General features: G+C 72.1%; 97 protein-coding genes and 4 tRNA genes (1 of these 101 cut by a window edge). 43 read left to right on the top strand and 58 right to left on the bottom strand.

Annotated elements, in window-relative coordinates; all coding sequences use genetic code 11:
• Positions 1-69: 69 nt before the first annotated feature.
• Both ACFYY1_RS01245 and ACFYY1_RS01240 read right to left on the bottom strand, forming a co-directional pair.
• On the bottom strand, positions 70-1,539 hold the full coding sequence (locus tag ACFYY1_RS01245; protein WP_388579227.1) for a S28 family serine protease: 1,470 nt from the start codon (positions 1,537-1,539) through the stop codon (positions 70-72).
• A gap of 111 nt (positions 1,540-1,650) precedes the next feature.
• Positions 1,651-2,022 (bottom strand): hypothetical protein, encoded by a 372-nt coding sequence (locus ACFYY1_RS01240; RefSeq protein ID WP_388579224.1) that lies wholly within the window; start codon positions 2,020-2,022, stop codon positions 1,651-1,653.
• A 277-nt stretch (positions 2,023-2,299) separates the two neighbouring features.
• Here ACFYY1_RS01240 and ACFYY1_RS01235 point away from each other — a divergent pair, with 277 nt between their 5' ends.
• Complete coding sequence (locus ACFYY1_RS01235; RefSeq protein ID WP_388579221.1) at positions 2,300-2,794, top strand: hypothetical protein; 495 nt, start codon at positions 2,300-2,302, stop codon at positions 2,792-2,794.
• 70 nt (positions 2,795-2,864) lie between these two features.
• On the opposite strand, the gene ACFYY1_RS01230 is transcribed toward ACFYY1_RS01235, so the two are convergent.
• Positions 2,865-6,620 carry an ABC transporter ATP-binding protein gene (locus tag ACFYY1_RS01230; RefSeq protein ID WP_388579218.1) on the bottom strand — a complete coding sequence of 1,252 codons (3,756 nt, stop codon included), beginning with the start codon at positions 6,618-6,620 and terminating at the stop codon, positions 2,865-2,867.
• A 241-nt stretch (positions 6,621-6,861) separates the two neighbouring features.
• Between ACFYY1_RS01230 and ACFYY1_RS01225 the strand changes: the two genes are divergently transcribed.
• Both ACFYY1_RS01225 and ACFYY1_RS01220 read left to right on the top strand, forming a co-directional pair.
• Complete coding sequence (locus ACFYY1_RS01225) at positions 6,862-7,230, top strand: type II toxin-antitoxin system RelE/ParE family toxin (RefSeq protein ID WP_388579216.1); 369 nt, start codon at positions 6,862-6,864, stop codon at positions 7,228-7,230.
• A 13-nt stretch (positions 7,231-7,243) separates the two neighbouring features.
• Positions 7,244-7,699 carry a helix-turn-helix domain-containing protein gene (locus ACFYY1_RS01220; RefSeq protein WP_388579213.1) on the top strand — a complete coding sequence of 152 codons (456 nt, stop codon included), beginning with the start codon at positions 7,244-7,246 and terminating at the stop codon, positions 7,697-7,699.
• A gap of 78 nt (positions 7,700-7,777) precedes the next feature.
• Here the strand turns inward: ACFYY1_RS01220 and ACFYY1_RS01215 are convergent, their stop codons facing one another.
• A complete protein-coding gene (locus ACFYY1_RS01215; protein WP_388579210.1) occupies positions 7,778-8,749 on the bottom strand; it encodes a serine hydrolase in 972 nt (323 codons plus the stop codon).
• A gap of 172 nt (positions 8,750-8,921) precedes the next feature.
• Between ACFYY1_RS01215 and ACFYY1_RS01210 the strand changes: the two genes are divergently transcribed.
• Positions 8,922-9,296, top strand: coding sequence for a hypothetical protein (locus ACFYY1_RS01210; RefSeq protein ID WP_388579208.1), 375 nt, complete (start codon positions 8,922-8,924; stop codon positions 9,294-9,296).
• Between the two features lie 72 nt (positions 9,297-9,368).
• Here ACFYY1_RS01210 and ACFYY1_RS01205 read toward each other — a convergent pair whose 3' ends face one another.
• From ACFYY1_RS01205 to ACFYY1_RS01195, 3 genes are all read right to left on the bottom strand, one after another.
• Entirely contained in the window at positions 9,369-11,054 is a 1,686-nt protein-coding gene (locus ACFYY1_RS01205) for a thiamine pyrophosphate-binding protein (RefSeq protein ID WP_388579205.1), read from the bottom strand.
• Positions 11,051-12,019 carry an agmatinase gene (speB, locus tag ACFYY1_RS01200; RefSeq protein ID WP_124717598.1) on the bottom strand — a complete coding sequence of 323 codons (969 nt, stop codon included), beginning with the start codon at positions 12,017-12,019 and terminating at the stop codon, positions 11,051-11,053. The genes ACFYY1_RS01205 and speB overlap by 4 nt, the downstream gene beginning before the upstream one ends.
• Before the next feature lie 109 nt (positions 12,020-12,128).
• A complete protein-coding gene (locus ACFYY1_RS01195; RefSeq protein ID WP_388579203.1) occupies positions 12,129-13,604 on the bottom strand; it encodes a sodium:solute symporter in 1,476 nt (491 codons plus the stop codon).
• A 123-nt stretch (positions 13,605-13,727) separates the two neighbouring features.
• Here ACFYY1_RS01195 and ACFYY1_RS01190 point away from each other — a divergent pair, with 123 nt between their 5' ends.
• Positions 13,728-15,224, top strand: a complete 1,497-nt coding sequence (locus tag ACFYY1_RS01190) for a PucR family transcriptional regulator ligand-binding domain-containing protein (protein WP_388579200.1) — start codon at positions 13,728-13,730, stop codon at positions 15,222-15,224.
• Between the two features lie 18 nt (positions 15,225-15,242).
• Here the strand turns inward: ACFYY1_RS01190 and ACFYY1_RS01185 are convergent, their stop codons facing one another.
• The 4 genes from ACFYY1_RS01185 to ACFYY1_RS01170 form a co-directional block, all read right to left on the bottom strand.
• Positions 15,243-16,430, bottom strand: a complete 1,188-nt coding sequence (locus ACFYY1_RS01185; protein WP_388579197.1) for a lanthionine synthetase LanC family protein — start codon at positions 16,428-16,430, stop codon at positions 15,243-15,245.
• A gap of 101 nt (positions 16,431-16,531) precedes the next feature.
• Complete coding sequence (locus ACFYY1_RS01180) at positions 16,532-16,675, bottom strand: hypothetical protein (protein WP_388579195.1); 144 nt, start codon at positions 16,673-16,675, stop codon at positions 16,532-16,534.
• 18 nt (positions 16,676-16,693) lie between these two features.
• Complete coding sequence (locus ACFYY1_RS01175; RefSeq protein ID WP_388579192.1) at positions 16,694-19,399, bottom strand: lantibiotic dehydratase; 2,706 nt, start codon at positions 19,397-19,399, stop codon at positions 16,694-16,696.
• Between the two features lies 1 nt (position 19,400).
• The gene (locus tag ACFYY1_RS01170; RefSeq protein ID WP_388579189.1) at positions 19,401-20,264 is read right to left on the bottom strand and encodes a thiopeptide-type bacteriocin biosynthesis protein; all 864 of its coding nucleotides are present in this window, start codon (positions 20,262-20,264) and stop codon (positions 19,401-19,403) included.
• Between the two features lie 598 nt (positions 20,265-20,862).
• Here ACFYY1_RS01170 and ACFYY1_RS01165 point away from each other — a divergent pair.
• From ACFYY1_RS01165 to ACFYY1_RS01150, 4 genes are all read left to right on the top strand, one after another.
• Positions 20,863-21,267 (top strand): peptidase inhibitor family I36 protein, encoded by a 405-nt coding sequence (locus tag ACFYY1_RS01165; RefSeq protein WP_388579188.1) that lies wholly within the window; start codon positions 20,863-20,865, stop codon positions 21,265-21,267.
• Positions 21,268-21,539: 272 nt separating this feature from the next.
• Positions 21,540-22,697, top strand: a complete 1,158-nt coding sequence (locus ACFYY1_RS01160) for an acyl-CoA dehydrogenase family protein (protein WP_388579185.1) — start codon at positions 21,540-21,542, stop codon at positions 22,695-22,697.
• Positions 22,698-22,716: 19 nt separating this feature from the next.
• On the top strand, positions 22,717-23,592 hold the full coding sequence (locus tag ACFYY1_RS01155) for an acyl-CoA thioesterase (protein ID WP_388579182.1): 876 nt from the start codon (positions 22,717-22,719) through the stop codon (positions 23,590-23,592).
• Positions 23,593-23,629: 37 nt separating this feature from the next.
• Positions 23,630-24,619 (top strand): cation diffusion facilitator family transporter, encoded by a 990-nt coding sequence (locus ACFYY1_RS01150; protein ID WP_388579180.1) that lies wholly within the window; start codon positions 23,630-23,632, stop codon positions 24,617-24,619.
• A 52-nt stretch (positions 24,620-24,671) separates the two neighbouring features.
• On the opposite strand, the gene ACFYY1_RS01145 is transcribed toward ACFYY1_RS01150, so the two are convergent.
• The 4 genes from ACFYY1_RS01145 to ACFYY1_RS01130 all read right to left on the bottom strand — a co-directional run bounded on the left by ACFYY1_RS01145 (position 24,672) and on the right by ACFYY1_RS01130 (position 28,914).
• Positions 24,672-25,457, bottom strand: a complete 786-nt coding sequence (locus tag ACFYY1_RS01145) for a phosphatase (protein ID WP_388579177.1) — start codon at positions 25,455-25,457, stop codon at positions 24,672-24,674.
• Between the two features lie 75 nt (positions 25,458-25,532).
• The gene (locus tag ACFYY1_RS01140; protein ID WP_388579174.1) at positions 25,533-27,050 is read right to left on the bottom strand and encodes a DUF6056 family protein; all 1,518 of its coding nucleotides are present in this window, start codon (positions 27,048-27,050) and stop codon (positions 25,533-25,535) included.
• Complete coding sequence (locus ACFYY1_RS01135; RefSeq protein WP_388579171.1) at positions 27,047-28,057, bottom strand: glycosyltransferase family 2 protein; 1,011 nt, start codon at positions 28,055-28,057, stop codon at positions 27,047-27,049. The genes ACFYY1_RS01140 and ACFYY1_RS01135 overlap by 4 nt, the downstream gene beginning before the upstream one ends.
• Before the next feature lie 251 nt (positions 28,058-28,308).
• A complete protein-coding gene (locus tag ACFYY1_RS01130; protein ID WP_388579170.1) occupies positions 28,309-28,914 on the bottom strand; it encodes a TetR/AcrR family transcriptional regulator in 606 nt (201 codons plus the stop codon).
• Between the two features lie 97 nt (positions 28,915-29,011).
• Here ACFYY1_RS01130 and ACFYY1_RS01125 point away from each other — a divergent pair, with 97 nt between their 5' ends.
• The 4 genes from ACFYY1_RS01125 to ACFYY1_RS01110 are packed head-to-tail and all read left to right on the top strand — an operon-like array spanning position 29,012 to position 34,874.
• Positions 29,012-30,619, top strand: coding sequence for a carboxyl transferase domain-containing protein (locus ACFYY1_RS01125; RefSeq protein WP_388579167.1), 1,608 nt, complete (start codon positions 29,012-29,014; stop codon positions 30,617-30,619).
• A 13-nt stretch (positions 30,620-30,632) separates the two neighbouring features.
• Entirely contained in the window at positions 30,633-32,723 is a 2,091-nt protein-coding gene (locus ACFYY1_RS01120; RefSeq protein ID WP_388579164.1) for a biotin carboxylase N-terminal domain-containing protein, read from the top strand.
• The gene (locus ACFYY1_RS01115; protein WP_388579163.1) at positions 32,720-33,661 is read left to right on the top strand and encodes a hydroxymethylglutaryl-CoA lyase; all 942 of its coding nucleotides are present in this window, start codon (positions 32,720-32,722) and stop codon (positions 33,659-33,661) included. The genes ACFYY1_RS01120 and ACFYY1_RS01115 overlap by 4 nt, the downstream gene beginning before the upstream one ends.
• A 46-nt stretch (positions 33,662-33,707) precedes the next feature.
• Positions 33,708-34,874, top strand: coding sequence for an acyl-CoA dehydrogenase family protein (locus ACFYY1_RS01110; RefSeq protein WP_388579161.1), 1,167 nt, complete (start codon positions 33,708-33,710; stop codon positions 34,872-34,874).
• A gap of 61 nt (positions 34,875-34,935) precedes the next feature.
• On the opposite strand, the gene ACFYY1_RS01105 is transcribed toward ACFYY1_RS01110, so the two are convergent.
• Entirely contained in the window at positions 34,936-36,222 is a 1,287-nt protein-coding gene (locus ACFYY1_RS01105; protein WP_388579158.1) for a beta-ketoacyl-[acyl-carrier-protein] synthase family protein, read from the bottom strand.
• 65 nt (positions 36,223-36,287) lie between these two features.
• On the opposite strand from ACFYY1_RS01105, the gene ACFYY1_RS01100 reads away from it, so the two are divergent.
• The gene (locus ACFYY1_RS01100; RefSeq protein ID WP_388579156.1) at positions 36,288-36,905 is read left to right on the top strand and encodes a TetR/AcrR family transcriptional regulator C-terminal domain-containing protein; all 618 of its coding nucleotides are present in this window, start codon (positions 36,288-36,290) and stop codon (positions 36,903-36,905) included.
• Between the two features lie 216 nt (positions 36,906-37,121).
• On the opposite strand, the gene ACFYY1_RS01095 is transcribed toward ACFYY1_RS01100, so the two are convergent.
• Both ACFYY1_RS01095 and ACFYY1_RS01090 read right to left on the bottom strand, forming a co-directional pair.
• A complete protein-coding gene (locus tag ACFYY1_RS01095; RefSeq protein ID WP_388579153.1) occupies positions 37,122-37,883 on the bottom strand; it encodes a hypothetical protein in 762 nt (253 codons plus the stop codon).
• Positions 37,884-38,000: 117 nt separating this feature from the next.
• Positions 38,001-39,449: an MFS transporter gene (locus tag ACFYY1_RS01090; RefSeq protein WP_388579151.1), complete on the bottom strand. Its 1,449-nt coding sequence runs from the start codon at positions 39,447-39,449 to the stop codon at positions 38,001-38,003.
• A gap of 159 nt (positions 39,450-39,608) precedes the next feature.
• On the opposite strand from ACFYY1_RS01090, the gene ACFYY1_RS01085 reads away from it, so the two are divergent.
• From ACFYY1_RS01085 to ACFYY1_RS01075, 3 genes are all read left to right on the top strand, one after another.
• Positions 39,609-40,064 (top strand): MarR family winged helix-turn-helix transcriptional regulator, encoded by a 456-nt coding sequence (locus ACFYY1_RS01085; RefSeq protein ID WP_388579148.1) that lies wholly within the window; start codon positions 39,609-39,611, stop codon positions 40,062-40,064.
• A 124-nt stretch (positions 40,065-40,188) separates the two neighbouring features.
• Positions 40,189-40,830, top strand: a complete 642-nt coding sequence (locus ACFYY1_RS01080) for a GNAT family N-acetyltransferase (protein ID WP_388579146.1) — start codon at positions 40,189-40,191, stop codon at positions 40,828-40,830.
• Positions 40,827-41,186, top strand: coding sequence for a hypothetical protein (locus ACFYY1_RS01075; RefSeq protein WP_388579143.1), 360 nt, complete (start codon positions 40,827-40,829; stop codon positions 41,184-41,186). Before ACFYY1_RS01080 ends, ACFYY1_RS01075 begins: the two co-directional genes overlap by 4 nt.
• 85 nt (positions 41,187-41,271) lie before the next feature.
• On the opposite strand, the gene ACFYY1_RS01070 is transcribed toward ACFYY1_RS01075, so the two are convergent.
• On the bottom strand, positions 41,272-42,900 hold the full coding sequence (locus ACFYY1_RS01070; RefSeq protein WP_388579140.1) for a beta-N-acetylhexosaminidase: 1,629 nt from the start codon (positions 42,898-42,900) through the stop codon (positions 41,272-41,274).
• 136 nt (positions 42,901-43,036) lie between these two features.
• On the opposite strand from ACFYY1_RS01070, the gene ACFYY1_RS01065 reads away from it, so the two are divergent.
• The 3 genes from ACFYY1_RS01065 to glmS all read left to right on the top strand — a co-directional run bounded on the left by ACFYY1_RS01065 (position 43,037) and on the right by glmS (position 46,262).
• Positions 43,037-43,993: a DUF4429 domain-containing protein gene (locus ACFYY1_RS01065; RefSeq protein ID WP_388579138.1), complete on the top strand. Its 957-nt coding sequence runs from the start codon at positions 43,037-43,039 to the stop codon at positions 43,991-43,993.
• A gap of 120 nt (positions 43,994-44,113) precedes the next feature.
• The gene (locus ACFYY1_RS01060) at positions 44,114-44,389 is read left to right on the top strand and encodes a hypothetical protein (protein WP_072489218.1); all 276 of its coding nucleotides are present in this window, start codon (positions 44,114-44,116) and stop codon (positions 44,387-44,389) included.
• A gap of 43 nt (positions 44,390-44,432) precedes the next feature.
• Complete coding sequence (glmS, locus tag ACFYY1_RS01055; RefSeq protein WP_351260680.1) at positions 44,433-46,262, top strand: glutamine--fructose-6-phosphate transaminase (isomerizing); 1,830 nt, start codon at positions 44,433-44,435, stop codon at positions 46,260-46,262.
• 213 nt (positions 46,263-46,475) lie between these two features.
• Here glmS and ACFYY1_RS01050 read toward each other — a convergent pair whose 3' ends face one another.
• Positions 46,476-46,997, bottom strand: coding sequence for a universal stress protein (locus ACFYY1_RS01050; protein WP_189547056.1), 522 nt, complete (start codon positions 46,995-46,997; stop codon positions 46,476-46,478).
• A 988-nt stretch (positions 46,998-47,985) separates the two neighbouring features.
• Between ACFYY1_RS01050 and ACFYY1_RS01045 the strand changes: the two genes are divergently transcribed.
• From ACFYY1_RS01045 to ACFYY1_RS01035, 3 genes are all read left to right on the top strand, one after another.
• Entirely contained in the window at positions 47,986-49,221 is a 1,236-nt protein-coding gene (locus ACFYY1_RS01045; protein ID WP_388579132.1) for a helix-turn-helix domain-containing protein, read from the top strand.
• A 9-nt stretch (positions 49,222-49,230) separates the two neighbouring features.
• The gene (gene orn / locus ACFYY1_RS01040; protein ID WP_351260684.1) at positions 49,231-49,833 is read left to right on the top strand and encodes an oligoribonuclease; all 603 of its coding nucleotides are present in this window, start codon (positions 49,231-49,233) and stop codon (positions 49,831-49,833) included.
• Positions 49,834-49,959: 126 nt separating this feature from the next.
• Positions 49,960-50,032, top strand: a tRNA-His gene (locus tag ACFYY1_RS01035).
• A 615-nt stretch (positions 50,033-50,647) separates the two neighbouring features.
• On the opposite strand, the gene ACFYY1_RS01030 is transcribed toward ACFYY1_RS01035, so the two are convergent.
• The 7 genes from ACFYY1_RS01030 to ACFYY1_RS01000 form a co-directional block, all read right to left on the bottom strand.
• A complete protein-coding gene (locus tag ACFYY1_RS01030; protein WP_388579129.1) occupies positions 50,648-51,154 on the bottom strand; it encodes an RICIN domain-containing protein in 507 nt (168 codons plus the stop codon).
• Between the two features lie 566 nt (positions 51,155-51,720).
• Complete coding sequence (locus ACFYY1_RS01025; protein WP_388579127.1) at positions 51,721-52,752, bottom strand: LacI family DNA-binding transcriptional regulator; 1,032 nt, start codon at positions 52,750-52,752, stop codon at positions 51,721-51,723.
• A gap of 103 nt (positions 52,753-52,855) precedes the next feature.
• The gene (locus tag ACFYY1_RS01020; protein WP_388579124.1) at positions 52,856-54,319 is read right to left on the bottom strand and encodes a GH1 family beta-glucosidase; all 1,464 of its coding nucleotides are present in this window, start codon (positions 54,317-54,319) and stop codon (positions 52,856-52,858) included.
• A gap of 112 nt (positions 54,320-54,431) precedes the next feature.
• Positions 54,432-55,355, bottom strand: coding sequence for a carbohydrate ABC transporter permease (locus ACFYY1_RS01015; protein WP_388579122.1), 924 nt, complete (start codon positions 55,353-55,355; stop codon positions 54,432-54,434).
• A 15-nt stretch (positions 55,356-55,370) separates the two neighbouring features.
• A complete protein-coding gene (locus tag ACFYY1_RS01010) occupies positions 55,371-56,369 on the bottom strand; it encodes a carbohydrate ABC transporter permease (protein ID WP_388579120.1) in 999 nt (332 codons plus the stop codon).
• 179 nt (positions 56,370-56,548) lie between these two features.
• Positions 56,549-57,877 carry an extracellular solute-binding protein gene (locus ACFYY1_RS01005; RefSeq protein ID WP_388579117.1) on the bottom strand — a complete coding sequence of 443 codons (1,329 nt, stop codon included), beginning with the start codon at positions 57,875-57,877 and terminating at the stop codon, positions 56,549-56,551.
• 566 nt (positions 57,878-58,443) lie between these two features.
• Positions 58,444-59,136, bottom strand: a complete 693-nt coding sequence (locus ACFYY1_RS01000) for a FadR/GntR family transcriptional regulator (RefSeq protein WP_388579115.1) — start codon at positions 59,134-59,136, stop codon at positions 58,444-58,446.
• Between the two features lie 174 nt (positions 59,137-59,310).
• Between ACFYY1_RS01000 and leuA the strand changes: the two genes are divergently transcribed.
• The gene (leuA, locus tag ACFYY1_RS00995; protein ID WP_388579113.1) at positions 59,311-61,077 is read left to right on the top strand and encodes a 2-isopropylmalate synthase; all 1,767 of its coding nucleotides are present in this window, start codon (positions 59,311-59,313) and stop codon (positions 61,075-61,077) included.
• Positions 61,078-61,226: 149 nt separating this feature from the next.
• Here leuA and ACFYY1_RS00990 read toward each other — a convergent pair whose 3' ends face one another.
• The 5 genes from ACFYY1_RS00990 to ACFYY1_RS00970 all read right to left on the bottom strand — a co-directional run bounded on the left by ACFYY1_RS00990 (position 61,227) and on the right by ACFYY1_RS00970 (position 66,663).
• Entirely contained in the window at positions 61,227-62,723 is a 1,497-nt protein-coding gene (locus ACFYY1_RS00990) for a cellulose binding domain-containing protein (protein WP_388579110.1), read from the bottom strand.
• A 129-nt stretch (positions 62,724-62,852) separates the two neighbouring features.
• The gene (locus ACFYY1_RS00985) at positions 62,853-64,313 is read right to left on the bottom strand and encodes a sensor histidine kinase (protein WP_388579107.1); all 1,461 of its coding nucleotides are present in this window, start codon (positions 64,311-64,313) and stop codon (positions 62,853-62,855) included.
• Complete coding sequence (locus ACFYY1_RS00980; RefSeq protein ID WP_388579104.1) at positions 64,310-65,014, bottom strand: response regulator transcription factor; 705 nt, start codon at positions 65,012-65,014, stop codon at positions 64,310-64,312. Before ACFYY1_RS00980 ends, ACFYY1_RS00985 begins: the two co-directional genes overlap by 4 nt.
• Before the next feature lie 90 nt (positions 65,015-65,104).
• The gene (locus ACFYY1_RS00975) at positions 65,105-66,064 is read right to left on the bottom strand and encodes a spermidine synthase (RefSeq protein WP_388579101.1); all 960 of its coding nucleotides are present in this window, start codon (positions 66,062-66,064) and stop codon (positions 65,105-65,107) included.
• Between the two features lie 155 nt (positions 66,065-66,219).
• The gene (locus ACFYY1_RS00970; protein ID WP_388579098.1) at positions 66,220-66,663 is read right to left on the bottom strand and encodes a hypothetical protein; all 444 of its coding nucleotides are present in this window, start codon (positions 66,661-66,663) and stop codon (positions 66,220-66,222) included.
• Between the two features lie 244 nt (positions 66,664-66,907).
• On the opposite strand from ACFYY1_RS00970, the gene ACFYY1_RS00965 reads away from it, so the two are divergent.
• The gene (locus tag ACFYY1_RS00965; RefSeq protein WP_388579095.1) at positions 66,908-68,260 is read left to right on the top strand and encodes a tetratricopeptide repeat protein; all 1,353 of its coding nucleotides are present in this window, start codon (positions 66,908-66,910) and stop codon (positions 68,258-68,260) included.
• Between the two features lie 3 nt (positions 68,261-68,263).
• On the opposite strand, the gene ACFYY1_RS00960 is transcribed toward ACFYY1_RS00965, so the two are convergent.
• Positions 68,264-68,860, bottom strand: a complete 597-nt coding sequence (locus ACFYY1_RS00960; protein WP_388579092.1) for a histidine phosphatase family protein — start codon at positions 68,858-68,860, stop codon at positions 68,264-68,266.
• A gap of 245 nt (positions 68,861-69,105) precedes the next feature.
• Here ACFYY1_RS00960 and ACFYY1_RS00955 point away from each other — a divergent pair, with 245 nt between their 5' ends.
• The 7 genes from ACFYY1_RS00955 (at position 69,106) to ACFYY1_RS00925 (ending at position 75,527) form a co-directional block, all read left to right on the top strand.
• Positions 69,106-70,098, top strand: coding sequence for a phosphatase PAP2 family protein (locus tag ACFYY1_RS00955; RefSeq protein ID WP_388579089.1), 993 nt, complete (start codon positions 69,106-69,108; stop codon positions 70,096-70,098).
• Positions 69,983-71,170, top strand: a complete 1,188-nt coding sequence (locus ACFYY1_RS00950) for a hypothetical protein (RefSeq protein ID WP_388579087.1) — start codon at positions 69,983-69,985, stop codon at positions 71,168-71,170. Before ACFYY1_RS00955 ends, ACFYY1_RS00950 begins: the two co-directional genes overlap by 116 nt.
• Positions 71,161-72,771, top strand: a complete 1,611-nt coding sequence (locus ACFYY1_RS00945) for a hypothetical protein (RefSeq protein ID WP_388579084.1) — start codon at positions 71,161-71,163, stop codon at positions 72,769-72,771. Before ACFYY1_RS00950 ends, ACFYY1_RS00945 begins: the two co-directional genes overlap by 10 nt.
• Positions 72,768-74,102, top strand: a complete 1,335-nt coding sequence (locus ACFYY1_RS00940) for an AAA domain-containing protein (protein WP_388579081.1) — start codon at positions 72,768-72,770, stop codon at positions 74,100-74,102. The genes ACFYY1_RS00945 and ACFYY1_RS00940 overlap by 4 nt, the downstream gene beginning before the upstream one ends.
• Before the next feature lie 111 nt (positions 74,103-74,213).
• Positions 74,214-74,555: a hypothetical protein gene (locus ACFYY1_RS00935; RefSeq protein WP_388579078.1), complete on the top strand. Its 342-nt coding sequence runs from the start codon at positions 74,214-74,216 to the stop codon at positions 74,553-74,555.
• A gap of 185 nt (positions 74,556-74,740) precedes the next feature.
• A complete protein-coding gene (locus ACFYY1_RS00930) occupies positions 74,741-75,463 on the top strand; it encodes a hypothetical protein (protein WP_388579075.1) in 723 nt (240 codons plus the stop codon).
• A tRNA-Lys gene (locus ACFYY1_RS00925) sits at positions 75,454-75,527 on the top strand. The genes ACFYY1_RS00930 and ACFYY1_RS00925 overlap by 10 nt, the downstream gene beginning before the upstream one ends.
• 63 nt (positions 75,528-75,590) lie before the next feature.
• On the opposite strand, the gene ACFYY1_RS00920 is transcribed toward ACFYY1_RS00925, so the two are convergent.
• Entirely contained in the window at positions 75,591-76,805 is a 1,215-nt protein-coding gene (locus tag ACFYY1_RS00920) for a M6 family metalloprotease domain-containing protein (RefSeq protein WP_388579074.1), read from the bottom strand.
• Between the two features lie 408 nt (positions 76,806-77,213).
• Here ACFYY1_RS00920 and ACFYY1_RS00915 point away from each other — a divergent pair, with 408 nt between their 5' ends.
• A complete protein-coding gene (locus tag ACFYY1_RS00915) occupies positions 77,214-79,082 on the top strand; it encodes a putative bifunctional diguanylate cyclase/phosphodiesterase (RefSeq protein WP_388579071.1) in 1,869 nt (622 codons plus the stop codon).
• Between the two features lie 33 nt (positions 79,083-79,115).
• Here ACFYY1_RS00915 and ACFYY1_RS00910 read toward each other — a convergent pair whose 3' ends face one another.
• Complete coding sequence (locus ACFYY1_RS00910) at positions 79,116-80,219, bottom strand: LLM class flavin-dependent oxidoreductase (RefSeq protein WP_388579068.1); 1,104 nt, start codon at positions 80,217-80,219, stop codon at positions 79,116-79,118.
• A 152-nt stretch (positions 80,220-80,371) separates the two neighbouring features.
• On the bottom strand, positions 80,372-81,178 hold the full coding sequence (locus tag ACFYY1_RS00905) for a decarboxylase (RefSeq protein WP_388579065.1): 807 nt from the start codon (positions 81,176-81,178) through the stop codon (positions 80,372-80,374).
• A 209-nt stretch (positions 81,179-81,387) separates the two neighbouring features.
• Between ACFYY1_RS00905 and ACFYY1_RS00900 the strand changes: the two genes are divergently transcribed.
• From ACFYY1_RS00900 to ACFYY1_RS00865, 8 genes are all read left to right on the top strand, one after another.
• On the top strand, positions 81,388-82,347 hold the full coding sequence (locus ACFYY1_RS00900; protein ID WP_388579064.1) for a D-2-hydroxyacid dehydrogenase: 960 nt from the start codon (positions 81,388-81,390) through the stop codon (positions 82,345-82,347).
• Positions 82,348-82,514: 167 nt separating this feature from the next.
• Positions 82,515-83,417 (top strand): ectoine/hydroxyectoine ABC transporter substrate-binding protein EhuB, encoded by a 903-nt coding sequence (gene ehuB, locus ACFYY1_RS00895; RefSeq protein ID WP_388579061.1) that lies wholly within the window; start codon positions 82,515-82,517, stop codon positions 83,415-83,417.
• Between the two features lie 49 nt (positions 83,418-83,466).
• A complete protein-coding gene (ehuC, locus tag ACFYY1_RS00890) occupies positions 83,467-84,207 on the top strand; it encodes an ectoine/hydroxyectoine ABC transporter permease subunit EhuC (protein WP_388579058.1) in 741 nt (246 codons plus the stop codon).
• A complete protein-coding gene (ehuD, locus tag ACFYY1_RS00885; protein ID WP_388579056.1) occupies positions 84,204-84,848 on the top strand; it encodes an ectoine/hydroxyectoine ABC transporter permease subunit EhuD in 645 nt (214 codons plus the stop codon). The genes ehuC and ehuD overlap by 4 nt, the downstream gene beginning before the upstream one ends.
• The gene (ehuA, locus tag ACFYY1_RS00880; protein WP_388579053.1) at positions 84,838-85,707 is read left to right on the top strand and encodes an ectoine/hydroxyectoine ABC transporter ATP-binding protein EhuA; all 870 of its coding nucleotides are present in this window, start codon (positions 84,838-84,840) and stop codon (positions 85,705-85,707) included. Before ehuD ends, ehuA begins: the two co-directional genes overlap by 11 nt.
• Positions 85,708-85,873: 166 nt before the next feature.
• Complete coding sequence (locus ACFYY1_RS00875) at positions 85,874-86,632, top strand: IclR family transcriptional regulator (protein ID WP_388579050.1); 759 nt, start codon at positions 85,874-85,876, stop codon at positions 86,630-86,632.
• Between the two features lie 74 nt (positions 86,633-86,706).
• Positions 86,707-86,780, top strand: a tRNA-Lys gene (locus ACFYY1_RS00870).
• Between the two features lie 131 nt (positions 86,781-86,911).
• On the top strand, positions 86,912-88,435 hold the full coding sequence (locus ACFYY1_RS00865; protein ID WP_388579047.1) for an MFS transporter: 1,524 nt from the start codon (positions 86,912-86,914) through the stop codon (positions 88,433-88,435).
• On the opposite strand, the gene ACFYY1_RS00860 is transcribed toward ACFYY1_RS00865, so the two are convergent.
• The 4 genes from ACFYY1_RS00860 to ACFYY1_RS00845 all read right to left on the bottom strand — a co-directional run bounded on the left by ACFYY1_RS00860 (position 88,432) and on the right by ACFYY1_RS00845 (position 93,898).
• The gene (locus ACFYY1_RS00860) at positions 88,432-90,162 is read right to left on the bottom strand and encodes an AMP-binding protein (RefSeq protein ID WP_388579044.1); all 1,731 of its coding nucleotides are present in this window, start codon (positions 90,160-90,162) and stop codon (positions 88,432-88,434) included. The genes ACFYY1_RS00865 and ACFYY1_RS00860 overlap by 4 nt on opposite strands.
• A 26-nt stretch (positions 90,163-90,188) precedes the next feature.
• Positions 90,189-90,779 (bottom strand): lytic polysaccharide monooxygenase, encoded by a 591-nt coding sequence (locus tag ACFYY1_RS00855; RefSeq protein WP_388579041.1) that lies wholly within the window; start codon positions 90,777-90,779, stop codon positions 90,189-90,191.
• A 157-nt stretch (positions 90,780-90,936) separates the two neighbouring features.
• Positions 90,937-92,517, bottom strand: a complete 1,581-nt coding sequence (locus tag ACFYY1_RS00850) for an SPFH domain-containing protein (RefSeq protein ID WP_388579039.1) — start codon at positions 92,515-92,517, stop codon at positions 90,937-90,939.
• A gap of 25 nt (positions 92,518-92,542) precedes the next feature.
• Positions 92,543-93,898, bottom strand: a complete 1,356-nt coding sequence (locus ACFYY1_RS00845; protein ID WP_388579037.1) for a peptidoglycan-binding protein — start codon at positions 93,896-93,898, stop codon at positions 92,543-92,545.
• Positions 93,899-94,082: 184 nt separating this feature from the next.
• On the opposite strand from ACFYY1_RS00845, the gene ACFYY1_RS00840 reads away from it, so the two are divergent.
• Positions 94,083-94,156 (top strand) — tRNA-Lys (locus ACFYY1_RS00840).
• Positions 94,157-94,885: 729 nt separating this feature from the next.
• Here ACFYY1_RS00840 and ACFYY1_RS00835 read toward each other — a convergent pair.
• The 14 genes from ACFYY1_RS00835 to ACFYY1_RS00770 all read right to left on the bottom strand — a co-directional run bounded on the left by ACFYY1_RS00835 (position 94,886) and on the right by ACFYY1_RS00770 (position 109,475).
• Complete coding sequence (locus tag ACFYY1_RS00835; RefSeq protein WP_388581405.1) at positions 94,886-95,938, bottom strand: glycoside hydrolase family 6 protein; 1,053 nt, start codon at positions 95,936-95,938, stop codon at positions 94,886-94,888.
• Positions 95,939-96,081: 143 nt separating this feature from the next.
• Positions 96,082-96,762, bottom strand: coding sequence for a class F sortase (locus tag ACFYY1_RS00830; RefSeq protein ID WP_388579034.1), 681 nt, complete (start codon positions 96,760-96,762; stop codon positions 96,082-96,084).
• 1 nt (position 96,763) lies between these two features.
• Complete coding sequence (locus tag ACFYY1_RS00825) at positions 96,764-97,342, bottom strand: hypothetical protein (protein ID WP_388579031.1); 579 nt, start codon at positions 97,340-97,342, stop codon at positions 96,764-96,766.
• A gap of 127 nt (positions 97,343-97,469) precedes the next feature.
• The gene (locus ACFYY1_RS00820; RefSeq protein WP_124723355.1) at positions 97,470-98,258 is read right to left on the bottom strand and encodes an HAD-IIA family hydrolase; all 789 of its coding nucleotides are present in this window, start codon (positions 98,256-98,258) and stop codon (positions 97,470-97,472) included.
• Between the two features lie 110 nt (positions 98,259-98,368).
• Positions 98,369-99,856, bottom strand: coding sequence for an alkaline phosphatase family protein (locus ACFYY1_RS00815; protein ID WP_388581403.1), 1,488 nt, complete (start codon positions 99,854-99,856; stop codon positions 98,369-98,371).
• A gap of 152 nt (positions 99,857-100,008) precedes the next feature.
• Entirely contained in the window at positions 100,009-101,070 is a 1,062-nt protein-coding gene (locus ACFYY1_RS00810) for a 2-aminoethylphosphonate ABC transporter substrate-binding protein (RefSeq protein WP_388579028.1), read from the bottom strand.
• Positions 101,071-101,151: 81 nt separating this feature from the next.
• A complete protein-coding gene (locus tag ACFYY1_RS00805) occupies positions 101,152-101,949 on the bottom strand; it encodes an ABC transporter permease (protein ID WP_388579009.1) in 798 nt (265 codons plus the stop codon).
• Entirely contained in the window at positions 101,936-102,880 is a 945-nt protein-coding gene (locus ACFYY1_RS00800; RefSeq protein WP_388579006.1) for a 2-aminoethylphosphonate ABC transporter permease subunit, read from the bottom strand. Before ACFYY1_RS00800 ends, ACFYY1_RS00805 begins: the two co-directional genes overlap by 14 nt.
• Complete coding sequence (locus ACFYY1_RS00795; protein WP_388579003.1) at positions 102,873-103,964, bottom strand: ABC transporter ATP-binding protein; 1,092 nt, start codon at positions 103,962-103,964, stop codon at positions 102,873-102,875. The genes ACFYY1_RS00800 and ACFYY1_RS00795 overlap by 8 nt, the downstream gene beginning before the upstream one ends.
• Positions 103,961-104,668: a phosphonatase-like hydrolase gene (locus ACFYY1_RS00790; protein WP_388581400.1), complete on the bottom strand. Its 708-nt coding sequence runs from the start codon at positions 104,666-104,668 to the stop codon at positions 103,961-103,963. Before ACFYY1_RS00790 ends, ACFYY1_RS00795 begins: the two co-directional genes overlap by 4 nt.
• A gap of 77 nt (positions 104,669-104,745) precedes the next feature.
• Positions 104,746-105,870, bottom strand: coding sequence for a TIGR03364 family FAD-dependent oxidoreductase (locus ACFYY1_RS00785; protein WP_388579000.1), 1,125 nt, complete (start codon positions 105,868-105,870; stop codon positions 104,746-104,748).
• Between the two features lie 149 nt (positions 105,871-106,019).
• Positions 106,020-106,790 carry a GntR family transcriptional regulator gene (locus ACFYY1_RS00780; RefSeq protein WP_388578999.1) on the bottom strand — a complete coding sequence of 257 codons (771 nt, stop codon included), beginning with the start codon at positions 106,788-106,790 and terminating at the stop codon, positions 106,020-106,022.
• 106 nt (positions 106,791-106,896) lie between these two features.
• Positions 106,897-108,159: a hypothetical protein gene (locus ACFYY1_RS00775; protein ID WP_388578996.1), complete on the bottom strand. Its 1,263-nt coding sequence runs from the start codon at positions 108,157-108,159 to the stop codon at positions 106,897-106,899.
• Positions 108,160-108,365: 206 nt separating this feature from the next.
• Positions 108,366-109,475, bottom strand: a complete 1,110-nt coding sequence (locus ACFYY1_RS00770) for an ROK family protein (protein WP_388578993.1) — start codon at positions 109,473-109,475, stop codon at positions 108,366-108,368.
• Positions 109,476-109,531: 56 nt separating this feature from the next.
• Here ACFYY1_RS00770 and ACFYY1_RS00765 point away from each other — a divergent pair, with 56 nt between their 5' ends.
• Positions 109,532-110,686 carry a Gfo/Idh/MocA family oxidoreductase gene (locus ACFYY1_RS00765; RefSeq protein ID WP_388578990.1) on the top strand — a complete coding sequence of 385 codons (1,155 nt, stop codon included), beginning with the start codon at positions 109,532-109,534 and terminating at the stop codon, positions 110,684-110,686.
• A gap of 172 nt (positions 110,687-110,858) precedes the next feature.
• On the opposite strand, the gene ACFYY1_RS00760 is transcribed toward ACFYY1_RS00765, so the two are convergent.
• From ACFYY1_RS00760 to ACFYY1_RS00745, 4 genes are all read right to left on the bottom strand, one after another.
• A complete protein-coding gene (locus ACFYY1_RS00760) occupies positions 110,859-111,719 on the bottom strand; it encodes a fumarylacetoacetate hydrolase family protein (protein WP_388578987.1) in 861 nt (286 codons plus the stop codon).
• Between the two features lie 136 nt (positions 111,720-111,855).
• A complete protein-coding gene (locus tag ACFYY1_RS00755; protein ID WP_388578984.1) occupies positions 111,856-112,626 on the bottom strand; it encodes a YidC/Oxa1 family membrane protein insertase in 771 nt (256 codons plus the stop codon).
• 117 nt (positions 112,627-112,743) lie between these two features.
• On the bottom strand, positions 112,744-113,076 hold the full coding sequence (locus ACFYY1_RS00750; RefSeq protein ID WP_388578981.1) for a DUF6412 domain-containing protein: 333 nt from the start codon (positions 113,074-113,076) through the stop codon (positions 112,744-112,746).
• 221 nt (positions 113,077-113,297) lie between these two features.
• Positions 113,298-114,073 carry the 3' portion of a sodium:solute symporter gene (locus tag ACFYY1_RS00745; RefSeq protein ID WP_388578978.1) on the bottom strand. It continues 760 nt past the right edge of the window, so 776 of the gene's 1,536 nt are visible here — the last part of the coding sequence; the start codon falls outside the window, past its right edge; it ends in the stop codon at positions 113,298-113,300.

Genomic DNA, 114,073 nt, shown 5'->3' with positions numbered 1-114,073 from the left:
CCCAGCTCACGGAACCGGCTCACGGAGCCGGCTCACGGAACCTGCTCGCGGACCCTGCTCGCGGAACGGCTACCGCCGCAGCCGGCGCTCGTTCCTCACGTCCTGCCGGTCGAGCCGCGTGTCGAACTTCGCGAGCGGCTTCGCCTTCGCCGGGTCGTCCCGCACCGCGGCCGGGGCGACGCCCGCCCAGCGCAGGATCGCCGCGGTGGCCTTCGCGTTGTCGTCCGCGGCGAGCCCGGCCACGTTGGCACCGTGGTTGCCGCCGGGCACGGTCATGACATAGCTGTCGTGCGAGCGGGCGCCGGGCCGGAAGCGCTCCGCGCCCCACGGGTCGTTCTCCCCGTACACGTACAGCATCCGGTCGGCGTGGTTCTTCACCCACGTGTCGACGTCGCGCATCACCGACGGCTGGAACTTCATCGGGATGGAGCGCGGCACGTAGTTGCGCGGCGGCTGGTACCCGTACCGGCTCAGATCGCCGAGCCACGGCTGCTCGATGTCGGGCGAACCGAGCTGGGTACCCGCCTGGTAGTAGTACGGGGTGTACCGCTCCAGGCCCTGGTCCGTGTAGGCGGAGAAGCCGGAGATCGCGTCCACCGAGTCCCAGATCTCCTGGTCGGTGGCCGAGGCCGCGTCGGCCGGAATGGTGTCGCAGTCGGACACCAGGCTGTACTGCCAGTACGCCCAGACGTAGTCCATGACGACGGCCTCGTACGCCTTGTCGAGCGAGCCGGTGGTGTCGAAGGTGTAGCCGTTCGTGGCGGCGTACTCCTGGTACTTCTTCTCCAGCGGCTCGCGGCGGACCAGGGCCTCGCGCTGGACGCCGTTCAGCCGGTCGCGGCACTCCTTGGTGCCGACGTTCTCGAAGAACCGGTCGTAGGCCGAATCCTCCTTGTTCACCACGTCGTTGGGTGCGACGTACGCGACGACGCCGTCCATGTCCCGGGGGTAGAAGCGCTCGAAGTAGGTGGCCGTCATGCCGCCCTTGGAGCCGCCGGTGGCCAGCCAGTTCTTGGTGTAGATCGCCTTCAGCGCGGTGAAGACGCGGTGCTGGTCGCTGGCGGCCTGCCAGATGTCGAGCTTGGACCAGTCGGCGGGCGCCGGGCGGGACGGGGTGAAGAAACGGTACTCCAGCGAGACCTGGTTGCCGTCGACGATCCGGGTCGGCTCGGAGCGGCTGGGGTTGGTGGAGACGTTGTATCCGCCGGTGTAGAAGACCGTCGGGCGGGACGTGTCCTTGTGCAGCAGGGTGATGCGCTGTTGGAAGGTGCCCTTGGACGGGTCCCGGTGGTCGACCGGCTGGGTGTAGTTGAGGACGAAGTAGCGGTAGCCCGCGTAGGGCTTCTCCTCGATGAGGCTCATCCCCGCAATGGCCAGGATGCGGTCCTTGATGTCCGTGCCGGTGCCGTTGTCCGCGGCGGTGCCGGTCCGGATCCCTGCCGGTTCCGCGGCGGTGGCCGCCCCGGCCGAGGCGCCCGTCGCGCCCACCGTGCCGATCAGCACCGCGAGCGACAGGAACCCTCTGAACGCCTTGCGCATACGCCCTCCCAGGAGTCACAACTTTCGCCGTGAACCTAGCGGGGCAACTCCCGTGCCGCCAGACCTGTTCGGCACCCGGAATCCGTGGGTCCGGGCTGGTGAGCGGGGAGTTCAGCAGAGAATCCAGCCCGTGGAGCCCGACTTCCCCGAGATGGTGGCCGAGGCCCTGACGCACCGGTTCAGCGCATGGACCGTCACCGGACCGGCCTGTTTGGTGTACCGGCCCCGGTCGACGACGGGGCTGCCGCCGCGCGCCTGGAGCGTGACGGACATGGTGCGGCGCGGTCCCGGCTTCTTGGCGACGGCTATCGCGCAGGCGTAGGAACGGTTCTTGTAGACGCGCAGCTCCCCGGTCTTGAACGCGACCGTCTTCGCGGGACGTCCGGCACAGACCGACGCGGCGTCGGCGCGGCCGGCCGAGGGACCGCCGAGCACCAGGCCGAGGGCGGCCGCCAACGGCAGGGCGATCGAGCGCACCAGCATCCGGCGGCCGCCCCGGGGACCGTTCCGGCCTCCCGCTCCCCCTCCACCACCACCCTCATCGGACAATGCGACCATTCCGGACCTACGCGCCCCTCTGATCACCAGTAACTCCATCGCCAGTCGAACACTTACGCCCCTGCGCGGCGCATACGCATACATGCGTACGACGCAGGAGGCCATCCGGAGGTTGCGTACGGCGTGCTCCCGCCCCCGGGCAACCGAATCGCCACAGCATGACTCCAACAGGACAGAGCCACACGAAAGGCAGGTACTGCCCATGCTTCAGCTCCGCGACACCCAGGGCCTCCGCAGCCGGCGCCTGATCGGCCGGACGCTGCTCGCCTCCGCTCTTCTCACCGCCGTCGCCGCGGTCCCGGCAGCGGCGGCGGCCCCGGCGGCCGCCACGCCGGTACGCAGCGACCTCGGATCCTCCGCCTACCAGCAGGTCGCCCACTTCTACGGCGCCTACATCGATGCCGTCTCCGCCTCCACCGAGGACGACGGACGGCTCGCCACCGCCCTGCGGACCTTCTATCTGACCCCTCGGCTGCGCTCCGAGCTGAACACCTGGGAACAGCGCAACCACGCGGACGGGGTGCTCCGGGCCCAGAACACCCCGCTCGCCTTCCGGGTCACCGCGGGCGACAGCGCCGCCGGTCACACCTGGTCGACGGTGCGGCTCACCTGGAGCGGCGGCAAGCACCCCACGTACTCGTACCTGACCGTCCGCTCGGACCTGCGGACCGGAAAGATCTCCGGCATCGGCGACTGACCCGGCGCACGGGCCGGCGGACGGGCCCGGCCCTCGCACCTGCGACTGGCCCGGCGGACGGGCCCGGCCCTCACACCTGCGCGGGCTCGTCCTCCCCGATGAACGTGCGCCACAGCACGGCGTAGTGCCCGTCCCTGGCCAGGAGTTCGTCGTGCGTGCCGTCCTCGACGACCCGGCCGTGGTCCATCACCACGACCCGGTCGGCGCGGGCGGCCGTGGTCAGCCGGTGGGCGACGACCAGGGTCGTGCGGCGGCCGGTGAGCCGGTCGGTCGCCTGGTTGACCAGGGCCTCGCTGGCCAGGTCGAGCGAGGCGGTCGCCTCGTCGAGCAGCAGGACGTCCGGGTCGACGAGCTCGGCGCGGGCCAGCGCGATCAGCTGGCGCTGGCCGGCCGAGAGGTTGCGGCCCCGCTCGGCGACCTCGTGCAGATAGCCGCCGTCCAGGGTGGCGATCATGTCGTGGGCGCCGACCGCCCGCGCCGCCGCCTCCACCTCGGCGTCGGTGGCCTCGGGCCGCCCGTAGGCGATGGCGTCGCGGACCGTACCGGCGAAGAGGTACGCCTCCTGCGGTACGACGCCGAGCCGGTGCCGGTACGCGGTGAGGTCGAGGCGGCGCAGATCGGTGCCGTCGGCGGTGACCCGGCCGCCCGTGGGGTCGTAGAACCGGGCGACGAGCTTGACCAGGGTGGACTTGCCCGCGCCGGTCTCGCCGACGAACGCGACCGTCTGGCCGGCCGGTATCCGCAGGTCGACCCCGGCGAGGGCCTCCTCGGCGCCGTCGCCGGAGCCGTACGCGAAGGACACGTCCTCGAAGGCGATCTCGCCGCGCAGCGACAGCACGTCCAGCGGTTCGTCCGCGGCGTCGGTGGAGGTCGGCTCGCGCAGCAGCTCCTGGATGCGGCCGAGGGAGACGGTGGCCTGCTGGTAACCGTCGAAGACCTGGGACAGCTGCTGGACCGGGGCGAAGAACAGATCGATGTAGAGCAGGTACGCGACCAGCGCACCGGTGGTGAGCGTGCCGTTGTCGACCCGGCCCGCGCCGACGATCAGGACGGCGGCCGCGGCCACCGACGACAGCAGCTGCACGAACGGGAAGTAGACCGATATCAGCCACTGGCCCCGGACCCGGGCCTCGCGGTAGTGGTCGCTGCGCTCCGCGAACCGCCGGGTGCCGTCGTGCTCGCGGCCGAACGCCTGCACGATCCGCAGACCGGAGACGGACTCCTGGAGGTCGGCGTTGACGACGCTGATGCGCTCACGGGCCAGCTCGTACGCCTTGACGCTCTTGCGGCGGAAGAAGAACGTGCCGACGACCAGCAACGGAAGCGTCGCGAAGACCACGAGGGCCAGCTGCACGTCCAGGACCAGCAGCGCGACCATGATGCCGAAGAAGGTGACGACGGAGACGAAGGCGGTGACCAGACCGGTCTGCAGGAACGTCGACAGCGCGTCCACGTCCGTCGTCATCCGGGTCATGATGCGGCCGGTCAGCTCGCGCTCGTAGTAGTCCAGGCCGAGCCGCTGGAGCTGCGCGAAGATCTTCAGCCGGAGTGAGTACAGCACCCGTTCGCCGGTGCGGCCCGTCATCCGGGTCTCGCCGATCTGGGCGGCCCACTGCACGAGGACGACCACCAGGGCCAGCGCGGACGCCGCCCAGACCGCGCCGAGCGCCAGCTGCGAGACGCCCTGGTCGATGCCGTGCCGGATCAGCACCGGCAGCAGCAGACCGGCGCCCGCGTCGACCGCGACCAGCACCAGACTCACCAGCAGCGGCAGCCCGAAGCCGCGCAGCAGCCTGCGCAGCCCGTAGGAGTCCTCGGCACGGACGGCCCGTGCCTCGTCGATGTCGGGGGTGTCGGTGGCGGGCGGCAGCGCCTCGACCTGGGCGAGCAGCTCGGGGGTGGCGGGCATGCCGGCCGCGCCGGTGTCGCGCGGCTCCTCCTTGCGGACCCACAGGTGGGGGCTGATGCCGCGCTCGGCGTCGAACTCGGCGTCCAGCTCCTCCTGGAGCGCGCGCTCGTCCTCGGGGGTCGTGTCGGGGGCGGGGGTCAGCCGCTGGTGTCCGGGCGAGGTGCCGCCCAGCTCGTCGGGGTCGGTGAGCAGTCGCCGGTAGAGCGGGGAACGGCGCTCCAGCTCTTCGTGGGTGCCGATGTCGGCGAGCCGGCCGTTCTCCAGGACGGCGATCCGGTCGGCGAGACCGAGGGTGGAGCGGCGGTGGGCGATCAGCAGGGTGGTCCGCCCGGCCATGACCTGGCGCAGCGCCTCGTGGATCTCGTGCTCGACGCGGGCGTCGACGGCGGAGGTGGCGTCGTCGAGGAGGAGCAGCCGGGGGTCGGCGAGGATGGCGCGGGCGAGCGCGACGCGCTGGCGCTGGCCGCCGGAGAGGGTGAGCCCGTGCTCGCCGACCTTGGTGTCGTAGCCCTCGGGCAGCTCCGCGATGAACCGGTCGGCCTGGGCGGCGCGGGCCGCCTCCTCGATCTGTTCCTGGGTGGCGTCGGGAAATCCGTAGGCGATGTTGGCGCGGACGGTGTCGGAGAACAGGAAGCTGTCCTCCGGTACGAGGCCGATGGCGGCCCGCAGGGACCGCTGGGTCAGTTCGCGGACGTCGTGGCCGCCGACCAGGACGGCACCGTGCGTCACGTCGTAGAAGCGGGGCAGCAGCAGCGAGACGGTGGACTTCCCGCTGCCGGACGCGCCGACGACGGCGACGGTCTCGCCGGGCTCGATGGTCAGCGAGAACCCGTCGAGGACGGGGCGCTCGGCGTCGTAGCCGAACCGTACGTCGTCGAACTCGACGCTGGCGGGGGCGTCGGCCGGGAGGTCCTTGGTGCCGTCCTTCATGGTCGGCTCGGTGTCGATCAGTTCCAGTACGCGTTCGACGCCGGCCCTGGCCTGCTGTCCGACGGTGAGGACCATGGCGAGCATCCGGACCGGTCCGACGAGCTGGGCGAGATAGGTGGAGAACGCGACGAACGTACCGAGGGTGATCTCGCCCCGGGTGGCGAGCCAGCCGCCGAGGGCCAGCATCGCGACCTGGCCGAGCGCGGGGACGGCCTGGAGGGCGGGGGTGTAACGGGAGTTCAGCCGGATCGTCCGCAGCCGCCCGGCGAAGAGCCTGCGCCCCACCTCGCGCAGCTTGCCGGTCTCCTGCTCCTCCTGCCCGAACCCCTTGACGACCCGGACCCCGGAGACGGACCCGTCGACCACTCCGGCGACGGCGGCGGCCTGCCCCTGGGCGTACCAGGTGGCGGGGAAGAGCCGGGTGCGGGAGCGGCGGGCGATGAACCAGAGGGCGGGGGCCACGGCGATCGCGACCAGGGTGAGCAGCGGCGAGAGCCACGCCATGATCACCAGGGAGATGAGGAAGAGCAGCACGTTCCCGATGGTCATCGGGAGCATGAACAGGAGTCCCTGGATCAGCTGGAGGTCGCTGGTGGCGCGCCCGACGACCTGGCCGGTGGACAGCTCGTCCTGCCGCTTCCCGTCGAGACGGGTGATCGTCCCGTACATCTCGGTACGCAGGTCGTGCTGCACGTCGAGCGCGAGCCGGCCGCCGTAGTAGCGGCGGATGTAGGTGGCTATGTACACGAGCCCGGCGGCGGCTATGAGGAGCCCGGTCCAGACGGCGAGGGACCGGGTGTGGCCGACCACGACGTCGTCGATGATCACCTTGGTGATCAGCGGGACGAGGGCCATCACCGCCATGCCCGCGAGCGACGAGCCGAGCGCCAGCAGCACATTGCGCCGGTAGCGCCACGCGTACCCGCACAGCCGCCGGGCCCATCCCGGGGCCCGCGCCGCGCCCTGTCCGTCCCCTGCGTCCGTCACCGGTGCCTCCCCGTTCGACCTGCTCTACCGGAAGGCACCAACGCGGTGGGCAGCGGATTTCATCCCGCCGTTACAAAGGGGGGGCCGAGGACGGGGCCATCGGCGTAGGGCGGGTGCGACGGACGGCGTAGGACCGGCCCGCGACCGACTGCGTCAACCAGGCGTGCCCCGCCCACTCGTCCTGCTGACTCCACTGGCGTCTCAAGGTGATATATGCTGCTCTGTATATACGTTTCCTTGCATGGATGATCTTTACACCGTCGAGATCGAGCCGGAGGTCCGTCTGTGGCTGACCAACCTCCCCGCGGCCGACTACGAACGCGCGGAGCACGCCGTCGGCCGGCTCGCGCGGAGCGCGACCACGCTGGGCGAGCCGCACTCGCGGCACCTGGGCGACGGTGTGCGGGAGCTGCGGTTCGATCTGGGGCGCAGCCGCGAAGCCGTACGGATCTCGTACTGGCTCGCGCCCGGACGCCGCATCGTGCTGCTGACCGTCTTCCGCAAGACGCAGCAGCGCGAGAATGCCGAGGTCGTCCGTGCCAGACGGGCGAAGGCCGTCTGCGAAGCGGAACACAAGCCGGCACATGACGTGTTCACCCGCGACGTCTAGGAAGGAAGAGCACGTGGTCAGTCACGCAGAGTGGAAGCTCGCCCGGGACCGGAAGGTCGCAGAGAGCATCTCGGAGGGGGAGGACAGCACCGAGAGCGCCGAGCGCGTGCGGCGGCGCCAGGAGCTCGACCTGGCCTGGGATCTCGGACAAGCGGTCTACGACCGTCGCACCGAGCTCGGCATCGCGCAGACGGAACTGGCAAGGCGGGCCAGAATGACCCAGCCGCAGGTCTCCAAGCTGGAACTCGGCGGCACCATGCCCACGGTTCCGCTGCTCGTCCGCCTGGCACGGGCCATGGACTCCACGTTCAGCATGGAGCTGGACGGCGACACGATGCGGGTGGCGTTCACCGCGCACGCGGGTACCGGGGCCTCGGAGTCGGGCGCCGAGGCGGACGGCGAGCCGGGCGCAGGGCCGGACGGCGGGGCGGGCCCGGCAGCTGCCGAAGCCCGCGCCGCCCACGGCTGAGCGGGGTCACAGCTGAGCGCGGGGCCTCGGTGCGGGTCGGGGCCGCAGGGGACGGCCCCGACCCGCCGGTGCCGGTCCCTACGGCCGCGGCGTCGCGGTGAGCATCCGTACGGCCGGAGCCTCCGGTACCGCGGGCACCGCTTCCTGCGGGGCGGCGGGCGGGGCGATGGTGGAGGTGGTCTTCGCGGCGACGGCCGGGTTGAGGTCCTTGTGGACGGCGCGGGCGACGGCCTGGATGGTGTTGATGCCGTCGTTCATCGTCTTGTTGTCCTGGGTGAGCACGGTGATCGCGTAGTCGTGCCCCTTGCCGGTGAACGCGCCGATGCTGTGCACTCGCCAGCCGTGGGTGGCGCGCGGCAGCCAGCCGTTCTTGACCTGCACGGTCACCCCGGACGGCGCCCCGGCGGGCGTGCCCCAGCGCTGCGAGGAGACGACCTTGCGCATCAGGCCCAGCTCGTAGGCGCGCGCGTTGTCGCTCAGCACGGAGTTCTTGGCGGTCAGCAGGTTCAGCAGCCGCAGCTCGTCCTGGGCGGTGATCTGGGTCAGCCCCCAGTAGCCGCCGGAGCCGGGCACGGTGTGCGTCATCCCGGCGGCCTTGAGGAACGCCTTGACCTTGGTCACCCCGAGCTGCTTCCACAGGCTGGTGGTCGCGTTGTTGTCGGACTTGGTGATCATGGCGGTGGCGAGGTTGATCTCGCGCTGGGTGAGGTAGCGGTTGTGCTTCTTGTTGTCCCAGAGCAGCGTCGCCAGCACGGTCGCCTTCACGACGCTGGCGGAGTCGTACTTCGTCGTCGCCCGCAGGGTGCAGTTGGTCTTGGTCGTGCGGTCGTAGAGCGCCACGGCCGTCGTCGACTTGCGGCCCTTGAGCGCGGCGGTGATGTCCTTCGACAGCTTCGCGGCGAGCCCGGCCTTGCCGGACGTGCAGCTCACCGTCGGCGTCGCCGCCGCGGCGGGCGCCGCGCCGAGCGCCACGGGTGCGAGCACGCCCGCGGCGAGCGTGACGGAGAGCGCGGCCTTGGCGCGACGGGATATGCAGGGCTGTTCTTTCATGCGGCTGGTCCCCCATGAGTGGATCGGTACGGTGCGCCCCCGGCGCACCCGTGAGTAACGACTCACGGGGGGCCGGAAAGTTGCGCATTCGGGGCTGTGTGGTTCGTCGCCCGTCGCGTGGGTATCGGTCACCGGGTGCGACCCGGCACCTTGATCGAATCGGGGGAAAACCTTGACGAGCGCTCAGCCGGTCCGGCACGCCGAGGCGTACCGCTGCGGCCGGCTCTTCGCGGTGGTCGCGGCCCTGCAGCGGCTCGCGCAGAACGAACACCATGCGCTGGGACAGCCTGGAGCCGCGGAGAAGGCCGCCGCTCGGCCGGAACCCGTTCTGCGAGAGCCCCTGCGGGAGATCGTCCAGTACCTGGTGCAGGCCCGGATCCGTGGCCAGGGAGCGGCGGCCGACCCGGTCTTCCGGTCGCTGACCGACTTCCTGCCACCGGCGAGGGCCGTGCCCACCAGCCTCCATCCCGACGAGCGCCCGGACTTCCACCGGGGCCGGGAGGAGCAGGCGGCGCTCATCGCGAAGGAGCACCCGCCCCGCAGGTGAGCCCCGCCCCGCGGACGGGCCCGCCCGCGCCCCGGTCGAGGCCGGGTACGCGGACGGGCGGCGGGCCGGTGCCTACAGGTGCGTCGGCTCGAACATCCTCAGCAGGGCCGGGAGCACGACCACCGAGGGACCGGGCGCCGCGAGGGACGCGGCCAGGTCGGCGGTGAGCGATTCCGGGGTGGTGCGGACCGCCGGGACGCCGAAGGACTCGGCGAGGGCGACGAAGTCGGGGCGGCTGAGCTCCGTCGCCGTGGCCTCGCCGAAGGCGCCCGTCATGTATTCGCGCAGGATGCCGTAGCCGCCGTCGTCGACGATCAGCCAGGTGACCGGGAGGTCGTACTGGCGGGCCGTGGCCAGCTCCGCGATGGAGTACATCGCGCCGCCGTCGCCGGAGACCGCGAGGACCGGCCGCGTACGGTCGGCCGCCGCCGCGCCGAGGGCGGCCGGGAAGCCGTAGCCCAGGCCGCCTGCGCCCTGCGCCGAGTGCATCGTGTTCGGGTGACGGGCGTCGAAGGCGGACCAGGCCCAGTAGGCGAGGATCGTCATGTCCCAGAAGCTGGGCGACGCGTCGGGCAGCGCCCCGCGGACGGAGGCGATCAGCCGCTGCTCCAGGGTGAGTTCCTGGGCGGCGATCCTGTCCCGTACCGCTTCGAGGACGGTACGGACCCGCTCCGGCGCCGACGGGTCCTCACGGCGTTCGACCGCTTCGAGGAGGTCGGACAGCGCCTCGCGGGCGTCGGCGTGGATGCCGAGCGCGGGGTGGTTGGACTCCAGCTTCCCGGCGTCCGCCTCGATCTGGATCACCCGGCCGCGCGGGGCGAACGTGTGGTAGTTCGAGGAGAGTTCACCGAGTCCGGAGCCGATGACCAGCAGGACGTCGGCGGACTCCAGGAAGTCCGTGGTGTAGCGGTCCTCCAGCCAGGACTGGAGCGAGAGCGGGTGCTCCCACGGGAAGGCACCCTTGCCGCCGAAGGTGGTGACGACGGGTGCGTCGAGCTTCTCCGCGAGCGCCAGCAGCTTGCCGGACGCGTCGGACCGTACGACTCCGCCGCCCGCGATGATCGCCGGCCGCTCGGCCTTCGACAGCAGGTCGGCGGCCACGGCGGTCAGTTCGGGACGGGCGTACAGCTCGCGCGGGGCGGCGTCCATCGCCGAGACGACCGGCACGGTGGTCTCGGCCAGGAGCACGTCCTGCGGGATCTCGATCCAGACCGGGCCGTGCGGGGCGGTCAGCGCGGACTCCCAGGCGGCGGCGATCGCCGACGGGATCTGGGAGGCGGTGCGGACGGTGTGGACGGACTTCACGACGTCGCGGAACGACGCCTTCTGGTCGCGCAGTTCGTGGAGATAGCCGTGGCGTCCGCCGCCAAGTCCCGCCACCGGGATCTGGCTGGAGATGGCCAGCACGGGCGCGGAGGCGGCCGCCGCCTCCTGGAGCGCGGCGAGGGAGGTGAGAGCCCCCGGCCCGGTGGAGAGCAGCAGCGGCGCCACTTCCCCGGTGATCCGGCCGTACGCGTCGGCGGCGAAGCCCGCGTTGTTCTCGACGCGCAGCCCGATGTACGTCAGACAGGAGCGGCGCAGCGCGTCGAACATGCCCAGCGCGTGCTGGCCGGGCAGGCCGAAGACGGTGGTCGCGCCGAGGCCCTGGAGGGTCTCGACGACGAGGTCGCCGCCGTTGCGCCCGGCCGGGGGGTTCAGGGCGGCCGCGGTCTGCTCGGGGGTGAGCCGCGGCCGCTCGTCGTGGTGGTCGTGGCTCACTTCGTGCGGGCCTCTGCGATCTGGCGGGACATGATCGTGGTCAGCTCGTACGCGGTGTGGGAGGCGGCGACGGAGGTGATCTCGGCGTGGTCGTACGCGGGGGCGACCTCGACCAGGTCGGCGGAGACCAGGTTGCAGGAGGACAGTCCGCGGACGATCTCCAGGAGCTCGCGGGAGGTCAGGCCGCCGGCCTCGGGGGTGCCGGTGCCGGGGGCGTGCGCCGGGTCCAGCACGTCGATGTCGATGGAGATGTACAGCGGCCGGTCGCCGATGCGCTGGCGCAGCTGGTCGGCGACCTCGTCGACGCCGCGCCGCATGACGTCGGCGGAGGTGACGATGCCGAAGCCCATCTTCGCGTCGTCGTCCAGGTCCTGCTTGCCGTAGAGCGGGCCGCGGGTGCCGACGTGGGAGAGCGCGGAGGTGTCGAGGATGCCTTCCTCGACGGCGCGGCGGAACGGGGTGCCGTGGGTGTACTCGGCGCCGAAGTAGGTGTCCCAGGTGTCGAGGTGCGCGTCGAAGTGGAGCAGGGCGACCGGGCCGTGCTTCTTGGCGACGGAGCGCAGCAGCGGCAGCGCGATGGTGTGGTCGCCGCCGAGCGTCATCATGCGGGCGCCGGTGCCGAGGAGGTCGTCGGCGGCGGCCTCGATGGTCTCGACGGCCTCGTTGATGTTGAACGGGTTCGCGGCGATGTCACCGGCGTCGGCGACCTGGGCGAGCGCGAACGGCGAGGCGTCCTGCGCCGGGTTGTACGGGCGCAGCAGGCGCGAGGCCTCACGGATCGCGTTGCCGCCGAAGCGGGCGCCGGGCCGGTAGGAGACACCGGTGTCGAAGGGCACGCCGACGACGGCGACATCGGCGGTGCCGACCTCGTCGAGCCGGGGCAGCCGGGCGAAGGTCGCGGGTCCGGCGTACCGCGGGACGCGGGAGGAGTCGACGGGGCCGCGCGGCGTTTCGTTGCTGCTCATGTGAAGTGCCTTCCTTCGGGTTGCGTGCGTTGTTCGGTGTGCGGGGCGGGGCTGGGATGGGCGGGAGGGGCGGCCAGTGGCCACCCCTCCCGGGGGCGTGCGGGGACGGTTACGTCGCGGCCGGCTCGTGCACCGGCTCCTCCGTCTCCGCGCCCCGTCCCGCCAGCCGCTCGCGCCAGGCCGCGAGTACGGCCGCGTCGGTCGGCTTCGTCGCCAGGGAGACGATCACGTACGCCGCGAGCGAGGCCAGCAGGCCGTAGTAGATCGGTTCGTTGGCGAGGATGCCGTATCCCGCCATCAGGCCGATCACCGCGAGACCGCCGACCGCCACCGCGGCCAGCGCGCCCGCCGCGGTGCCCCGGCGCCACAGCAGACCGCCGAGGATCGGCACCAGCAGGCCGCCGACGAGCAGGTTGTACGCGACGGTCAGGGCCTCGACGACGTTGTTGAGCGCGATGGAGATCAGGATGACGGCGATGCCCATGATGAGGATGAAGACCCGGTTGCCCTTCACCTCGTCGTGTTCGCCCTCGCCGGCCTCGCCGCCCCTGGACACCACGCCCCGCAGCCGGGACCAGATGTCGTTGTTGGCGACGGTGGCACAGGCGATCAGCGCGCCCGAGGACGTGGACATCACGGCGGCCAGCGCGGCGGCGAGCACCAGCCCGCGCACGCCGATCGGCAGCTCGTCCTTGACGATGGTCGCGAACGCGGAGTCGGGGCTGGGCAGCTTCGGGTACATGACCTTCGCGGCGGTGCCGATGACGGCGCCCGCGAGGGCGTAGACGAGGCAGTAGGTACCGGCGACGGTGCCACCGATCCGGGCGATCCTGTCGCTGCGAGCGGTGAAGACGCGCTGCCAGATGTCCTGGCCGATCAGCATGCCGAAGGTGTAGATCAGCACGTACGTGAAGATCGTCTCGCCGCCGATGCCGAGCGGGTCGAAGTACTCGGTGGGCAGCTTCGCCTTCATCTCGCTGAAGCCGCCCGCCTTGATCACCGCGATGGGCAGCAGGAGCAGCAGCACACCGATGGTCTTGACGACGAACTGCACCATGTCGGTGAGCGTGATCGACCACATCCCGCCGAGCGTGGAGTACGCGACGACGATGGCACCGCCGAGGATGATCGCGATCGTCCGGTTCAAGTCGAAGAGGACGTCGAAGATCGTTGCGTACGCGATGGTCGAGGTGACCGCGAGCATCAGCGTGTACGACCACATCACGACACCGGAGATGATCCCGGCCCGGCCGCCGTAGCGCAGGTCGAGCATCTCGGAGACGGTGTAGACCTTCAGCCGGGCGATCCGCGCCGAGAAGAAGATGGACAGGGCGAGAATTCCGAGACCGATGGTGAAGACCATCCAGGCGCCGGAGAGTCCGTACTGGTAGCCGAGGCCGACACCGCCGATGGTGGAGGCTCCGCCGAGGACTATCGCGGCCATCGTGCCCGAGTACATCCACGGTCCGAGCCTGCGGCCCGCCACCAGGAATTCGCTCTTGGACTTGGCGCGGCGCATGCCCCACCAGCCCATGGCGAGCATGCCGGCCAGATAAATGATGATCACCGCGTAGTCGACGGCCATGGGCTTCCTCCATTTCAGTCACAAGTGCACATGTCTTATGTGAAGAAGACGGTAGGTGGCCCGCAAGCAACGCTGAAGAGTACGTTTCATCCATAATTGAAGTCCCTGATGGATGGACCATCCATGCCGGAAGCCTCGGCCGGGCCGACCCCGATGCCTGCTCACCCGCCCGCTCCCCCACCCACGCCGCCGCCCACCCCGCCGATCCCGCTCGCCGAACTGCTCGCCCACGAGGAGCTCGGACTGCGCCGGATCGCCGGTCCGGCGGAGGCGGATCTGCTGTGGGTGCACACCACGGAGATGGCCGACCCGTACCCCTATCTGCTCGGCGGTGAGCTGCTGCTGAGCGCCGGGGTGCAGCTGAAGGACCCGGACGCGTTCGTGGACCGGCTGATGGAGGCGGGGGCGGCGGCGCTCGGTTTCGGGGTGACGCCGGTGTTCGACACGGTGCCGCAGGCGTTGATCGAGGCGTGCGACCGGCACGGCCTGCCGCTCCTCGAAGTGCCGCCGGAGACCCCGTTCACGGCGATCGCCCGGACGGTGTGGCGGCTGATGGCCGAGGCCCGTCACCGCGAGCTGCGCCGGGTGACGCGCGCCCAGCAGGCCCTGGCCACGGCGGCGGCCCGGCCGGACCCGGTCCCGGCGGTGCTGCATCAGCTGGCGGCCCAGCTGGAGGGCCGGGCGACGCTGCTCTCCGCGGACGGCGAGGAGCTGCACGCCTCGGGCCGCCGCCCGGCCCCCGATGTCGGGGCGGCGCTGGCCAGGCTCACCCAGGTGGTCCGCGCCGGTTCACGGCCCGCCCCGTCGTCCGCCACCGACACACTGCGGGACACCCATCTGTCCGCGTACGCGCTGGGCGGCGGCCAGGGGCTCGTCCTGGCGCTGGCGACGGACCGGCGCGAGGCGGGCGACCACACCATCGCCGGGATCGCGGTCGTCCTGCTCTCCCTGCTGGCCGCCCCGCACCAGGGCGCCGACGCCGCGGGCCGGTCCGCCGCCCTGGTCCGGATGCTGCTGGGCGCGGACCCGCAGGACGTCGCGCCGCTCCTCGGGGGCGCCGAGCAGTGGACGGTGGTGCACGCGCGCCGCAGCGGCGACGGCCCGGTCGACCCGCTCACCGCGGGTGCGCTGGGCGCCGCCCTCGGTTCGGCCCTGGTCGACGCGGGCCGGGGCGGCGACGCGGTACGGGTCCTGATCCCCGGCGGCGACCGGATCACCCCGCAGCCCGGCTGGACGCTCGGCGCGTCCGCCCCCGCCGCCATCACCACCCTCGACCTCGCCGACGGCCAGGCCTCCCGCGCCCTGGGCCGCGCCGTCGCCACCCGCACCCCGCTGGCCCACCACCACAACGGCGGCGGCTCCGGCCTGTCCGCCCTGATCCCGCCCGACCGTGCCGAGGCACACGCCCGCGCCCTCCTCGCCCCGCTCACCGAGCCGCTGACCGAGACCCTGCGCTGCTGGCTGAGCCTCCACGGCAGCTGGGACCGCACGGCCACGGCCCTGCGCATCCACCGCAACACGGTCCGCCAGCGCATCGCCCGCTGCGCGTCCCTGCTGGACGTGGACCTGGACGACATGGACGTACGGACGGAGCTGTGGTTCGCGCTGCGGGTGCGGTGATCAGCCCGGCAGCGCCCGCTACCGCAGCCCGAGGCAGGGCAGCCAGTCGCGCGAGGTGTCGTGGGTGGCGGTGAGCAGGGCGGCGAGGGCGCCCGGGGCCCCGGTGAGCAGGGAGGTCTGCGGTTTTCCGGGGGCGAGGGCCGTGGGCAGCCGGGTGGTCAGGTGCTCGGCCAGCCGGGCGGCCAGTACGGCGGCGGGCGACAGGCGGGCCCAGCGGTGGAAGGCGTCGGCGACGGCCAGCACGCCCGCCGCGCCGTGGCACAGCGCGAGCCGGTCCGTCAGGGGGTCGCCGAAGAGGTGGAAGTCCTCGTCGTACCGCTCCGTGAGAGTGGTGAAGGCGGCCGCCGCCCAGTCGGCAGCCGCCCGGTCGTCCAGCACGTCGGCCGCGTCCCAGAGCGCCCAGGTGATGCCGGGGGTGCCGTAGCACCAGGCCTGCCGGGCCCGTGCCCCGGTGGGTGGCGGGCCGTCGCGGCCGGCGCCGTCCCAGCTTTGGACACCCCGGTCGTCCGCGAAGGACTGCTCCATCAGCCAGTGGGTGGCGCGGCGCAGGGCGTCCGTCAGCCGCGGGCGTGGTCCGGTGCGGCGGACGGTCGCGGTGAGACCGGCGACGAGTCCCGCCACTCCGTGGCCCATCCCGGTGTTCACCCGGCCCTGCAGCCAGCCCAGCCGGGGGTGGCCGGGGTACTGGCCGATGTGCAGCCGGCGCAGGTCGTCGCTGTCGCACAGCGCCGCCAAGTGGGACGCGAACGGCAGGAGTTGGCGGACGGACGGCTTCGGCTCCCGGGCGCAGAGCGCGAGCAGGGTGCCGGCCGGTCCGGCGATGAGGTCGTAGTCGGGCAGGCCGACGTCCGTCGTCCGCCAGGGGTGCGCCGAGGCGGTGTTCAGCAGGTGGTCGCGGAGCCGGTCGGCGGCGCGGTTCAGCGGGGGGTGGATCCGGGCGGCCATGCGCAGGCCGGCGTAGGTTCCGGCCAGGCCGCCGTCGAGCAGCCCGCCGTGGGACAGGCCGCGGCCGACGGTCCGGGACCAGGCGGCCACCGCGTGCCGGGCACTCTCCGCCGCTGCCGGGTCGCCCGCGCGGGCGACCAGCGAGGCCAGTACCGGAATACCGGGGTCTGAGGTCTTTCTCTCGAACTCCGGGTATCCGTCCAGGAGTTGCCGGGAGAGATCGAGTGCCGAAGGGTGCGGTCCGGGGCCGTTCGGTGGCATCGGGCCTCCTCGTCGGGGAGCCACCCGAACCGGTCCGGGTGGCTCCGTTCAACTCAGTGATGGACGCGGGGCGTCCGGGTGGGCACGGTCAGCCGGCGGCCTCAGCCACAGATGACCGAGTCGCAGACGAGGATGGTGCACAGGGCGCTGTAGCTGTCCGTCAGCGCGGGCAGCTCGGTGCCGGTGATGCGCTCGTCCAGCTCGTCGATGAGGGTGTCGAGGTCGGTGATCTCCATGATGGACATGGTGTTTCCTCCTGTTTCCTACTGTTTCCGTGGTGGGTTGCCGCCCCGGCAACCGTCCGCACCGGGTGCGGGCGGGCCGGGGACGTCTCGGGCGAGGGCGGCGGCGGTCCGCACCGCAAGCTCCTCGGCGGTCCGGTCGAAGGGCAGCCTGAGCATCAACTCGGCGGCGACCGGTGCGCCCCGGTGCAGTGCGTCGCACAACGTCGGCCCGTGCGGTCCGGCCACCGGGCCGGGCAGCATCTCCTCGATGACCAGCTCGTCACCGGGCAGCGCGGCGCAGGCCCGCTCGATGGCGTTCAGCGCGGTCAGCGCTTCGAGGTCGACCGGCACCGGCTTGGCCTCGAAGGCGGGCCGTACGAAGACGAACCGGGGCAGCGCGGCGGACCGTACGAGTGTGGCCAGCGTCCTCACCCGGTCGAGGTCCCCGTCGCCCGGCCGCCACAGCAGGGCTCTGGGCACCCGCCAGGTGGCCGGGGAGACGACCAGGTCGGTGCCGATCGTCACCCTGGGCGTACGGACGGGAGCCGGGTGCGCGGGGAAGGCCGCGGCGAGACCGTCGAGCCGGAGCATCGTGCCCGCCCAGGGGTGCCCGGCCGACAGCAGCAGCCGGACCAGCACGTCGTACGGGGGCATCGGGTTACGGGTCGCGTGGTGGACGGGCACCACGCGCTCACCGTCCACCTCGGCGACGATCCGGCCGCCGGACCGGCGCAGGGTGATGCGGTCGAGGGGGAGGTGGCGGTGGTCGGTACGGTCCGGGCCACCGGCACCGAAGTACGCCGCCGGGTTGGGGTCGCCGGTCCACCAGCGGGTGGTGACGGGCCGTCGGACGGCGTTGGCCGCGCGCTCCGTCACCGGCGGGACCAGCAGTTCGACGAACCTCACCCCTGCCCGTCGCTCCACGGCTGCCAGGAAGTCGCGGTAACTGTCGACGGAGCCGTAGCCGCTGCCGCCGTAGAGGGCCTGGAGCGCTTCGGCGAACCTGGCGTCGATGATCCCGGCGGGCGAGGCGGTCTCCAGCACCGCGACGGGTCCCGGGCCGGGCAACGGGCGCAGCAGACAGTCCAGCGGCCAGGGCGGCACCGCCTTCTCGGCCGGCGGCGCGCCGAGAGCGTCCAGGAGGTCGTCGTCGATGTCCACCTGCGCCTCGTCGCGGTGGGCGGCGAGGCGGTCGAGGAGCCGGGCGTACCCGGATTCCGGCGCGTGGGCCGGGTGCCATCCCCCGTACCGGCGTGGGACAGGTCCGGGGGACGGCCGCTCGCCCGAGCCCGAGCCCGAGCCCGGCAGCAGTTCGGCCAGGATCTCGCCGACCGGACGCGGGTGCTCGTCCAGCCGCTCGGTGCCCGGCACGGGCGGCGGCGTGTCGGCGCCCGTGTCCCGGTCGGCCCGGCGCAGCGCGGCCAGGCGGTGGGCGGTCCGCAGGGCGTGCTGGACGCGGGCGGCGGCCCGTTCGGGCACGCGGGCGTCCAGGCCGCGGTAGGAGTCGAGGAACCAGCCGCCCGGCCCGAGGTCCCCCGGCTGGGGCAGCCGCCCGTCGCCGGCCACCCGGGCGGCCGGGGACCAGGCGGTGTGCTGTTGGCGCGGGGCCACACAGAGCTGGAGCACGCCCAGCCCCATCAGGTGGGTGAGGAATCCGCGCAGTACGACCGGGTCGGCGACCGGCAGCGCGCACTCCAGCTCCGCGAGGGTGCGCGGCCCTTCGGCGAACAGGGAGAGCAGCAGGTCCAGCAGCGCGGTACGCCGCACCGCGACCTGCCTCAGCCGCCCCGGATCGCCCGGGTCGATCGCGTAGCAGCGCAGCGTTCCGCCCGTACCGTCCTCGTCCTTGCCGTCGGTGAGGTGCAGCGGGGCGGGCGCGAGCGCGGTGTCCGGGTCGGCGCCCCGCAGGTCCCGCGCACCGGCGAGGGTACGTACGGTGTGGACGTTCTCCACGGCGGCGGCGGCCAGCCCGGACAGTTCGGCACCGGGGGCGAGCAGCGGGGACCCCGCCCCGTCGGCGAAGCCGGTACCGCCGACCGGGACCGGAGCGACCTGCCCCACCCAGCCGCGCGGCGTGGTCTTCGCCGCCGCCCGCCCCACCGCTCGCCACAGGTACGCGGAACGCTTGCGCAGCCGCTTCCCGCTCCACGTCCCGCCCCCGGCCAGGCGCACGGCCACCTCTTCCGCCGGCCCGGGGCTCGCGGCGTCGACGAACTCCCGCAGGACCGGGCCGTCGGACACCTGGGACCAGGCCAGCGCCCCCACCCGCTCGCGCTCGTCACCGAGCGCGCGCTCCAGCTCCGCCCGGGTCGCGAGCGCCGACGCGGCTTCGCGGCACAGCGCCCCCGCCTCCCGTACGAGCCACTCGGGTGCGGCGGTCAGCGTCTCCAGGAATCCGCAGTCCGCCGGGCCCGGCGCCGCGCCGGAGTGCAGCCGCCGCCGCAGGGCCAGCACGGCGCGGCGCTCGCTGTCCGTCAGGCGCCGGTCGGGGACGACGAGGCCGAGCCCCTCGGCGAGGCGCCGGGCGTGCGCGGACTGCCGCTCGACGGTGCCGGCGTGCTCGACGACCCGGGCGAACAGCCCGGAGCCGCCTGCGGCCGTCCACATCGCGAGAGGGACTCCGGAGGCGCGCACCAGGGCGGTGGCGCCCAGGGTCCGGCCACCGGCCGTGCCGGGGCGGGCGGGTGCCGGGGAGGTCGCATCCGGCGGAGTGCCCCCCGGCGGGACGACGGGGAGTCCGGTCATGTCACGCCACCACCCCGTTGCCCGCGACGCCGGCTGCCGTCCCGTCGTCGAACAGCGCCTCGGCGACCAGGCTCTGGCGGGCGTGCGAGAGCCGGGCCCGGTTCCAGTGGAAGATCACCGCATGGGCGGCGGCGCGGCGCGGGCCGCGTACCGCGTACCCGGACTCGAAGTAGCCGGTGCGCCAGCGGTTCGCGGCCAGGCGCACCGCCTCGCAGTGGCGCTCCTGGTCCGCGCGCGACGTTCCGGGCAGACCGGCGAGGAGCTGGTCGCGGGGCTGTTCCCAGTAGGCGCGGATGCCCTCGGCCGCCCGGCGGAGCGCGGCGTCCCGCAGGCCCCCGGGAAGACGGCGTCCGGTGTCCGTGCGCACCGCGTCCCAGACGCCCCGGTGTTCCCAGCCGACGATGCCCAGGCCGTCGAACATGTCCCGGAGCAGGGCGAGGGAGAACCGCCAGTCCGCCGCGGCGTTCGGGTCTCCTTCCCCGGGCCGCCGGGTGTGGTGGCCGAGCCAGGCCAGGGAGTCCGCGGTGAACAACTCGTGCACCCACGGCATGGAGCCCGGCCCGCCGAAGAGGTAGGACTCCGGCTCGTACACCGCACACACCGGAGGCCCGGCCAGTCCTCCGAACTCCTTGATCCGGTCGAGGAGTTCGGCCTGCAACAGAACGGTGCCCGTCATCCTGTCCGCCTGGAAACGCACCCGCAGACCGGGCGGCTTGTGCATGAAGAAGAAGGCGCGCGCGGTGTGTCCGTCGAGGAGGTCGTGTGCGGTGCCGGCGAGCCATTCGTACAGGCGCGGCCATGAACTCGGCTGCGGGGCCAGGTTCACCTGAACCCAGCTCGCCTCCGGGTGCTCCACTCCCGACATGGGACCTCCGTGTGTCGTGTTCCGGGCATGACGGGGCAGCTCGTGGACCGTCGGATGCGTCCGCGGAGTGGGCGCCGCGGCCTCGCTCAGGTATCGGGAGAAGCCCTGCTTCGTGCTGTGTCTTCTGCGGATCGCGGATTCACGGGACGCTTCGAAGCGCCCTGGCCGCCTGTCGGCCGGACCGGATGCGCCCGGGGCCGACCGGTCGGAACCGGAGGCCCTGTCCGTCTGCGCCGGACCGGTCGGGTCCGTCAACAGGTCAATTCCCGCGTCCACACCACCTGAAAGAGATATGGCAATAAGTCAGATGATGGACGGGTGTGCGCTTGGCGTGGCCCATGAGCCAGGAGCGCAGAAACCCACGCCGTCGCACGATCCACAGCAACGGCAGGCCCGAGCCACGCCTGCCCCATGGCCGCGAACACCTCCGGCGACGAACAGGCGAGGTGTTCGCGCCGGTGCACGAAGGCGTGCCGCGATCTTCCACGAGGGCTTCGAGCGCCCCCGTTTCCGCCTGTCTGCGCAGGTCAAGGCCGTGCCACGCTGGCGGCGACCAGGGCACGGAACCCTGGGCACCGTCTGAAAAGAGGTCTCTGTCTTGAACCGCTTCAGCGCGCTTGCCGTCACCTCTCTCGCCCTCGCCCTGGGGCTGGCCACCGGGCCCGCCGCGGGCGCCGCTCCGGAGAACGCCGCCACCGGGAGTGCCGTTTCCGGGAGCGCCAGGGCTTCCTTCAGTTGCAGCCCCGGGTACTTCTGTATCTACAGCGACTGGAACGGGGGTGGTACCCGCTGCCAGTGGTCCGACGAGCGGCGGGCGAATACCGCCGACGACTGCTCGTTCATCCAGCGGGGCCAGAACGTCCGCTCCGTGTGGAACGCGACCGGGCACCGCGTGCAGTACTACACCCAGACCAACTACAACTCGCGGGTCGGCTCCACTCCCGCCGGCAGCGGTGGCAACCTCCAGGGGAACTACCAGATCCGTTCCTTCAAGCCGCAGTAGCGGCGACAGTCACAGAGGTACGCACAACGGTCCTCCCCGGCCAGCCGCCGGGGAGGGCCTCCGCATGTCCGCGGTCGGGCGACGGACGCGGTCGGGCGACGGAGGCAGTCGGGCGACGCCCACGGACGGGCGATGTCCGCGGCCGGGCGTGCCGCGCATCACCCTGGACAGCTCCCATGACTGCCGGGTAACTTTTGAACGTATCTGAGCAAGCGCTTAGCCAGGCCGCCGGCCGGGCCGACGCCGACCGAAGCTGATCTAGGAGGCACCCCGTGCGCCGTACGGTATTCAACGAGGACCACGAGGCGTTCCGGGAGACCATACGCGCCTTCATCGAGGCTGAGGTCGTCCCCCACTTCGACGAGTGGTTCCAGCAGGGCATCGTGCCGCGCGAGCTCTACACCAAGCTCGCCGACCTCGGCCTGTTCGGCATCAACGTGCCCGAGGAGTTCGGCGGCGCCGGCCTGGAGACCCACAAGTTCGAGGCCATCCAGTACGAGGAGACCGCCCGCGCGGGCGTCAACTTCGGCGGCTCCAACGTGCACGTCCTGCTCGCCCTGCCGTACATCAAGATGCTCGCCAACGACGAGCAGAAGAAGCGCTACCTGCCCAAGTTCGTCTCCGGCGAGGAGATGTGGGCCCTCGCGATGACCGAGCCGGGCACCGGTTCCGACCTCGCGGGCATGAAGACCACCGCCAAGCTCTCCGAAGACGGCACGCACTACGTGCTCAACGGCTCCAAGACCTTCATCACGGGCGGCGTCCACGCCGACCGCGTCATCGTCTGCGCCCGCACCTCCGCGCCCACCGCCGAGGACCGCCGCTACGGCATCTCGCTGTTCGCCGTCGACACCAAGTCCGAGGGCTACTCCCTGGGCCGCAAGCTCGACAAGCTCGGCCTGCGCACGTCCGACACCGCCGAGCTGGCCTTCGTCGATGTGAAGGTGCCCGTCGGGGACCTGCTCGGCGAGGAGAACAAGGGCTTCTACTACCTCGGCCAGAACCTGCCGTCCGAGCGCTGGGGTATCGCGTTCGGCGCGTACGCGCAGGCCAAGGCCGCGGTCCGGTTCGCGCAGCAGTACGTGCAGGAGCGCACCGTCTTCGGCAAGACCGTCGCGTCCTTCCAGAACACCAAGTTCGAGCTGGCCGCCTGCCAGGCCGAGGTGGACGCCGCCGAGGCCGTCGCCGACCGCGCTCTGGAGGCCCTCGACGCCGGTGAGCTGAGCGCCGCCGAGGCCGCCTCCGCGAAGCTGTTCTGCACCGAGGTCGCGCACCGCGTCATCGACCGCTGCCTCCAGCTGCACGGCGGCTACGGCTACATGAACGAGTACCCGATCGCCCGCCTGTACGCGGACAACCGGGTCAACCGCATCTACGGCGGCACCAACGAGGTCATGAAGTCGATCATCGCCAAGTCCATGGGCCTGTGAGAGCGGCTACGTTCCTTCCATGAGCGCAGCACTCGACTCCCTGCTCGATCTGCTCGACCTGGAGCAGATCGAGCGGGACATCTTCCGGGGTACGAGCCGTTCGGCGGTCGTCCCCCGGGTCTTCGGCGGCCAGGTCGCGGCCCAGGCCCTGGTCGCCGCGGGCCGCACCGTCCCCGCCGACCGGACCGCCCACTCCCTGCATTCCTATTTCCTCCGGATGGGCGACCCGGGCGCGCCGATCGTCTACAGCGTCGACCGCATCCGCGACGGCCGCTCCTTCACCACCCGCCGGGTCGTCGCCGTCCAGCACGGCCAGCCGATCTTCCACCTCTCGGCCTCGTTCCAGACGTACGAGGAGGGCCTGGAGCACCAGGCGGCCATGCCGTCCGCCCCGGCCCCGGAGACGCTGCCCACGGCGGAGCAGATGCTGCCCAGGTACGCGGACCGCTTCAGCGGGCCGGGGGTCGTGGACCGGCTGATCGAGGCACGGGCCGCGGTCGATCTGCGGTACGTGGACGAGCCGCCCTTCGGCACCGTCGGCGAACCGCGCGAGCCCCGCTCCCAGGTGTGGTTCCGCACGAACGGCAAGCTCGCGGACGACCCGCTGCTCCACGTCTGCATGGCCACGTACGTCTCCGACATGACGCTGCTCGACTCGGTGCTCCTCGCCCATGGGCGAGGCGGCTGGGCGGTCGGCGACGTGGTCGGCGCGAGCCTGGACCACGCGATGTGGTTCCACCGGCCGTTCCGGGCCGACGAATGGCTCCTTTACGACCAGGAGTCGCCGTCCGCGTCCGGCGGGCGCGGGCTCGGCCAGGCCCGGATCTACACCCAGGACGGCCGGCTGGCGATCACCGTCATCCAGGAGGGCGTGGTCCGCGTACCCCGGGACTGACGGGCCGTATCCCGTCGATTCGGACATACTCCCCACCATGAGCGACGAGACCACGAGTGGTACGAAGTCCGGTGGTGGGGAGTCCGTGTTCACGGTCGTCGTCGCGGCGGCCGCCAATCTCGGCATCGCCGTGGCGAAGGCCGTCGCCGGGGTGATCAGCGGATCGAGCGCGATGCTCTCCGAGGCGGCGCACTCGGTCGCCGACACGGTCACCGAGCTGCTGCTGCTCACCGCGCTGAAGCGCAGCGAGAAGCCCGCGGACGAGGAACACCCGCTGGGCTACGGCCCCGAGCGCTACATCTGGGCGATGCTCGCCTCCGTGGCCACGTTCGTCGGCGGTGCGGTGTTCTCCGTCTACGACGGCGTCCACACCCTCGCGGCGGGCGAGGAGCTCGGCGATCCGCTCGTCTCGTACATCGTGCTCGCGGTGGCCTTCCTGCTGGAGGGCTACTCGCTGCGCACCGGGGTCCGGCAGGTCCGCGGCGAGGCCGCGCGACTGCGGGCGCCCGTCGGGCACTACTTCCGCCACACCCCCGACACCGCGGTCAAGGCCGTGGTGATGGAGGACTCGGCGGCGCTGGCGGGTCTGCTGCTCGCCGCGGGCGGCCTGCTCGGCGGCCAGCTGACCGGCTCCGGGGTCTGGGACGGCATCGCGTCGATCCTGATCGGCCTGCTGCTGGTGTACGTCGCCTGGGTGCTGGGCCGGTCCAACGCCCAGCTGCTGATCGGGCGCCCGGTGTCGAAGCCGATGCGGGCCGGCGTCCGCGAGGAGCTGCTCTCCGTCCCGCACATCATCGACGTACTGGAACTCACCACGCTCATCCAGGGCCCGACCGAGATCCTGATCGCCGCGAAGATCGACTTCCGGGACGCCTCGACCGCCGACCAGATCGAGTGGGCGTGCGAGGAGGCCGAGGAGCAGCTGCGCGAGCGCTACCCGTCGATCCGCCGGGTGTACCTGGACCCGACCCCGGGTCTGCGGCAGCGGGGGCGCGGGGCGGGCGGGACGGGTACCGGGCCGGTCTGACCGGGCGGGCCCGGCCGGGCCGGGGGCGGGCCCGGCCCGCGTCAGCCCCTCGTCAGTCCCTCGTGAGCCCCGCCGCGTCCAGCAGGTACTCCGTCATCGGGTCGTAGAACCGCGGGTCCAGCACATGGTCGTCCAGCGGGACGGCCACCTGGAGCGTCCCCTCCGCCTCGCCGAGGAAGAGCGCCGGGTCGTTGCAGTCCGCGTACCCGATCGCGTCGAGACCGCGCTGCGCCGCGCAACCCGCCCAGCCGTGGTCGGCGACGACCAGGTCCGGCAGCGGGCGGCCCTCGCGCTCCAGGCCGTCCAGGATGGCGGCCATCGGGGCGGGCGAGTGGGTGTGCCAGAGGGTCGCGCCGCGCTCCTGCACAGCGACGTCCGCGAACTGGAACACCATGCCCTCGTCGGCGATCAGCCCCGAGGGAATCCGTACGATCTCGCATCCGGCGGCCCGCAGCGCGTCCGCGGTCTGCCGGTGCACGTCGAGGAGCCCGCCCGGATGGCCGGTCGCGAACAGCACCCGCTCCGCCCCCGCCGCCGCCTTCCGCAGCCGCGCCGCCGCCCGCTCCAGGGCGTCGACCGTCAGCTCCGGGTCGATGGTGTCCTGCCCGAACCGGTGCTCCGGATCGTCGCTGACCCCGCAGCGCTCGGCCATCACCGCCAGCACGTCCTGCTCGTCGCGCCACCGGTCTCCGAGCTCCAGGCCGAGCCAGTAGTGGCGGTCGCCGTTGGCGAGCTTGCGGTAGTGGGAGAGGTTGTTGTCGCGCGGTGTGGCGACGTCTCCGGCGATACGCGTACGGACGAGATGTTCGACGAGAGCGGCACGGCTGGGTATCGGCATGAACCCATTGTGCCGTCAGGTGTGCGCAGTGTGCCGGGTGTCTTGCCCGACGGACTGATCGAACCCGGCCACCGGTCAGGGCAGGCGGGGCGCGTACGTGACCTTCTCCAGGTGGTAGTACCGGGCGACGCACCGCGCCGGCCACACCCGCCGGCCGCCCCCGCCGAACGGCTCCAGCATCCCGCCGACCGACACCGGTGTGTACGGGAGCACCTGGGCGCCGCGCGCCGCCCCGTCCCGCAGCGAGCGGTCCTGGCGGTCCCAGCGCTGGGCGCGTACCTCCATCTCCGTACCCAGCCGGAACAGCGGGACGGCGAGGCCGACGCAGGTCAGCGCGCAGACGGCGGCGACGACCGCCGTCGCCGTACGGGCCCCCCACCGGCGGGCGCGCACCTCCCGCCCCAGCAGCGCGCCGACGCCGGCCAGCAGCAGCACGTACACCAGCAGGAAGTCGCCCCAGACGCGGGCCGCCGTCACCACGCCCGTCCCGAAGACCGGGTAGGTGATGACGATGCAGAGGCAGCCGGAGACCAGGACGACGAGGACAGCGACGAGGACCGGGAGCAGGGGCCTGCGCACCAGGGGCCCGTCCGGTCCGTGCCGGCCGCCGCGCACCGAGAGGCCCAGCAGTACGCCGACGGCGAGCGCCCCCGCGTACTGCCACGTCGTGAGGACCGTCCCCAGGATCTCGCCGAACGCCCGCAGCGCAAGGGCCAGTTGCTCCGCACCCAGCATGGATCCCGTGTCCGCGCCGATCCGTTCGCGCCGGGCGTGCGCGCCGGGCGAGAAGTACAGGACGGCCGTCCCGGTCACGATCCCGGCGAAGGCGGCAGCGCACCAGATGCGCGTACGGACGGCACCGGTGCTGGTGCCGGTGCCGGGATCCGACCGGAAGCTGAGCAGCAGTACGGCGCAGAGCGCGACGCACGCGACGAGCGACGTCTCCTCCGACAGCGTTCCGATGAAGATCCCGGCGGCGAGGGCGACGGCCACGGCGAGGGCCCGGCCCCGGCGGCTCCGCGCGCGCAGCAGCGGAATCACGGCGGCGCAGGCCAGCACCGGGGAGACGGTGTGCGAGACGGAGGAGGCGGGCCAGTAGAACGTCTTGTACGTGTCGGGCGTCGCGAGCAGGAAGACCGCCGCAACCGTCGCGGCCACCAGCAACGGCATCCCGCGCGGCGCGGTCAGCCCGGCCCGGCCGAGCGCGGCAAGGGTCAGCGCCCAGAGGACGCCGACCACGATCACCCCGCTGACCAGCGCGAACCACTGCTGGCCCGGTACGCCGAACGCCCCGTACCCGACGACCAGCAGGGCGTTGGCGACGCGCCCGTTGTCGTGCAGGTAGAACTTCGCGATCATCCCGGAGGCGCCCTCGTCCCGCACGACGGGGAGGAAGCACCAGTCGTCCGCTCCCGGGCGGACCAGCCGGCCGATCCAGAAGGCCGCGCCGAGCAGGGCGAGCGGGAACAGGGTGAGGGCCGCCGTCCGGACCGCCGCCCACCGGCCCGCCTCCCGCTCACTCTCCCTCCGCTCGTTCTTCTCCCGCTCGCCCGCCTCCCCTGCACCGACGGGATTCGACGTGCCCGCGGTCATGCGCAGTGGTGCCCTTCGTGGTTCCGCAATGCCGCCGACCCGTTCGGGGAAACGCTCGGGGTTGCGTACGAGGACGCGTCCAGGGATTCGTCCGGGGATGCGTACGGGGAAACACGCCGGGCAACGTGCGGGGATTCACTCGATTCCCGCACCACGTAATGCGGCCGCTGTTTGGTCTCGCAATAGATGCGTCCCACGTATTCACCGATGACCCCCAGCGTGGCGAGCTGGATTCCACCGAGGGCCACGACAGCGGTCAGCAGGGTGGTGTAGCCGGGCACGGCGATTCCGTGCAGTGCGACGCCGCCGATGGTCCACAGGGCGTATCCCAGCGCCGCCAGCGCGAGCGCGAGACCGACGTGGATGGCCAGGCGCAGCGGGCGGCTGTTGAAGGAGATCAGGCCGTCGATCCCGTAGTTGAGCAGACGCCTGCCGCCCCATTTCGAGCTCCCCGCCGCCCGCCTCACGTTGCGGTAGGTGAAGGAGGCGGTGTCGAAGCCGATCCAGGAGAAGATCCCCTTGGAGAAGCGGTTGGTCTCGGGCAGTGCGAGCACCGCGTCCACGGCGGTGCGCGACAGCAGCCTGAAGTCGCCTTCGCCGTCGACGACGGGCACGTCCATGCACCGGCCCATGGCGCGGTAGTAGGCGGTGCTGAGCAGCGTGCGCAGGGCGCCCTCGCCGGTGCGGTCCCGTCTCGCGACGACCTGGTCGTACCCGCGCTGCCGCAGCTCCAGCATGCGGGGCAGCAGTTCCGGGGGGTGCTGGAGGTCGGCGTCCATGAGGACGACGGCGTCGCCGCGTGACATGCGCAGCCCGGCGAGCATGGCGGCCTCCTTGCCGAAATTGCGGCTGAAGGAGGTGTAGCGGACGCGCTGGTCCACGGTGGCGAGCGAGCCGATCCGGGCTCTGGTGCGGTCGCTGCTGCCGTCGTCGACATAACAGATCTCGAACGTCCGCCGGATCGGTTCGAGAACGGAGATCAGCGCGCGGTGAAACGCCTCGATCACCTCGTCCTCGTTGAAACAGGGGACAACGATCGAAACCTGACATGTTTTCATTTAAATTTCCCATCAGGCGTGGACGAGACGACTCGAACCATATGCCTGTGGATCACCACGACACCCCGAAGGGCGGAGCCGCACCGGGAATCGGGGGAGAATTTGAATAATCCCCCTCCGCCATTTCTCCCCTTGCGCATCAATTCATATATTCAAAGCGCCGATGGTATCCATCTCGCGCCCGCACGCGGGTATTCACCTCACGCGCGGGCCGCCGCCTCGAACGCCCCGCGGGCCAGCCGGTGCAGCAGCGCCGCCGTGTCCGCGCGGTCCGGCTGGGCACCGGGCCGGCCCAGGTGCGGGGTCGAGTTCAGCAGGCCGAAAACGGCGTGGACGGCGGCGCGGGCCTCGTGCTCGGGCAGGTCCGGATACATCTCGCGGACCACCTCCACCCACACCTCGACGTACTGCCGCTGCAGCTGGCGGACCCGCTTGCGGTCGGCCTCCCGGAGGCGGTCCAGCTCGCGATCGTGGAGGGTGATCAGAGGGCGGTCGTCGAGGGCGAAGTCGATGTGCCCCTCGATGAGCGCGTCGAGCAGGGCCCGCGGGGAGCTGTCCTCGCACGCCGCGTCCTCCGACACGCGCAGCCGCCCGCCGGCCAGCAGCCGCTCGCTGATGCCGACCAGCAGCTCGGCGAGCATCGCGTCCTTGCCGGGGAAGTGGCGGTAGAGCCCGGGACCGCTGATGCCGACGGCGGCTCCTATCTCGTCGACACCGACGCCGTGGAAACCGCGCTCGGCAAAGAGGCGGGCGGCCTCCTTGAGGATCTGCTCGCGGCGGGTGGGGGCGTCCGTCCTCGTGGTCATGGATTCGATTCTAGACAGTGCGGTTAGCGACCGTTAACCTGAAGTCGGACGTTAACGGTCACTAACTACTGCGGTACGGGCAAGGGGGCTCGACACGATGCAGCAGGCACCGGTGCTGGCGAGCGCGGCCGATCCCGCCTCCGAGGTCTGGAAGGCCAACGAGGCGGCGCATCACGCGCTCGCCGACGAGCTGCGTGAGCGGCTCGCCACGGCCAGGCTCGGCGGGGGTGAGAGGGCCCGCGCCCGGCATGTGGCGCGCGGCAAGCTGCTGCCCAGGGACCGGGTGGACACCCTGCTCGACCCGGGTTCCCCGTTCCTGGAGCTGGCCCCGCTGGCGGCCGAGGGGCTGTACGGGGGCGCCGCTCCGGCGGCCGGGGTGATCGCCGGGATCGGCCGGGTCAGCGGCCGGGAGTGCGTGATCGTCGCCAATGACGCGACCGTCAAGGGCGGCACGTACTACCCGATGACGGTGAAGAAGCACCTGCGGGCCCAGGAAGTGGCGCTGGAGAACCGTCTCCCCTGCCTCTATCTCGTCGACTCGGGCGGCGCGTTCCTGCCGATGCAGGACGAGGTCTTCCCCGACCGCGAGCACTTCGGGCGGATCTTCTACAACCAGGCCCGGATGTCCGGGGTCGGGATCCCGCAGATCGCCGCGGTCCTGGGCTCGTGCACGGCGGGCGGGGCGTACGTCCCCGCGATGAGCGACGAGGCCGTGATCGTCCGCAACCAGGGCACGATCTTCCTGGGCGGTCCGCCGCTGGTGAAGGCCGCGACCGGTGAGGTCGTGACGGCCGAGGAGCTGGGCGGCGGCGAGGTGCACTCCCGTACGTCGGGGGTGACCGACCATCTCGCCGAGGACGACGCGCACGCGCTGCGGATCGTGCGCAACATCGTGGCCACCCTGCCGGACCGGGGCGCGCTGCCGTGGTCCGTGCGGCCCGTCGAGGAGCCGAAGGCCGACCCCGCGGGTCTGTACGGCGCCGTCCCGGTCGACTCCCGCACCCCGTACGACGTGCGCGAGGTGATCGCCCGGGTCGTCGACGGCTCGCGGTTCGCCGAGTTCAAGGCCGAGTACGGGACGACGCTGATCACCGGCTTCGCCCACATCCACGGCCACCCGGTCGGGATCGTCGCCAACAACGGCATCCTGTTCTCCGAGTCCGCCCAGAAGGGCGCCCACTTCATCGAGCTGTGCGACCAGCGCGGCATCCCGCTGGTCTTCCTGCAGAACATCTCCGGGTTCATGGTCGGCCGGGACTACGAGGCCGGCGGGATCGCCAAGCACGGCGCCAAGATGGTCACGGCGGTCGCCTGCACCCGCGTCCCGAAGCTGACCGTGGTGGTCGGTGGTTCGTACGGGGCGGGCAACTACTCCATGTGCGGCCGGGCCTACTCCCCCCGCTTCCTGTGGATGTGGCCCAACGCGAAGATCTCCGTCATGGGCGGCGAGCAGGCCGCGTCCGTCCTCGCGACGGTCAAGCGCGACCAGCTGGGCGACGACTGGAGCGCGGCCGACGAGGAGGCCTTCAAGGCCCCGATCCGCGAGCAGTACGAGACCCAGGGCAATGCCTACTACGCCACGGCCAGGCTCTGGGACGACGGTGTGATCGACCCGCTGGAGACCCGGCAGGTGCTGGGGCTGGCCCTGACCGCGTGTGCAAACGCTCCGCTGGGTGAACCCGGCTTCGGCGTCTTCCGGATGTGAGGAACAGATGACGATGTTCGACACGGTTCTGGTCGCCAACCGCGGCGAGATCGCGGTGCGTGTCATCCGCACGCTGCGGGAGCTGGGCGTCCGCTCGGTCGCCGTCTTCAGCGACGCGGACGCGGACGCCCGGCATGTCCGGGAGGCCGACACGGCGGTACGGATCGGGCCCGCCCCGGCCGCGATGAGCTATCTGAGCGTGCCCGCGCTGCTGGACGCGGCCCGTCGCACCGGCGCGCAGGCCGTCCACCCTGGATACGGATTCCTCGCCGAGAACGCGGGCTTCGCGCGGGCGTGCGCCGAGGCCGGGCTGGTCTTCATCGGCCCGCCCGCCTCCGCGATCACGCTGATGGGCGACAAGATCCGGGCCAAGGAGACGGTCGCGGCGGCCGGGGTCCCGGTGGTGCCCGGCTCGTCCGGGAGCGGGCTCACCGACGCCCAGCTGGTCGACGCGGCCGGCGGGATCGGGATGCCGGTGCTGCTGAAGCCCTCGGCGGGCGGCGGCGGCAAGGGCATGCGGCTGGTGCGCGACGAGACGCTGCTCGGGGACGAGATCGCGGCCGCCCGGCGCGAGGCGCGGTCCTCGTTCGGCGACGACACTCTGCTGGTGGAGCGGTGGATCGACCGCCCCCGGCACATCGAGATCCAGGTGCTGGCCGACGCCCACGGCAACGTGGTCCACCTCGGCGAGCGCGAGTGCTCGCTCCAGCGCCGCCACCAGAAGATCATCGAGGAGGCGCCCTCGGTCCTGCTCGACGAGGAGACCCGGGCGGCGATGGGCGAGGCGGCCGTCCAGGCGGCCCGCTCCTGCGGCTACGTCGGCGCGGGCACGGTGGAGTTCATCGTCCCGGGCAACGACCCCGCCTCGTACTACTTCATGGAGATGAACACCCGCCTCCAGGTCGAGCACCCGGTCACCGAGCTGATCACCGGCCTGGACCTGGTGGAGTGGCAGCTCAGGGTCGCAGCAGGCGAGCAACTCCCGTACGGCCAGCAGGACATCGCACTCACCGGCCACGCCATCGAGGCCCGGATCTGCGCCGAGGACCCGGCCCGCGGCTTCCTGCCCTCCGGCGGCACGGTCCTCACGCTGCACGAGCCGCAGGGCGACGGCGTGCGGACGGACTCCGGGCTCGGCACCGGCGGCGAGGTCGGCAGCCTGTACGACCCGATGCTGTCGAAGGTCATCGCGTACGGCCCCGACCGGCCCACCGCGCTGCGCCGGCTGCGGGCGGCGCTGGCGGACACGGTGATCCTCGGCGTCCCGACCAACGCCGGATTCCTGCGCCGGCTGCTCGCCCATCCGGCGGTGGCTGCGGGCGATCTGGACACGGGTCTGGTGGAGCGCGAGGCGTCCGGCCTGGTCCCGGAGGGCGTCCCCGAAGAGGTGTACGCGGCGGCGGCGCTGCTGCGGCACTTTGCCGACTCCCCCACCGACGCCCCCTCCGGCTGGGTGGACCCGTTCTCGGTGCCGAGCGGCTGGCGCCTCGGCGGCACCCCGGCCCGCACGGTGCTCGACTTCCGGCTGCCGGGCCACGACCCGGTGCAGGTCTCGCTGCGCGCCTGCCCGGCGGGTACGGAGCTGACGTTCGGTCACGTCGGGGAGGGCGCCGAACCGCCGCAGCCCGTGACGGGGGCCTGCGGCCCGCTGGCCCCGCTGCCCGGCGGCAGGGAGACGGCCAGGCTGGTCGAGGTCTCCGGGCCCCGGCTCACCCTCGAACTCGCCGGTGTCACCCACACGTTCAGCCACGCCCCCTCCCCGGACGGGGTGTGGCTCGGCCGGGACGGCGACAGCTGGCACGTACAGGATCACGACCCGGTGGAGGCGTCGCTGGCCGGCGCGGGCCGTGCCGGGGCGGACACCCTCGCCGCGCCCATGCCGGGCACCGTGACGGTCGTGAAGGTGGCGGTCGGTGACGAGGTCGTGGCCGGTCAGAGCCTGCTCGTGGTGGAGGCGATGAAGATGGAGCACGTCATCTCCGCGCCACACGCCGGGACCGTGACCGAACTGGACGTCAGCGCCGGCACCACGGTCGCCATGGACCAGATCCTGGCCGTGGTCGCCCCCGTGGAGGCCCCCGTGGCTCCCGTGGAGGAAGCATGACGACATCCCGCCCCCTCCCCATGACCGTCCCGGCCCAGGACCTGCCCGCCCGGGTCCGTATCCACGAGGTCGGCGCCCGCGACGGGCTGCAGAACGAGAAGGCCGTCGTACCGACCGAGGTGAAGGCGGAGTTCATCCACCGGCTGGCCGCGTCGGGCCTGACCACGATCGAGGCGACCAGCTTCGTGCACCCCAAGTGGGTGCCCCAACTGGCCGACGCCGAGGACCTGTTCCCCCGCCTGGCCGACATCGACGGCGTCGCGCTGCCGGTCCTGGTCCCGAACGAACGCGGTCTGGACCGGGCGCTGGCGCTCGGCGCCCGCCGGATCGCGGTGTTCGGCTCGGCGACCGAGACGTTCGCCGCCCGCAACCTCAACCGCACCGTCGACGAGTCGCTCGCCATGTTCGAGCCGGTCGTCGCGCGCGCCAAGGCCGACAAGGTGCATGTCCGCGGCTACCTGTCGATGTGCTTCGGCGACCCGTGGGAGGGACCCGTCCCCGTCCACCAGGTCGTCCGGGTCGCCAAGGCGCTGATGGACCTCGGCTGCGACGAGCTGTCCCTCGGCGACACCATCGGCGTGGCCACACCCGGCCACGTACAGACCCTGCTGGCCGAGCTGAACGAGGAAGGCGTACCCACCGACACCATCGGCGTGCACTTCCACGACACGTACGGCCAGGCCCTGTCCAACACCCTCGCCGCGCTCCAGCACGGGGTGACCACGGTGGACGCCTCCGCGGGCGGCCTCGGCGGCTGCCCGTACGCGAAGAGCGCCACCGGGAACCTCGCCACCGAGGACCTCGTGTGGATGCTCCAGGGCCTCGGTATCGAAACCGGGGTCGATCTCGACGCGCTCACCGCCACCAGCGTCTGGCTCGCCGACCGGCTGGGCCGCCCCAGCCCGTCCCGTACCGTCCGCGCGCTCTCGGCGCGATAGCCACCCCGTCTCCCGTCCCCCGTTTCCCCAAGGAGTGACCCCTGCCATGCCCCTGGACCACCGGCTGACCGCCGAACACGAGGAACTGCGGCGCACCGTCGAGGAGTTCGCGCACGACGTGGTCGCGCCGAAGATCGGTGACTTCTACGAACGGCACGAGTTCCCGTACGAGATCGTGCGCGAGATGGGGCGGATGGGCCTGTTCGGGCTCCCGTTCCCCGAGGAGTACGGCGGCATGGGCGGCGACTACCTCGCCCTCGGGATCGCCCTGGAGGAGCTGGCCCGGGTCGACTCCTCCGTGGCGATCACCCTGGAGGCCGGGGTCTCGCTCGGCGCGATGCCGGTCTACCACTTCGGCACCGAGGAGCAGAAGCAGCGGTGGCTGCCGAAGCTCTGCTCGGGCGAGGCGCTCGGCGCGTTCGGCCTGACCGAGCCGGACGGCGGCTCGGACGCGGGCGGCACCCGGACGACGGCGGTGCGCGACGAGGCCACCGGCGAGTGGGTGATCAACGGCTCCAAGTGCTTCATCACCAACTCCGGCACGGACATCACGGAGCTGGTCACGGTGACCGCGGTGACCGGCCGCAAGGAGAACGGCGCCCCGCTCATCTCCTCGATCATCGTGCCGTCCGGCACCCCCGGCTTCACGGTCGCGGCCCCGTACTCCAAGGTCGGCTGGAACGCCTCGGACACCCGCGAGCTGTCCTTCTCCGACGTCCGCGTCCCGCTGGAGAACCTGCTGGGCGAGGAGGGCCGCGGCTACGCCCAGTTCCTGCGCATCCTGGACGAGGGCCGGATCGCCATCTCCGCCCTGTCCACGGGCCTGGCCCAGGGCTGCGTCGACGAGTCGGTGAAGTACGCCGCCGAGCGCCACGCCTTCGGCCGTCCGATCGGCTCCAACCAGGCCATCCAGTTCAAGATCGCGGACATGGAGATGCGCGCCCACATGGCCCGCGTCGGCTGGCGCGACGCCGCCTCGCGCATGGTGGCGGGCGAACCCTTCAAGAAGGAGGCCGCGATCGCGAAGCTGTACTCCTCGACGGTGGCGGTGGACAACGCCCGCGAGGCGACCCAGATCCACGGCGGCTACGGCTTCATGAACGAGTACCCGGTGGCCAGGATGTGGCGCGACTCCAAGATCCTGGAGATCGGCGAGGGCACGAGCGAGGTCCAGCGCATGCTGATCGCCCGCGAACTGGGCCTGCCGTCCTGACGCACGGGTGACACGACGGGGCGGACCTCTTCGGAGGCCCGCCCCGTTCGTATGCCCGCACTCACCCGCCGGCCACCGCCGTCGGGGAGCCGGTGGCCGGGGCTGTACGGGACGCGCAGTGGCGTGCGCCGGTGACGACGAGTGAGACGTTCTGCCCACCGAAGCCGAAGGAGTTGCTGAGCACGGCCTCCTGGGGGACGTCTCGTCGCTCTGCGACGACATCGAGATCGATGTCGGGACCGACTCCGGCGGCGGTGACGTTGCGGGTCGGCGGGATGATGCCGTGCTCCACGCTGAGGACGGCGATGAGCGCTTCGATCGCGCCGGCGGCGCCGAAGAGATGACCGAGCGCCGCCTTGGGGGCCGTCACGGTGGCGCGGCCGAAGACCTCTCCGATCGCGTGCGCCTCGGCGGCGTCACCGACCGGAGTTCCGGTGGCGTGGGCGTTGATGTGGCTGACCTGCTCGGGAGCCAGACCGGCTTGCGCGAGGGCCTTCCGCATGGCCGAGATCTGCCCGGAGCCGTCGGCGGCGGGCGCCGTGATGTGGTGAGCGTCGGCGGCGATGCCGGCGCCCGCGAGCACCGCGTGGACGCGCGCGCCCCGGGCGTCGGCGTGCTCGGCGCTTTCGAGCACCACGACAGCGGCGCCTTCGCTGAGGACGAATCCGCTGCGGTCCGCAGCGAACGGCCGGGACGCCGACGTGGGTTCGGCGGTATGCCGCGACAGTGCTTTCGCCTGGGCGAAGCCGGCGACGGTGATCGGGGTGATCGCGGCCTCGGTCCCGCCCGCGATGACCACGTCCGCCTCGCCGGAACGGATGAGCCTGGCCCCCAGCGCGATCGCCTCGGCACCGGAGGAGCACGCCGAGACGGGCGTGTAGACCCCGGCCCGTGCGCCGTATTCGATGCTGATCAGCGCCGCCGCCGCATTGGGCATGAGCATGGGGACCGTGCGGGGCGAGACGCGCCGGGTCCCGGCCGCTTCCAGTACGTCGTCCTCCTTCAGCAACGTCCGTACGCCACCGATGCCCGTGCCGATCGCCGATGCGAGCCGGTCCGGGTCCACCTCCGGGGCGCCTGCATCGGCCCAGGCTTCGGCCGCCGCCACGAAGGCCGCCTGCTGCGAGCGGTCGAGCCGTCTGGCCGTTACCGGCGGCAGCAACTCGGCGGGGTCGATCGCCATCGTCCCCGCTGCCGTGTCGGGAAGGCCGACGTCCTCGTGGCCGCGCAGGGCGCCGCCCCGGATGCCGGACTCGCCGGCGAGCAGGGCGTTCCAGGTGGACGCCACATCTGCCCCGAGTGGGGTGATCGCGCCGAGTCCGGTCACGACGACTTCAGTCCGGTGCATGCCCTTCAATCTTTCTTGTATGCGATACAAGCGAACAGCCCTGTTGTATCACATACAATTTTTGCGTGGAGAAGAAACGGACCGAACCCCGATCGACGTCGACCCGATCGCGTGACCGCGGTCGCGCGACGAGGCGCCGGCTGATCGAGGCAACCGCACGTCTCTGCAAGGAGCGGCCCGGCACCGAGGTGAGCGTCGCGGAGATCGCGAAAGCGGCAGGCGCCTTCCCCAATCAGGTCACCTACTACTTCGGCTCCAAGGACTCGCTGCTCGTGCACGCCGCCTTTCTCGGCCTGCTGCACGACGCCCGGCGGATCGAGCGCATCGGTCGCCAAGCCCCCGACGCGGCGACGTTCCGGCGCAATATCGCCCGCGCCGTGCTGGCCATGCCCTCGCTCCCGTCAGTCGCACGAGCACTCGCCGCCGGAATCTCCAAGCCCGAACTCGCCCCCGTGGTCGACCGGCACCTCCAGCTGCTGTTCCGGCAGTCCGAGGGCTACGTGCGCCGACTCATCGACGGCCGCGGCTGGCGGGCCCGCAGGCCGCTCGACGTGGAGGCCAGGACGTTCTGGAGCACCGCGCTCGGTGCGGTGCTGCTCGTCCGCGCCGGGGCACACGGCACCGCCGCCGACCTCGACCTCGCCGGAGCACTGACCATCCACGACGAATCCGATCCCGGCTAAGGGCTGTCCCGTAATCCCTGGTGGATCAGCGTGCGGCGTCGGACGCGGTGCATCGCAAGGCGGAGGGACGCCCGAATACTGGATGTATTCGGGCGTTCCGACAACGCGGCGAGGTGCCGTGGCCGTCGTCGCACGCCCGCCAGGGATTACGGGACAGCCCTCAGGGCTGTCCGGTCGAACGGGCCGGCTCGTGGCCGACGGGCGCGGCGCGGCGGGTCAGTAGCGGTGGCCGGGCCAGTGGGGGTCGTCCCAGCGGGCGTCGCCGGTGAGGCCCAGGAGCCTTATCCGGTGGAGGAGTTCGTCAGGTGCTCCGTGGGCGACGAGCCGGGGGCGGGCGTGGTCGAGCAGCCAGGCCGTCAGTTCGGCGCACTTCTCCTGCCTGTTGTCCCAGGCGTCCCAGGGGAGGTCGTCGCCGAGCAGTTCGTACTCCCAGTGGTCGGCGGCCGCGGCGAGGTGCCGGTCGGCCGTGGTTCCGGGCTGCGACTCCCAGCGGGCCAGCCACGGACGGAGCTCGCCGGACGCCTCGGCGATCAGGGCGAGGAGGTCGTGGGCACAGAGGGCGGGGGCCGGGTCGGTGAGCGTGTCGGCCCACCAGGCGTCGAGGAACTCCCGTACCGCTGCGGCCTGTTCGGCGGGCCACTGCTGCCAGTGGCCACGGGCGAACGAGCGGCCGATGTCGTCCGGGTCGCTGTACGGGTCGGTCCGGCCGGCTACGAGGGACCGGGCGAGCTGAGGGAGTATCCGGCGCAGTACGGAGGGGTGATCGCTCCAGTCGGGCGCCCGCCAGGTGCGGCGCAGCAGGTCGGGGTCCAGCTCCCGGTCCGCCACTTTGAGCCGGGCGAGCTCCTCGGCGCTGCCCCAGTGGCACTCGCAGTTGTTCTCGTCGGGGTGGGCGGTCATTCCGCGGAAGGTGACCGCGAGGCCGTCCAGTGCGGCGTCGAGGCGGCGGCGGGTGGGGCGCGGCGCGGAGTGTGTCATGGGCGTTCGCCTTCAGGGCTCCGGAGGCTGACGCCGGCCGAAGGTCGTCACCTTACCGGGGAGGGAGGGACGGGACGCCGACGGGGCGGGGGCCTCCGCCCCCGCCCCGTCGCAAGGTCAGGCCTTGGCCGTGGCCTGTTCCACCGCGGCGTCGGCGCCGGTGGCGGACTCGGTGCGGCGCGCGGCCGGGATGGCGGCGGCGATCACCGCCGCGACCAGGGCGACGCCGCAGCCGACCATGAGGCCGGTACGGAAGCCGTTCTCGGAGGTGAGGCTGTAGCCGCCCATGGTGACGGTCATCTGGGAGAGGACCACACCGATCACCGCGGCGCCGATCGACGTACCGAGCGAGCGCATCAGCGTGTTGAAGCCGTTGGCGGCGGCGGTCTCGGACAGCGGGACCGAGCCCATGATCAGTGCGGGCATCGCACCGTACGCCAGGCCGACACCGCTGCTGGTCACCATGCCCACCACCATCAGGCCCCACGCGGAGCCCATGAGCACCAGTGCCAGGCCGTAGCCGACCGCGATGACCAGGATGCCGCACACCAGGGTGAACTTCGGGCCCCGGGCGTCGATGAGCTTTCCGCCGAGCGGGGAGACGATCATCATCATGATCCCGCCGGGTGCCAGCCACAGGCCCGCCGCGAGCATCGACTGGCCCAGGCCGTAGCCGGTGGCGGAGGGGAGCTGGAGCAGCTGCGGCGCGATCAGCATGCTGGCGTACATGCCGAAGCCGACGAAGACGGAGGCGAGGTTGGTCATCAGCACCCGGGGACGCGCGGTGGTGCGCAGGTCGACCAGCGGATCGCGGGTACGCAGCTCCCACCGGCCCCAGGCGAGCAGTACGACGACGGCGGCGGCGAACAGGCCGAGCGTGGTGGCCGAGCCCCAGCCCCAGTCGGCGCCCTTGGAGACCGCGAGCAGCAGGCAGACCAGGCCCGCCCCGAGACCGAGCGCGCCGAGCACGTCGAACCGCTGCCCCTTGGCGCCGGCCGGCACATCGGGGATCAGGAACCAGATCAGCACCGCGACCACGGTGGCCAGGGCGGCCGAGCCCCAGAACAGCACCCGCCAGTTCGTGTACTGGGCGACCGCCGCGGCGATCGGCAGGCCGAGCGCGCCGCCGATGCCCATGGAGGCGCTGACCAGCGCGATGGAGGAGCTGAGCTTCTCCGCCGGGACCACGTCACGCAGCAGGGCGATGCCGAGCGGCAGCACCCCCATGCCCATGCCCTGCAGACCGCGGCCGACGATCATGGGGACGACGGACGAGGAGAGCGCGCACACCACCGAACCGGCGATCAGCGGCACGGAGCACACGAGCAGCATCCGGCGCTTGCCGACCATGTCGCCCAGGCGTCCGGAGACGGGCACGCAGACGGCGGACACCAGCAGGGTGACGGTGATCACCCACGCCGCGTTCGAGGGGGTGGTGCTCAGGATCTGCGGCAGTTCCGCGATGAGCGGGGTGACCAGGGTCTGCATGATCGCCGCCGTGGTGCCGGCGATGGCCAGCGTGGCGACTACACCGCCGCTGCGGGTTGATGGCTGGGGCGCGCCCATCCGGGACTCCTCGGGTATATGTCGGAAGAAGACTATGCATCGTACACACTTCATGCATCGAGCACGTTATATGTACGCTGCATAGACCTGTGGGAGGATGAGACCCGACATCCGGAAACACGCCGGGACGCCCGGACGACAACAGGAGGCGGCAGGCGCATGGCCAGGCCCACACACGAGGTCGAGTACGAGCAGATGCTCCTCAGCCGCCACGGCCTCCTGCAGAACAAGGGCGGGCGGCGCAAGGACGGCCTGATGGACCGCAGCGCCTACATCCTGCTCAGCCGCGTCCGCGTCCAGGGGCCGATGTCGATCGGGGAGCTCAGCGACGCCTTCGGGCTCGACGCCTCCACCCTCAACCGGCAGACCGCGGCGGCCATGCGCGCCGGACTCGTGGAACGCATCCCGGACCCCGAGGGCGGCATGGCCCGCAAGTTCCGGATCACCGACGAGGGCGCCCGCATGCTCGACGCGGAACGCGAGGGCCTCGTCGACTCCCTGGAGCGGGTCATGGCCAACTGGTCGGACGAGGACATCTCCGGCTTCGCGGCCTACCTGAGGCGCTTCAACACCGACATCGAACGCCTGGCCGGCCGCCCCTGGCCGCGCCCCTGACCGCTCGCGACGCACGGGCCGCGGCCGACGCACGGGAGCGCGGCGTGTCGGCGGAAGGGCCCGCGGTACGGCCGGCCGGGGAATCCGCTCGACAGTGCGCCGTCCCGCCCGGCAGAGTCCGTCCATGAAGCCGCAGCACTGGCCCCTGTACGGGCTCCGCCTCCGCACGCCCCGCCTGGAACTACGCCTCCCCGACCTGGAGTTGCTGGACGGCCTCGCGTCGGTCGCCGCCGGTGGGGTGCACGCGCCGGACGAGATGCCGTTCACCGTCCCCTGGACCGACGTACCGCCCGAGGAGCGCGGCCGGGCGGTGTTCCAGCACGTGCTGTCCACCGTCGCCGACTGGTCGGCGCGGGACTGGGCGCTGAGTCTCGCCGTGCTGCACGAGGGCAGGGTGGTCGGGCGGCAGGACCTGACGGCCGAGGACTTCGCCGTGACCGGCCAGGTCAGCACCGGATCGTGGCTGGGCCTGGCCCACCAGGGCCGGGGCATCGGCACCGAGATGCGGGCCGCCGCCCTGCATCTCGCCTTCGCCGGCCTCGGGGCCCGGACCGCGGTGTCGGCCGCGATGACCGACAACCCGCGCTCGCTGGGTGTCTCGCACCGGCTCGGCTACCTGCCGGACGGCCTCACGGTCGCCGCCGTACGGGGAGTGCCCGTCACCCTGCAGCGGCTGCGGATGGACCGGGCGCGCTGGGAGGAGTGCCGGAGCATCGAGGTCACCGTCGAGGGACTCGAAGGCTGCCGGGGGGAGTTCGGGGCATGACACTGCTGGTGCACACCTTCGTGTACGACGGGCCGGGGAAGCTGCGGCTGCTCGACGACCCCGAGGACGGCAGCGACATGGCCGGGTTCGAGAGCAGCCGGACCAGACTCTGGGGTTCGGAGCACGCGCGGGCCGTCGGGGCCCGGTTCCTTCCTCGGCTGGCCGCCGACGACCTGTACGTACAGCCGGAGGAGGTCGAGGACTTCCTCGCCGAGTGCGAGCTGCTGCGCGGGCACACGGCGGAGCTCGGTGCGCACAGCGGCTACGGGGAGAAGTACGTGGCGGCCCGGCTCGCCAACATCACCCGGGCCGCGCTGCGGGCCCGGCCGGTGGGCGGCGGGGTGCTGGTCTGGTGAGCGGCGACGACCGGAAGCGAAGGAGGGGCGCACCGGGTCCGTCCGGCGACCCGAGGCGCGTGGTCGCCGGACGGGCCCGGTCAGTTCACTGAGCCGCCCAGGGGACCTGCGGCGCCCGGTAGTAGTTGATGCCCAGCGCCGAGAACCTCGGCCCCAGCGCGCCGAGGCGCACCTTGTACGTGTCCCAGTCGTGCGTGGCCGCGGGCGACCAGCCGAGCTCCGCGACCCCGGGCAGCCGGGGGAACGCCATCTGCTCGATCTCGTCGCTGTTGGTCAGGGTCTCCGACCAGAGCGGCGCCTCGACTCCGAGAATCGACTCCGCCGGGGCACCGGCCAGGTACGTCGCCGGGTCCCAGTCGTACGAGCGCTGCACCGAGACGTAACCGGCCCAGGCCAGGCCCAGCTTGGTGTCCTTGTCGTACTTCATGTCGAGGTAGCTGCGGTCGGCCGGGGACAGCACCAGCTTCGTGCCGTTCACGGCGGCGGCCGCGACCTGCTCGCGTTCGGCGGCGCCCGTCCTGTCGTAACCCCAGTACTGGGCGACCGCGCCCTTCACCGGGGTGCCCCCGGTCAGCTGGTGCCAGCCGATCACGGTCTTGCCGTACTTGCCGACGATGGCCTGCGCCTTGTCCATGAAGGCCACGTAGTCCTCGTGGCTGGTGGAGTGCGCCTCGTCGCCGCCGATGTGGAGGTACTTGCCCGGGGTGAGCTCGGCGAGCTCGCGGATCACGTCGTCCACGAAGTCGTACGTGACCTCCTTCGGCACGCAGAGCGAGCTGAAGCCGACATTGGTGCCGGTGTACAGCGGCGGCGCGACCCCGTTGCAGTTCAGCTCCGCGTACGAGGCGAGTGCCGCGTTGGTGTGGCCGGGCAGGTCGATCTCCGGGACGACCTCCAGGTAGCGGGAGGCCGCGTACCGGACGATCTCCCGGTAGTCGCTCTTGGTGTAGTAGCCGCCGGGGCCGCCGCCGACCTCCGTCTGCCCGCCGTACGTGGCGAGCCGCGGCCAGGAGTCGATGGCGATCCGCCAGCCCTGGTCGTCGGAGAGATGCAGATGGAGCTTGTTCATCTTGTAGAGGGCGAGCTGGTCGATGTACCGCTTGACCTCGCCGACCGAGAAGAAGTGCCGGGAGACGTCGAGCATCGCGCTGCGGTACCCGTAGCGCGGCATGTCCGTGACCGTGCCGCCCGCGACGGTCCACGGACCCTGCTGGGGGCTCTTCTTCTCCACGTCGGCCGGGAGCAGCTGCCGGAGCGTCTGGACGCCGTGGAAGAGCCCGGCGGGGCCGCGTGCGGTGATGGTGACGGAGCCCCGGCTCGACTTCAGGCGGTAGCCCTCGGCGCCCAGTTCACCGTTGCCGGGGTCGAGGCGCAGCCGGATGCCGTCGCCCGCGTCGCCGGTGACCGGCAGCGCGTATCCGGTGGACGGACGCAGCACGCCCGCCAGGTAGTCGCCGACCTTCCGGGCCTCGCCGGAGCCGTCGACGCGGATCCTGGTGTCCGCCGTGATGGTGTACGGGGTGCCGCCGGGCCTCGCCTCGGCGGGGGCGGGCACGATCTGGTCGAGCGGACGGGGTGCGGCGGCGGCCGGGCCGCTGTCCGCCGCCTGCCCTTCCGCCGCCGCGCCGATACCGGAGATCCCGGCCGCCGTGACGAGCAGCAGCGAGCCGAGAAGACGGGGAAGTGCGGTGCGCTGTGTCCTGTGCAGTCTCACAAGCCGGGTCCCTTTCGACGGGTTCACACCTGTGGAGCTCCTGAACAACCGAACCATCACCATGCGTATCGTGCGCCTCACACATGGTCAAGGTGTAGACCACTTCCTCGTTGTGGGGGCTGGCAGAATCTGCCGCATGGCGGAAATAATCCAGCGTGACGGAACCTGGACCTTCGATGGCGAATCGGTACGGATCACGCCGGGCCGGGGCAAGGGCATCCACCCGCTCCGGGAGGGGCTGGGCGAACGCGTCGTCCCGCTGGCCGCGTTGGCGGGGATCTCCTTCGAGCCGGACCGCAAGGGCGGCCGGCTGCGACTGCGGCTGCGCGACGGTGCGTGCCCGGTCCTGCGTGCGGCGGAGGGCCGGCTCAAGGACGGTGCGGACCCCTACCAGTTGACCGTGGAGAAGGACCGGACCGGGGTGGCCCAGTACTTCGTCGACGAGGTGCGCAACGCCCTGCTGGTCGAGCAGGTGCCCACCGGGGCGGTGGACGGGTTCCTGCTGCCGGGGCCCGCGGTGCCGGTCGCCGGTGGCGGCGGGGACGGCACGGCCTCGTTCGACGGGGAGACCGTCCGGCTCACCTGGAACTGGAAGGCCAAGGAGGTCAAGACCTCGGGCGGCCCGGTGTCGTTCCCGGTGTCCGAGGTGACCGCCGTGCACTGGGTGCCCGCCATCGGCCTGGAGAACGGGCACCTGCGCTTCGTACGGGGCGGGGGGACGGCACCGGTCCCGGCGGCCGAGTACGACCCGTACTCGCTGGACCTGTGGGGACTGTCCAAGAAGGAGGACACGGCGGTACTGGTCGCGGCGGCGGTACTGGTACGGCTGCCCGGCACGGCGGGGAGGACGGCGGGGCCGGACGGCGCCCTCGAAGGCGTCACCGCCACGGCTCCGGAGCTCGCACCCCCGGCCGCACCCGCGGAACCCGCCGCACCCGCGCCGCCGACACCTCCCGCACCGTCCGCACCGTCCGGCGACGATCACGACGCCCTGCTGCGCCGGCTGCGCGAACTCGGTGATCTGCACCGGGCCGGGGTTCTCACCGACGACGAGTTCACCGCCGCCAAGCAGGCCGTGCTCAAGCGCCTCTGAGCGGGCACCCCCGCCCGTTCCGCCCGCCCCGGGGTTCCGCGAGACGGCAATCACACCCATCCCTGCCCGATATCGGGCAGAATTGTTGCGTAAGCGCCCCGACCACCGCAATATCAACGAGTGCTCGAACGCCGCCCGTCGCATGACGACCTCATCGATCACCTGGTGCGCAGCACCGCGCTCCAGCGCGGTGAAGCCGCCCGGGTGATCCTCGACGTGCTGGCGTACTTCGACGAGACGACCGACGACTTCGTCCGCCGCCGCCACCGCGAACTGCAGTCCGGCGGCCTGGTCAACGCGGAGATCTTCGAGCGGATCGCGGCCGAGCTGCCGCACCGCGCGGTCGCGCCGCCGGAGCTCTCGCTCCGCCAGCTGCGCCGCATCGTCTACGGCTGAGCAACGGGCACCACAAGTACGTCGATGGAGGGGCAGAGACTTTATGTGCGGAATCGTCGGATACATCGGGAAGCGTGATGTGGCTCCGCTGCTGCTGGAAGGGCTGCAGCGACTGGAATACCGGGGTTACGACTCCGCGGGCATCGTCATCACCGGCAAGGCGTCGGCGGGCAAGCCCGCCACCCTGCGGATGGTGAAGGCCAAGGGCCGGGTCCGCGAGCTGGAGGCCCGCGTCCCCAAGCGCTTCACCGGCACCACCGGTATCGCCCACACCCGCTGGGCCACCCACGGCGCCCCGAGCGACGAGAACGCGCACCCGCACCTGGACGCCGAGAACAAGGTCGCCGTCGTCCACAACGGCATCATCGACAACGCCTCCGAGCTCCGTGCGAAGCTCGTCGCCGACGGTGTCGTCTTCCTCTCCGAGACCGACACCGAGGTCCTGGTCCACCTGATCGCCCGCGCCCAGGCGGAGACCCTGGAGGAGAAGGTCCGCGAGGCGCTGCGCTCGGTCGAGGGCACGTACGGCATCGCCGTCATGCACGCCGACTTCAACGACCGCATCGTGGTCGCCCGCAACGGCTCCCCGGTCGTGCTCGGCATCGGCGAGAAGGAGATGTTCGTCGCCTCGGACGTCGCCGCGCTGGTCGCCCACACCCGCCAGGTCGTGACCCTGGACGACGGCGAGATGGCCACCCTCAAGGCCGACGACTTCCGCACGTACACCACGGAGGGCTCGTCCACGACGGCCACGCCGACCACCGTGGAGTGGGAGGCCGAGTCGTACGACATGGGCGGCCACGACACGTACATGCACAAGGAGATCTCCGAGCAGGCCGACGCCGTCGACCGGGTGCTGCGCGGCCGGATCGACGACCGCTTCGCCACCGTGCACCTGGGCGGCCTCAACCTGGACGCCCGCGAGGCGCGCGGGGTCCGCCGGATCAAGATCCTCGGCTGCGGCACCTCGTACCACGCGGGCCAGATCGGCGCGCAGCTGATCGAGGAGCTGGCCCGTATCCCCGCGGACGCCGAGCCGGCCTCCGAGTTCCGCTACCGCAACCCGGTCGTCGACCCGGACACGCTGTACGTCGCGGTCTCCCAGTCCGGTGAGACGTACGACGTGCTGGCCGCCGTCCAGGAGCTCAAGCGCAAGGGCGCCCGGGTGCTCGGCGTCGTCAACGTGGTGGGTTCCGCGATCGCCCGGGAGGCGGACGGCGGTACGTACGTCCACGCCGGCCCCGAGGTCTGCGTCGTCTCCACCAAGTGCTTCACCAACACGGTCGTCGCGTTCGCGCTGCTCGCCCTGCACCTGGGCCGGATCCGGGACCTGTCGGTCGCCGACGGCAAGCGGATCATCGAGGGGCTGCGCAGGCTGCCGGCCCAGATCAGCGAGATCCTGGCGAACGAGGACGAGATCAAGAAGATGGCGGCCGAGTACGCGGACGCCAAGTCGATGATGTTCATCGGCCGGGTGCGCGGCTACCCCGTCGCCCGGGAGGCCTCGCTGAAGCTCAAGGAGGTCTCGTACATCCACGCGGAGGCGTACCCGGCCTCCGAGCTGAAGCACGGGCCGCTGGCGCTGATCGAGCCCGCGATGCCGACGGTCGCGATCGTGCCGGACGACGATCTGCTGGAGAAGAACCGCGCCGCGATGGAGGAGATCAAGGCCCGCAGCGGCCGCATCCTCGCCGTCGCCCACCAGGTGCAGGAGAAGGCCGACCACACCATCGTCGTGCCGAAGAACGAGAACGAGCTGGACCCGATCCTGATGGGCATCCCGCTCCAGCTCTTCGCGTACCACACGGCGCTGGCCATGGGCCGTGACATCGACAAGCCGCGCAACCTGGCGAAGTCCGTCACCGTCGAATAGACCCGCACCGGGGGCGGCCCCGGCGCGCGCCATTCTGTCCTGGTGCGCGCCGGGCGCCCTCGAATCCGCCATCGAGGGCATGAATTGCCGGTTTACGCGGGCGATTTGACGCCATGTCGAACGGGGACGTCGCACCGGGTCGCAGGGGTGACGGAGGCGTTGCGGGGGCGGTTACGGGGGCGGTGACGGAGGCGTTGCGGGGGCGGCGGGCGCTCAGGGGATGACGACGACCGGGCGCTGCGCGCGCCGGGCGAGGCGGCCCGCCACCGAGCCGAAGATCCGGCCCACGATGCCGTGCGTGGAGCCGACGACGATGGCGTCGGCCGAGTACTCCCGGCCGACCTCCTCCAGCTCGTGGCAGATGTCCCCGCCGCGCTCCACGAGGACCCAGGGGACCTCGGAGAGGTAGTCCGCGCAGGCGAGCTCCAGACCGAGCACCTCGGTGCGGTGGTCGGGCACGTCCACGAAGACGGGCGGCTCGCAGCCTGCCCAGACCGTGGTCGGCAGCCGGTTGGCGACATGGACGATGATCAGACCGGAGCCCGATCTTCGGGCCATTCCGATGGCATAGGCGAGGGCGCGCTCACTGGAGGTCGAGCCGTCGAAGCCGACGACGACCCCATGGCGGAACGCGGGGTCGCATGAATGACGTGTTTCTTCGACCGTCTGCGGGTCCGACATGGGGTCGGCTACCTGCTTGCGGTCGGCGGGTTCGGGGATTTCGTGACCGGCCATCGGTGTCTCGGCGAAGAGAGTCCTCGTGAGGAGAGCGACTTGGGGAAGGTGCGTCAGCGGGCGGTGTTGCGGTGTCCGGGAATCGTCTTCCCAACCCCTTACCCCCAAGGGTACGGCGCCACTCCTCCACTGCCCAGACCCGCGCAAAGCGCGCGCGACGTTTCACGGAGCATGCCCGAGGCGGACCCCGGATGGCAATGCCGCTTGTGCTGTACACCGACGCCGCCGGGCCCGGACGGCCGCCCCCGGTGACCGGACGGCGCCGTGACCGTCACCCTTTCCGGACGCCGGAGGGCCCCGCTCCTCCACGCGGCCGCCGGACGGATCACCGTCCCGGGAGCGGACCCGGGGACCGGACCCGGGGGCCGGCAATCCGATCCCGTACGTCACACCGCCCCCGTTCCGGACCGCCCGTCGCCCCCGTTCCAGACCGCCCGCCCCGTTCCCCGCACGCCGTCCGGCCGACGACGGACACCGGCCCGTCCGGCGGAATCCGATCGCCGGCGTTTGCCACCGGCCCGTTCCGTGCGATCGCCCGTCCGACCTGCCAAGGGGGCGCAAAGAAGCGGTTGATCACCCGGGTTGTGCGCCGGTTCAATGACTGAATCACACACGCACAACCATCTATTTTCAGCCAACTTCATACCCCCACCGACACCTTGTCGATTTGGCCGATCAACCCCCTTGTCACCAGGCAGGAAGAGACCGCGCGGTACGCTTCCACCCAACGGGGACGGGCCATGAACGCCAGGCGCACTTCCCTGAGCGTCCACCGGATGAAACGCTTCGTGATCGAATGCTTCCCGCCAAGTTGCCTTGTCGACATAACGGCGGTTGGTGAACTTGTCACGTCGGCACCATGGGACGCAGTAGATTCGATCTTGGGTATCGAAGTCTGGGGAACTCGTGCATGACCGAGGGGAACAGTGCAGGTGCGACAGGCCCGTAAGGACCAGGGAGACGCGAACACCGAGGGGGGCTTAGCGTCATGAGCCAGGACTCCGCCGCCGCAACGGAGGCTGTACGGAAGCTCAGTGGCCGTCGACGACGAGAAGTCGTCGCCGTGCTGCTGTTCAGCGGCGGCCCCATCTTCGAGAGTTCGATCCCGCTCTCCGTGTTCGGAATCGACCGCCAGGACGCGGGAGTTCCGCGCTACCGACTCCTCGTCTGCGGTGGAGAAGAAGGGCCGCTGCGGACCACCGGGGGGCTCGAACTCACCGCGCCCTACGGGCTGGAGGCGATCAGCAGGGCCGGCACCGTCGTGGTGCCCGCCTGGCGTTCGATCACCTCGCCGCCGCCCGCCGAGGCGCTGGAGGCGCTGCGCCGCGCCCATGAGGAGGGCGCCCGCATCGTCGGACTGTGCACGGGCGCGTTCGTGCTCGCCGCCGCGGGCCTGCTGGACGGCCGGCCGGCGACCACACACTGGATGTACGCACCGACGCTGGCCAAGCGCTATCCGTCGGTGCACGTCGATCCGCGCGAGCTCTTCGTCGACGACGGCGATGTGCTCACCTCCGCCGGCACGGCCGCCGGGATCGATCTCTGTCTGCACATAGTCCGCACGGACCACGGCACGGAGGCCGCCGGGGCACTGGCCCGCCGGCTCGTCGTGCCGCCGCGGCGCAGTGGCGGTCAGGAGCGCTACCTCGACAGGTCTTTACCGGAGGAGATCGGCTCCGACCCGCTCGCAGAGGTCGTGGCCTGGGCACTGGAGCACCTCCACGAGCAGTTCGACGTGGAGACGCTGGCCGCACGCGCCTACATGAGCAGGCGGACCTTCGACCGCAGGTTCCGTTCGCTCACCGGCAGCGCACCGCTCCAGTGGCTGATCACCCAGCGGGTGCTGCAGGCGCAGCGGCTGCTGGAGACGTCCGAGTACTCGGTCGACGAGGTGGCGGGCCGCTGCGGCTTCCGCTCGCCGGTCGCGCTGCGCGGACACTTCCGGCGTCAGCTGGGCTCCTCCCCCGCCGCGTACCGGGCCGCCTACCGGGCCCGCCGTCCGCAGGGCGGTGGCGCGGAGCCCGTGGCCGCGGTGACCGAGGCCGTGGTGCCCGCCCAGGGCAACGCGGCGATCCGGCGCGCCACTGCCACGGCCGCACCGTCGGGTACGCATGTCGTCACGGCGCCACCGGCCGGCCCGGTCCAGTCGGAGCAGGGGAAACCCGGCCCCGACGCGTACACGACCGGCCGACCGACCCTGCCGGGGCAACGGAGTGCCCCGTAGGGTGGGGCCATGAACGATCGCATGGTGTGGATCGACTGCGAGATGACCGGGCTCTCGTTGACGGAAGACGCACTCATCGAGGTGGCCGCACTGGTCACCGACTCGGAGCTGAACGTGCTCGGCGAAGGGGTGGACATCGTGATCCGCCCGCCGGACGCGGCCCTGGAGACCATGCCCGAGGTGGTGCGGCAGATGCACACCGCCTCGGGCCTCCTCGACGAGCTGGCCGGGGGCACCACCCTGGCCGACGCCGAGGCCCAGGTGCTGAACTACGTCCGCGAGCACGTGAAGGAGCCCGGCAAGGCCCCGCTCTGCGGGAACTCGGTCTCCACCGACCGCGGGTTCCTGGCGCGGGACATGTCGGCCCTGGAGGGCTACCTCCACTACCGGATCGTCGATGTCTCCTCGATCAAGGAGCTGGCGCGCCGCTGGTACCCGCGGGCGTACTTCAACAGTCCGGCCAAGAACGGCAACCACCGGGCGCTCGCGGACATCCGTGACTCCATCACGGAGCTGCGTTACTACCGCGAGGCGGTCTTCGTGCCGCAGCCCGGCCCGGATTCGGAACGTGCGAAGGCCATCGCGGCGCGCGTCGCACCGCCCGCACCGTAGGACCTTGTGAAGCCGCTGGTCATAGCCCTTTCGGGGGTTGGGACCGGCGGCTGAACAACTGGGGCGCGAGCACCCTCTCGGACCCTGTACACTTTTTCTCGGCCGGTCAGAAAAAGACCGGACATGGTGGGTATAGCTCAGATGGTAGAGCACCTGGTTGTGGTCCAGGATGTCGCGGGTTCGAGTCCCGTTACTCACCCTTAACGATCAAGGGCTGACCTGTGAAAACGGGTCAGCCCTTCTTCATGCGCCCAGCCTTGGGAACACGGCGGGAACACGATGTCCACACACAGCCGTATCGCCCCCTCATGGCGGGCATCGTGGAACGGCCCGAGAAGGACGGCTCCATCACCTTCCAGGTGAAGTGGCGCGAGGCCGGCCGACCGGCATCGAGGAGCGGACCCGCGAGGACTACCGCCGAGACCTCCGCATCCACCTGTCCCTGCTCCGGCACACCGACGCGGCCGGCCAGGAAGGCGCCGACTCGACCATCCCCGGGCCAGCAGGGCCTGCGGGTCCTGGCCCAGCAGGAGCGGCCGGGGCCGACGGGAAGGACGGCACGAACGGCCGCGATGGCGCCGACGGCCGGACCTGCCCGAGCGGCTACTCGCTTCAGCCGCCGCCGGGTGACCCGGATGCCCTGGTGTGCCGCCGTACTACGCCGAGCAGTCCGGATCCTTCGCCGAGCAGCCCCCGCGCAGCCGGTCTGCCGCCGGACCGCCGCCGCTCATGACCACGCCCCCTGCCCGGCCGAAGCCGGGCAGGGGGCGTGGTCATGCCGCTTCGTACCGGCGGGCCCTGCCGCCTGAAGCCGTCAGCGGACGTCGAACGAGTGGGTGTTGTAGCCGTTGGTGGCGCTACAGGCAACGACTCGGGCGTAGGTGGGGGCGCTGACTGCAGCAGGGTTCACGCACTTGTTGTGCGCCTCGTTCTTCAGCTGGTACCGGTTGGCCTTGCTGGAGACCTCCATGCTGAAGATCTGCTCGTCCCACCGGGCGTCACACGGACGCTGCTGGAGGGCTTCAGCGTCGCCTCCACCCACTGCGGTGACGCACATGTCGCTGTTGAGATTGCGAAGCATGAAGGTGCTGCTGGTGACCGGGTCGATGGCCCACTTCTGAGCCAGGTCGTCGGTGTCGACCTGGTACTGGATCTGGGCGCCGCCGACTGTCGAGCCACCGGCAACGCCGAGGACATGGCCGGTCTGCCAGTTGCGGACCTTGGTGCCGCTCAGCGGCCCGGTCGCGTCGGCGGTGCCCACCCCGAGTACGGTCGCACTCAGTGCTACGGCGAGCATGGCGCAGGCAGATCGAATGCGCATGAAGGACTCCTCCACTTCACAGCGGTCACACTACGTGTCCGATTGATTACGAAGTGTATAGAGCTGACTTGGAGGTTCCCCGCCAACGCACCGCAAACGACGAGGGTGACTCGGCTCGCCCGATCAGGCAGCCCTCAGCTGCGGCAGTCACCGCTCATGACAACGCCCCTGCCCGGCTTCGGCCGGTGCAGGGGGCGGTTTCGTGCGTCCGGGGTCAGGCCCCAAGCGCATCCATGAGGTGATCATCGAGGTCGGCGACGAAGTCCTCCCGACGCCACGGCCGCAGCTCCACCCTGGCCCGCCACAGACGGATCGCAGGCACCCGGCCACCGGTCGTCGCTGCCGCGAGCACTCACTCATGCAGCAGCTCAGCGGCCGACTGCGGCTCACCCATCCGGATCCGGGCCAACGCTTGATCAGTCGTCACGATCGCCCGCTGCGCCTGCTCCCGAGGAGCAACGAGGGCAGCCGCAGCACCGGCGAATCGAGTCCCGTTTCCGAGTCCCCCTCAGTCGCCGCCCCTGTCGCCGCATCGGCCGCCCTCCCGGGCGGCCGTGTGCCGGTCGTCACGAGGAGTCGCGGACGACCAGTTCGGTGGGGAGCACGATCTGCGGGCGTTCCTGGGTCTCGCTCGCGATCTCCTTGAGCAGGACGCGGGCCATGGTGCGGCCCATCTCCTCGATGGGCTGGCGGACGCTGGTGAGGGCCGGGTCCATGTGGCGGGCCACCGCCGAGTCGTCGAAGCCGATGAGGGCCACGTCGTCCGGGATGCGGCGGCCGGCCTCGCGCAGGACCTGGCGGGCGCCCGCGGCCATGACGTCGGAGGCGGCGAAGACCGCGTCGACGTCGGGGCGGCGGGCCAGCAGCTCGCGCATGGCCCGTGCGCCGCTCTCCTCGGAGAAGTCGGCGGGGGCGATCAGCCGCTCGTCCGGTTCGAGGCCGGCCTCCCGGACCCCGGCGCGGTAGCCGTCGAGGCGGCGCTGCGCACCGTGGACGTCCCCGGGCCCGGTGATCGTGGCGATGGTGCGGCGCCCCCGGGTCACGAGATGGGCGACCGCGGCCCGGGCGCCCCCGAAGTTGTCGGAGTCGACCGCGGCGAGCGTTTCGGAGGCCGACCTGCGGCCGCCCATCACGGCCGGCATCCCGAGCTGTTCCAGCAGGTCCGGCAGTGGGTCGTCGGCGTGGACGGAGACCATCAGCACACCGTCGACGCGGTGCGCGGTCAGGTACTGGGCCAGCCGGCGGCGCTCGCGGTCGCTGCCGACGAGGGTGAGCAGCAGCTGCATGTCGGTGTCGGCGAGCGCGGCGCCGACCCCGCGGACGATGTCGGAGAAGTACGGCTCGGCGAAGAAGCGGGTCTCCGATTCGGGCACCACCAGGGCGATGGCGTCCGTGCGGTTCGCGGCGAGCGCGCGGGCCGCGCGGTTGGGTACGTAGCCCAGCTCGGCGACGGCCGCCTCCACCGCCTCACGGGTCTGCGCGCTGACCCGTGGTGAACCGTTGATGACCCGCGAGGCCGTGCCGCGCCCCACCCCCGCCCGTGCCGCGACTTCTTCGAGCGTGGGCCGGCCACCGCTCCGTACTCGCGCTGCCGTCATGGCTGCCTCCCGTTCGCGGTCAATTTCTCACAGCCGGGTGGCCTGGCCAAGTCCTGGTATCGGCGCCTCCGGCAGCCCGTGCGGGACGGGCCACCGCTCCGCATCACCCTTCTGGGAGCGCTCCCATTCTACGCTGGCGGCTGATCATGTCGGCGTACCAGTGGGCGCTCGCCTTGGGGATGCGGCGCTGGGTGGCGTAGTCGACGTAGACGGCGCCGAAGCGCTTGGAGTACCCGTAGCCCCACTCGAAGTTGTCCATCAGGGACCAGAGGAAGTAGCCGCGTACGTCCGCCCCGGCGGCGATCGCCCGCCGTACGGCGTCCAGGTGTCCGCGCAGGTACTCGATGCGCTCGGGGTCCTCCACCCGGCCCTCGGGCGAGACGTAGTCGTCGAAGGCGGCGCCGTTCTCGGTGACCATCAGCGGCAGGGCGGGGTTGTCCCGGGCCACGTCCATGAGGAGCTCGTACAGCCCGTCGGGGTCGATCGCCCAGTTCATGGCGGTGCGCTCACGGCCCTCGGCCAGGTGGAAGGCGACGTGTTCGGAGCCGGGCCACGGGGAGTGGTCGCTGTTGCCGTGGCCGTCGTCGCGTGCGTCGCCGGCACCGTCGGCGGGCGTGGAGACCAGCGTCGGTGTGTAGTAGTTGACGCCCAGGACGTCGACCGGGCGGGAGATGACCGCCGGGTCGCCGTCGTGGACCAGCTCCGACCAGTCGACCAGGTGCTCGGTGTCGGCGATCAGGTCCTCGGGGTACGCGCCGTGCAGCATCGGGCCGGTGAAGATCCGGTTGCCGACCGCGTCGATCCGGCGGGCGGCGTCCGCGTCGGCGGCGCTGCCGGTCAGCGGGCGGACGTGGTGGAGGTTGAGGGTGACCGAGATCCGCGCGGTGGCGGGGAGGCGGTCGCGCAGGACCCCGGTCGCCCGGCCGTGGGCGAGGTTGAGGTGGTGGGCGGCGCGCAGCGCGGCGGCGGGCTCGGTGCGGCCGGGGGCGTGCACGCCGGAGCCGTAGCCGAGGAAGGCCGAGCACCACGGCTCGTTGAGGGTGGTCCAGGTGCTGACGCGGTCGCCGAGGGCCCCGGCCATGATGTCGGCGTAGTCGGCGAAGCGTTCGGCGGTCACGCGCTCGGGCCAGCCGCCCGCGTCCTCCAACTCCTGGGGCAGGTCCCAGTGGTAGAGGGTGGCGACGGGTGCGATGCCCGCTTCGAGGAGTTCGTCGACGAGCCTGCGGTAGAAGTCCAGGCCGCGTTCGACGGCGGGGCCGCGGCCGGTGGGCTGCACTCGGGGCCAGGAGACGGAGAAGCGGTAGGCCGTCAGGCCGAGCCGCTTCATCAGCGCCACGTCGTCGCGGTAGCGGTGGTAGTGGTCGGCGGCGATGTCTCCGGTGTCGCCGTTGCGGACCTTGCCCGGGGTGCGGCTGAAGGTGTCCCAGATGGAGGGGGTCCGGCCGTCCTCGGCCGCGGCGCCCTCGACCTGGTAGGCGGCGGTGGCCGCCCCCCAGACGAAGCCGGGCGGGAATTGCGCTGCTTCGGGTGCGGCCTTCGGGGCGGTGTCGGGTCGTACGGCAGTCATGCGGGAGCGCTCCCAGGGTGGATGGGCAGGGGGGAGGGGAAGGGGTGGTGCGGTATCGGCTCTTGGCGGCGGCATCGGCCCTTGGCCGCGGTATCAGCCTTTGACGGCGGTATCAGCCCTTGACGGCGCCGGACATGATCCCGCCGACAATCCGCTTGCCGAAGACCACGAAGACCACGAGCAGCGGCAGGGTGCTGATCAGCGCGCCCGCCATCACGATGCTCTGGTCGGGGACGTAGGAGGCGCTCAGCTGGCCGAGGGCCACCTGGAGCGTGGGGTTCTCCTGGTTCAGGGCGAGGTACGGCCAGAAGAAGTCGTTCCAGGCCTGTACGAAGGTCAGCATGCCCAGCACCATCATGGCCGGGCGGGCCACGGGGAGCACGATGCTCCACACGACACGGAGGTTGTTCGCCCCGTCCACCTTGCCCGCCTCGATGAGTTCGTAGGGCAGCGCCTCACTGAGGTACTGCCGCATGAAGAACACGCCGAACGCGCTCACCAGCGTCGGGAAGATCACCGACTCCAGCTGACCGCCCCATCCGATGTCGGACATCATCATGAACAGCGGTACGACGCTGAGTTGAGGCGGGATCGTGAGCGTGGCGACGACCGCGGTCATCAGCGCGCCGCGGCCCCTGAAGCGCATCTTGGCGAAGGCGTAGCCGGCCAGGGTGCAGAAGAAGAGTGTCGCCGCGGTGATGCTCGCGGACACGACGAGCGTGTTCCAGATGGCCTTGCCGAGGTGGGCCTGTTCCCAGGCCGCTTCGAGGTTGTGGAACAGGTTGCCGCCGGGGACGAACGGCGGGGTGGTGTCCAGTATCTCGTCCTGGGTACGGGACGCCGCGACGAGCGTCCAGTACAGCGGGAAGAGGGAGCCGATGCCGACGACGGCGAGGGCGAAGTAGGCGAAGGGGCCGGCGTGGTGCTGGCGGCCCGCACCCTGCTGGAACCTGTTGCGCCGCGAAGGAGCGCCGGGGGCGGCGGCCTTGGACACGTGGCGGCTGTCCGGGGCGGTGCGGGGACTGGTCGTGGTCATGGGTATCGCTCCCGGTCAGGCCGAGGTCTTGCGCATGGAGCGCCCGACGAGCCAGTTGATCGCGGCAATGAGCAGCAGCAGGGCGAGCATGGCCCAGGCGACCGCGGCGGCCGGACCGAGGTGTCCGAGCTTCCAGCCGTAGTTGTAGAGGTAGACACTGAGCGTCTCGTACTGGTGCTCGTTGCCCCCCTGCGCTCCGATGGTGCCGCCCTCCAGGAGCAGCGGCTCGCCGAACAGCTGCATCGACCCGATGGTCGAGATGACGATCGTGAAGAGGATCGTGGGCCGCAGCGCCGGGATCGTCACGTTGCGGAACTGCTGCCAGCGCGAGGCGCCGTCGAGCGAGGCGGCCTCGTAGAGGTCGGACGGGACGGCCTGCATCGCGGCCAGGTAGATCAGGGCGTTGTAGCCGGTCCAGCGCCAGATCACGATGACCGAGATGGCGATCTTGGACGACCAGTGGCCATTGGCCCAGTTGGTGTCGCCGAGACCGATGAAGTCCAGGGCCCAGTTCAGCAGGCCGCCGTCGGCGCGGAAGACGAGGGCGAAGACCAGGGCGGCGGAGGCCACGGAGGTGGCGTACGGGGTGAGGATGACCGTCCGCCAGAAGGTGCTGGCACGCAGCTTGTAGTTCAGCAGGTGGGCCAGGCCCAGTGCCACCAGCAGCTGCGGGACGGTGGAGATCACACCGATGACGAAAGTGTTGCCGACGGCCGTCCAGAACTCCGGGTCCTGGAGGATCCTGCTGAAGTTCTCCCAGCCGACCCATTCCATCTGGTCGAGGCTGATCATCTCCACCCGGTGCAGGGCGATCCAGCCGGTGTAGAGCAGGGGATAGAGCCCGAAGGCGCCGAAGACGAGGAAGAAGGGGGCGATGTAGGCGTAGGGGGACGCCTTGTCGTCGAATCGCCACAGCCGGCTGCGCCATGCCTGGCGGCCCGGGGTCATGGCCTTCGGGATACGACGGCCCGGCTTCGAGCCGGGTGCGCCCCGGGCGGGTATCGAGGTTGCCACAGGTGGGAGTCCTTCCCTGGGGTGTGCCGACACCGCGGGGGCAGGCCGCAGTTCCGGTCAGGCCGGTCCGGCGGTGATGGTGTCGGAGTCCGTGCGCGGGGCCGGCCCTGGGGGCGGCCCCGGTGCGGGTGGGCCGGGACGCGGAGGTGGGGTCCCGGCCGCCCGCATCGAAGGGGAGCTCAGCCGATCACCTTGTCGATGGCCTCCGTGGCGGCCTTCCAGGCGTCGTCCGGCGCGGTGCCCCGCTGCTCCATGTTGTTGATCTGGGTGGAGATGCTGTCCTTGATGATGCCGTCCTTCGGGCCCAGCACGGCCGCGGGGATGACCTGGGCCTCCTCGGCGTAGATCTCACCGATGGGGGCGTCGTTGAAGTACGCGAGCTCGGCGCTCTTCACCTCGGGGAGCTCGTAGGCGCCCTTGTTCGACGGGAAGACACCGACGGCCTTGAACACGGCGGCCTGCTGCTCGGGGGCGGTCAGCCACTTGACGAGCTTCTGCGCCTCCTCGACGTTCTTTCCCTTGGCGGGCACGGCGAGGAAGGAACCGCCCCAGTTGGCCGCGGTCTCGCCCGGGGTGCGGGCGATGTCCCACTTGCCCTTGAACTCGTCACCGGCGTACGTGGCGATCTGCGCGGCCATCCACGCGGGGCAGGCGACCGTGGCGACCGTGCCCTTGCGCAGTGCCGCCTTCCACGGGTCCTGGAACTGGGCCAGGCCGGCGGTCAGATCCTTCGCGGCGGCCTCGGCGGCGAGGTTCCAGCCCGCCTTGACGCCGGCGCTGTCCTTGTAGATCGCCTTGCCGTCCTTGGCGTAGTACTGCTCCTCGTTGGAGGAGACCACGCTGTTGTACATGGCGCTGGCGGAGTCCATGTAGAAGGTGCCCTTGGGGGCCTTCTTCTTGTACTCCTCGCCGAGCTTGAGGTAGTCGTCCCAGCCTCCGGCGACCTTGGCGGCGACCTCCTCGCGGTCGGCCGGGAGACCGGCCTGCTCGAACAGGTCGCGGCGGTAGCAGAGCGACATCGGGCCGATGTCGGTGCCCGCGCCGATGACCTTGCCGTCGTCGGTGGTGGCCTGCAGCGCCTTCCAGCCGACCCACTGGTCGGAGTCGATGACCCCGGCCAGGTCGGCGAAGGCGTCCGCCTTGGTGTCGACGAGCTCCTTCACCCGGCCGACCTCGATGCCCTGGACGTCGGCCAGCCCGCTGCCCGTGTTGAGCTGCTGGAGGAACTTCGGGTAGTAGACCTGCTCGTCGGCGGTGACGTTCTCCTTGACCGTGATGTTCGGGTGCAGTTCGTGGTACTTGGCGAAGAGTCCGGCCTCCTTGTAGCCGAACTGCCCGAAGTCGGCGACGGTCAGCGTGATGTTCCCGTTCGCGTCGGGGCCGGTGCTGCCCGACGGGTCCGAGTCGCTGCTGCAGCCGGTCAGCAACAGGGCCGAGGCCGTCAGGCCCGTGGTGACCAGGACCGCGGCTCTGCGGCCTCGGCCGGTGACGGTGCGGGTGATGCGCATTCCACTGCTCCTTGTTCCGGGGTGGGACGTTGCGGGGTGGCGTTGCGGGGTGGCGTGCCGGGCGGGGTGTTCCTGGGCGAGGTGTTTCTGGGCGAGGTGTTCCGGGGTGGGGCGTTCCGGGGGGTCCGAGTGAGGGGGAGGGCATGCGCGGTGCGTTCGGGCGGGAGGGGCCGCCCGGCGTGGGAGCGCTCCCATGCGTCGATGTCGGAAGGTTCCTGCCTCGGAGGGGTGGGTGTCAAGAGTTGAAGACGCTTCCGTTGCCCGAGCGTGTCCGGCAAGTCACGCGACCGTGTCCTGCCGAGGGCTTGCCACAACCCGTATGCACTGCCCGGGATTTCACGCCGCCCGGGGAACGCGCAGGTCGCAGGCGTGACGAGCGGGACGCACCGCGCGCCGGTCGCCCCGGGCCCCGCAGCCGTGCCCGCCGCCGGCGACGGTTCCCGTCATCCGTGGTTCACACCGGCCCGCCCGCCGGAAGGTGAACGGGGCACCACACGGCGGGGCGGGCGCGGGCACGTCCGCCTTCTCTCTCCGAAGCCGCTCTCCCCCGAGCCGCGGGGCCGCGCCTACGCCTGGCGCAGCCGGGCCAGCGTGGATTCGAGTTCCGTCCGTACGGCCCGGCCCGCCGATTCCGCGTCACCCGCCACCACGGCCCGGACCAGCGCGTCATGGGCGGCGTCGCCGTGGTCCGGGTCCTCGCGGCGCAGGCCGACCAGCTCCACGAGGTCGATCAGCCCCTGCCGCAGCGCGGGCGCGAACTCGCCGAAGAGGTCGGTGAGTACGGGATTGTGCGCGGCGGCCACCACGGCCCGGTGCAGCGCGATGTCCGCGTCGACGAACTCGGCGTCGCCCCCGGCCCCGGCCGCCCGCCGCGCGGTGAGCGCCTCGTCGAGGGCGATCAGATCCTCGTCCGTGCGGCGGCTCGCGGCCAGCCGGGCGGCCTGGACCTCGATCAGCATGCGGACCTCGTACACATCGGTGACGGCGGCCCGGCGCAGCCGCGCCGGCCAGTCCTCCGTCACCCGGTCGGCGACGACGAAGACGCCCGCACCCTGCCGGGACCGGAGCAGCCCGAGCGTGGCCAGCGTGCGCACCGCCTCGCGGACCGTGGAGCGGCCCACGCCGAGCGTCCTTGCCAGGGTCGTCTCGCCGGGAATCCGCGTGCCGACCGGCCAGTGCCCCTCGGTGATCTGCTCGCGCAGTTGGTGCGTGGCCTGTTCGACCAGGGGGCTGGGGCGGAGCGGACCGAGCGAGGACACGGGTTCACCTGTCAGGTTGTCTGAGGACTTGCTTTCTGGCTACCCTACCGGCCATGACGCTCAGCGGTCTCCTTCTTCTCGGCTGCCGCGGCGGGGCCTGAAGCGACCGGCACCCCGCCGCGGGATGCCGTGCTGCGCCGGTCGCGTCCGGCGATGCGAGAAGAGACCCGCCTCATGTCCGACCGTCAGTCACCGATGCACGGCTTCCCCACGATCTGCACCCCGCGCGGGCCCGTGCCCGCCGACGCGCCCCGCTGGAATCCGCAGCGGGCGAGCTCCATGCCCTCCCACCGCTACCGCTCGGCCTTCGACCGCGTCGAGGTCCCGCTGACCGGCCGCACCTGGCCGCAGGCCCGTATCGAACACGCCCCGCTCTGGGTACCGGTGGACCTGCGCGACGGCAACCAGGCGCTGGCCGAGCCCATGGACACGCCGCGCAAGCGCCGGATGTTCGATCTGCTCGTCGCGATGGGCTTCAAGGAGATCGAGATCGGCTATCCCTCCGCGAGCCGCACCGACTTCGACTTCGTCCGGCACCTGGCCGAGGGCGACGCGGTGCCGGACGACGTCACCGTGGTCGTCTTCACCCCGGCCAGACCGGATCTGATCGAGCGGACCTTCGAGTCCATCGAGGGGATGGCCCGCGCGGTCGTCCATCTGTACATCCCGACCGCACCCGTCTGGCGCGACGTGGTGCTCGGCCGCGGCAGGGCCGAGGTGCACGCCACGGTGCTGGAGTCCGCGCGGCAGATGGAGCGGCTGGCACGGGCAGCGGCCGGGGCGGACATCCGGTTCGAGTTCTCCCCGGAGGTGTTCGTCCTCACCGAGCCGGACTTCGTCCTGGAGATCTGCAACAGCCTCACCGCCCTGTGGGACGCCTCCCCGGACCGGCCGGTCATCCACAACCTGCCCGCCACGGTGGAGATCGCGACGCCGAACGTGTACGCGGACCAGATCGAGTACATGCACCGCCATCTGGACCGGCGGGACTCGGTGATCCTCTCCGTCCATCCGCACAACGACCGCGGCACCGGCACCGCCTGCGCCGAACTCGCCGTACTGGCGGGCGCGCAGCGGGTGGAGGGCTGCCTGTTCGGCAACGGGGAGCGCACCGGCAATGTCGACCTGGTCAATCTGGCGCTGAATCTGCACGCCCAGGGCGTCGACCCGATGATCGACTTCTCGGACATCGACGAGATCCGCCGCACGGTCGAGTACTGCAACCGGCTGCCGGTGCCGCCCCGCCACCCCTATGGCGGCGATCTCGTGTACACGGCGTTCTCCGGCACCCACCAGGACGCCATCAGCAAGGGCTTCGACCACCACGCGAGCAGCGGCTCCGAGCTGTGGTCGGTGCCGTACCTGCCGATCGACCCGGCGGACGTGGGGCGTACGTACGAGGCGGTCATCCGGGTCAACAGCCAGTCCGGCAAGGGCGGCATCGCCCATCTGCTGCGGAGCAACCACGGGGTGGACCTGCCGGCCCGGCTGCGCGCCGACTTCTCCCGTACGGTGCAGGCCGCGACCGACGACACTGGTCTGGAGGCCACGCCGAAGGATCTGTGGGAGCTGTTCGACGCGGCGTACCTGGCCCCCGGGCGGGACGGGAACGTGGCCCTGACCTCCTGGTCGACGGACCGGAACCCGGCCGGTGAGCACCGGTTCATCTGCTCGCTGCGAGTGGACGACCGGGAGGGCGACTACGAGGGCACGGGCAATGGCCCGGTGTCGGCGTTCACCCGGGTGCTGGCCGCCGCGGGCATCGAGGTGGACATCCTCGACTTCACGCAGCACGCGACGGGTGCGGGGCAGGGCAGCCCGGCAATGGCGTACGTGGAGTGCCGGGTGGGCAAGGAGGTGTGCTGGGGTGCGGGCCGGGACACCTCCGTCCTCACGGCCTCGATCCTGGCGGTGCTGTCGGCGGTGAACCGGGCCGCCTGACGGGCGGACAGGGGCGCGCGTCCCGGCCGGTGAGTGGGGGGGTGGGGGCCGGCCGGAACGCGCGGGAGGGGTGTTGGTCTGCGGATTCCTGCTGCGGGTGCTGGTCCGCGGATTCCTGCTGGGGGTGCTGGTTTGCGGGTGCCGGGCGGCTACTTGTACGCGCCGAGCGCCTTCGTGAAGGCCAGTGGCTCCTGGACGATGGAGCTGCACGAGGCGTCGGCGCTCGGCTTCGCCCCGCCCGCGCACGCCTTGTCGCGGGTGCCCGACCACATCGCCAGCCGGCCGAGCCCCTTCTGCCGGGCGAACTCCACCAGCTGCGTGGCGTCCTCCACCTTGAAGATCTCGGTGCTGACGTCGTTGACACCGATCATCGGCGTGACGGCGACGGCCTTCCAGGCGGCGGCGTCCGACAGCCCGAGCACGCCCTTGATCTGGGCCTGCGTGGCGGTGGCCGCCTGGATCGCGTACGTGCCCATGTCACCGCTGTACGCGGCGCCGTAGTCCATCGCCATGACGTTGACCGCGCCGACCCGGACGCCGTTCTTCTTGGCGTCGGCGATCAGGTCGACGCCCGGCTGGGTGAGCCCCTCGGGCATGACCGGCAGAGTGAAGGAGACGTCCAGGCCGGGGTGGGACTTCTGGAGCTGGGCGATGGCCTGGGAGCGGCGGGTGTTGGCCGCCGTGTCGGGCAGCGCGCCGCCCTCGATGTCGAAGTCGACCTTGGTGAGCTCGTAGGTGTCGATGACCTTGCCGTACGCGGCGGCGAGTTCGGACGCCGAGGAGCAGTGCAGCGCCAGCTCCGCACCGGCCGCGCCGCCGAAGGAGACCCGGACGTCGCCGCCCTTGGCGCGCAGCGCGCCGATCTGGGAGGCGACGTGGTCGTCGCCGAGGCCGGTGACGCCGCCCCAGAGCGGGGTGCAGCTGCCGCCCGAGGTGATGAAGGCGAGGTTGAACTCCTTCACACCGGTCTTGTCGGCGGTGTCGAGGAGGTCGTACGCCGGGTAGAGCGAGGTGTCGACGTACGGGGCGAAGCCCGCGCCGTCCGCGGAACCGCTGCCGCCGCCGGTGGAGCCGGTCCGTGTGGGGGTGGGCGTGGGGGCCGTGGTGGCGGTCCTGGTCGGCTCGGCGGTGGGGGACGCGGTCGCCGTGGGGGTGGCGCTGGGGGCCGGGGTGCCGGTGGGGCGGCCACTGGGTTCCGGGGTGGCTCCGGTGTCGAGCGAGCACTTGGCGTCGTCGATGAGGCAGCCGGTCGGGTCGCCGCCCTCGCCGTCCGAGGTGGTGACGAAGCCGATGGTGACCGACTTGCCGGGCGCCAGGCCCTTGTCCCAGCTCGCGGGCTTCACGGTGACGTGGCTGCCGCTGACGGTGTGTTCGCCGTTCCACAGGGAGCTGAGCTCCGTGCCCGCGGGCAGGTCGAATTCGAGCGTCCAGTCCGCCCGGACCTGGTCGGTGTCGTTGGTGACGACGTACTGCCCGGTGTAGCCGCCGGCCCAGCCGCTGGTCCTGGTGTACGCGGCGCCGACCGCCGCGGCCTGGGCCGTGCCGGTGAGTGCGAAGACCGTGCCGCCCATGACGGCCGCGGCGACGACCGCGCCGATCGCCTTGGTCCTGGTGCTCGCCGTGCGCCGGTGCGTACTGGTGCCCATCGCGTGCCTGCCTCTGTCCTGCGGGAGTGGGATGCGGGAGCACGCTAGCCGCAGCCGAACCGGCAAATGCCGTACTTCGGACCCGGATCGGCCCTCTTAGGACTCCCTTAAGCGACGCATCGGAAGCCTTTAAAGGTTCAGACCACTTCCGGAACGGAAGCGGAGCGCTCCGTTCCGAAGCGTCACCCCGCGTCGCCGCCGTCCCACCCGGTGCCCGCGCCGTTCCCGCTCGGGCCGTCGCCCTTCGAGGCCGATCCAGATGCGCACCTCCGTGCCGCCGAGCACCGAGCGCCCGATCCGCACATCGCCGCCGGTGGACTCCGCGACCCGGCGGACGATGTCGAGGCCGAGCCCGGTCGACCCCACCGCCCCCTGCGCGCCCTCTGCCCCGCCCCGGCCGCTGCCGCCGCGGGCGAGGGCCGCCGCCGGGTCGGCGATGCCGCCGCCCGCGTCCGAGACCAGCACGATCACCGCCTCACCGCTGTGGTGCACATCGACGGCGAAGGCGGTCCCCTCGGGGGTGTGCCGGAAGACGTTGCCGAGCAACGCGTCGAGGGCGGCGACCAGTTCGGGCCTGGCGACCGGGACGCGTACCACCCGGTCCACCCCCGCCAGCCGCACCTCGCGGCCCTCGTCCTCGGCGAGCGCCGACCAGAACGCCATCCGGTCCCGGATGACCTCGCAGAGGTCGCAGCCCGCCCCGGCGGCGCCGCCCAGCCCCTGGGTCTGCGGGCGCTGCTCGCGGGCGGTCCTGATGATGGTGTCGACCTCGTGCTCCAACTGCAGGACCGCGGCCCGGGTCTGCTCGGCGGCAGGCCCCTCCCCGAGCGAGGCGGCGTTGAGCCGGAGCACGGTGAGCGGGGTGCGCAGCCGGTGCGAGAGGTCGGCGGCCAGCTCCCGTTCGTTGGCGAGGAGCTGGACGACCTGGTCGGCCATGGAGTTGAACGCGGCGGCGGCCGACCGCAGTTCGGTCGGGCCCTCCTCCGGGACCCGGGTGCCCAGCCGGCCCTCCCCCAGGTCGTGGGCGGCGCCCGCGAGCCGCTGTGCGGGCTCCACCATCCGTACGCCGAGCCGGTCGGCGACCGCGACGGAGCCGACGATCAGCGCGGCGCCGACGCCCGCCAGCACCAGCCAGGCGGTGGCGACGCCGTGGGAGACCGCGTCCTCGGGTACGAACACCTCGACGACGGCGATGTCCGCGGAGCCGATCGCGGTCGGCTGGAGCAGCACGAAGCCGCCCGGCACCCCGGTGGTCGAGGCGCGCCCCGACTTCCGTACGGTCTCCAGGTCCTCGCCGGTGGCGTGCCCGGTGCCGATCTCCAGCGGCCGGCCGGCCGCCTCGTCGGCGGCGGGGATGTGAACGGCCATCCGGCCCGCGCCGCCGGGTTCGGTGGTCAGGACGGCCTTTTCGAGTGGGGTGCGGTCGGTGGTGATGGAGAGCGTCGGGCCGATGGTGGCGGCCTGCCGTTCGGCGTCGGAGAAGGCCCGGTCCCTGGCCATCTCCTTGACCACGAGGCCGAGGGGCACGGCGAAGGCGACCACGACCATCGCGGTGACGGCCAGACAGACCTTGACCAGCGCCCATCTCATGCGGGCCGCTCCGGGCCGGGTGGTTCGAGCTTCACGCCGACACCGCGCAGGGTGTGCAGATAGCGCGGCCGGGCGGCCGTCTCCCCCAGTTTCCGGCGCAGCCAGGAGAGATGGACGTCGATGGTCTGGTCGTCGCCGTAGGACTGCTGCCAGACCTGGGCCAGGAGTTCCTTGCGGGGCACGACGACCCCGGGCCGGCCCGCGAGGAAGGCGAGCAGGTCGAACTCACGGCGGGTCAGGTCGATTGCGGCGCCGTCCAGTTCGGCCTGGCGGCGCAGCGGGTCGATGGCGAGCCCGCCGACCCGGATGACGCGCGGCGCCGGCGCCTCGCCCCCGGCGGCGCGCGAGCGGCGCAGCACGGCGGCCATCCGCGCGGACAGGTGCTCCACCGAGAACGGCTTGGTGAGGTAGTCGTCCGCGCCGTCGTTGAGCAGCCGGACGATCTCGCTCTCGTCGTCCCGCGCGGTGGCGACGATCACCGGCACGTCGGTGATGCCCCGGAGCATCTTCAGCGCCTCCGCGCCGTCGAGGTCGGGCAGGCCGAGGTCGAGGACGACCACGTCGAAGCGGAAGTGGGCGACCTCGCGCAGGGCTTCGAGCGCGGTGCCCACGCTGCGCACCGTATGGGACGCCTCGGTCAGGTGCCGGATGAGGGCGGAACGTACGAACTGGTCGTCCTCGACCACGAGCACACTTGCCATGGGCGGCACCGTACGCCATCCGGGGCGGGGTGGTACCGCCTGCGGGGGTACCGGGACAACGGGCGGTGTGATGGGGCAGGATGTGCGGGTTCAGCCGAAGGCCGAGGGCGGCGGCGCCGGGGACGGCTTGGCGTCCGCGTCGCTCACCGCGGCCGCGCCGCCGGTGAAGTCGGCCAGCGCCCGCCCGTGTTCGACGCGTCCGGGATGCGGATCGGTCGCCACCCGGCGGGTCAGCTCCGCGACCTTCAGCGGCAGGTCCGAGGCGAGCAGCACGGCGTTGCCGAAGCGGCGGCCGCGCCACACGGTCGGGTCGGCGGCCAGCGCCAGTTCCGGGAAGACCGCGGCCGCGGTGGCGATCTGGCCGCGCAGATGGGTCAGCGGCGGCCCGTCCGCGAGGTTGGCCACGTAGCTCCCGCCCGGTTTCAGGACCCGGCGGACCTCGGCGAGGAATTCGGTGCTGGTGAGGTGTGCGGGGGTGCGGGCCCCGCTGAAGACGTCGGCGATGACGAGATCCGCCCAGCCGTCCTGGATCTTCCCGAGTCCGGCGCGGGCGTCGGTGGTCCTGACCCGGATCCTGGCCTGCGGGTCCAGCGGCAGTTCCCGGCGGACCAGCTGGACGAGGGCGGCGTCCACCTCGACGACCTGCTGGGTGGACCGGGGCCGGGTCGCGGCGATGTAGCGGGCGAGCGTGAAGGCGCCGCCGCCCAGGTGCACCACGTGCAGGGGCTGTCCGGGGGGTGCGACGAGATCGGCGATGTGGCCGATCCTGCGCTGGTACTCGAAGGACAGGAACGTGGGGTCGTCGAGATCCACATGGGACTGCGGGGCGCCGTCCAGCGTCAGCGTCCAGGCGTGCGGCCGCTCCCGGTCGGGCACCAGCTCGGCGAGGGAGCCGTCCACCGGTTCGGCGAGGGGCTCCGCCCTCCGCCCGGCTCGCCCGGCGCCGCGTTCGGTCCTGCGCTCGGTCCTGCCATCGGCCTTGCCGTCGTCCTTGCGGTCGGACCGCTTACGGGCGCCCGCACCCCCGCCCGACGCTCCTCGACGTGCCACCGCTGCTCGTGCCTGCTCACTGCTCTTCGCTCCGGGCCGGCAGGGAACCGGCCGTGCCGGGGAAACCCGCACACCTGCCCATTATGGGCGCGGCCGGCGGACCGACGGTCGGGGGTCGGCGAACCGGCGGTCGGCGGTCGGCGGTCGGCGCACGGTCAGCGGCAGCTGTCGGCCGCCTCGATCAGCCGGGCCGCCTGGTCGAGTGCGGCCCGCAGCACGGCCGGGTCGGTGACCGGGGCGTCGCCCTCGGGCGGCAGCAGCCAGCCGCTGCCGGTGACCGGCGGCTCGGCGGGGATGCGCAGCCCGCGGCCGGCGGTCCGTGTACAGGCGCTGCCCGGTACGTCCCACCCCTCGGCGGTCCCCGGCGGCACGAGGAAACCGAGAGTGTCGCAGGTGCCGTCGTGCAGGACCGGGCCGATGTCCTGCTCGGCGTCCCGGCGCAGGATGTCCACGGCCTCCAGGCCCTGACGGGCCGGGACGGTCACCAGGTCGCAGGGCTCGGCCCCGTGGCCCGCCGGGGACGCGGATGGCGCGGCACCCGTCGCGGCCGGGGTCGTCGCATTCGTCCGTGCGTCGGTCTCCGTGCCGGGATGCAACAAGGGACCTCTCCTCTCATCGCCGGGCGGAGTCGGTTTCCGTCTCCGCATGGACCAACGCGCCGACCGCGTCAAGGGCTACGGTGCCACGCCGCCGCAAAGGGTGGCAGTTCATGGCGGATCGCGGGCGAGATGCCCGACTTTGCACGTAAACGCTCTGTGTGTGGCTCGTCACAGCAGGTACGTTCTTGCTCCGCCGGGGACACCGGAAGCAGGAACCCCGGCTGCGGAAGAGAGGTTCCGGTCCATGGTGTCGACAGGGGCAGTTCCCAACCTCGCCTTCCGGCGGCTGCGCGGACAGCGCTCCGCCGGGGAGTTCGCTGCCGCGGTACGCAGGTCCGCCCGTGAGATCGGCGAGCAGGTCGCGTGCGACGCCCGGTACATCGGACGCGTGGAGTCCGGGGAGATCCGCTGCCCGAACTACGCGTACGAACGGGTCTTCCTGCACATGTTCCCCGGGAGGACCCTGGCGGACCTGGGCTTCTCGCCGCGCGAAACCGTGCGTGGCCGGGCGGCGCGGGCCACCGCCGAACCCCCACCGCCCCCTGTGCTCCACAGCGAGACCGACGAGGAGAGCGACGTGCTGCGTCGCGTGTTCATGACGAGCGGCACCACCACGATGGCGGCCGCGACCCTGGGCCTGGGCGGCACATCCGCCGCTGCCGCCGTCCTGCCCGACCCGCGCCGGGTCGGCGAGCGGGAGGTCGGCGCCGTCGAGAAGGCGGTGCGGCAGATCCGGCTGCTCGACGACCGGCACGGCGCCGACGGCCTGTACCGCAGTGCGTCCCGGCCGCTGCGGGCGGCGTACGCGCTGCTCGACTCCGGGACGGCCACCAAGCGCTCCACCGCCGACCGGCTGCATGCCGGGGCGGGTGAACTGGCCATCTCGGTGGGCTGGCTGGCCCATGACTCGGGCCGGTACGAGGACGCCCGCTCGCACTACGCGGAGGCGCTCGCCACGGCGCGGGTGGCCGGTGACGCGGCGCTGGAGGCGCACGCGTTCTGCAACACGTCGTTCCTGGCCCGGGACACCGGGCGGCCCCGCGAGTCCGTGCGCGCGGCGGAGGCCGGGCAGCGGGCGGCGCAGCCGCTGGGCTCGCCCCGGCTGCTGGCACTGCTCGCGCTGCGCGAGGCGGGGGGCCGGGCGGGGCTCGGGGACCGTACGGGCTGCGAGCAGGCGATCGGCCGGGCGCACACCGCGTTCGGGCGGGGGCCCCGCGACGCCGATCCGGAATGGATGACGTTCTTCCGGGAGGCGGAGCTGGAGATGCTCCAGGCGCAGTGCTGGTCGGCGCTGGGCGACTGGTCCCGGGCGGCCGGGCACGCGCGGCGGGCCACCCGGCTCCAGGACCCGCACTTCACCCGGAACCTGGCGCTGTACCGGGCCGAGCTGACCTGGGACCTCGCGCGGGCGGGCCGGGCCGTGGAGGCGGCTGCGGCGGGCCATCAGGTGCTGGACCTGCTGGACCGCGTCCGGTCGACCCGCATCCGGGCCATGCTGGCCCGGTCGGCGGGGGTGCTGGTGCCGCAGCGGGGCGTGGCGGAGGTACGGGAGTTCCTGGAGCGGTACGAGCAGGCGGCGGAGGCCGCCACCCCATAGGTCTCAGCGGTCCAGGTGACCGGTGTCGTTCCAGCGCTCGATCACGGGAGCCCCGTACGCCCATCCCAGCACCGAGAACGACGTCGGGTCGAGCCGGATCCGCGCCGCGAACGACACGTCCTCGCCGAGCCACCGCGCCCCCAACGCCCGCAGGATGTGGCCGTGGGCGAAGACCAGCACGTCGCGGTCGGCCGAGCGGGCCCAGTCCACGATCTCGTCGGCGCGGGCGGACAGCTCGGCCAGGGTCTCCCCCTCCGGCACCCCGTCACGCCAGATGAACCAGTCCGGGCGGATCGCCTTGATCTCGGCCGGGGTCATCCCCTCGTACGCCCCGTAGTCCCACTCCATGAGCGCGTCCCACGGCTCGGCCCGGTCCGCGAATCCCGCGAGCTCGCAGGTCTCCCTGGCCCGTACCAGCGGGCTGGTGCGCACCTGGAGGCCCGGCAGATCCGCCCACGGACCCCGCCGCAGCCGCTCGCCGAGGAGCCTGGCGCCCGCGCGGCCGGCGTCGAGCAGCGGGATGTCCGTCCTGCCGGTGTGGTTGCCCTTGACGGACCATTCCGTCTGGCCGTGGCGGGCGAGCAGGATACGCGGTGCCATGACGGCTCTCCCTGAACTGAGGTCTGAGGCCGGAGATCGGGACGCGGCGGATCATCCGGTTTTCCCATCATCTCGCACATGATCGCGAGGCAACCTCCGGGGCCCGCCCGGCGTCCCACTCTGCGCGGACTTTTCTTTACCCGCACGGGGCTCCGGAACGGACCCCCGGGGAACCCCGACCGACCCACGCCGTACGGTTGAACGCCCGCCGTCGGTCGCATGAACACATGATGGAGAGCTTCCGGATGCAGCATGCCAGCACCGCACCCGTGCCGCGCCCGAGGCTTCGCTGGTGGACCGAGCTGCCACTGCTCGCCCTGGTGTACGGGCTCTACTCGGCGGGACGGCTGGTGGCGCGCGGTGACGTGTCCACCGCCATCGACCACGGCCTGAGCATCCTGCGCCTGGAGCAGAAGCTCCACATCAACCTGGAACATCCGCTCAACCGGCTGTTCACCGCGCACCCTTCGATAGGCATACCCGCCGACTTCGCGTACGCGTCCCTGCACTACCTCGTCACCCCGGCAGTCCTGATCTGGCTCTTCCGCCGCCGCCAGGAGGTGTACCGCCGGGCCCGCACCTGGCTGATGGCCTCCACCCTGTTCGGCCTGATCGGCTTCACCCTGCTGCCGACCTGCCCGCCCCGGCTGCTGGAGGCCCGGTACGGCTTCGTCGACACGATGGCGCAGTACAGCTCGTACGGCTGGTGGGGTGCGGAGGCCAGCGCTCCGCGCGGCATGGGCGGGATGACCAACCAGTACGCGGCGATGCCGAGCCTGCACGTCGGCTGGGCGCTCTGGTGCGGCATCCTGCTGTGGCGCCACAGCAAGAACCCGTACATCCGGGCCGCGGGTGTCGCCTACCCCCTGATCACCACGTTCATCGTGATGGGCACGGCCAACCACTACCTCCTCGACGCGGTCGCGGGCGCCGCCGTGATGGGCGTCGGAGCCCTGCTGGCACGGCCCGTGATGCGGCTCGCGGACCGGATCAAGGACCGGGTCGGGGCCCGCTTCCCGCGGGTCGTCCCGGTCGCGGAGTCCCCGATTGTCAGTGCCGGATGCAAGACTTCCGCGGGTGAGCGAATCCCTGGCCAGCGGACCACCTCCGCAGACTCCACCGATGCCGCGGCATCGGCCGACGCAGACGCCTCGGCCGGTCGCGCACCCCGGACCGATCCCGGCGCCCGCGCAAGGGCGGGAGCGGCCGGCGACGACGCTCCGGCAGCGGCTCGCTGAGCTGCGGGGACCGACCGTCCCACCGCGTCCGCTGGACGCCCGCGCGCTGGCCGCCCTCGCCGCCAACCCCGGCTGCCGGCGCCGCGCCCTGCTGGACGGCGCCGGGGTGGACAAGGGCGCGCTGGCCTCGGCGCTCGGTTCACCGGCCCCCTTCGGGCAGTCGCAGTTCGCCTTCGTCCGGGGCAACGCCTTCGAGGCCAGGGTCAAGGGCGACGGCGGCACGGAGCTGATGCGGCTGCTGTACGAGCGTCTCGGCGGCCCCGGCGCGGCGCCGGGCGAGGTCTCGGTGCCCGATCTGACGGCGGCGGGCCCCGAGGGCCGCGCCGCGCGTACGGCGCTCGCGCTGCGGGAGGCGACCGAGGCGGGCGGCTGGGCGCTGCTCGACCACCCGATGCTGGCCCTGGAGGTGGCGGGCTCCCCCGCCTATCTGGAGCCGGACGCGGTGGCGGTGCACCCCGACGGCACGTGGACGGTCGTCGAGATCAAGTCCTTCCCCATGATCGACGGCTCGGCCGACGCGGCGAAGGTCGGCGCGGCGGCCCGGCAGTCCGCCGTGTACGTGCTGGCGCTGGAGCGGATCGCGGAGCTGACCGAGGGCGCCGAGGTCGGCCACCGGGTGCTGCTGGTCTGCCCGAAGGACTTCTCCAACCTGCCCACCGCCTCGGTCGTCGACGTACGCAAGCAGCGCGCGGTCACCCGCCGCCAGCTCACCCGGCTGACCCGGATCGAGGACATCGCGGCGGCCCTGCCCGAGGGCACCACCTTCGACCCCGAGTGCCCCCGCCGGCAGCTCGACGCCGCGGTCGAAGCGGTCGGCGCGGCGTACGCCCCGGAGTGCCTGGCCGCCTGCGAGCTGGCCTTCCACTGCCGGGCGAAGGCGCGCGAGGCCGGTGCGGTGGAGGCGCTGGGGCGCAGTGTGCGCGGTGAGCTCGGCGGGCTGACCACGGTGGGCGAGGTGCTCGCGGCGGCCGCGGGCAAGGAGGGCGACCCGGCGGACCCGACGGTCGCGGCGCTGCGGCGCGCGGCGGCCCTGCGCGCCGAGGCGCTGACGGGCGGTCCGGCATGTCGCTGATCAGCACCCTGGCCCGGCTGGAGGCCGTGGAGAGCGGCCGGGCCCGGCCGATGGCCACGGTCCGGCACCGCCATCTCACCGACCGGCCGCTCGTCCTGGTCCCGCTGACCACGGCCGGCGAGGCGGGCGCCCCGCTGGGCGCGCTCGTCGGGACGGACCGTCAGGCGCCCCGGCTGCTGGCGGTCTCGCAGCCGCGCGACCGGGATCTGCGGTTCGCGTTCCTCGCCGAGCTGGCCGAGGCGGTGCTGCCGCACATCGAGTCGTACGAGGACGTCGTCGAGCCGGCCGAGCGCAACGAGACCGATCCGGAGACCGGGAAGAAGGTCAAGGTCGAGGTCGAACTGTGCGCGGACGCGCCGCAGCTGGTCGTGCCGAGCCGGGCGGGCATCGAGTTCGTCCGGCTGCTGGGCCGCTCGATGCGGTTCCGCCGCACCGCCGAGGACGATCCCGACGCCCCGTACCCCGCCCCCGCCCGGGTCCCGCTGCTGGGCCGCTGGCTGACGCACTACGGGGAGCGGGCCAGGGTGCCCGGCTCCTCGCTGCTGCTCGCCGCGACCGATCTGCTGAACCGGCACTGGGCGACCGGGCAGAGCAGCCTGGAGGATCAGCATCTGGGCGCGCTGCTGGCCTGGATCGACGCCCCGCCGGGCGAGTCGGGGGCCGCCGCGGCGCTCCGTGCGGAGCTGGAGCGGGACGGAGCGGGGCAGCTGCGGTGCCCGCCGGCCGGTCCGGCCACGGACCCGGCGTTCGATAACCGGCTGCTGGCGCCCGCCATCGAGAAGTACGACCGGGCGCGCACCTCGCTGGCGGCCGCCGAGGACGGTCTGGCGGCCGATGCCCGACTCGGCGAACTGACCGCCGCCGAGCGGGAGATCAGGGCGCTGCTGGCCGGTGTGATGCGGCCGACGTGGGACGCGGTGTGGCGCGGGCTCGACCTGCTGCGCGAGCTCCCCGAGGGGACCAGGTCCGAGGACCGCTGGACCAGGGACCGCTGGTCGTTCACCGGCCACCGGGACCGGGTGCGCTCGGGCGAGCCGCCGCAGCCGCGCCGGGACGACGCGGTGACGGCGGCGCAGAAGCTGGCCTCGCGCGAGACGGCGCAGGCCCAGCTGGAGGCCCAGGAGGCGCTGGACGATCCGCTGGTGCTGGCCGGCCGGCGGCTGGCCGGTGAGGCGTTCGTCGCCGAGGTGACGGGGGTGGAGATGGCGTACAGCGAGTCGAAGCGCCCCTCCCCGCGCCCGCTGGTCACGGTCCGCACGGACGAGTACCCGCATCTCGGCGAGCGCACCAAGGTGTACCGCTCGCTGGACGGCAAGCCGCAGACCGCCGAGTTCGTGGCGTCCGCCGGGCCGGAGGACGGGAGCGCGCCCGCGCTGGTGCTGCGGATCCTCGACCGGATGGGCCGGAGCAAGGAGCCCGCCCCGGGTTCGGTGCCCGAGCCGGGTGACCGGATCGCCTGGACGCTCTTCGAGCACGATCAGCGCGGCGGCCCGAAGCTGCCGGACCCGGAGGAGACGCCCTGGACGCACGGCGGCCCGCCGGGCGCCGCCGCCGGGCATGCCGAGAGCCCCGATCCCGTGACCGCGGAGGACCTGTTGTGACGGCCGTATTCGACCCGGGTACCCAGGCCGCGCGGGCGACCGACGCGATCCTCGCCGACACCCTGCGCGGCACGTCGCGCGGCATCGTGGTGGACTCCCCGCCGGGCGCGGGGAAGTCGACGCTCGTGGTGCGTGCCGCGCTCGAACTCGCGGCGGCCGGGCATCCGCTGATGGTGGTCGCGCAGACCAACGCCCAGGTCGACGACCTGGTGGTGCGGCTGGCCGAGAAGGACCCGGGGCTGCCGGTCGGCCGGCTGCACAGCAACGACACCGACCCGTACGACAAGGTGCTGGACGGCCTGGCCAACGTACGGAAGTCGGCGAAGGCCGGCGATCTCGCCGGGCTCGACGTGGTCATCTCGACGGCCGCGAAGTGGGCGCATGTGAAGAACGTCGAGCCGTGGGGCCACGCGATCGTGGACGAGGCGTACCAGATGCGTTCGGACGCGCTGCTGGCCGTCGCGGGGCTCTTCGAGCGGGCGCTGTTCGTCGGCGATCCGGGCCAGTTGGACCCGTTCTCGATCGTCGGCGCGGACCAGTGGGCGGGGCTCTCCTACGACCCGTCCGCGAGCGCCGTCTCCACGCTGCTCGCGCACAATCCCCAACTGCCGCAGCACCGGCTGCCGGTGTCGTGGCGGCTGCCCGCGTCCGCCGCGCCGCTGGTCTCGGACGCGTTCTACCCGTACACCCCGTTCCGCAGCGGTACGGACCACGGCGACCGGCGGCTGTCGTTCGGCGTGGCCTGCGACGGTTCGGCCCCGGACCGGGTGCTGGACGAGGCGGCGGAGTCCGGCTGGGGCCTGCTGGAGCTCCCGGCCCGGCACACCCCGCGCACCGACCCGGAGGCGGTGCGCGCGGTGGCCCTGGTGATCCGCCGGCTGCTGGACCGGGGCGGCGCGGCGACCAGCGAACGCTCGCCGGACCCGGTGCCGGTGACGGCGGACCGGGTCGCGGTCGGCACCGCCCACCGCGACCAGGCCGCGGCGGTGCGGGCGGCGCTCGCGGAGCTGGGCGTGAGCGGCGTCGCAGTGGACACGGCCAACCGGCTGCAGGGCCGCGAGTTCGATGTGACGGTGGTCCTGCACCCGCTCTCCGGCCGCCCGGACGCCACCGCCTTCCACCTGGAGACGGGCCGGCTCTGCGTGCTGGCCTCGCGTCACCGGCACGCCTGCATCGTGGTGTGCCGGGCGGGCGTCACCGAGCTGCTGGACGAGCACCCGTCCACGGAGCCGGTCCAGCTGGGCGTCACGGTGAAGTTCCCGGACGGCTGGGAGGCGAACCACGCGGTGCTGGCGCACCTGGCCGAACACCGGGTGGCCTGGCGCCCGTGACCGCCGCCGCGGGCTCATGAGCCGGTGGGACACGGCCGGGAGCCGGGCCCTCTTGCGGGACGTTGGACAATGGAGGGTGGCCATCGGGCCGACCCGAGGAGGAAACACCACATGCCACAACCCGAGCGGAACGAGCGGCAGCGGCTGCGCCCCGCACCCCTGCTCTTCGAGCCGACGGCGGCCGTCGCCGATCCCGAGCACTTCTTCGATCTGGAGTCGATGGACGATCCGAGGGAGTTGCTGTCCCGCGCCACCGAGCTGACCGTGGCGTTCCGGGCCGCGACCGACCGCGCGGTCGAGTTCCAGGCGGTCGCCGCCGCCCAGCTCGCCGATCCGCGCCGGTTCGACCGGCTCACGGCCGCGGACATCGCGCGGCGTGCGGAGTGGACCGAGGACTACGCCAAGAAGATGATCGAGTTCGGCCGGAGCCTGCTGGGCGGTGCCACACCCTGACGGCCAGGCCTTGACGGCCAGGCCCCGAGGGCCGGTCGTGACGCCCGGCTCCGAGGGTCCGGTCCTGACTCCGGGTAGAACCACTGGCATATGCCCGAGCGCAAGATACTCCTCCCCACCCTGGCCTGTCCCGATTTCCGGCAACTCTCGGAATCCGCTCGATCACTCCCGGTAGACATGCCCGTATGACCGCATGGCTGCCCCACAACTCGACCCTGCGCCACGACGACGCCTCCCACCAGCGCGCCGACGCCTTCACCGTTCTGCGGAACCAGGCCGCGAACCAGACGGCACACGTCACGGCGGCCGGTGCCGCCTGGCTGGCCGGTGCCGCCGCGTATCCCCGCTCCACACTGGCCCAGTGGGAGGCCCATCCCTCCTCGCCCGGGGTGCTGCCGTGCGGCTCGGCCTTCGACGTGGTGAACGTGCCCACCCTCTTCGGGCGCCGGATGCTGGAGCACCTGTGGTCCGACGGCCCCGGCTCCGGGCCGGTGGCCACGCACCGCGGCCGGATGCTGCTGTTCGCCTCGCCCGGTACCGCCCAGCGGCTCCCCTCGCTGCTCGACTGGGAGGAGTGGGGCGGCGGGCCCGAGCCGCGGGCCGCCATGGGGCCGCGGGGCCACGACGACGAGGGCGAGAACAAGGTGCCGCCGCTGCTCTGCCACGGCACCGGGGACGCGGTGACCGTCCCGCCCCTGACCTGCACCTCCACCACGCCCGGCCCCCGCTGGCTGGTCGCCCCCGACACCCGCACCCCCTGGCTGCCGGGCCCCGACGTGCTGCTCTGGGCCTGTGTCCGGGTGACCAGGTCGACGCCCTCGCCGGTGGCCCCGTCGGCGTCCCGGAATTCGATTTTTCCTCCCGCCGATCCGGATGCTAATGTCTACGACGTCAGCAGGCGCCGCTAGCTCAGTTGGTTAGAGCAGCTGACTCTTAATCAGCGGGTCCGGGGTTCGAGTCCCTGGCGGCGCACAGACGGAAGAAGCCCCTCGCGGAAGCGAGGGGCTTCTTCGTGTTCGCCGGATGTCGGACGCCTTACGCGCCGGTGGTGATCCGGACGGTCCAGGCGCCCGACGGGGTGCGGTCGGCGACCTCGACCTTCGTGTGCCCGTCGGGGATGCTGTACGTCTCGCCGACCCGCAGCGGGGCGTCCGCGAGCGGCGCGTAGACCGAGCGGTCCCAGCAGGCGTCGGTGCGGGGGTGGGTGTCGATGACGTCGACCGGGCCGCCGCCGGACGGCGTTCCGTTGCGCACCCGGTAGAGCAGGACCCCCTCGGCGCAGGTCGTGCTGTCGTTGCCGGTGGCGCTGCGGGCCTCGATGGCCACGGCGCTGCCCTCGCCGGTCCTGATCACCGCGAGCCGGGTGCCGAGGGAGGCGCCGGGTGGGGGAGCGGCGGCCATCGGTTCCAGGGTGATGTCCCGGCTGCTCTGGACGCAGATCACCTGCCGGCGGTCCAGCCAGCCCAGTTTCCACTTGTGCCAGCCGAAGAAGTCCGGCGCGAGTCCGAACTGGCTGCCCATCACGTCCCAGTCACCGACGTAGGTGTCCCAGTCGCCCTTGCCGTCGGCCGGCCGGTGGTAGAGGTCCGGCAGGTCGAAGACGTGCCCGGTCTCGTGGGCCAGCACGTTGTGGTCCGGCGGGTGCTGTTCGAAGACCGTGACGACGCGGCGGATGTCCGTGCCGTCGACGTGCAGCGGCTGGTCGAAGTTGACGACCTTGGTGGCGTCGGAGTCGACGCCCGGGGCATCCGGGTCGGCGACCAGATAGACGATGTCGTACCGGGAGAAGTCGACCTTCGGGTCGGCCGCGGCGATGGCGTCGCGCAGATAGGAGCTGCGCCGCTCGTTGTCCCAGTCCCGCCGTATGCCGTACTGGTCGGACGTCTTGGGCATCCGGGTCCACTGCCGCATCGGGTGCGGGCGCAGGGTGAACTTCCCGTACGAGGCGCGCTGGAAGAACTGGGTGGTGGCGGGGAAGTAGTCGGCGGTGAGCTCGGCGGGGGTGGCGGCGGGACGGTGGTCCGGGAAAGAGAGGAAGACCATGACCGCGTCGAGGGGGTGGTCGGGCCGGGGGTAGGCGCCGTTCCAGTCGCTGACGCCGAGCGAGTGGTGCGCATCGGTCCGGGGCAGGGCGCAAGGCCCCGCCTCCCCGGTGGCGGCCACGGCGGGCCCGGCCACGAGAGAGGTGGCGACGAGCGCCAGGAGGGAGGTCACGGCGGCGGCCACACCGCGCAGGCTCGGTCTCTCCACTCCCCCGGTCCTGCGCTGACGCGGCACATCCACCTCCGGGTGCGAGCTTCGGTCACCCACCACCCTGTGATGGTTCGAGGCTTTCGTCCTGTTGAGCTGCCCCAGTCGAGTCAGCGGCCGACCGGAACCCTCACCCTCACGGAAAGTCACAATCGATCACCGAGGCATAGCAGGGGAACTCAATCGCTCAGAAGTGATCCGTTACGGGCAAATCGGATCCGCACGTGAATGGCCCATGCGGGGCGCTCTCGGGGCGTGGAAGGGTCGGACGCTGGAACGGCCGACGTACCAGCCTCTATGCTTCACCAGGCTTTCCCGCGTGGTTTCCGCCTCCGACCCAGGCGCTCCGCGCGGCGGGCCAGTCCGGCCACACCTGTTCAGGACAGAACTGCACGGCGGGAGCGAACGGTGAGCGGAACCTCCGAAGGGCGCGGGCCCACGGCGGGCACACCCCGGTATTCCGCAGGCCCGTCGATCACGGAACGTCACGCTCCGTGGCCTCCCGCCGGGGCCGACGGATCCGAGCCGCACGGCTATCGGGCCGCGTTCCTGGCCGCCACGCTGCCGATGGCCGTCGTCGATCACGAGGGCCTGGTCGTCACCGCCAACGAGGCCCTCGGCGGCCTCCTCGGCCGCTGCGCCGCGACACTGACCAACCAGTCCGCCGCCGATCTGCTCGACCTCGCGGCGGACGGCCGCACCTGGCACGCGTACCGCGAGGTGCTGCACGGGCGGCGCTCACGGTTCCGCTGCACCCACCGGCTCAAGCATCCGGACGGGCGCGCGCTGTGGGCCGAGGTCACCGTCGTACCGATGCCCGAGCGGGAGGCCGGTGCGGGCGAGGGCGCCGGGCCCGGCCGGGTGCTGCTCTCCGTCTCGGACATCAGCGACCGGCGCGAGCTGCAGAAACGACTGCGCCACCTCCAGATGCACGACCCGGTGACCCGGCTGCCCAACCGGACGCTCTTCTTCGAACGGCTCTCGGCCGTCCTGGAGACCCCGCCGTACGACGACGGCTCCTTCGACCGCGGCCGGGTCGGGCTCTGTTACCTGGACCTGGACGGCTTCAAGGCCGTCAACGACACGATGGGCCACCGGATCGGCGACCGGCTGCTCGCCGCCGTCGCCGGGCGGCTCACCGACTGCGCCGCCCAGGACGGCCCGCACCGTGACGGCGCCCATCTCGTGGCGCGGCTGGGCGGCGACGAGTTCGCGATCCTGGTCGAGAACTCGTCCGGCACGCAGCAGCTCACCGATCTGGCCCGCTCGGTCCTCGCCGCGCTCCAGCAGCCCTTCGACCTGGCCGGGCACCGGCTCTCCGTGTCCGCCTCGATCGGGGTGGTGGAGCGGCCCGTGGCCGGCACCTCCGCCACCGGCCTGATGCAGGCCGCCGACACCACGCTGTACTGGGCGAAGGCCGACGGCAAGGCCCGCTGGACGGTCTTCGACCCGGAGCGCAACGCCCACCGGATGACCCGGCAGACGCTCTCGTCGACGCTGCGGCCCGCCGTGGAGCGGGGCGAGTTCACCATCGAGTACCAGCCGCTGGTCGGCATGGCCGACGGAATCGTGCGCGGGGTGGAGGCCCTGGTCCGCTGGAACCATCCCCAGTTCGGCATGCTGTCGCCGAATCGGTTCGTCGCGATCGCCGAGGAGGACGGCTCGATCGTCCAGCTCGGCCGGTGGGTGCTCCAGTCCGCCTGCCGCCAGGCCCGGCGCTGGCAGCTGGAGCACCCCGCCGATCCGCCGCTGTTCATCAGCGTCAACGTCGCCGTACGCCAGGTCTGGGACTCCGACCTGGTCACCGATGTCGCGGAGATCCTCGCCGAGACCGGCCTCGATCCCTCGCTGCTCCAGCTGGAGCTGACCGAGTCCGCGGTGATGGGCTCGGCGGGACAGCCGATCCAGGCGCTCCAATCGCTCAGCGAGATGGGCGTACGGATCGCCATCGACGACTTCGGTACCGGCTACTCCAACCTCGCCTATCTGAGCCGGCTGCCGGTCTCGGTGCTGAAGCTGGACGGCTCCTTCGTGCGCGGCTTCCGCTACGACGACGGCGCCCACCCGTCCCCGGCCGACGAGACGATCGTCGAGGCGATGGTGCAGCTGGCGCACCGGCTGGGCCTGACCGTCACCGCGGAGTGCGTGGAGACGGCCGGCCAGGCGGAACGGCTGCGCAGGATCGGCTGCGACACCGGGCAGGGCTGGCTGTACTCCCGCGCGGTGGCCCCGGAACGGATCGGCGAGCTGATCGGCACCCGCCCGATGCAGGGCTGATCGGGCGGGAACGCGGTCAGGGCGGGAACGCGGTCAGGCCGTGAGCGTGGGCAGGCCGTACGCGTCCGCGATCAGCTCGTAGCTGCGCAGCCTGGCCTCGCCGCCGTGGGCGTTGGCGGTGATCATGAGTTCGTCGGCGCCGGTGCGCTTGGCCAGGTCGTCGAGGCCGGTACGGACCTCGTCCGAAGTGCCGTGGACGATGTTGGTGAGCCAGCCGTCGACGAACTCGCGCTCCATCGGACTGAAGGCGTACGCCTCCGCCTCCTCGGGCGTCGGGACCAGACCGGGGCGGCCGGTGCGCAGCCGGACCATGGACAGGGCGCCGGAGAGCACCTGGCGGCGGGCCTCGCGTTCGTCGTCGGCGGCCAGGGCCGAGACGCCGATCAGGGCGTACGGGGCGTCGAGCACCGCGGACGGCCGGAACGACTCCCGGTACAGGTCGAGCGCCGGGATCGTGTTCTGGGCCGAGAAGTGGTGGGCGAAGGCGAAGGGCAGGCCGAGCACCCCGGCCAGCCGGGCGCTGAAGCCGGAGGAGCCGAGCAGCCAGACCGGCGGGCGGGCCGGTGACTGGACCCCGCCCTCGGCCGTGGCCTGGACGGGGCCGGGGACCGCGTGGATACGGGCGTAGGGGTGGCCGTCGGGGAAGTCGTCGTCCAGGAACCGGGTCAGCTCGGCGAGCTGCTGCGGGAAGTCGTCCGCGCCCTCGTTCAGCCGGTCGGTGCGGCGCAGGGCGGCCGCCGTCGCACCGTCGGTGCCGGGGGCGCGGCCGAGGCCGAGGTCGATGCGGCCGGGGGCCATGGCCTCCAGGGTGCCGAACTGTTCCGCGATGACGAGCGGTGCGTGGTTGGGCAGCATCACGCCGCCGGAGCCGAGCCTGATGCGCCCGGTGTGCGCGGCGAGGTGGGCCAGGATCACGGCGGGCGAGGAGGAGGCGACGCCGGGCATGGAGTGGTGTTCGGCGACCCAGTAGCGGTGGAACCCGCGGCGCTCGGCGAGCTGTGCGATGTCCACGCTCGTGCGCAGCGCCTGGGTGGCGGTGCGGCCCTGCCCCACGGTCACCAGGTCCAGCACGGAGAGCGGAACGGTGGCCGTTCCCTCCGCCTTGCCACGGATCTCGTCGCCTCGAATCTCGTCCACGCCCTGGCCTCTCCGGTGATGCGCCCACGTCCGGCTCGTGCGTCCGGCCCGTATGTCCGGAAGCACATAACGGGAGGTTGTCTCCGGTTATTCCCTTACGTGCTCGGGGCTGTTCCCTCACGTGCTCGGGGCTGTTCCCGTACGTCTCCGGGCTATTCCCGTACGTCTCGGGGCCCTGCCCGCCGCCCGCTGTGTGCTCGCTCCCGGCCCTCGCCCCAGACGGACACCGGGGCCGGGGGCGCCTCCCGGGCCGCGAAGATACGGCCCAGCCTCGGGGACCACGCGCGACGGCCGGCCAGGCGGAGCCCTTCGCGGACCGCGACCTGGTTCCCGGTGAGGACCGGCTTGCCGAGGAGCTCCTCCAGCTCCGCCTCGTGCCCGGCGGTGTGCAGCGCGGTGTCGGGCAGCAGGACCGCGTCGGCCTCCGGCCGGTCGGCGGCGGCGGCGAGCTCCTTCACCTGGTCCAGGCCCCAGGCGGCGGCCTCGGCGGCCGATCCGAGCGGGGCGGCGTGGGTGGTGACGGCCCCGTCGATGCCCGCGGCGTGCAGGAAGTCGGCGAACAGGGCGGTGATGCCCTCGGGGTAGGTGGAGGCGACGGCGACCCGGTCGGCGCCCAGCTCCCGTATCGCGTGGGCGAAGCCGAACGAGGTGCTGGAGGCGGGCACGCCGGCCGCCCGCGCCAGGGCGGCCGTCTGTTCATGGGCGCCCTCCCAGCCGTACAGGAAGCTGCCGGCGCCGCTCGCCCAGACGACGGCCTCGACCCCGGCGCGTCGCAGCTCCTCCACCCCGGCGGCCAGGTGCTCGGGCGAGCCGGTCCGGATCAGCGCGTCGATCCGGTAGGCGTCCTCGTCGACCTCGGTGCGGTTCACCACCAGCCGGACGGCGTCGAGCAGGATCTCCATCCGCGGGAAGTCGTCCTCCGCGAAGTGGCCCGGGTAGAGAAATCCGACGGTCGTCATGTCCGCCCTTCCTGTTCCTGTCCAGCCTCACCGCTCGCGAACTTTCATCCCACTTTCTCCAAGTATTCCCCCATATGTCGCGACCTCTGCTCCGACCTGTTGACGGGGGCGGAGGCGGGTGCGAGCGTGGTCGCACCCGCCTCCCGGGCGGGACCGCACCTCCCGGTCGGGAGCGCACCTCCCCAGACGCAGCGGAGCGACCGCCTCTCATGTCCGAGCCCACCCTGCTCGTCCTGGACACCGACCCGTCGCCGCGTCTCGGCCGGCTGACCGGCCGGGCCCGGATCCGGTACACGGACGAGGCCGGACTCGCCGCCCGGCTCCCCGAGGCCGATGTGCTGCTGGTGTGGGACTTCGCCTCCGACGCGGTACGGGCCGCCTGGCCGGGCGGGGGACCGCGTCCGGCCTGGGTGCACACCGCGAGCGCGGGCGTGGACCGGCTGCTCTGCCCGGAGCTGGCGGCCTCCGACACGGTGGTGACCAACGCCCGGGGCATCTTCGAGCGGCCCGTCGCGGAGTACGTGACCGGCCTGGTGCTGGCGTTCGCCAAGGACCTCCCCGGCACGCTGGAGCTCCAGCGGCGGCGGCAGTGGCGCCACCGCGAGAGCACCCGGCTCGCGGGCAGCCGCGCGGTGGTCGTCGGCGCGGGCCCGATCGGGCGGGAGATCACCAGGCTGCTGATCGCGCTGGGGGTCCAGGTGGCGCTCGTGGGGCGCACGGCGCGGCGCACCATCCACGGCACCGAGGACCTGGACCGGCTGACCGCCCTGGCCGACTGGGTGATCTGCGCGGCTCCGCTGACCGAGTCGACCCGCGCCATGTTCGACGCCCGGTTCTTCGGGCTGATGCAGCCGTCGGCCCGCTTCATCAACGTGGGGCGCGGACCGCTGGTCGTCGAGGACGATCTGGCCGAGGCGCTGCGCAGGCGCTGGATCGCGGGAGCGGCGCTCGACGTGTTCGAGCGGGAGCCCCTGGAGCCGGGGAGCCCGCTGTGGGACGTACCGGATCTGATCGTGTCGCCGCACATGAGCGGCGACACGGCGGGCTGGCGGGACCGGCTGGGCGAGCAGTTCGTGGCGATGTACGAGCTCTGGACGGCCGGGCAGCCCCTGCCGAACGTGGTGGACAAGCGGCGCGGTTACGTCCCCGTGCGGGAGCCGGGCGAGTGAACCGTACGGGCCGTCCGGAGCGGACCGGTACCGACCACCCCGGACACGGGAAGGTCACACTCCGGCCACTTTTCGGTTGCATGCCCTCGCTTCCTGCATAGACGTCCGGGATCGGGCAGGCGCCACCCCTGTCCGGACTGTTCGATCCCTCCAGGAGATTGCGAACCATGGCTGACTTCCCGAACCTGTCCCGCCGGGGCTTTCTGAACCGATCGGCGGCCGTGGGCGGCCTGCTCGTCGTCCCCGGTCTGCTCGCCGCGTGCAGCAAGACCGACGCCGGTTCCGCGGACGGTGCGGGAGCGCTCGAAAAGCTCCGCAAGCAGGGCTTCGTCCGGGTGGCGTACGCCAACGAGGCCCCGTACGGCTATCTGGAGGGCAAGGAGCTCAAGGGCGAGGCACCCACCCTGCACCGGGAGATCTTCAAGGCGCTCGGCGTCGACGAGCTCAAGCCCACGCTCTCCGAGTGGGACGGCCTGATCCCCGGGCTCCAGGCGGGCAAGTACGACGTGGTCAGCGCCGGAATGGCGATCACGCCCGAGCGCTGCGCCAACGCCCTGTTCTCCGAGCCCGAGTTCATCTCGCCGACCGCGCTGATGGTGAAGAAGGGCAACCCGAGGAAGGTCACCGACCTGGCGTCCGCGAAGGCCGCCGGGATCACCGTCGGCGTGATGTCGGGCGCCGTGGAGGGCACGTACGCCGAGGGCGCCGGCATCGCCGGGGACCGGATCAAGACGCTGCAGAAGCCGCAGGACGGCGCCGACGCGGTCAAGGGCGGCCGGATCGACGCGTTCCTGCTCACCGGCATCTCGCTGCGCTGGCTGGCGAAGACCAACCCGGAGACCGAGGTCACCGAGCCCTTCGTGCCGGAGCTCGACGGCACCAAGCAGTACAGCCCCGGCGGCGCCGTCTTCCGCAAGGGCAACGAGGACCTGCGGGACGCCTTCAACCGCGAGCTGAAGAAGATCGTCTCGGACCGGTCGCGCTATGTGTCACTGCTCCAGGAGTACGGCTTCTCCGCCACCGAGCTCCCGCCGGCCACGCTGAAGACGGCCGATCTGTGCAAGGGCTGACCGTGCGGGGGCCGGGTGCGCAAGGGCCGACGGGGACGGACCGCGGCGCATGAGTGATTTCTTCTCCGCCTTCTTCGACGAACTCCCGCAGGTGCGCTCGGGGTTGTGGGTGACCCTCGAAGCCACCGTCCTGGGCTCGCTGGCCGCGCTCCTGCTGTCGTTCGTCCTCGGTCTGATGTCGATCAGCCGGCTGCTGGTGCTGCGCGGCACCTCGCGCGTGGTCGTGGAGTTCTTCCGCGGCACCTCGCTCTACATCCAGCTGTTCTGGCTCTACTACGCGATGCCGACGCTGACGGGGTACCAACTGGACCCGCTGGTCTGCGGCGTCGTCGCCTTCGGCCTCAACTACGGCGCGTACGGCGCCGAAGTGGTGCGCGGGGCGATCGGCTCCGTGCCGCGCGGCCAGTACGAGGCCGCCGTCGCGCTGAACATGTCGCCGCTGCACCGGATGCGGAAGGTGATCCTTCCGCAGGCCTGGGTGCAGATGATCCCGTCCTTCACCAATCTGCTGATCCAGCTGCTGAAGTGCACCCCGCTGCTGTGGCTGATCTCCGCGGCCGACCTGATGACCGTGGTCCAGCAGCTGCGCGACCGTACCGGTGAGACGCTCACCGCGTACGTGACCCTGCTGGCCGTCTACTTCGTGCTGGCGTACGCCCTGACCCTGCTGATGAACCTGCTGGAGCGGGGCGCCAAGCGGCGGCTCGGGCTGCCCACCGGCGCGGGTTCGCTGCTGCGCAGCCGCAGCGCCGCCGAGGCCGTCACCGCCGTCCCGGGAGGTGCCCGGTGAACAACGGCTTCGACTGGAACGCGGCCGGGGACGCCCTGCCCCTGCTGCTCGAAGGCTTCCGGGTCACGCTGCTCGCGACGGTGCTCGGCACGCTCGTCGCCGCGGTCCTGGGGCTGGCCGTCGCGGTCGCCGGCCGGGCCCCGAGCAGGTTCGTGACGGTGCCGGTGCGGGCCGTGACGGAGTTCGTCCGGTCCACCCCGCTGCTTGTCCAACTCGTCGGCGCGGCGGCCCTGTTCACGTCGGTGGAGCCGCTGACGATCGGCATCGTGGTGCTGGGCATCCACTACGCCGCGTACACCTCCGAGGTGTACCGCGCCGGGATCGACGGGGTGCCCAAGGGCCAGTGGGAGGCCTGCCGGGCGCTCTCGCTCGGCCCCCGGCGGACCTGGCAGGCCGTGGTCCTGCCGCAGGCGGTGCGCAATGTGCTGCCCGCGCTCGGCAACTACGCGATCTCGATGTTCAAGGAGACCCCGTTCCTCGCCGTGATCACGGTGCAGGAAATGGTCTTCGAGGCCCGTAAGTACGGCGCCGACCACTTCGCCTACACCGAGGCTTTCACGCTCGCCGGCCTGGTCTTCCTGGTCGCGAGCTACCCCACCTCGCTGCTGATGAGAAAGCTGGAGAAGCGCCTTGGCCACTGAACCCCTCCCCCTGCGCAAGACGACGGGCGCGGCCCCGGCGGCCCCGGCGGACGCCGCGCCGGCCGCCGCACCGGCCGGCGCGCCGGAGACCGGCCCTCCGCTGGTCCGCTTCGACGACGTCGTGAAACGGTACGGCGACCATGTCGTCCTCGACCGGCTGAACTTCTCGGTGCGGCGCGGCGAGCACATCACCCTGATCGGGCCCAGCGGCTCGGGCAAGACCACCATCCTGCGGCTGCTGATGACGCTGGAGAAGGTCAGCGACGGCGTCATCTGGGTGGACGGCAGCCCGCTGTCCCACATCAGGACGCCCGGCGGAGCGCTGAAGCCGGCGCCCGAGAAGCATCTGCGCGAGGCCCGGAAGAAGATCGGCATGGTCTTCCAGCAGTTCAATCTCTTCCCCAACATGAAGGTGCTGCAGAACATCACCGAGGCGCCGGTCAACGTGCTCGGCAAGGACCGCGAGGAGGCGGAGACCCGGGCCCGGGAGCTGCTGGACCTGGTCGGGCTCTCCGCGAAGATCGACGCCCACCCCTCCCAGCTCTCCGGTGGTCAGCAGCAGCGGGTCGCCATCGCCCGCGCCCTGGCCATGGAGCCGGAGATCCTGCTGCTGGACGAGGTGACGTCGGCGCTCGACCCGGAGCTGGTGGCCGGGGTGCTGGAGCTGCTGGGCGACATCGCCAGGAACACCGACATCACCATGCTCTGCGTGACCCATGAGATGAATTTCGCCCGGGACGTCTCGGAGACGGTACTGATGTTCGACTCCGGGCGGGTGATCGAATCCGGTCCGCCGGAAAAAATCTTCACCGACCCAGAGCACGAACGTACGCGCGAGTTCCTCGACGCGGTTCTGTGACCTCACCCTTTGCCGAAAGGCAATGACTCTGGCATATGCCAGACGGATGCGCCCCAGCTCACCGGGGCGGGGCGCTCCGTCCAGTCACCGACAGCCGCCCCGGAACGGGGTCCTGGCGGCTATCGTGAGGTCAGAGCTTGCGGTCACAACCTGGTAGGGGGAAACCGTGGCATTGAAGCCCGAACCGACCGCACCGTTCCATTCGGTGCAGTACGCCCTTCGTGTTCTCGAAACGGTCTCCAAGCACGGCAACGGTGTGACGGACGCCCAGATCTCCCGCGAGACGGGACTGCCCACCGGCCACCTCACCTCCCTGCTGCTGACGCTGCGCCGCGAGGGTTACGTGGAGCAGGTCACCGACGGCGCGTACGTCATCGGCGCCTCGCTCCTGCTCCTCGGTTCCGGCCCGGCCCGCAGACAGGCCCTGGAGTCCAGGCTCCAGCGGATGCTGGCGCAGCTGCGCGACTCGGTCGGCGCCGCGGTCTACATCAGCCGGTACGTCGACGGCGAGATCCGGGTCACGCAGTACGCCGACGGCCCGCTCACCCCCGCGGTCCACGAGTGGGTGGACTTCCGGTCGGCGGCGCACGCCTCGGCGGTCGGCAAATGCCTGCTGGCCCAGCTCGACCAGAACGGGCGCCGGGACCACATCTCGCGCCACAGGACACCTCGGCTCACCTCGCGGACGATCACCAACGAGAAGGTGCTCTTCTCCAAGCTGGACAGCCAGCCGGCGACGGTCCCGGTACTCGACATCCAGGAGTACGCGGTCGGCACGGTGTGCGCGGCGGTGCCGCTGACGGCCGGGTCGTCGGCGGGCTGTCTGGCGCTGTCGCTGCCGATCGAGGACGCGCACCGCCTGCGCTCGGCGGCGGACACGCTGAACCGGCGGGCGGCTCCGGTGCTCCTGTCGATGGCGCTCTAGCGCCGCCCGGCGGGGGCTCCGGGTGGGGTGTCATCAGCACCCCTCCGGAGCAGGTATTATTTTCGAGTCAGCAAGCGCCGCTAGCTCAGTTGGTTAGAGCAGCTGACTCTTAATCAGCGGGTCCGGGGTTCGAGTCCCTGGCGGCGCACAGACAACGCACTGGGCGGTTCACGTACACACGTGAACCGCCCAGTGCGTTTTTTGCTGCCCATCGAGATGTACGAACGTTTTACACGTTCGTACTAGACAACTGTTTTACACGCTCGTACATTTCCTGGCATGACGAACGCCACGCGCACCACCGCCGAGCGCGGCCACCTCGCCGGCCGCCGGGAATGGACCGCCTTCGTGGTCCTTCTGCTGCCCCTCCTCCTCGTCTCGATGGACATCTCCGTCCTCTTCTTCGCGATCCCGTCCATCGACCGGGACCTCGCCCCCAGCGCCACCCAGCAGCTCTGGATCTTCGACGTGTACGCCTTCGCCCTGGCCGGCCTGCTCATCACGATGGGCTCGCTCGGCGACCGGATCGGCCGTCGCAAGCTGCTGCTCCTGGGCGCGTTCGCGTTCAGTGCCGCGTCCGTCGCCGCCGCGTACGCCGACAGCCCCGAGATGCTGATCGCGGCCCGCGCCCTGCTCGGGGTCGGCGGGGCGACGCTGATGCCCTCGACCATGGGGCTCGTGCGGAACATGTTCCGCGACGAGCGGCAGCGCGGCCGGGCCGTGGGGATCTGGTCGGGCGCCATGGCGGGCGGCGTCGCGCTCGGCTCGGTGCTCAGCGGGGTCATGCTGGAGCACTTCTGGTGGGGCTCGGTCTTCCTGATCAATGTGCCGGCCATGGTGCTGCTGCTGGTTCTGGTGCCGGTGCTGGTCCCGGAGTTCAAGGACCCGGCCCCCGGACGGTTCGACTTCCTGAGCGTGCCGCTGTCGATGGGGTTCGTGCTGCCGGTCGTCTACGGCGTCAAGGAGAGCGCCGCCCATGGGCTCGATGTGCGAAACGCGCTGATCATCGGCGCGGGGCTGGTCGTCGGTCTGCTCTTCGTCCGCCGCCAGCGCGGCCGCTCCGACGCGATGATCAGCCGGGAACTGTTCCGCCACCGCGGCTTCGCCACCGGGATCGGGCTGAACGCGCTGGCCGCGTTCGCCATGATGGGCTCCTCGTTCTTCACCACGCAGTACCTCCAGTCGGTGCTCGGCATGAGCACGATGGAGGCCGCGCTGTGGTCCCTGGCACCGTCCCTGGCGGTGGGCGCCGCGGCCCCGACGGCCACGGCGATCGCCCAGCGGACCGACCGCGCCCGGGTGATCTGCGCGGGCTTCGTCATCGCCGCCGCAGGCTTCGCCCTTCTCGCCCTGACCGGTACGGACTCGCTGTGGCTGCTGCTCGGCGGCTGCGCCGTGATGAGCTGCGGCATCGTCACCGTGATGGCGCTCGTGTCGGACCTGGCGCTGTCCACGGCCCCGCCGGCGAAGGCCAGTTCGGCGGCCTCGCTGCTGGAGACCGGCCAGGAGTTCGGCGGTGCGATGGGAATGGCCCTGCTGGGCGCGGTGGCCACCGCGATCTACACCGCGGACATGCCGGACTCCGCCCCGGAGGCCGCCCGCAAGACCCTCGCGGGTGCGGTGGCCACGGGTGACGGTTCACTGATCCGGGTCGGGCGGGGGGCCTTCGTGCACAGCATGCAGTACGCCTCGGTCGCGGGAGCGGCGCTGTTGCTGGCGGGGGCGGTGCTGGCCGCGGTACTGCTGCGGCGGCGGAGGGACGCGGCCCCCGCGGCGCAGCAGGAACCGGCCTTGGCGAACTAAGGGCTGTCCCCCGTCGCCGGACGGGCCCGCACCCCGGGCCCGTCCGGCGCGTCCGGTCCCTCCGGCGGCCGAGGACAGAGCTCGGCGCGTCCGTGTGCCTCGTACTCACGCAGCACAGCGCTCAGCCGCCCGTCGCCGAACGGCTCGTACCCGGCGCCGGCCCCGTTCCACCACACGGGTCCCACGGACCAGAACCCCTCCCGGCGCAACCGCACGCGGTGCACCTTGTTCGTCGCCGTCACGGGCATCACCGGGACGATCCGTACGAAGCGGGGGGCCATCTTCGTGCCCAGGTCCGGCTGTGCGGCGAGGAACGCGGCGAAGGCGGACGGGTCGAAGGCGGCCCCCTCCCGCAGGGCGAGCGCCGCCATCACCTGGTCCCCGGCGACCGGGTCCGGCACCGCGTACACCGCCACGGCGGCCGCGTCCTCCCAGCGGGCCAGGATGTTCTCGATCATCGAGGCGGCCAGGTTCTCGCTGTCCACCCGCAGCCGGTCGTCGGTGCGGCCCGCGAAGTAGAGGAAGCCGTCGGCATCCCGGAAGAAGAGGTCCCCGGTCCAGTACCAGCCGCCGCGCACCCGCCGGGACTCCGCCTCCTCGTTGCGCCAGTAGCCCTCGAAGGGCGTGCGCCCCCGGTTGACCAGTTCACCGATCGCCTCGGCCCCGTTGGTCAGCCGGCCCGCCCCGTCGAAGACGGCGGCGGGCCGCTCCTGGCCGGTCTCCGGGTCCACGACCGCGAGATCGTCGCGGGCCGACGCCTTCCCGATCGCCCGCTCCGGGGTGTCCGGGGTCCGCTGGATCGCCGCGCCGCCCTCGGAGGAGCCGTAGCCCTCGACCAGCCGCACCCCGAACCGCTCCTGGAACCGGGCCGCGTCCACCGCGCCGGCCTCGGTGCCGAAGCCGAGCCGCAGCGCGTGCTCCCGGTCGTCCGGGCGCTCGGGGGTGGCCAGCAGGTACTGCACGGCACGGCCGACATAGGTGAAGTACGTCGCCCCGTGCGCCCGTACGTCGTCGAGGAATCCGGAGGCCGAGAAGCGGCGGCGCAGCGCGACGGCGGCCCCGGCGGACAGGGCGGGCGCCCAGTCGGCGATCACCGCATTGCCGTGGAACATCGGCATGCAGATGTAGTGGACGTCCTCGCGCCGGATGCCGAAGTGGTCGACGAGCGACTGCCCGGCCGCCGCCAGCCGACCCTGGGAGCAGATCGCCGCCTTGGGCGCGCCGGTCGAGCCGGAGGTGAAGTAGAGCAGCATCCGGGTCGCGGGCCCGATGCCGGTGCGGGCCGTGTCGGCCGGTTCGGCTCCGGCGTACGGGGCGAGGAGTCCGGCGTACGCGTCGGTGTCGGTCACCAGCATCCGGACGCCCGGAAGGTCGAGGCCGTCGAGCAGTGGCAGGTGGGCGCGTTCGGTGACCAGGACCTGGCAGTCGGTGTGCAGGATGTCGCGGGCCAGTTCGGCGCCGCGCCGGGTCGGGTTGATCCCGGCCACGGCGGCCCCGGCCAGGGCCGCCGCGCTCAACCAGAGTGGAAATTCAGGGGTGTTGTCCAGCAGCACCCCGATGTGCGGTTCGCCGCCCGCCGACAGCAGATCCGCCAGGAGCGCGGCCCGTGCGGCAGCGCCGGAGGCGACCTGGTGATGGCTGAGAACGGTGTCCCGGTGTCTCAGTCCGGGCCGGTGGTCGCCCCATTGGCGCTGTACGAGCTCCGCAACGGTGCCTGCGCTCCTCATGGCGCCGCACGATAACTGACTACATGTCAGAACTGAACATCGGAGCAGGCGTAGAAGGCGTTCGCCGTGTCAGCGATGTTCCAGACGCTCAGGATGATGTGCTTCCCGCTCTTCTGGGTGGGGATGGTGCCCTGCTGGGTCAGGGTCGCCGGGGGCTGCTTGCCGCCGTACGGCACCGTCATGAAGGGCTGCGATTCCAGGTCGGCCCTGGTGAGTGGCTTGGTGGGGTCCCAGCCGTCCTTGGTGATGTAGTAGCGGAAGTCCGTCGTGGCATGGCGCGCGGTGAACTGCCAGCGGAAGCTGAAGCCCTGGCCGGCGGCGACCTGGGTGGCGGGCCAGTTGCCGCCGCGCGGGTCGTCCAGCTGCGCGAACTCGCCATGGCCGCCGGAACAGATCTTGCCGTCGGCCGGACCCGCCGCCGGGAAGCCCTTCGGGCCCTCGACGCTCTGCGGCTCCCACTGGATGTTGCCGCAGCCCGTCACCGTGCCGTTGGCACAGAGCTTCTGGCGGCTGATGGGGTTGTCGGTGTAGCCGTGGCTGCCGGCACTGCTGGTCGCGAACATCGAGACGCCCGCGATGGCCAGGCCGACCACGGCCGCGCTTGCCCTTTTACGCATTGCTGTCGCTCCTCAAGAACGTGGGGGAGGTTCCATGAGCCGTGCTGCGCGCGTGTTCTGCGGTCTAGACCAAGACTTAGATTATTGACGGGATATGAACATGTCCAGACCAATGAGAGTTGGATTCCGCTTGGCCGCGCGGCCTCCCCCTGGGCCCTCAGGCGCCCTCCCCGCCGCTGCGTCCGGTGTAGAAGGCCACCGTCAAGTCCTTGACCAGGGACTTCCGTTCGTAGTCGTCCAGTTCCACGAGGCCCCGCGCGGTCAGCCGGTTGACCGTGTCGTCGACCGCGTCGACCACCGAAGTCAGGACGCTGTCCCGGTGCTTGGCGTCGATGGCCGCGATCCGGCGGCGCTGCATCGCCGCGGCGACCTCCGGCGCGTACTCGATCCCGGTCGGCTGGGCCGAGTACACCTCGATGCCGACCGGCTCGCAGTCCGCCTTCAGCATCCGGGTCAGCGCGTCGCCGACCGCCTCGGCGTTGCGCAGGGTGTGCGTGTCCTCGTGGAAGGCGTCGGCGGGCAGCTGCGAGAGGACCCGGGCCATCGCCGCCTCGACCTGCTCGCGCAGATACGCCTCGTGGTCGGCGACCCCGAGCGCCGCCCGCACGGTGTCCTTGATCCGCCACACCACGAGGACGACGACGCGCAGCGCCGTACCGTTGGCGTCCACGGCGGGGAGCGGTTCGCTGCGCCAGTGCCGCAGGCGTACGTCGACCCGGCGGCGCAGCAGCAGGGGGCTGATCCACATCAGCCCGGTCCGCCGCACGCTCCCCCGGTACTCGCCGAACAGCGTCAGCACCCAGGCGTGCCCCACCCGTCCGCGGCTCAGGCCGCCGAGCGCGAAGAGCACCACCGACGCCAGCGCGGCGAGCGCCGCCCAGGCGCCGAGGCCGATCCCGTCGTACGGGTGCGAGCCGATCCGGAACCGGGTGAGGACGGCGGCGGGCAGCGCGCCGATCCGCCAGAGCACGGCGCCGCCGCCGGCGGTCCCGGCCAGTGCGACGAGCAGCGCGATCCGGCCGGGGAGGGCGGGGCCCGGCCGCTCGGCGAGCCGTGGATCGGCCACCGGTGCCGGCCGGGTCGAGGGCCTCACCTGGGGCCCCCTGGGCACCGGCGGGCGCCGCACCCCCGGCTGCGGCCGGTCGCCACCGGCTTCCCGGCGCAGCACACCGACGGGGAGCGCGGTCGCATCGGCGCGGAACGCGGTCGCGTCGGCGCGGAACGCTGTCGTGTCGGCGCGCTCGGTGTCCTCGCGGAAGAGCAGATGCACCGGGACGGACGCGGTCCGCTCGTCGGCGATGACCGCGTGGTGCCGCCCGGCCCCCCACAGCGGGTCGCCGGACTGTTCGGCCCCGTCGCCCCCGGAGACGGGGAGCGAGTCGAAGACGGTGTCGGGGGCCGTGCGGCGCCGGGGAGGCGCGTCGACGCCCACCCCCGGCGCGGGTACGGATCCCACCGCCGGGAGCGACACCGACACCGAGGCCGATGTCGCACCGAGCCCCGGGTCCCGGTCCTCGCCCGGGACCAGGTCCAGCACGAGGTCGACCACGGAGTCCGGCCCGGGACGCGGCCCCGGATCCGGCCCCGTGTCCGGCCCCTCACCGGCCCCCGCGGCCGGCCCCGGAACGGTCGCCCCGGCGGGCTCGTCCGGGCCCATCGCCCTCACCGGCCCCCGCTCCTCCTCCCGCCGCCTGCCGTTCTCCGGCGTTCCGGAGCTGTCCGACACCGTGGATCGCATACCCGCCTCCGTCATGTCCGTCGTGTCACCCGAAGAGTCGCCGCCAGGTCTCCGGACCGGGGTAGCCGTCGGCCGCTCCGCCCCGCCAGCCCTGAGCCCGCTGGAAGGCCTCGACGTTCCGCCGGTCCGCCTCGGTCCACCGGGGCCCCGGCCCCGAGGTGTAGTGCTTGCCGAAGCCCTTCTTCACCAACTGCTTGCCGAGCCTGTCGACATGGCTGCTGGACCGACCGGGCCGGAAATAGCCCCGCCCGGGGAACTTCGAACCCGGTTTCGAGTAGCCGTGGCCGGCTCCCGTTCCGCTTCCGCCCCCGCCGCCGCTTCCGGTGCCGGGGATGTCGTGGCCGGTTCCGTTCGCCAGGAGCCGCCAGGTGGCGGGGCCGGGGATGCCGTCCGCCTCCTTGCCCTTCCAGCCCTGGGCCTTCTGGAACGCCCGGGTGGCCCGCCGGTCGGCATCGCCCCAGCCCGGACCGGGGCCGACCCGGTAGAAGCGCTTGCCGCCCCGCTCCACGAGCATCCTGCCGAGCTGGGTGACGTAGGTGTTGCTGGCGCCGGGGCCGAACCTCGCGGCGCCCGGGAACGCCTTCACCGTCGAACCGCTGCCGGCACTTCCGCTGATGAGGCCCTTGTAGCGGTAGGCGACGTAGTTGCCGGAGTTGGTCCAGTACGCCATGGGCGTCGTCTTCTTGCGGGTGTGCGGCTTCGTCTGCTCGTACGCCGTGTAATGGGTGTGCGTGTAGTCGGTCCAGCCGCCGAAGATCGTGACGTGGGAACCCTTCGAGGGGTCGGCCGGATTGTGGAAGAGCAGGATGTCGCCGGGCTGGAGCTCCTCCCACGCGATCTTCTTGCCGAACTCGGCGAGGCTGCCGGTCCACTCGTTGCCGGGCAGGTTCCAGGCCATCGAGACGAAGCCGGAGCAGTCCTGCCGGTAACCGTCCCCCCAGTACTTGGTCATGCTGTACGGAACCTGCGCGGACACCCACTTCTTCGCGCGGTTGATGATGTCGGCCCGGCTGCTCCTGCGCAGCTTGGGCGTGGTGGTCGTGGACGAGGGCGGGCCGGCGGCGCCGGCGCCCTGCAGCGGCCCGGGTCCGCCCTGCGGGCTGTCCCCGTCCACGTCGGCCGGGGCGGCTCCGGTCGCCTCCGCCGTCCGGTCGCCCGTCGCACCCGTCGTGCTCGCGGCGGTCGCCGTCTCGGTGACGCCGCTGCCCAGCACCACTCCGGCCGCGGTGGCCAGCACCAGGGCGCGGCGGGCGCCGTGTGCGGCCGGATGGCCTCCGTACCGCATGGGCAGGGCACTGGCGGCGGTCCGCCGCTGTGCGGCGCACCCCGCACAGGTGCAGTCGATGGCGGGCACGTACTCCTCGAAAGCCGGCACAGTCATGCGATTCCCCTCCGCACTCGTCAAGATCTTTGGGCGCGTCTGCACGGGCGCCAGTCTCTCAACTCTCCTGACATATCGCATTTTGACGGACAGAACGGAAAAAACGACCATCCGACAGGCCGCGATGGACGGTAAATGGTCAGGAGCACCCCCCGGCTTCGGGTAGAGTTCTCCAGGTCAGCAGGCGCCGCTAGCTCAGTTGGTTAGAGCAGCTGACTCTTAATCAGCGGGTCCGGGGTTCGAGTCCCTGGCGGCGCACGCAGGGTCAAAGCCCCCTCACCACGCGTGAGGGGGCTTTGCTCGTTCGCGAACCCCTCACGTCGAACCCCTCGCACCTAAGCCCTCACACCGAGGCCCCCGCGCCGAAGCCTCGCGCCGGACCTCCACTCCGCGACGCCGCCCACAGCGCCACCTTCAACCACTACCCGCACAGGCGCCGCACAGTCTTCGCGCAGCTGTCACAGCGTCACCATCCGGTCACTCAGCGGCGCGAAGCCCGCTCTCATACGCCCCCGCACGCCCCCGCCACAAGGGGGCCCCAAATCGCACATATGACTGGTAACCCACTCGTTTCACCCTTGCGGTCGAGGCCGGGGTCGGACAACCTGTCTAGGGGTCATCGGCCCCAACCAGGCCGATGAGCCGTGCAGTTGGGGACTGCAACGCGGGGTGGGGGCCCGCTCGGGGACTGGTGTCGAGGGGGGCAGCAGAGACAGGCCGGAAGGGCGGCGTTCCGTGTCCGAGCGGATGGCCGCCCGCCCATGATGTCGGCCGCGGCGACCGACGGGGAATCGCCGCGGCCGAGACCACCGACCATTCACGCACCGACCATGCGTGCAGGGGATGACCCATGACGTCGACGCCGACAGGCGCCCGGCAGAACAACGACCTGTCCCGGACCACCCTGCCCCGGATACCGGCACAGCCGATACCCGGGAAACGACGCCGGCCGCCGAAGGAGGCGCTGCCGCGTTACGACTACGAGCACTACAGCCGGCTCGCCGGGCCCAGCGCGTACTCGGGCCACCATGCGCCCGCCTTCGGGCCGCCCCTGCAGTCTCCGTCGGACTCGCCGGGCCGCTTGATCCAGAGGTAGGCGTCGACCAGTCCGTCGCCCGTGTCGGTGGTCGGCGCCTCGCCCAGCGCCCGGCCGGGCGGGTTGCACCAACTGTCCCCGGGGGCGCCGCCCCGGTAGGGGCCGTTGCCGTTGCGGCTGGTGTCGATGACGAACGGCTTGCCGCCGACCTTCGCCGAGAGCCGCTTGCCGAACTCCGTACTGGCCCGTGTGGTCTGGAAGTTGGAGACGTTGACGGCGAATCCGTCGGCCGCCCCGATGCCCGCGCGGCGCAGCGGCCGGAACAGCGCGTCGGGGGTGTGCCAGCCGGCGTTGCCCGCGTCCACGTAGACACGGACACCGGGCTGCCGCCCGAGCCGCTCCACCGCACCCTTCAGCAGGTCGTACCGCTCCTCGTGGAACTTCCGCGGTGTGCACCCGTCGACCATGTGCAGCAGCGCGTCGGGCTCCAGGACGACCGTGGCGCGCCGGTCGCCGATGCCCCGGGCGACACCCTCCAGCCAGGCCCGGTACGCGTTGCCGTCGGCGGCGCCGCCCCTGGAGAACTGTCCGCAGTCGCGGTGCGGGATGTTGTAGAGGACCAGCAGTGCCTCCCGGCCCGCCTTCCCGGCCGCCTCGGTGAGGCCCCGCGCCTCGGCCTCGGGGGTGTCCGGGCCGATCCACTCGCCGACCGGCCGCCGGGCGATCCGCTCGATCAGGGCGGCACCGCGCCGGTCGCCGTCCCGGGTGTACGCGGCGACCTGCCTGGCCGCGTTCCCGTCCGGGTCGACCCAGTACCGGTCACCGCCCCCGGGGCTCCGGCCGGTGGCGCCGCGAGCGGGAGACGGGCCGGGGTCGCGGCCGGGGTCGGGGTCGGAGAAGCAACCCGCGAGCAGTAGGACGGCCGCTGCCGCGGCCACCGCTCCCGCACCCGCCCGGACCGGGCCCGTCCGCGCTCCCCGTCGGCCGTCGTGACTGCCGTGCATCCGCTCCCCCTCGGTGCGGGCGTCGGTGCGCTGCCGCATCCGTTCCATCCTGACACGGGGCTTCTGTCCGTATCTCCCGAACGCCAGGAGTGAGCGATTGCTGACGCTCCGTCAGAATCTTTGCGAGCCAAGGGGGTTCGGCTTCATGAGCGGTCGCCCGTGGACTTCTCACCGGTCAGGTAGGCCGAGACGACGACATTCGCGTCGTACGACTGCGTCGCCCGGTCGAAGGTGCCGCCGCAGGTGATCAGGCGGAGCTCCGCCCGGCCCGCCTTGCGCGGGCCGTACGCCTTGTCGGCGTCGAAGCGCGCCCGGGTGAAGACCTGGACGTCGTCGACGGTGAACTCGGCAACGGTCCCGTCGGCGCGGGTGATCTCGACCTTGGCGCCGGGGCGGGCCGCGCTCAGCCCGTAGAAGACGGCCTGTCTGGTCTCGGTGTCGACATGTCCGACCATGAGGGCGGGGCCCTTCGCGCCGGGCTCGGCGCCGCCTTCGTACCAGGCGACGCTCTGGGCCGCTTCGAACGAGGGCGGCTCGACCGCCCCGTCCTTGTCCAGGCCACGGGCGATCACGGGTGCCTCGACGCCGATCGACGGGATCTCGATCCGCTCCGGCGCCGCACCCTCGATCGGTTCGTGCGGCGGGGGCATCGGTACGCCGAGGGGGCGCCCCACCGCGGCGATGTCCCCGGTGGTCGGGGCGGAGCCGGCGCCGGAGCCGTCGGTGATGCCGCGGCCCCAGAACCACAGGCCGAGCAGCAGGACGGCCCAGACCACTCCGGCGAGCAGCCTGCCGTGGCCCGCGGTGCTGTCCGGGGCGGACATGTCAGTCCGACGCCGGACGGCGGCGGCGCGCGCTGCGGAACGCGACGGCGACGGCCGCGACGGCGGCCAGGGCCAGCCCGATCACCGCGTGGACGGTGCCGGGGCCCTGCTGCTCGGCCTCCTGGTCGGCGAACAGGGCGGTGCCGCCGCCGCCCGCGGCGACCGGGGCGAGCGGGGTGGCCCGCCCCCGGTCGATGACGGTGACCGTGCCGGCGCCCTTGCCGTCCTTGCCGTCCTCGGCGCCTTTGCCGTCCTTGCAGGTGATCCGGATGCCGTACTCGCCCGGGGAGGCGTCCGAGCTGATCCGGGCCTCGGCGAAGAGGCCCCCGTCCGCGGCGGGCGAGAAGCGCGCCTCGGAGACGAAGACCTCGGACTCGCCCGTGGCCTCACGGCCCTCGCAGCCCTCCAGCCGCAGATCCATCTCACCGCCCGGCCCGACGGAGGCCGGGGTCACTGTCACGGAGGTGCGGCCTTTCTCCTGGGCGGACCCGGAGTCGGATTCGGCCAGTGCGGCGGAGGCCGGCACCAGGGTCGCCGCGACCACCGCGGCGGCACAGAACGTGAGGGTTGTGGAACGCATCGTGAACCTCCTCAGTGCAGGTTCACGCCTCCGGAGGGATTCCGCATCCGCAGGAACGCGGGGGGCGGGTCCGCGCGGACCGCCCGGAACCCTCCCCCGCCCCCTCGGGGCCCGTGCCCCGCCGGGCTCAGCCCGCGTCGACGAGATCGACCAGGTCGGCGATCGAGTCGACGACCGTGGACGGCCGGAAGGGGTACTTGTCGATGTCGGCGACCGTGGTGAGACCGGTGAGGACCAGGAAGGTCTGCATCCCCGCCTCCAGGCCGGCCAGCACATCGGTGTCCATCCGGTCGCCGATCATGGCGCTGGACTCGGAGTGGGCGCCGATCGCGTTGAGCCCGGTGCGCATCATCAGCGGGTTGGGCTTGCCCGCGAAGTACGGGGCCTTGCCGGTGGCCTTGGTGATGAGGGCGGCGACGGACCCGGTGGCGGGCAGCGGCCCCTCGGCGGACGGGCCGGTCTCGTCGGGGTTGGTGCAGATGAAGCGGGCGCCGCCGTTGATCAGCCGGATCGCCTTGGTGAGCGCCTCGAAGCTGTACGTGCGGGTCTCGCCGAGGACCACGTAGTCGGGTTCGTGGTCGGTGAGGACGTAACCGATGTCGTGCAGGGCGGTGGTGAGGCCGGCCTCGCCGATGACGTACGCCGTGCCGCCGGGCCGCTGGTCGTCCAGGAACTGGGCGGTGGCCAGGGCGGAGGTCCAGATGTTCTCCACCGGCACGTCCAGACCCATGCGGTTCAGCCGGGCGTGCAGGTCGCGGGCGGTGTAGATGGAGTTGTTGGTGAGCACCAGGAAGGGCAGTCCCGAGTCACGCAACCGCTTGATGAAGGCATCGGCCCCGGGGATCGGCGTCCCCTCGTGGATCAGGACTCCGTCCATGTCGGTGAGCCAGGATGAGATCGGCTTGCGCTCTGCCATGTGTGGGACTCCTGCCGTACGCCGTGTGCGGGGACGCCGGCGGCACCGCGTTGTGCAGCGCCGACGCCCCCGATTTTAGGCCGTTCGTTCGATGCGCCGGAACGGCCGGATCACGCGGGTGTGAGGGTCACTCCGTCGACCGCCCAGAACCAGTTGTTGCCGCCGGTGTACCGGAAGCGGACCCGTGCGGTGGTGGCTCCGGCCGGGACCTGGAGGGTGAGCGATTCGGCCTTCGCGACGGTGTCGGAGGTGTACGTCTTCACGACGGCCGGGGTGCCCCCGTCGTAGGAGACGAGGACCTCGCCCTTCTGCGGGGCTTCCTGACGGTAGTGGGTGGTGTAGGCGAGGGTGGCGGTGCGGCCTCCGGTGACCGGCCAGGCCGGGCTGACCAGGGTGGAGTCGAAGGTGCCCGTGCAGCTCTTGTCGACCCATTCGTCGCCGTCGGCGACCGCGAAGACGTTCCGGGCCCGGACGTTGCTCTCGCGCCACTGGTCGCGCTCGGCGGAGGTCCAGAACTCGTCGGTGGTGAAGGTCCAGCCGCGCCATTCGGTGACTCCGCCGGTGCCCATCGCGCTGTTGTCGATCGACCACCCGGCGGGCGGGGTGTGGGTGAAGCCGACGACGGCCCCGCCGATCCCCGTCTCGTCGACGCGGGTGCCCAGTTGCGGGCGCAGCGTGTCGAAGGCGTCGGGGACGGGCTGCTGGAGCGGGCGGCCGTCCAGGTCCCAGGCCGGGTCGACGGCTATGCCGAGGTGGGCGAGGGCGGAGGCGGCGATGTCCGGCATCCTGATGTCGTACCGGGTGGAGCCCGGGGTGACGGAGCCGCCGCTCGCGATGAGGAAGGTCTGCCGTTCGGCCGCGCTGGAGCCGCCGTGGCCACCCGCGTCGGTGTGCCCGTGGTCGGCGGTGATCATGATGAGCCAGTCCTCGGAGGTGTGGGTGGCCCGGCCGCGTACGGCGGCGACCAGCTGCCCGACCTGGGTGTCGACGCCGTGGATGGCGTCCAGGTACTGCTTGCTCGCGGCGCCGTGGCTGTGTCCGGCGTGGTCGACGTTGTCGAGGTGGACGAAGACCGCGTCCCGGTTGCCGCCGGCCAGTTCGGCGACGGCTCTGCTGGTGGTGCCGGTGTCGTACTCGGCTTCCGGGGTGGAGACCCGGGTGTCGACCTTCGCGGAGAAGATCGTGTCGGTGACGGGGTTCCAGGAGGCGACGGCGTACGTCGAAAGGCCCGGCTTCGCGGTCTCGATCCGGGTGAGGAAGTCGGGGTACTGCGCGAAGGCGTGGCCCGTGAAGGCGTTGTCCTTGACGCGGTGCTTGTCGGGCCAGACGCCGGTGATGATCGTGGACCAGCCGGGGCCGGAGAGGGTGGGCGCCATCGGGTTGGCGTAGAGCGGGCTGACCGAGGTGAGCCCGGAGGCCATCAGGGCGTCGAGATTCGGTGCGTCCGCGTCCTTGATCCGGTTCAGCAGGGCACCGTCCAGGCCGATGACCAGGACCTTGGGGGTACGGGCCGCGGCCCGTGCGGTGGTGGCCGCGGCGAGCGGTCCGGCGGCGGCGGCGAGGGCGGCCGCACCCATGAGGAGGGTGCGGCGGGACATGCCTGTGGTCACGGGGTCCTCCGTCGAGGCGTGGGGGCACACGTTCAACTCCCCGCCCTTGGACGGGGAGTTGAACGCGGGACTAGACCCGTTATCTTTTCGCGATGATCCGCCGGAGGTCCATACCCGTGCCGTGAATCCTCCGGCAACAGTCAGCTGCCGGTGGCCGACTTCCAGGCCTCGACGTAGCTGTCCAGGTTGGTGCCGATGTCCGACCAGTCGGGCTCGAAGACCTCCACCCCGTCCATCAGCTTCGCCAGCTCGATGGCGTTGGCGTCGGTGCCCTTGACGTCGTTGCGGGCGGAGAAGCCGCCGCCGACCGCGCTGACGTCCTTCTGGGCCTGCTCGGAGAGCATGAAGTCGAGCAGCTTCTTGCCGTTGGCGCTGTGCGGGGCCTTGTTCACCAGCCCGGCGGCGTACGGCAGGGCGAAGGTGGTGGACTTGCCGCCCTGCTTCGCGGGGAACCAGATGCCGAGGTTCGGCATGTCCTTGGACTGCGCGAAGTTCATCTGGACGTCGCCGTTGGCGGCGAGCAGCTCGCCCTTGTCGACCTTGGGGGCCAGCTTGCCGGTGGAGGCGGACGGGCCGACGTTGTTGGCCTGGAGCTTCTTCAGGTACGCCATCGCCGGCTCCTTGCCGCCGAAGTCGTGCATGGCCTTGATGAGTACGGCGGTGCCGTCGCCGGCGACCCCGGGGGTGGAGTACTGGATCTTGTTCTTGAACTTCCCGTCGAGCAGCTCCTCCCAGGTGGCGGGCGCCGACTTCAGTTCCTTCTTGTTGAAGATGAAGCCGAAGTAGTTGTTGACGACCGAGGTCCACTTGGAGTCGGACGCCTTGTCGGCGCCGTCGACCTGGTCGGAGCCGGCCGGGGCGTACGCGGCGAGCAGGCCCTTGCTGTCGGCCTGCTGGATGAACGGCGGCAGGGTGACCAGGACGTCCGCCTGGGTATTGGACTTCTCGCGGACGGCGCGCTGCACCATCTCGCCGGAGCCGCCCTCCACGTACTTGACCTTGATGCCGGTCTTCTTCTCGAAGTCCTTGAACACCTTGTCGTACCAGCCGTCGCCGTTCTCGCCCTTGAGGCCGTCGGCGCTGTAGACGGTGACGACCTTCTCGTCGGAGGCGGCCGAGGAGCCGCCGCAGGCGGAGAGGGTGGCGGCGAGGGCGAGGCAGCCGGTGACGGCGGCTACGGGCTTGAGGTGGTTCTTGCGCATGGCAGTCGTATCTCCTGGATGTCGGCCGGAAGCCGGCCGGAGGTCGGTACGGAAGGACGGGCGACGTGGGGTGTCCGCGGGTCAGCGGTACGAGGCCCTGGTGCGGATCCGGGAGACGCCGAGCAGCACGAGCAGCGTCGTTCCCATCAGGACCACGGCGACGGCCGCTCCGGTGAAGAGCGAGCCACGGTCGGTGGCCGCGAAGATCTGCACCGGGAGCGGTGTCCAGTCCGGCGGGTAGAGCATCATCGTGGCGCTCAACTCGCCCATGGACAGCGCGAAGCAGAGTCCCGCCGCCGCCGTGAGGGACGGCAGCAGGAGCGGCAGCTTGATGCGCCACAGGACGTAACCGGGGCGGGCGCCCAGACTGGCCGCCGCCTGCTCGTACATCGGGTCGAGACGCACTGTTGCCGCCGAAACCGACGAATAGGCGAACGCGGTGACAAGAATGGTGTGCGCCAGGATCACGATCCAGCGCGTCCCGTTCAGCAGCATCGGCGGCTTGCTGAACGCGACGAGCACGGCGAGCCCGACGACCACCGACGGCACGGCGACCGGCAGCATGAACAGCGCGTCGAGGAACCTCCTGCCGCGCCCGCGCAGCGAGGCGGCGGCCAGCGCGGCCCAGGAGCCGATGGTCAGGGCGAGCAGGCTGGCGCTGACGGCCGTGACCAGGCTGGTGGTGAGTGCCTGGAGCGAGTCGCCGCCGGTCGCCGCCGCGTAGTGCTCGGTGGTCGGCCCGGAGGGGAAGGCGCCGGACCAGTTGGTGGTGAACGACGCGGCGAGGACGACCAGGAGCGGCACCGCGAACAGCGGGACGAAGAGCACGAAGAACACGGCCCAGGTGGCCCATTTCCCCGTACGGCTATGCACCAACACGGCGGCTCACCATCCGATACAGGCTGTAGAGACCGACGGAGATCGCGATGTTGACGACGGCGACGACACAGGCCGCCGGGTAGTCGGACTCCAGGATCGCCTTGCTGTAGACGAGCATCGGCAGGGTCGTGACGCCCTTCGCGCCGGTGAACAGCACGATCCCGAACTCGTTGAGACACATCACGAGGACGAGGCTGCCGCCGGCGGCGAGCGCGGGAAGCGCCTCGGGGAGGATCACCTGCCGCACGATCCGGGCCGGCTTCGCGCCCAGCGAGGACGCCACCTCCAGCTGCGCGCTGTCGAGCTGCGAGAACGCGGCGAGCAGCGGGCGCATCACGAAGGGCGTGAAGTAGGTGATCTCGGCGAGCAGCACGCCCCACGGGGTGGTGAGGAAGTCGAAGGGGCCGCTGGACGCCCCGGTGAGGTCCGTCCAGACGCCGTTGGCCATGCCGACGTTGCCGTAGATGAACAGCAGGGCGAGCGTGATCAGGAACGACGGGAAGGAGAGGAAGACGTCGATGAACTTGGCGACCGCCCGGCCGCCGGGGAACGGCACGAACGCGATGATCATGGCCAGGACGAAGCCCAGCACCAGGCATCCGACCGTGGAGCCGACCGCCAGCCAGACGGTGGTGGTCAGCGCCGAGCGGAACGATTCGGAGGCGAACACCTCGCCGTACGGGGCGATCGAGGTGCCGCCCTCGTCCGGGCTGACGGACTGCTGGACGACGAGGGCCAGCGGGTAGAGGAAGACGAGCGCGAGAACGGCGACGGGCGGCAGCGCCCAGACGAAGCGGGGGACGCGGCGCGCCTCGCGGGCCGGGGCCTGCGGGCCGGGGGCCGGGGGCGTCGCCCCGGACGGTCCGGTGCGCCGACGGGGGGTCTTCGTCGTCGTGAGGCCCGGGGCGACGGACTGGGCGGCGCTAGCCATCGGCCCCTCCCCCGGCTCCGGGCGCCGCGCCCGCGGGCAGCAGCACCGCGTCGTCGGCCGCGAAGTGCAGCGTGACCCGGTCGCCGAGCGCCGGTGTCTCGCGCAGCTCCTTCAGGTCCGCCTTGACCCGGTGGCCGTCCACGTCGACGTACAGGCGGTGGGTGGAGCCGCGCCACTGGACCTCGGCGATGGTGCCGTCCAGCGCGTTGGGTCCGTCGCCGAGCCCGACCAGGTGGGGCCGGACGCACAGGGTGGCGGTGGCGCCCCGGGACACCTCGCCGGTCGGTACGTCGAGTGCGCGGCCGGCGAAGTCGACGGTGTCGGCGACGGTGACCGGCAGCAGGTTCGCGTTGCCGACGAACGAGGCGGTGAACTCGGTGCGCGGGCGGCGGTACAGGTCCTGCGGGGTGCCGCAGTCCTGGAGCCTCGCCTTGTCCATGACCGCGATCCGGTCGGCGAGAGTGAGCGCCTCGACCTGGTCATGGGTGACGTACAGGATGGAGACGTCCGGCAACTCCCGGTGCAGCCGCGCCAGTTCGGCGAGCATTCCGGAGCGCAGCTGGGCGTCGAGGGCGGAGAGCGGTTCGTCGAGCAGCAGGACACCGGGCCGGATGGCGAGCGCGCGGGCGATGGCCACGCGCTGCTGCTGGCCGCCGGAGAGCTCGCGCGGGTAGCGCTTGGCGTAGGCGGCCATGCCGACCATGTCGAGGGCCTCGGCGACCCGTTCGGAAATACCGTCCTTCGCGGCCTTGCGGGCCTTGAGCCCGAAGGCGACGTTGTCCTGGACCCGCATGTGCGGGAAGAGGGCGTACTGCTGGACGACCATGCCGATGCCGCGCTTGTGCGGCGGCAGCGCGGTGACGTCGCGGTCGCCGAGGTACACCCGGCCCGAGGCGGGCCGCACGAATCCGGCGACGGCGCGCAGGGCGGTGGTCTTGCCGGACCCGGAGGGGCCGAGCAGGGCCATGACCTCGCCGGGTTCGACGGTCAGATCGAGCCGGTCGAGGACGGTGTTCCCGCCGTACGCGACGCTGACCTGGTCGAACCTGATTCCGCTGCGGACGGACCGCTCTCCGCCACTCATGCCTCGGCCCGCGCGATCAGGTCCGGGAGCTCGGCGACCGAGCCGAGCACATGCGTGGCGCCGTTGCGGGCCAGCTGGTCCTTGCCGTGGGCTCCGGTGAGCACCCCCGCGACGATCCCGGCCCCGGAGCGCACCCCGCTGAGCATGTCGTACGAGGTGTCGCCCGCGACGACGACCTGCTGGACGCCGTCGACGGCGCCGGTGCGCAGGAAGGCGCCGAGGACCATGTCCGGGTAGGGGCGGCCGCGGCCGCCCGCGTCGGCCGGGCAGAGGGTCAGGTCGACGAGGTCCTGCCAGCCGAGCGCGGCCAGGATCGCGTCCTGGGTGGTGCGGGCGAATCCGGTGGACAGGACCACGGTCCGGCCCTCGCCCCTGAGCCGCTCGATGGCCTCGCGGGCGCCGGGGACCGGGGCGATGCGGCCGGCGTCGACCCGTTCCCCGTACGCCTCCTCGAAGGCGGTGTTGGCCTGCTGGGCCCGGTCCTCGTCGCCGAAGAGGTGCCGGAAGACGGAGATCTTGGACTCGCCCATGGTGGCGCGCACGTAGTCGAGCTTCTCGGCGTGGTCGGCGGAGCCGGGCTCGACGCCGAGGCGTTCGGCGGCGGCGGAGAACGCCTGCTCGACAAGGCCGCCGTCGGCGACGGTGGTACCGGCCATGTCGAGGACGATCAGGTTGAGAGGGGCTCCGGGGTTCGCGGGGTTCACGGAGGTGTTGGCGGGGTTCGCAGAGCGGTTCGCGGGGTTCGCGGAGCGGTTGGCGGGGTTCTGCGTGGTCAACTTCTTCACCAGCCCAGTTCGTCGGCGGTCGTTTCGGCGATGGCGGGCGAGCAGGTCATGCCCCGGCCGCCCGGCCCGGTGACCAGCCAGACGCCGTCCCGCACCTGCTGGCGGTGGACGACCCGGCTGGTGTCGGTGCACTGGGCGTAGACCCCGGCCCAGCGGTGACGGATCCTCGGCAGCGGGCGGCCGAGGAAGGACTCGACGACCCCGGTGAGGTGCTCGTACGGCTCCTCGACGGTGTCGAAGGAGAAGGGGTGCTCGTACTCGTGGGTGTCGCCGATGGTCAGTCCGCCGTCGCGACGCTGCACCATCAGCAGCTGCATCCTGTGCGCCGCCGCGGTGGGCGCCTGAGCCTGCTCGGCGTTGAGGGTGTCCAGCGCCCCGCTCCGGTACGCCGGGTAGTAGCGGAAGCTGTCCGCGTCGGCGACGGAGGTGGTGAGCGGCTCGCCGAGCGGGTCGGTCTGCATCATCTGGAGGCGGACGCGGCGGACCGGCAGATCGGGGCCGGCCAGCTCGCGGACGAGGCCGCCGAGCCAGGCGCCGGTGGCCAGGATCACCGCGTCGCCGGTGTGCACGTCGCCGTGGTCGTCGCGGACGGAGGCGGTGCCCACCACCTCGCGGACCTCGCGGCCACCGAGGAAGGTGTACCGGCCGGACTTCGACAGCGCCTGCTTCAGCGCGAGTTGGGCGGTGCGCGGCTCGACTGCGGCGTCCCGCTCGCACCACAGGGCGGCGGTGAAGTCCCCGCGCAGCGCGGGGTTGATCGCACGGGCCTCGTCGGCCGTGAGCAGCTTGTAGCCGCGGGCCGCCGCGTCGGGCCGGGCGACGGCCGCCTCGGCGACGGCGGTCTCCAGCTCGGTGCGGAGCGGGGTGAGCGAACCGCAGGCCCGGAAGCCGAGGTCCGGGACCTCGGCCCCGATGCGCTCCCAGAGCTCACGGGCGCGCAGCGCGGTCTCCAGCTCCTCGCCACCGGCCCGGCCGCTGACCCATATCTGTCCGAAATTGCGGAGCGATGCCCCGCGCGCCTCGCTCTCGCGCTCGATCTGTACGACCTCGTGGCCGCGGTTCACTGCGTGCCAGGCGTGCATGGTTCCCACCACGCCGGCTCCTACGACGATGACTCTCACGACGGCTACGCTCCTCGGGGCGGGTGGCCCGCACGGATCCGTACGGCAACGGGACGGTGAACTGGGCCCCAAGCTTGGCCTAGACCCGTTATGTTTCCGTTATCGACGTGAGTCGGTCGGCGGCACTCCTGTCCTCGGTCCTCGCTTGTTCAGCGGCCGTCCTGCGGGCCCAGGTGCGCGGTGAAGGAGAAGCGGTCGCCGCGGTAGAGGGTCCTCACGCGCTCCAGCGGCTTCCCGGCGGTGTCGCGCGAGATCCGGTGGATCAGCAGCATGGGCAGTGCGGGCGGCGTACCGATGAGCAGCGCCTCGCGCGGTGTCGCGAGCACCGTCTCGATCCGCTCGTCGGCATCGCCGAAGGGGATGCCGAGCCGGTCGCGGAGGTAGGCGTAGAAGGACGAGTCGGGGTCGAACCCGGTGTCCAGGTCCGGTACCCGGGCGACGGAGACGTAGGTGCTCTCCAGCCCGACCCGGTCGTCGTCGGCGAGCAGCACCCGCTCCAGGTGCCAGACCGGCTCGCCGCGCTCCACCCCGATGTCGGCGGCGAGCGCCTCGGGGCAGGGGAACCGTTCGAGCCCGATGAGGTGACGGCCCGGCGTGCGGCCCTGACGGCGTACGCCTTCGGTGTAACTCGCCAGCGAGAGCGGCTGTTCCAGCTTGGGGCCCGCGACGACGGTGCCGCGCCCCTGGCGGGCGAGCCGCCCCTCCAGCAGGAGTTCCCGCAGCGCCTGGCGCACCGTCTCGCGCGAGACCTCGTAGCGTTCGGCCAGATCGCGTTCGGTGGGCAGCAGGCCGCCCTCGCCCAACTCCTCTATGAGGACGGAGACATGGGCCTTGACCGCGTAGTACTTGGGAATACGGCCGTGCTCCGGGATGCCGGAACGGATGGGTGCGCCAGGTGCCTGGTCGTGCGGGTAGTCCACGGCCCGATGGTGGCAGACGGACATGAACAGCGGTGAACGTCCGGGCGCGGGAGGCGGTTCGGGGTGGGCTGGGGGGATGGCGCGGGGCGGGGCGCGGGGCGTGGGTTCAGGGGTGTGCGCGGCGCGATCGCCGGGACCTGATCACCATCGCCCCGCCGCCGATCAGGAGCCCGGTGACGGTGAGACCGGCCGCAGGGACGCTGCCCGAGCCGGTCGCGGCCAGCTCCGGGCGGCCGCTCTGTGCCGGGGTCCGGCCTGGCCCGGCCGGCCGGGGCTCGCGCGGGGCGTCTCCGGTCCCGCCGACCTCGTCGGTCCCGCCGACCTCGTCGGTCCCGGCCGAATCACCGGTCTTGGGCATCTCACCGGTCTCGGTGGTCCCAGCCACCCCATCGGCATCGGGGGCTTCGGGGGTGTCGAAGGCGTCGAACGTGTCGGCGGCGTCGAACGTGTCGGGGACGTCGGGGGTGTCGGCGGTCTCCGCGCCGTCGTTCTCGTCGACGACGGTGAAGGGGTAGTCCCCGGACTCACCGACCCAGGTCCCGTCGTCCTTGCCCGTCCTGCCCGCCGTGCCGGCGGTGCCACTCGCCGCGTGCTGGCGCTGGACGATGGCGGCGTTGATGGTCATCCGGCCGGGGCTGGTGTCGGAGGTGAACGCCATCCGGACCTGGATGGTGACGGTGCGGCCCGCCGGGACGGTGAAGCCGCCGAAGGAGTCGCCACCCTCGCCGCCGAAGACGCCGATGTGCTCGTCCTGGTCGGTGGTCTCCCAGGTGACGCGGTGCTCCGTACCGGGGCGGCCCTGCTCCGAGAACTTCAGCTGGATCTGGTCGGCGGTCAGCCTGCGGTCCTCGTCGGTGAGGACGAGCACGGGGTGGATGGCCCGGCACGACTCGGTCGTGGTGTTGGTCAGGTCCAGGAACCAGGTCCCGTAGCCGCCGCCGGACGCGTACGTGTCCGGGCCCCCGTGGATGCGGGTGCTGATCGGGAAGTCCTTCGCCTCCGCATCACCGCAGGCGGGCTGCTGGTCGGCGGTGGTGGAGCCGGGCGACGAGACCGGGGTGGCCGAGGACGCGGCGGAGACGGGTGCGACGGGTGTGCCGCCGAGGACGACGCTCGCCGCGACCAGCCCGAGCGCGAATCCGTGCCGGGTCCGCCCGGGTGACGGCGGGGGCGAGGGCGAGGGAGGGCGCGCGTGGGCGGTGAACACCGGGATGGACGCGGCCGTGGCCAGCGGGATGGACGCGGGACTGGTGGCGGGGACGAACGCGGGACTGGTGGCGGGGAGGGAGTCGGTGACGCGGCCCGGAAGTGAGCCGGCCGGCGCGGCGGCCCTGGAAGGCGGTCCGGCCGGGGGCGGTGTGGAGGACATCTGGGGGGCATCCTTCGCTGCTCGCGAAACGGTCGGCTCACCCCGTGCGCCGGAGTTCACCGGTTCTGGGCCGCGACGCTGCCACGCACGCGCGAGGCGGCCCGTCCCGACATGCCGAGGGGCCACCCGGTCGGCCCCCGGAATCCGCCCGGTCGGCCCAGCCGCCCCGCCCGCACCGCCTGCGCGGCTCACGCGGCCCACGCGGCTCACGCGCCGTCGGCCCGCCCGAAGAGCGGGGCCAGGATCAGCTGGGCGGCCCCTTCCGCCACCGGCCGGTCCCCTCCTCCGGCGGCGGTGACCGGCACCGGGGCGTCGATGCCACCCGGCCCGGCGCGCTCGTCGATCACGGCCCGCACACCCCGTACGTAGGCGTCGGGATCGGCGGCCACCGTACGGCCGCCGAGCACCACCCGGTCGATGTCGAGCAGCCCGACGAGATTGGCGGCCCCGGTCCCCAGCACCCGGGCGGCCTCCGCGACATCCCCCCGGGCAACCGCGGCGAGACAGAGCGCCTCGATGCAGCCGCGCCCCCCGCAGCCGCAGACCGGCCCGTCCAGCTGGACGGTCTGGTGCCCGAACTCACCGGCCCCGGTCCGGGCCCCGCGATGCAGCGCCCCGCCGAGGACCAGCCCGGCGCCGAGCCCGGTCCCGAGGTGCAGGTACGCGAAGTCGCCGCCGTCGCCCGCCGCCCGCAGGGCGAGCCCGAGGGCGGCGGCGTTGGTGTCCTTGTCGACGACGACGGGCAGCCCGGTCCGTACCGCGAGCGCGTCCCGCAACGGATAGCCGTCCCACTGCGGGAACCCGGTGACGCGGTGCAGCACCCCGCCCCGGTGGTCGAGCGGGCCCGGCACCGCGACGCCGACCCCCAGCACCTGCCGCTCCCCCGGCCCCGGACCCCCGCCCCGTACCGTCGTCACCGCGTCGGCCGCCGCCGCCAGCACCTCGTCCGCCGGGGCACCGAGGTCCAGCGGGGCGGTGCGGCTCTCGGCGACCGCGCCGGACAGGTCGACGAGCACCACCGTCAGCTCGTCGCGGTCCAGGTGCAGGCCGACCGCGTACCCGGCGTCCGGCACCAGCCGCAGCACGGTGCGCGGCTTGCCGCCGGTGGAGGCCCGCTGACCGGCCCCGGCCGCCAGGCCCTCGGCCCGCAGCCGGGCGGTGATCTTGCTGACGGCCTGGGGCGTGAGCCCCGTGCGCTCGGCGAGTTCGAGCCTGCTGATGCCGCGCTCGCCCGCCGCCCGCAGCAGATCCAGCACCAGCGCCGCGTTGTGGCTGCGCAGCGCGGGCAGGTTCGCGCCGCTGTTGCTCCTGTTCACCGCACCATTGTCGCTGCCGCTTGCACTATGGCAACAGCGTTGCTTAAGTGGCGCACATGACTGGCACGACTGGCACGACCGGCAACGCGACTCACCAGACGCCCGGACCGTCCGGGACCCACGGACCGTCCGAGGCCCCGCTGCGGGTCGGGCTCGTCGGCTACGGTCTGGCGGGTTCCGTCTTCCACGCCCCTCTGATCGCCGCGACCGACGGTCTCGTCCTCGACACGATCGTCACCTCGAACGAGGAGCGGCGGGCGCAGGCGCGCGCCGAGTTTCCCGGCGTGCGGTTCGCCGCGTCGCCGCGGGAGCTGTGGAAGCGGGCGGACGGCCCCGACGCGCTCGACCTGATCGTGATCGCCTCGCCGAACAAGACCCATGTCCCGATCGCGACCGCCGCGCTGGAGGCCGGTCTGCCGGTCGTCGTGGACAAGCCGGTCGCCGGAACGGCGGCCGAGGCGCGGGGGCTCGCGGCCCTGGCCGAGGAGCGCGGGCTGCTGCTCTCGGTCTTCCAGAACCGTCGCTGGGACAACGACTTCCGCACTCTCGCCCGCCTGCTCGCGGACGGCGCGCTGGGCGACGTACAGCGCTTCGAGTCGCGCTTCGAGCGGTGGCGCCCGCAGCCGAAGGGCGGCTGGCGCGAGTCGGGCGACCCGCAGGAGATCGGCGGGCTGCTGTACGACCTGGGCAGCCATGTCGTCGACCAGGCGCTCACCCTGTTCGGACCGGCGGCGCTGGTGTACGCGGAGTCCGACGTACGCCGTCCGGGCGCCGCCGCCGACGACGACACGTTCATCGCGATCACGCATGTGAACGGGGTGCGCTCACATCTGTACGTCAGTGCCACGACGGCCCAGCTCGGCCCCCGCTTCCGGGTGCTCGGCCGGGGCGCCGGCTATGTGAAGTACGGTCTCGACCCGCAGGAGGCCGACCTGCGCGCGGGCGCACGCCCGGCGGCGGACCGGCCGTGGGGCGAGGAGCCCGAGGAGCTGTGGGGCCGGATCGGCTCGGGCGATTCCCCGCTGACGGGCGGCGGCACCCCGGTCCGCACCCTGCCCGGCGACTATCCCGCGTACTACGCCGCGGTCACCGCGGCGCTGCGGCAGAAGGGCGAGAACCCGGTGACCGCCCTGGAGGCGGCGGCGGCCCTGGATGTCCTGGAGGCGGCCCGCCGCTCGGCGAGCGAGGGCGTCACCGTGAGCCTCGCGTAACGGCAGCCGCGCAACGGAGGACGCGGCGAGGCAAGACGGGGACGCGGCGGGGCGGGGACGGAGCGGGGCGGGGACGCGGCGGGGCGGGGACGGAGCGGGGCGGGGACGGCGCGGCCACCGGCGGACCAGGCCCGGCGACCGCACCACACCCCACCGCGCCCCACCCCACCCGTTACGCGTCCTTGAGCTCCTGCCGCTGCCGTCCCAGCCCGGTGATCTCCAGCTCCACGACGTCACCCGCCCGCAGATACGGCTTGGGCTCCGGCTGGCCGAGGGCGACCCCGGCCGGCGTCCCGGTGTTGATCACGTCGCCCGGGTAGAGCGTCATGAAGTGGCTCAGATACCGGACCACCTCGCCCACCGGGAAGATCTGGTCGGCCGTGGTGCCGTCCTGCTTCAGCTCCCCGTTGACCCAGAGCTTCAGCGGCAGCGCCTGCGGGTCGGCGACCTCGTCCGCCGTCACCAGCCAGGGCCCCAGCGGGTTGAACGTCTCGCAGTTCTTGCCCTTGTCCCAGGTGCCCCCGCGCTCGATCTGGAACTCGCGCTCGGAGACGTCGTGCGAGGTCGCGTACCCGGCGACGTGCGCGAGCCCTTCCTCGGCGGACTCCAGGTAGCGGGCGGTGCGCCCGATGACGACCGCGAGCTCGACCTCCCAGTCGGTCTTGACGCTGCCGCGCGGCACCAGCACCGTGTCCTCGGGCCCGACGACGGTGTCCGGCGCCTTGAAGAACAGGATCGGCTCGGCGGGTATTGCCGCGCCCGTCTCGGTGGCGTGGTCGTGGTAGTTCAGCCCGATGCACACGATCTTGCCGATCCGGGCGAGCGGCGGCCCGACCCGCAGCCCGTCGGCGTCGAGCTCGGGCAGTTCGCCGGGCGATGCCGCGGCGGCCCGTACCCGGGCGAGCGCCGACTCGTCGGCGAGCAGGGCACTGTCGATGTCGGTGACGATTCCCGACAGGTCGCGCAGGGTTCCGTTCCCGTCCAGCAGCGCCGGTCGTTCAGCGCCTGCCGTACCCACACGAAGCAGCTTCAACGGTCTATCTCCCCTTGTTCGAGATCGGGCCCGTCGGATGGGTGGCGGCCATCGCAGGCTTGTCCGATCGTCCAAGACGTCCGATCACTCCGCAAGACCCTGTTCACACACTGGACCGGCGCATCGACCGCTCCGATTACGCCGCGGTGGCCATGGCGGCCCCGGCGGCCGGCATGTCGCGGTACAGGACGGCCCGCTCGACCGCGGTCCAGGTGGTACTGGTGACGACGTACAGCGCGGCGGCCAGCGGCACCACGGCCACGGTGAAGAGCGTGGCGAACGACATCAGCGGCATCAGCTTCGTCATCGCGCCCATGCCGGGCACCGGCTGCCCGTCGGGGCCGGTGGCCGGGGTGACCGGGTTGGCGGCCATCTGCCGCTTCGTCCGCCGGTAGTTGAACGTGGCCACGACAACGACGATCGCGAACAGCCCGAGGTAGACCAGGCCCTGCGCACCGAACAGCCCGCCGTGCGCGAGGGCGTCCTGCCAGCGCTCGCCGAGCGGGGCGTCGAAGAGCTGGTGGCCGAGGAGCGCGTTGGGCTCGCCGCCGATCTTCTGGCTGGAGAAGAGGTGGTAGAGCAGGAAGAAGGCGGGCATCTGCAACAGGCTGGGCAGGCAGCCGGAGAGCGGCGAGACCTTCTCCTTCTTGTGCAGTTCCATGAGCGCCTTCTGCATGCGCTCGGGGTTCTTGCCGTGCTTCTTGCGCAGCTCGGCGATCTGCGGCTGGAGCCTGGTGCGGGCCTTCTGTCCTCGCGCCGCGGCCCGTGACAGGGGGTGCACGGCGAGCCGTACGAGTGCGGTGAACAGCACGATGGCGGCGGCGGTGGAAGCGGTCTGGAAGAGCGGGTGCAGCACATCGGCGAGCGCGCCGACCAGGTCGGCGAATGCGGACATGAAGACGGACATGGATGAGCCCTCCGGGGGTCTCGTCGTGCCGGGAGCAAGAACGGACTACTCGGCATGACGAACCGCGCGGGGCGCCCATGGCGCACCTACCGGGGAAGTGGCTGCTGCTGCGAGCCCCTACGCGGCCGTCGGAAGGGCACGGCCGGGGGCTCGGGGGCGCCTGCGCCCCTTGGCGTCGGGATCCCGCTGCGGCAGGAACGCGGTGCGTTTCTCCCGGTCGCGGATGGCGGTGCGGACCCGGGTGCGGGGTACTGGCACGGCGCAGCGCGCGCTGATGACCGAGGCGACGGCGAGCGCGGAGCCGGCGGCGGCGGTCGCGGCGAGCGCGACCGCCGCGGAGAGGCTGCCGCCCTCGGCGAGGAGGACTTCGGTGATCAGGAAGAGCAGCAGTCCGGCGGGACGGAGCAGCCGGGCGAGGCCACTGCGCAGACGGCTGGTGTCGCCGTTCATCGGCCCCTCCCCTCTCCCGCTCGCGGCCGGTCGGCCGGTCCCGCGCGCCCGTGCCATTCGCACAGACGCGCGCCTGATGCTCTCCAGCCGTTATACACGATGGGCCCGCCGCACCGAACCGTCCGAAGGTCGGCCGGCGGCCTTCCGACGGTCGGCCGGCGGCTCACCAACGGCCGGTCACCGACCGATCGCCGACCGATCGCCGACCGATCAGCAGCCGATCAGCGGCCGGCTCCCGCAGGAACCCCGTCGAGTTCCGCCTCCCCCTCCGGGGCCCCGATCTCGTCCCGCGCGAGCACCTCGTCGTCCGGCCGCTCGTCGCGATCGCGCGGCCCCGCGTACGTCACCGCGAGCGCGACGGCAAGGTTGGCGCCGAGCGCGACGATGCCCGCGTTCACCCCCCACACCGGATCGTTCTCGGTGAACACGAACCCGCACACCACACCCACACCGACGACCAGCCCGCTCATCGCCCCGAGCAGGGTCAGCCGCCGCCACACCAGCCCCAGCAGCACCATGGGGAGCAGCTGTGCCATTCCCTCGTACGAAATGAGCGAGAGCCGCACCAGGGTGTTCGGCGCGGTGTACGTGAGCACCAGCGCGATCACGCCCGCGACCACCACGACGGTCTGCGCGGCACCCTTCTGCCGCCGCTCCCAGCGCGGTACGAGCGAGAGCACGCTGCGTCCCCACATCGTGCCGATGACCAGCATGAAGACGGCCATCGGCACGATCGAGGAGAGCGCCGCCGCCACCCCGATGACACCGACCGCCCAGGCCGGCAGCGAGTCCACGACCAGTTTGAAGAGGGCCAGGTTGGACTCGGCGCCGACGAGCCCCGGCACGACGAAGAGGGCCGCCATGCCGAGCAGCATCGGCACGAAGAGCAGCACGTTGTAGGCGGGCAGCAGCATCGCGTTGCGGCGCAGTACGTCGGCGTTCTTCGCACCGAGGTAGCCCGCGACGGTCGTCGGGAAGATCACCACGGTGAGCGAGT

Origin of the sequence: Streptomyces sp. NPDC001890 (assembly GCF_042891445.1) — a bacterium.
Taxonomy (GTDB): Bacteria; Actinomycetota; Actinomycetes; order Streptomycetales; family Streptomycetaceae; genus Streptomyces.
The sequence above is the reverse complement of the archived record's forward strand: the minus strand, read 5'-3'. Positions and strand labels throughout refer to the sequence as shown.

Excerpts from the sequence above, each read along its gene's own strand:
- ACFYY1_RS00930 (WP_388579075.1), top strand. The coding sequence starts at position 74,741 with ATGACCGCATGGCTGCCCCACAACTCGACCCTGCGCCACGACGACGCC.
- ACFYY1_RS01005 (WP_388579117.1), bottom strand. The coding sequence starts at position 57,877 with ATGCGCATCACCCGCACCGTCACCGGCCGAGGCCGCAGAGCCGCGGTC.
- ACFYY1_RS00960 (WP_388579092.1), bottom strand. The coding sequence starts at position 68,860 with ATGGCACCGCGTATCCTGCTCGCCCGCCACGGCCAGACGGAATGGTCC.
- ACFYY1_RS00835 (WP_388581405.1), bottom strand. The coding sequence starts at position 95,938 with ATGCACGGCAGTCACGACGGCCGACGGGGAGCGCGGACGGGCCCGGTC.
- ACFYY1_RS00815 (WP_388581403.1), bottom strand. The coding sequence starts at position 99,856 with ATGTCCCGCCGCACCCTCCTCATGGGTGCGGCCGCCCTCGCCGCCGCC.
- ACFYY1_RS01050 (WP_189547056.1), bottom strand. The coding sequence starts at position 46,997 with ATGGCCGGTCACGAAATCCCCGAACCCGCCGACCGCAAGCAGGTAGCC.
- ACFYY1_RS01030 (WP_388579129.1), bottom strand. The coding sequence starts at position 51,154 with ATGCGCATTCGATCTGCCTGCGCCATGCTCGCCGTAGCACTGAGTGCG.
- ACFYY1_RS00935 (WP_388579078.1), top strand. The coding sequence starts at position 74,214 with ATGCCACAACCCGAGCGGAACGAGCGGCAGCGGCTGCGCCCCGCACCC.
- ACFYY1_RS01025 (WP_388579127.1), bottom strand. The coding sequence starts at position 52,752 with ATGACGGCAGCGCGAGTACGGAGCGGTGGCCGGCCCACGCTCGAAGAA.
- ACFYY1_RS01155 (WP_388579182.1), top strand. The coding sequence starts at position 22,717 with ATGAGCGCAGCACTCGACTCCCTGCTCGATCTGCTCGACCTGGAGCAG.
- ACFYY1_RS00830 (WP_388579034.1), bottom strand. The coding sequence starts at position 96,762 with ATGTCCGCCCCGGACAGCACCGCGGGCCACGGCAGGCTGCTCGCCGGA.
- speB (WP_124717598.1), bottom strand. The coding sequence starts at position 12,019 with ATGAGCAGCAACGAAACGCCGCGCGGCCCCGTCGACTCCTCCCGCGTC.
- ACFYY1_RS00855 (WP_388579041.1), bottom strand. The coding sequence starts at position 90,779 with ATGCGTAAAAGGGCAAGCGCGGCCGTGGTCGGCCTGGCCATCGCGGGC.
- ACFYY1_RS01095 (WP_388579153.1), bottom strand. The coding sequence starts at position 37,883 with ATGACACACTCCGCGCCGCGCCCCACCCGCCGCCGCCTCGACGCCGCA.
- ACFYY1_RS01170 (WP_388579189.1), bottom strand. The coding sequence starts at position 20,264 with ATGTCGGGAGTGGAGCACCCGGAGGCGAGCTGGGTTCAGGTGAACCTG.
- ACFYY1_RS00775 (WP_388578996.1), bottom strand. The coding sequence starts at position 108,159 with ATGTCCTCCACACCGCCCCCGGCCGGACCGCCTTCCAGGGCCGCCGCG.
- ACFYY1_RS01215 (WP_388579210.1), bottom strand. The coding sequence starts at position 8,749 with ATGAAAGAACAGCCCTGCATATCCCGTCGCGCCAAGGCCGCGCTCTCC.
- ACFYY1_RS00845 (WP_388579037.1), bottom strand. The coding sequence starts at position 93,898 with ATGACTGTGCCGGCTTTCGAGGAGTACGTGCCCGCCATCGACTGCACC.
- ACFYY1_RS01175 (WP_388579192.1), bottom strand. The coding sequence starts at position 19,399 with ATGACCGGACTCCCCGTCGTCCCGCCGGGGGGCACTCCGCCGGATGCG.
- ACFYY1_RS01235 (WP_388579221.1), top strand. The coding sequence starts at position 2,300 with ATGCTTCAGCTCCGCGACACCCAGGGCCTCCGCAGCCGGCGCCTGATC.
- ACFYY1_RS01105 (WP_388579158.1), bottom strand. The coding sequence starts at position 36,222 with ATGCACCGGACTGAAGTCGTCGTGACCGGACTCGGCGCGATCACCCCA.
- ACFYY1_RS00955 (WP_388579089.1), top strand. The coding sequence starts at position 69,106 with ATGCAGCATGCCAGCACCGCACCCGTGCCGCGCCCGAGGCTTCGCTGG.
- ACFYY1_RS00800 (WP_388579006.1), bottom strand. The coding sequence starts at position 102,880 with ATGGCTAGCGCCGCCCAGTCCGTCGCCCCGGGCCTCACGACGACGAAG.
- ACFYY1_RS01110 (WP_388579161.1), top strand. The coding sequence starts at position 33,708 with ATGCCCCTGGACCACCGGCTGACCGCCGAACACGAGGAACTGCGGCGC.
- ACFYY1_RS01190 (WP_388579200.1), top strand. The coding sequence starts at position 13,728 with ATGCCGGAAGCCTCGGCCGGGCCGACCCCGATGCCTGCTCACCCGCCC.
- ACFYY1_RS01140 (WP_388579174.1), bottom strand. The coding sequence starts at position 27,050 with ATGACCGCGGGCACGTCGAATCCCGTCGGTGCAGGGGAGGCGGGCGAG.
- ehuB (WP_388579061.1), top strand. The coding sequence starts at position 82,515 with ATGGCTGACTTCCCGAACCTGTCCCGCCGGGGCTTTCTGAACCGATCG.
- ACFYY1_RS01090 (WP_388579151.1), bottom strand. The coding sequence starts at position 39,449 with ATGGGCGCGCCCCAGCCATCAACCCGCAGCGGCGGTGTAGTCGCCACG.
- ACFYY1_RS01065 (WP_388579138.1), top strand. The coding sequence starts at position 43,037 with ATGGCGGAAATAATCCAGCGTGACGGAACCTGGACCTTCGATGGCGAA.
- ACFYY1_RS01015 (WP_388579122.1), bottom strand. The coding sequence starts at position 55,355 with ATGACCACGACCAGTCCCCGCACCGCCCCGGACAGCCGCCACGTGTCC.
- ACFYY1_RS01240 (WP_388579224.1), bottom strand. The coding sequence starts at position 2,022 with ATGCTGGTGCGCTCGATCGCCCTGCCGTTGGCGGCCGCCCTCGGCCTG.
- ACFYY1_RS00820 (WP_124723355.1), bottom strand. The coding sequence starts at position 98,258 with ATGGCAGAGCGCAAGCCGATCTCATCCTGGCTCACCGACATGGACGGA.
- ACFYY1_RS01115 (WP_388579163.1), top strand. The coding sequence starts at position 32,720 with ATGACGACATCCCGCCCCCTCCCCATGACCGTCCCGGCCCAGGACCTG.
- ACFYY1_RS01180 (WP_388579195.1), bottom strand. The coding sequence starts at position 16,675 with ATGTCCATCATGGAGATCACCGACCTCGACACCCTCATCGACGAGCTG.
- ACFYY1_RS01045 (WP_388579132.1), top strand. The coding sequence starts at position 47,986 with ATGAGCCAGGACTCCGCCGCCGCAACGGAGGCTGTACGGAAGCTCAGT.
- ACFYY1_RS01225 (WP_388579216.1), top strand. The coding sequence starts at position 6,862 with ATGGATGATCTTTACACCGTCGAGATCGAGCCGGAGGTCCGTCTGTGG.
- ACFYY1_RS00865 (WP_388579047.1), top strand. The coding sequence starts at position 86,912 with ATGACGAACGCCACGCGCACCACCGCCGAGCGCGGCCACCTCGCCGGC.
- orn (WP_351260684.1), top strand. The coding sequence starts at position 49,231 with ATGAACGATCGCATGGTGTGGATCGACTGCGAGATGACCGGGCTCTCG.
- ACFYY1_RS01120 (WP_388579164.1), top strand. The coding sequence starts at position 30,633 with ATGTTCGACACGGTTCTGGTCGCCAACCGCGGCGAGATCGCGGTGCGT.
- ACFYY1_RS00950 (WP_388579087.1), top strand. The coding sequence starts at position 69,983 with ATGCCGCGGCATCGGCCGACGCAGACGCCTCGGCCGGTCGCGCACCCC.
- ACFYY1_RS00945 (WP_388579084.1), top strand. The coding sequence starts at position 71,161 with ATGTCGCTGATCAGCACCCTGGCCCGGCTGGAGGCCGTGGAGAGCGGC.
- ACFYY1_RS01245 (WP_388579227.1), bottom strand. The coding sequence starts at position 1,539 with ATGCGCAAGGCGTTCAGAGGGTTCCTGTCGCTCGCGGTGCTGATCGGC.
- ACFYY1_RS00980 (WP_388579104.1), bottom strand. The coding sequence starts at position 65,014 with ATGGCAAGTGTGCTCGTGGTCGAGGACGACCAGTTCGTACGTTCCGCC.
- ACFYY1_RS00850 (WP_388579039.1), bottom strand. The coding sequence starts at position 92,517 with ATGCGATCCACGGTGTCGGACAGCTCCGGAACGCCGGAGAACGGCAGG.
- ACFYY1_RS00990 (WP_388579110.1), bottom strand. The coding sequence starts at position 62,723 with ATGGGCACCAGTACGCACCGGCGCACGGCGAGCACCAGGACCAAGGCG.
- ACFYY1_RS01080 (WP_388579146.1), top strand. The coding sequence starts at position 40,189 with ATGAAGCCGCAGCACTGGCCCCTGTACGGGCTCCGCCTCCGCACGCCC.
- ACFYY1_RS00900 (WP_388579064.1), top strand. The coding sequence starts at position 81,388 with ATGTCCGAGCCCACCCTGCTCGTCCTGGACACCGACCCGTCGCCGCGT.
- ACFYY1_RS00755 (WP_388578984.1), bottom strand. The coding sequence starts at position 112,626 with ATGTCCGTCTTCATGTCCGCATTCGCCGACCTGGTCGGCGCGCTCGCC.
- ACFYY1_RS00810 (WP_388579028.1), bottom strand. The coding sequence starts at position 101,070 with ATGCGCAAGAACCACCTCAAGCCCGTAGCCGCCGTCACCGGCTGCCTC.
- ACFYY1_RS00765 (WP_388578990.1), top strand. The coding sequence starts at position 109,532 with ATGACTGGCACGACTGGCACGACCGGCAACGCGACTCACCAGACGCCC.
- leuA (WP_388579113.1), top strand. The coding sequence starts at position 59,311 with ATGTCCGACCGTCAGTCACCGATGCACGGCTTCCCCACGATCTGCACC.
- ACFYY1_RS00905 (WP_388579065.1), bottom strand. The coding sequence starts at position 81,178 with ATGACGACCGTCGGATTTCTCTACCCGGGCCACTTCGCGGAGGACGAC.
- ACFYY1_RS00985 (WP_388579107.1), bottom strand. The coding sequence starts at position 64,313 with ATGAGATGGGCGCTGGTCAAGGTCTGTCTGGCCGTCACCGCGATGGTC.
- ACFYY1_RS00860 (WP_388579044.1), bottom strand. The coding sequence starts at position 90,162 with ATGAGGAGCGCAGGCACCGTTGCGGAGCTCGTACAGCGCCAATGGGGC.
- ACFYY1_RS00750 (WP_388578981.1), bottom strand. The coding sequence starts at position 113,076 with ATGAACGGCGACACCAGCCGTCTGCGCAGTGGCCTCGCCCGGCTGCTC.
- ACFYY1_RS01020 (WP_388579124.1), bottom strand. The coding sequence starts at position 54,319 with ATGACTGCCGTACGACCCGACACCGCCCCGAAGGCCGCACCCGAAGCA.
- ACFYY1_RS00795 (WP_388579003.1), bottom strand. The coding sequence starts at position 103,964 with ATGAGTGGCGGAGAGCGGTCCGTCCGCAGCGGAATCAGGTTCGACCAG.
- ACFYY1_RS01075 (WP_388579143.1), top strand. The coding sequence starts at position 40,827 with ATGACACTGCTGGTGCACACCTTCGTGTACGACGGGCCGGGGAAGCTG.
- glmS (WP_351260680.1), top strand. The coding sequence starts at position 44,433 with ATGTGCGGAATCGTCGGATACATCGGGAAGCGTGATGTGGCTCCGCTG.
- ACFYY1_RS01150 (WP_388579180.1), top strand. The coding sequence starts at position 23,630 with ATGAGCGACGAGACCACGAGTGGTACGAAGTCCGGTGGTGGGGAGTCC.
- ACFYY1_RS01145 (WP_388579177.1), bottom strand. The coding sequence starts at position 25,457 with ATGCCGATACCCAGCCGTGCCGCTCTCGTCGAACATCTCGTCCGTACG.
- ACFYY1_RS01125 (WP_388579167.1), top strand. The coding sequence starts at position 29,012 with ATGCAGCAGGCACCGGTGCTGGCGAGCGCGGCCGATCCCGCCTCCGAG.
- ehuC (WP_388579058.1), top strand. The coding sequence starts at position 83,467 with ATGAGTGATTTCTTCTCCGCCTTCTTCGACGAACTCCCGCAGGTGCGC.
- ACFYY1_RS01085 (WP_388579148.1), top strand. The coding sequence starts at position 39,609 with ATGGCCAGGCCCACACACGAGGTCGAGTACGAGCAGATGCTCCTCAGC.
- ACFYY1_RS01185 (WP_388579197.1), bottom strand. The coding sequence starts at position 16,430 with ATGCCACCGAACGGCCCCGGACCGCACCCTTCGGCACTCGATCTCTCC.
- ACFYY1_RS01130 (WP_388579170.1), bottom strand. The coding sequence starts at position 28,914 with ATGACCACGAGGACGGACGCCCCCACCCGCCGCGAGCAGATCCTCAAG.
- ACFYY1_RS01195 (WP_388579203.1), bottom strand. The coding sequence starts at position 13,604 with ATGGCCGTCGACTACGCGGTGATCATCATTTATCTGGCCGGCATGCTC.
- ACFYY1_RS00965 (WP_388579095.1), top strand. The coding sequence starts at position 66,908 with ATGGTGTCGACAGGGGCAGTTCCCAACCTCGCCTTCCGGCGGCTGCGC.
- ACFYY1_RS00825 (WP_388579031.1), bottom strand. The coding sequence starts at position 97,342 with ATGCGTTCCACAACCCTCACGTTCTGTGCCGCCGCGGTGGTCGCGGCG.